The sequence below is a fragment of the Paraliomyxa miuraensis genome, from assembly GCF_026337845.1.
GTDB classification, from domain to species: Bacteria; Myxococcota_A; Polyangia; order Nannocystales; family Nannocystaceae; genus Paraliomyxa; species Paraliomyxa miuraensis.
On sequence record NZ_JAOVZF010000157.1, the window covers coordinates 173015 to 288357 of the forward strand.

89 protein-coding genes and 2 tRNA genes (2 of these 91 running past the window's edge) are annotated in these 115343 nt (G+C 70.9%); 38 read left to right on the top strand and 53 right to left on the bottom strand.

The genetic code is table 11. The features are described from left to right. On the bottom strand, positions 1–955 hold the 5' portion of the coding sequence (locus tag OEB96_RS28065; protein WP_266219838.1) for a DUF1549 domain-containing protein. 692 nt of this gene lie to the left of the window's left edge; only the first 955 of its 1647 coding nucleotides appear in the window; the start codon lies at positions 953–955; the stop codon falls past the left edge of the window. Between the two features lie 92 nt (positions 956–1047). Between OEB96_RS28065 and OEB96_RS28070 the strand changes: the two genes are divergently transcribed. Both OEB96_RS28070 and OEB96_RS28075 read left to right on the top strand, forming a co-directional pair. After that, positions 1048–2166: a hypothetical protein gene (locus OEB96_RS28070; RefSeq protein ID WP_266219839.1), complete on the top strand. Its 1119-nt coding sequence runs from the start codon at positions 1048–1050 to the stop codon at positions 2164–2166. 148 nt (positions 2167–2314) lie between these two features. Beyond that, on the top strand, positions 2315–3727 hold the full coding sequence (locus OEB96_RS28075) for a hypothetical protein (protein ID WP_266219840.1): 1413 nt from the start codon (positions 2315–2317) through the stop codon (positions 3725–3727). On the opposite strand, the gene OEB96_RS28080 is transcribed toward OEB96_RS28075, so the two are convergent. Then, a complete protein-coding gene (locus OEB96_RS28080) occupies positions 3676–4563 on the bottom strand; it encodes an SDR family oxidoreductase (protein ID WP_266219841.1) in 888 nt (295 codons plus the stop codon). The two genes, OEB96_RS28075 and OEB96_RS28080, sit on opposite strands and share 52 nt — an antisense overlap. A gap of 54 nt (positions 4564–4617) precedes the next feature. After that, positions 4618–5217, bottom strand: coding sequence for a Uma2 family endonuclease (locus OEB96_RS28085; RefSeq protein ID WP_266219842.1), 600 nt, complete (start codon positions 5215–5217; stop codon positions 4618–4620). A gap of 170 nt (positions 5218–5387) precedes the next feature. On the opposite strand from OEB96_RS28085, the gene OEB96_RS28090 reads away from it, so the two are divergent. Continuing rightward, positions 5388–7505, top strand: coding sequence for a vWA domain-containing protein (locus OEB96_RS28090; RefSeq protein ID WP_266219843.1), 2118 nt, complete (start codon positions 5388–5390; stop codon positions 7503–7505). 33 nt (positions 7506–7538) lie between these two features. Here OEB96_RS28090 and OEB96_RS28095 read toward each other — a convergent pair whose 3' ends face one another. From OEB96_RS28095 to OEB96_RS28110, 4 genes are all read right to left on the bottom strand, one after another. Next, positions 7539–9128 (bottom strand): mucoidy inhibitor MuiA family protein, encoded by a 1590-nt coding sequence (locus OEB96_RS28095; protein ID WP_266219844.1) that lies wholly within the window; start codon positions 9126–9128, stop codon positions 7539–7541. Positions 9129–9134: 6 nt separating this feature from the next. Beyond that, on the bottom strand, positions 9135–11426 hold the full coding sequence (locus OEB96_RS28100; protein WP_266219845.1) for a DUF4139 domain-containing protein: 2292 nt from the start codon (positions 11424–11426) through the stop codon (positions 9135–9137). 105 nt (positions 11427–11531) lie between these two features. Then, positions 11532–12233: a helix-turn-helix transcriptional regulator gene (locus OEB96_RS28105; RefSeq protein WP_266219846.1), complete on the bottom strand. Its 702-nt coding sequence runs from the start codon at positions 12231–12233 to the stop codon at positions 11532–11534. Beyond that, on the bottom strand, positions 12220–12624 hold the full coding sequence (locus OEB96_RS28110; RefSeq protein WP_266219847.1) for a VOC family protein: 405 nt from the start codon (positions 12622–12624) through the stop codon (positions 12220–12222). The genes OEB96_RS28105 and OEB96_RS28110 overlap by 14 nt, the downstream gene beginning before the upstream one ends. A 233-nt stretch (positions 12625–12857) precedes the next feature. Between OEB96_RS28110 and OEB96_RS28115 the strand changes: the two genes are divergently transcribed. Then, on the top strand, positions 12858–13103 hold the full coding sequence (locus tag OEB96_RS28115) for a hypothetical protein (RefSeq protein ID WP_266219848.1): 246 nt from the start codon (positions 12858–12860) through the stop codon (positions 13101–13103). A 5-nt stretch (positions 13104–13108) separates the two neighbouring features. Here OEB96_RS28115 and msrB read toward each other — a convergent pair whose 3' ends face one another. Further along, positions 13109–13546 carry a peptide-methionine (R)-S-oxide reductase MsrB gene (gene msrB, locus OEB96_RS28120; RefSeq protein WP_266219849.1) on the bottom strand — a complete coding sequence of 146 codons (438 nt, stop codon included), beginning with the start codon at positions 13544–13546 and terminating at the stop codon, positions 13109–13111. 122 nt (positions 13547–13668) lie between these two features. On the opposite strand from msrB, the gene OEB96_RS28125 reads away from it, so the two are divergent. Beyond that, the gene (locus OEB96_RS28125) at positions 13669–14817 is read left to right on the top strand and encodes a hypothetical protein (protein WP_266219850.1); all 1149 of its coding nucleotides are present in this window, start codon (positions 13669–13671) and stop codon (positions 14815–14817) included. Then, positions 14814–15467 carry an ATP-binding cassette domain-containing protein gene (locus OEB96_RS28130; protein ID WP_266219851.1) on the top strand — a complete coding sequence of 218 codons (654 nt, stop codon included), beginning with the start codon at positions 14814–14816 and terminating at the stop codon, positions 15465–15467. Before OEB96_RS28125 ends, OEB96_RS28130 begins: the two co-directional genes overlap by 4 nt. Before the next feature lie 79 nt (positions 15468–15546). Here the strand turns inward: OEB96_RS28130 and OEB96_RS28135 are convergent, their stop codons facing one another. From OEB96_RS28135 to OEB96_RS28150, 4 genes are all read right to left on the bottom strand, one after another. Next, positions 15547–16098, bottom strand: a complete 552-nt coding sequence (locus OEB96_RS28135) for an adenine phosphoribosyltransferase (RefSeq protein WP_266219852.1) — start codon at positions 16096–16098, stop codon at positions 15547–15549. 2 nt (positions 16099–16100) lie between these two features. Further along, positions 16101–16955 (bottom strand): 5'/3'-nucleotidase SurE, encoded by an 855-nt coding sequence (gene surE / locus OEB96_RS28140; protein WP_266219853.1) that lies wholly within the window; start codon positions 16953–16955, stop codon positions 16101–16103. Positions 16956–17037: 82 nt separating this feature from the next. After that, a tRNA-Pro gene (locus tag OEB96_RS28145) sits at positions 17038–17111 on the bottom strand. Between the two features lie 254 nt (positions 17112–17365). Continuing rightward, on the bottom strand, positions 17366–21130 hold the full coding sequence (locus OEB96_RS28150; RefSeq protein ID WP_266219854.1) for a tetratricopeptide repeat protein: 3765 nt from the start codon (positions 21128–21130) through the stop codon (positions 17366–17368). Between the two features lie 434 nt (positions 21131–21564). On the opposite strand from OEB96_RS28150, the gene OEB96_RS28155 reads away from it, so the two are divergent. The 3 genes from OEB96_RS28155 to OEB96_RS28165 all read left to right on the top strand — a co-directional run bounded on the left by OEB96_RS28155 (position 21565) and on the right by OEB96_RS28165 (position 27382). Beyond that, entirely contained in the window at positions 21565–22350 is a 786-nt protein-coding gene (locus OEB96_RS28155; protein ID WP_266219855.1) for a hypothetical protein, read from the top strand. Positions 22351–22645: 295 nt separating this feature from the next. After that, complete coding sequence (locus OEB96_RS28160) at positions 22646–24124, top strand: FG-GAP repeat domain-containing protein (protein ID WP_266219856.1); 1479 nt, start codon at positions 22646–22648, stop codon at positions 24122–24124. A gap of 42 nt (positions 24125–24166) precedes the next feature. Then, a complete protein-coding gene (locus OEB96_RS28165; RefSeq protein WP_266219857.1) occupies positions 24167–27382 on the top strand; it encodes an alpha/beta hydrolase family protein in 3216 nt (1071 codons plus the stop codon). Positions 27383–27403: 21 nt separating this feature from the next. On the opposite strand, the gene OEB96_RS28170 is transcribed toward OEB96_RS28165, so the two are convergent. From OEB96_RS28170 to OEB96_RS28185, 4 genes are all read right to left on the bottom strand, one after another. Then, entirely contained in the window at positions 27404–27952 is a 549-nt protein-coding gene (locus OEB96_RS28170; protein WP_266219858.1) for a MerR family transcriptional regulator, read from the bottom strand. Between the two features lie 47 nt (positions 27953–27999). Next, positions 28000–28284 carry an integration host factor subunit alpha gene (locus OEB96_RS28175; protein ID WP_266219859.1) on the bottom strand — a complete coding sequence of 95 codons (285 nt, stop codon included), beginning with the start codon at positions 28282–28284 and terminating at the stop codon, positions 28000–28002. Positions 28285–28444: 160 nt separating this feature from the next. Continuing rightward, the gene (gene pheT, locus OEB96_RS28180; protein WP_266219860.1) at positions 28445–31000 is read right to left on the bottom strand and encodes a phenylalanine--tRNA ligase subunit beta; all 2556 of its coding nucleotides are present in this window, start codon (positions 30998–31000) and stop codon (positions 28445–28447) included. Further along, positions 30994–32217 carry a phenylalanine--tRNA ligase subunit alpha gene (locus OEB96_RS28185; RefSeq protein WP_266219861.1) on the bottom strand — a complete coding sequence of 408 codons (1224 nt, stop codon included), beginning with the start codon at positions 32215–32217 and terminating at the stop codon, positions 30994–30996. Before OEB96_RS28185 ends, pheT begins: the two co-directional genes overlap by 7 nt. A 141-nt stretch (positions 32218–32358) precedes the next feature. Here OEB96_RS28185 and OEB96_RS28190 point away from each other — a divergent pair, with 141 nt between their 5' ends. Beyond that, the gene (locus OEB96_RS28190; RefSeq protein ID WP_266219862.1) at positions 32359–35016 is read left to right on the top strand and encodes a serine/threonine-protein kinase; all 2658 of its coding nucleotides are present in this window, start codon (positions 32359–32361) and stop codon (positions 35014–35016) included. 36 nt (positions 35017–35052) lie between these two features. Continuing rightward, entirely contained in the window at positions 35053–35553 is a 501-nt protein-coding gene (locus tag OEB96_RS28195; protein ID WP_266219863.1) for a hypothetical protein, read from the top strand. Between the two features lie 40 nt (positions 35554–35593). Here the strand turns inward: OEB96_RS28195 and rplT are convergent, their stop codons facing one another. The 5 genes from rplT to OEB96_RS28220 form a co-directional block, all read right to left on the bottom strand. After that, positions 35594–35953 (bottom strand): 50S ribosomal protein L20, encoded by a 360-nt coding sequence (rplT, locus tag OEB96_RS28200; protein WP_266219864.1) that lies wholly within the window; start codon positions 35951–35953, stop codon positions 35594–35596. A gap of 3 nt (positions 35954–35956) precedes the next feature. After that, positions 35957–36151, bottom strand: a complete 195-nt coding sequence (rpmI, locus tag OEB96_RS28205; protein ID WP_266219865.1) for a 50S ribosomal protein L35 — start codon at positions 36149–36151, stop codon at positions 35957–35959. Between the two features lie 221 nt (positions 36152–36372). Beyond that, positions 36373–37098 (bottom strand): translation initiation factor IF-3, encoded by a 726-nt coding sequence (gene infC / locus OEB96_RS28210; RefSeq protein ID WP_266219866.1) that lies wholly within the window; start codon positions 37096–37098, stop codon positions 36373–36375. Between the two features lie 259 nt (positions 37099–37357). After that, positions 37358–37429: transfer RNA gene (locus tag OEB96_RS28215), tRNA-Val, on the bottom strand. Between the two features lie 83 nt (positions 37430–37512). Further along, on the bottom strand, positions 37513–39411 hold the full coding sequence (locus OEB96_RS28220) for an AMP-dependent synthetase/ligase (protein WP_266219867.1): 1899 nt from the start codon (positions 39409–39411) through the stop codon (positions 37513–37515). Between the two features lie 318 nt (positions 39412–39729). Between OEB96_RS28220 and OEB96_RS28225 the strand changes: the two genes are divergently transcribed. The 9 genes from OEB96_RS28225 (at position 39730) to OEB96_RS28265 (ending at position 54584) form a co-directional block, all read left to right on the top strand. Beyond that, a complete protein-coding gene (locus OEB96_RS28225) occupies positions 39730–41637 on the top strand; it encodes a serine/threonine-protein kinase (RefSeq protein WP_266219868.1) in 1908 nt (635 codons plus the stop codon). A gap of 127 nt (positions 41638–41764) precedes the next feature. Then, positions 41765–42841: a hypothetical protein gene (locus OEB96_RS28230; RefSeq protein ID WP_266219869.1), complete on the top strand. Its 1077-nt coding sequence runs from the start codon at positions 41765–41767 to the stop codon at positions 42839–42841. Between the two features lie 30 nt (positions 42842–42871). After that, complete coding sequence (locus OEB96_RS28235) at positions 42872–44785, top strand: sigma 54-interacting transcriptional regulator (protein WP_266219870.1); 1914 nt, start codon at positions 42872–42874, stop codon at positions 44783–44785. Further along, positions 44782–45600, top strand: a complete 819-nt coding sequence (locus tag OEB96_RS28240; RefSeq protein WP_266219871.1) for a hypothetical protein — start codon at positions 44782–44784, stop codon at positions 45598–45600. Before OEB96_RS28235 ends, OEB96_RS28240 begins: the two co-directional genes overlap by 4 nt. Further along, positions 45590–46468, top strand: coding sequence for a hypothetical protein (locus OEB96_RS28245; protein ID WP_266219872.1), 879 nt, complete (start codon positions 45590–45592; stop codon positions 46466–46468). The genes OEB96_RS28240 and OEB96_RS28245 overlap by 11 nt, the downstream gene beginning before the upstream one ends. Then, positions 46465–48873, top strand: coding sequence for a hypothetical protein (locus OEB96_RS28250; RefSeq protein ID WP_266219873.1), 2409 nt, complete (start codon positions 46465–46467; stop codon positions 48871–48873). The genes OEB96_RS28245 and OEB96_RS28250 overlap by 4 nt, the downstream gene beginning before the upstream one ends. A 286-nt stretch (positions 48874–49159) precedes the next feature. Continuing rightward, positions 49160–49504 carry a hypothetical protein gene (locus OEB96_RS28255; RefSeq protein WP_266219874.1) on the top strand — a complete coding sequence of 115 codons (345 nt, stop codon included), beginning with the start codon at positions 49160–49162 and terminating at the stop codon, positions 49502–49504. Between the two features lie 11 nt (positions 49505–49515). Next, a complete protein-coding gene (locus tag OEB96_RS28260) occupies positions 49516–53637 on the top strand; it encodes a DEAD/DEAH box helicase (protein ID WP_266219875.1) in 4122 nt (1373 codons plus the stop codon). Then, positions 53634–54584, top strand: a complete 951-nt coding sequence (locus OEB96_RS28265) for a M14 family metallopeptidase (RefSeq protein ID WP_266219876.1) — start codon at positions 53634–53636, stop codon at positions 54582–54584. The genes OEB96_RS28260 and OEB96_RS28265 overlap by 4 nt, the downstream gene beginning before the upstream one ends. A gap of 17 nt (positions 54585–54601) precedes the next feature. On the opposite strand, the gene OEB96_RS28270 is transcribed toward OEB96_RS28265, so the two are convergent. Both OEB96_RS28270 and OEB96_RS28275 read right to left on the bottom strand, forming a co-directional pair. Continuing rightward, positions 54602–55525, bottom strand: a complete 924-nt coding sequence (locus OEB96_RS28270; RefSeq protein ID WP_266219877.1) for a fibro-slime domain-containing protein — start codon at positions 55523–55525, stop codon at positions 54602–54604. A 19-nt stretch (positions 55526–55544) separates the two neighbouring features. Beyond that, entirely contained in the window at positions 55545–57446 is a 1902-nt protein-coding gene (locus OEB96_RS28275; RefSeq protein ID WP_266219878.1) for a serine/threonine protein kinase, read from the bottom strand. 211 nt (positions 57447–57657) lie between these two features. Between OEB96_RS28275 and hutH the strand changes: the two genes are divergently transcribed. Both hutH and OEB96_RS28285 read left to right on the top strand, forming a co-directional pair. After that, on the top strand, positions 57658–59205 hold the full coding sequence (gene hutH, locus OEB96_RS28280; protein WP_266219879.1) for a histidine ammonia-lyase: 1548 nt from the start codon (positions 57658–57660) through the stop codon (positions 59203–59205). A 106-nt stretch (positions 59206–59311) separates the two neighbouring features. Beyond that, a complete protein-coding gene (locus OEB96_RS28285) occupies positions 59312–59824 on the top strand; it encodes a hypothetical protein (protein WP_266219880.1) in 513 nt (170 codons plus the stop codon). Positions 59825–59847: 23 nt separating this feature from the next. On the opposite strand, the gene OEB96_RS28290 is transcribed toward OEB96_RS28285, so the two are convergent. Both OEB96_RS28290 and OEB96_RS28295 read right to left on the bottom strand, forming a co-directional pair. After that, positions 59848–60699 (bottom strand): PP2C family protein-serine/threonine phosphatase, encoded by an 852-nt coding sequence (locus OEB96_RS28290; protein WP_266219881.1) that lies wholly within the window; start codon positions 60697–60699, stop codon positions 59848–59850. Between the two features lie 14 nt (positions 60700–60713). Next, a complete protein-coding gene (locus OEB96_RS28295; protein WP_266219882.1) occupies positions 60714–62252 on the bottom strand; it encodes an FHA domain-containing protein in 1539 nt (512 codons plus the stop codon). A gap of 116 nt (positions 62253–62368) precedes the next feature. Here OEB96_RS28295 and OEB96_RS28300 point away from each other — a divergent pair, with 116 nt between their 5' ends. After that, positions 62369–63709, top strand: a complete 1341-nt coding sequence (locus OEB96_RS28300) for a carboxypeptidase-like regulatory domain-containing protein (RefSeq protein WP_266219883.1) — start codon at positions 62369–62371, stop codon at positions 63707–63709. Next, entirely contained in the window at positions 63706–65514 is a 1809-nt protein-coding gene (locus OEB96_RS28305; protein ID WP_266219884.1) for a hypothetical protein, read from the top strand. The genes OEB96_RS28300 and OEB96_RS28305 overlap by 4 nt, the downstream gene beginning before the upstream one ends. 21 nt (positions 65515–65535) lie before the next feature. On the opposite strand, the gene OEB96_RS28310 is transcribed toward OEB96_RS28305, so the two are convergent. From OEB96_RS28310 to OEB96_RS28325, 4 genes are all read right to left on the bottom strand, one after another. Further along, complete coding sequence (locus OEB96_RS28310; protein WP_266219885.1) at positions 65536–66567, bottom strand: tetratricopeptide repeat protein; 1032 nt, start codon at positions 66565–66567, stop codon at positions 65536–65538. 63 nt (positions 66568–66630) lie between these two features. Next, on the bottom strand, positions 66631–68400 hold the full coding sequence (locus tag OEB96_RS28315) for an FHA domain-containing protein (protein WP_266219886.1): 1770 nt from the start codon (positions 68398–68400) through the stop codon (positions 66631–66633). Between the two features lie 103 nt (positions 68401–68503). Further along, a complete protein-coding gene (locus OEB96_RS28320; RefSeq protein WP_266219887.1) occupies positions 68504–68917 on the bottom strand; it encodes a cytochrome c-type biogenesis protein CcmH in 414 nt (137 codons plus the stop codon). A gap of 262 nt (positions 68918–69179) precedes the next feature. Then, positions 69180–69962 (bottom strand): hypothetical protein, encoded by a 783-nt coding sequence (locus OEB96_RS28325; protein ID WP_266219888.1) that lies wholly within the window; start codon positions 69960–69962, stop codon positions 69180–69182. Positions 69963–70391: 429 nt separating this feature from the next. Here OEB96_RS28325 and OEB96_RS28330 point away from each other — a divergent pair, with 429 nt between their 5' ends. Together OEB96_RS28330 and OEB96_RS28335 are read left to right on the top strand one after the other, a co-directional pair. Continuing rightward, the gene (locus OEB96_RS28330; RefSeq protein WP_266219889.1) at positions 70392–71306 is read left to right on the top strand and encodes a peroxiredoxin; all 915 of its coding nucleotides are present in this window, start codon (positions 70392–70394) and stop codon (positions 71304–71306) included. 4 nt (positions 71307–71310) lie between these two features. Further along, positions 71311–72345, top strand: a complete 1035-nt coding sequence (locus OEB96_RS28335) for a hypothetical protein (RefSeq protein WP_266219890.1) — start codon at positions 71311–71313, stop codon at positions 72343–72345. A 45-nt stretch (positions 72346–72390) separates the two neighbouring features. Here the strand turns inward: OEB96_RS28335 and OEB96_RS28340 are convergent, their stop codons facing one another. Next, positions 72391–73674 (bottom strand): outer membrane protein assembly factor BamB family protein, encoded by a 1284-nt coding sequence (locus OEB96_RS28340; RefSeq protein WP_266219891.1) that lies wholly within the window; start codon positions 73672–73674, stop codon positions 72391–72393. Continuing rightward, complete coding sequence (locus OEB96_RS28345) at positions 73671–74645, bottom strand: tetratricopeptide repeat protein (protein WP_266219892.1); 975 nt, start codon at positions 74643–74645, stop codon at positions 73671–73673. The genes OEB96_RS28340 and OEB96_RS28345 overlap by 4 nt, the downstream gene beginning before the upstream one ends. A 77-nt stretch (positions 74646–74722) precedes the next feature. Here OEB96_RS28345 and OEB96_RS28350 point away from each other — a divergent pair, with 77 nt between their 5' ends. Continuing rightward, positions 74723–75556: a hypothetical protein gene (locus OEB96_RS28350; protein WP_266219893.1), complete on the top strand. Its 834-nt coding sequence runs from the start codon at positions 74723–74725 to the stop codon at positions 75554–75556. A gap of 139 nt (positions 75557–75695) precedes the next feature. On the opposite strand, the gene OEB96_RS28355 is transcribed toward OEB96_RS28350, so the two are convergent. The 3 genes from OEB96_RS28355 to era all read right to left on the bottom strand — a co-directional run bounded on the left by OEB96_RS28355 (position 75696) and on the right by era (position 80044). Beyond that, positions 75696–77324, bottom strand: coding sequence for a vWA domain-containing protein (locus OEB96_RS28355; RefSeq protein WP_266219894.1), 1629 nt, complete (start codon positions 77322–77324; stop codon positions 75696–75698). A gap of 246 nt (positions 77325–77570) precedes the next feature. Further along, the gene (der, locus tag OEB96_RS28360) at positions 77571–78992 is read right to left on the bottom strand and encodes a ribosome biogenesis GTPase Der (RefSeq protein ID WP_266219895.1); all 1422 of its coding nucleotides are present in this window, start codon (positions 78990–78992) and stop codon (positions 77571–77573) included. Continuing rightward, complete coding sequence (gene era / locus OEB96_RS28365) at positions 78989–80044, bottom strand: GTPase Era (RefSeq protein WP_266219896.1); 1056 nt, start codon at positions 80042–80044, stop codon at positions 78989–78991. The genes der and era overlap by 4 nt, the downstream gene beginning before the upstream one ends. A 75-nt stretch (positions 80045–80119) precedes the next feature. Between era and OEB96_RS28370 the strand changes: the two genes are divergently transcribed. From OEB96_RS28370 to OEB96_RS28380, 3 genes are read left to right on the top strand one after another with little or no spacing between them, the layout of a single operon-like run. Continuing rightward, positions 80120–80452, top strand: coding sequence for a hypothetical protein (locus OEB96_RS28370; protein WP_266219897.1), 333 nt, complete (start codon positions 80120–80122; stop codon positions 80450–80452). Positions 80453–80493: 41 nt separating this feature from the next. Continuing rightward, positions 80494–80841 (top strand): PilZ domain-containing protein, encoded by a 348-nt coding sequence (locus tag OEB96_RS28375; protein WP_266219898.1) that lies wholly within the window; start codon positions 80494–80496, stop codon positions 80839–80841. A 19-nt stretch (positions 80842–80860) separates the two neighbouring features. After that, positions 80861–82660, top strand: coding sequence for a hypothetical protein (locus tag OEB96_RS28380; RefSeq protein WP_266219899.1), 1800 nt, complete (start codon positions 80861–80863; stop codon positions 82658–82660). Positions 82661–82714: 54 nt separating this feature from the next. On the opposite strand, the gene OEB96_RS28385 is transcribed toward OEB96_RS28380, so the two are convergent. Next, on the bottom strand, positions 82715–83542 hold the full coding sequence (locus OEB96_RS28385; protein WP_266219900.1) for a hypothetical protein: 828 nt from the start codon (positions 83540–83542) through the stop codon (positions 82715–82717). A 236-nt stretch (positions 83543–83778) separates the two neighbouring features. Here OEB96_RS28385 and tmk point away from each other — a divergent pair, with 236 nt between their 5' ends. The 3 genes from tmk (at position 83779) to OEB96_RS28400 (ending at position 85538) form a co-directional block, all read left to right on the top strand. Beyond that, complete coding sequence (gene tmk, locus OEB96_RS28390; RefSeq protein ID WP_266219901.1) at positions 83779–84396, top strand: dTMP kinase; 618 nt, start codon at positions 83779–83781, stop codon at positions 84394–84396. 176 nt (positions 84397–84572) lie between these two features. Beyond that, positions 84573–85076 (top strand): hypothetical protein, encoded by a 504-nt coding sequence (locus tag OEB96_RS28395; protein ID WP_266219902.1) that lies wholly within the window; start codon positions 84573–84575, stop codon positions 85074–85076. A gap of 69 nt (positions 85077–85145) precedes the next feature. Continuing rightward, positions 85146–85538, top strand: a complete 393-nt coding sequence (locus OEB96_RS28400) for a hypothetical protein (protein ID WP_266219903.1) — start codon at positions 85146–85148, stop codon at positions 85536–85538. 75 nt (positions 85539–85613) lie between these two features. On the opposite strand, the gene OEB96_RS28405 is transcribed toward OEB96_RS28400, so the two are convergent. The 5 genes from OEB96_RS28405 to OEB96_RS28425 all read right to left on the bottom strand — a co-directional run bounded on the left by OEB96_RS28405 (position 85614) and on the right by OEB96_RS28425 (position 92705). After that, positions 85614–88142, bottom strand: a complete 2529-nt coding sequence (locus OEB96_RS28405; RefSeq protein WP_266219904.1) for a serine/threonine protein kinase — start codon at positions 88140–88142, stop codon at positions 85614–85616. 227 nt (positions 88143–88369) lie between these two features. Beyond that, positions 88370–88543 (bottom strand): hypothetical protein, encoded by a 174-nt coding sequence (locus OEB96_RS28410; protein ID WP_266219905.1) that lies wholly within the window; start codon positions 88541–88543, stop codon positions 88370–88372. A 76-nt stretch (positions 88544–88619) separates the two neighbouring features. Further along, positions 88620–91049, bottom strand: coding sequence for a RelA/SpoT family protein (locus OEB96_RS28415; protein ID WP_266219906.1), 2430 nt, complete (start codon positions 91047–91049; stop codon positions 88620–88622). Between the two features lie 41 nt (positions 91050–91090). Next, positions 91091–91774, bottom strand: coding sequence for a guanylate kinase (gmk, locus tag OEB96_RS28420; RefSeq protein WP_323137439.1), 684 nt, complete (start codon positions 91772–91774; stop codon positions 91091–91093). Then, positions 91764–92705, bottom strand: a complete 942-nt coding sequence (locus OEB96_RS28425; RefSeq protein WP_266219907.1) for a YicC family protein — start codon at positions 92703–92705, stop codon at positions 91764–91766. The genes gmk and OEB96_RS28425 overlap by 11 nt, the downstream gene beginning before the upstream one ends. 82 nt (positions 92706–92787) lie before the next feature. Between OEB96_RS28425 and OEB96_RS28430 the strand changes: the two genes are divergently transcribed. Further along, complete coding sequence (locus OEB96_RS28430) at positions 92788–93690, top strand: hypothetical protein (protein WP_266219908.1); 903 nt, start codon at positions 92788–92790, stop codon at positions 93688–93690. Here the strand turns inward: OEB96_RS28430 and OEB96_RS28435 are convergent. Continuing rightward, entirely contained in the window at positions 93687–93893 is a 207-nt protein-coding gene (locus OEB96_RS28435) for a hypothetical protein (RefSeq protein WP_266219909.1), read from the bottom strand. The genes OEB96_RS28430 and OEB96_RS28435 overlap by 4 nt on opposite strands. Before the next feature lie 117 nt (positions 93894–94010). After that, positions 94011–95816: an ABC transporter substrate-binding protein gene (locus tag OEB96_RS28440; RefSeq protein WP_266219910.1), complete on the bottom strand. Its 1806-nt coding sequence runs from the start codon at positions 95814–95816 to the stop codon at positions 94011–94013. A gap of 114 nt (positions 95817–95930) precedes the next feature. On the opposite strand from OEB96_RS28440, the gene OEB96_RS28445 reads away from it, so the two are divergent. Both OEB96_RS28445 and OEB96_RS28450 read left to right on the top strand, forming a co-directional pair. Next, positions 95931–96662, top strand: coding sequence for a hypothetical protein (locus OEB96_RS28445; protein ID WP_266219911.1), 732 nt, complete (start codon positions 95931–95933; stop codon positions 96660–96662). A gap of 147 nt (positions 96663–96809) precedes the next feature. After that, positions 96810–97718: an Rpn family recombination-promoting nuclease/putative transposase gene (locus OEB96_RS28450; RefSeq protein WP_266219912.1), complete on the top strand. Its 909-nt coding sequence runs from the start codon at positions 96810–96812 to the stop codon at positions 97716–97718. A gap of 8 nt (positions 97719–97726) precedes the next feature. Here the strand turns inward: OEB96_RS28450 and OEB96_RS28455 are convergent, their stop codons facing one another. The 4 genes from OEB96_RS28455 to OEB96_RS28470 are packed head-to-tail and all read right to left on the bottom strand — an operon-like array spanning position 97727 to position 104386. Continuing rightward, on the bottom strand, positions 97727–99871 hold the full coding sequence (locus tag OEB96_RS28455) for a hypothetical protein (RefSeq protein WP_266219913.1): 2145 nt from the start codon (positions 99869–99871) through the stop codon (positions 97727–97729). Continuing rightward, positions 99868–102129, bottom strand: coding sequence for a Gldg family protein (locus OEB96_RS28460; RefSeq protein ID WP_266219914.1), 2262 nt, complete (start codon positions 102127–102129; stop codon positions 99868–99870). Before OEB96_RS28460 ends, OEB96_RS28455 begins: the two co-directional genes overlap by 4 nt. Next, positions 102126–103175, bottom strand: a complete 1050-nt coding sequence (locus OEB96_RS28465) for an ABC transporter ATP-binding protein (RefSeq protein ID WP_266219915.1) — start codon at positions 103173–103175, stop codon at positions 102126–102128. Before OEB96_RS28465 ends, OEB96_RS28460 begins: the two co-directional genes overlap by 4 nt. Positions 103176–103180: 5 nt before the next feature. Next, positions 103181–104386 (bottom strand): tetratricopeptide repeat protein, encoded by a 1206-nt coding sequence (locus OEB96_RS28470; RefSeq protein ID WP_266219916.1) that lies wholly within the window; start codon positions 104384–104386, stop codon positions 103181–103183. Positions 104387–104478: 92 nt separating this feature from the next. Between OEB96_RS28470 and OEB96_RS28475 the strand changes: the two genes are divergently transcribed. Beyond that, entirely contained in the window at positions 104479–106161 is a 1683-nt protein-coding gene (locus OEB96_RS28475; protein WP_266219917.1) for a hypothetical protein, read from the top strand. Between the two features lie 40 nt (positions 106162–106201). Then, positions 106202–108253, top strand: a complete 2052-nt coding sequence (locus OEB96_RS28480; protein ID WP_266219918.1) for a serine/threonine-protein kinase — start codon at positions 106202–106204, stop codon at positions 108251–108253. Positions 108254–108263: 10 nt separating this feature from the next. Here OEB96_RS28480 and OEB96_RS28485 read toward each other — a convergent pair whose 3' ends face one another. The 7 genes from OEB96_RS28485 to OEB96_RS28515 all read right to left on the bottom strand — a co-directional run. Beyond that, positions 108264–109826, bottom strand: coding sequence for an NAD(P)H-hydrate dehydratase (locus OEB96_RS28485; protein WP_266219919.1), 1563 nt, complete (start codon positions 109824–109826; stop codon positions 108264–108266). Next, on the bottom strand, positions 109823–110203 hold the full coding sequence (locus tag OEB96_RS28490) for a holo-ACP synthase (RefSeq protein WP_266219920.1): 381 nt from the start codon (positions 110201–110203) through the stop codon (positions 109823–109825). The genes OEB96_RS28485 and OEB96_RS28490 overlap by 4 nt, the downstream gene beginning before the upstream one ends. 63 nt (positions 110204–110266) lie before the next feature. Beyond that, positions 110267–111622: a phosphoglucosamine mutase gene (gene glmM, locus OEB96_RS28495; protein WP_266219921.1), complete on the bottom strand. Its 1356-nt coding sequence runs from the start codon at positions 111620–111622 to the stop codon at positions 110267–110269. Between the two features lie 143 nt (positions 111623–111765). Then, complete coding sequence (locus OEB96_RS28500; RefSeq protein ID WP_266219922.1) at positions 111766–112788, bottom strand: CdaR family protein; 1023 nt, start codon at positions 112786–112788, stop codon at positions 111766–111768. Further along, positions 112785–113759 carry a diadenylate cyclase gene (locus tag OEB96_RS28505; protein ID WP_266219923.1) on the bottom strand — a complete coding sequence of 325 codons (975 nt, stop codon included), beginning with the start codon at positions 113757–113759 and terminating at the stop codon, positions 112785–112787. Before OEB96_RS28505 ends, OEB96_RS28500 begins: the two co-directional genes overlap by 4 nt. Beyond that, positions 113756–114688 (bottom strand): dihydropteroate synthase, encoded by a 933-nt coding sequence (gene folP / locus OEB96_RS28510; RefSeq protein WP_266219924.1) that lies wholly within the window; start codon positions 114686–114688, stop codon positions 113756–113758. Before folP ends, OEB96_RS28505 begins: the two co-directional genes overlap by 4 nt. Before the next feature lie 82 nt (positions 114689–114770). Next, positions 114771–115343, bottom strand: partial view of a sigma-54 interaction domain-containing protein gene (locus OEB96_RS28515; protein ID WP_266219925.1) — the final stretch only. 795 nt of this gene lie beyond the right edge of the window; only the last 573 of its 1368 coding nucleotides appear in the window; the start codon falls outside the window, past its right edge — the gene reads right to left on this strand; the stop codon is at positions 114771–114773.

Here is a 115343-nt window from a genome sequence, read left to right on the forward strand (position 1 = left end):
GGTTCCACATGCGGTTGACGATCGCCCGCGAGAACGCGCGGTTGCTCGGGTGGGTCACCCACGCCGCCAGCCGCTGACGGTCGCCCCCCTGCGGTGGCAGCAGCTCCGGCCATAGCGGCACCGAAGGCTCGATGGGCACCGGCTCGTCGACCCCGGGCGCATCGTAGTGGTACGGCCCGCGGATCTCCGCCACGCCCTCGATGGTGGCCTTCGAGCGCCCGAAGAACGCCGCAATTCCCTGGAAGTCGGCCTGGGTCCAGCGCGGATCGAACGGGTGATCGTGACACTGCGCGCAATCGAGACGCACCCCCAGGAAGGCACGGCTGACCCGACCGGCCAGGACCTCCTCTTGCGGCACGCTGGCCCCCGGCTTGATCGCGGCGGTCACGAAGTTGGTCTGCGGGTTCTGGGTCCACAAGCCCTGGTCCGCGATCATCTGGGTCGCGATCCGATCCCAGGGGCGGTTGTGCGCCAGCTGGTCCGAGAGCCAGGCCACGAAGCGACGACGGCGATACACGATGAGCGAGCCCTGCTCCACGCCCACCAGCGACCGCGCCAGTCGCTCGGCCAGGTAGTCGGCATGGCGGCGATCCGCCAGCACGTGGTCGACCCACCAGGCGAGGGCCCGCTCGGGAGGCTGAGCCTCCAGAGCGCGGATCTCTTCGAGCGAGGGAATGGTCCCCGTCAGCGCCAGCGACAGACGCCGCGCGAGGGTCAGCCCATCGGCCCGCGGCACGGGCTCCACGCCCGCCGCGGCTTGCAGGGCCCTCAGATCGTCGTCGACCCCGGACGCCACGGCCTCGATCTCGGCCTGCTCGCTCGTCGGCCGAGGCACCGCCGCCAGCGGAGCCGCCCGTAGCCCCGGGATCGGCCCGAATGCCCACAGGAGGCTGGCAAGGCCGCAAAGGCCCAGCCCGACGAAGAGCACATCCTTGACCCAGGGCTTGGTCGTCATGCCGAGCGTCCCGCCCGGTGAGTATCCAGCCCGATCCCCTCGCTGTCGACCGAGCGCGTCTCGGCCCGTGAGAGTGCTACGTTCGACCCGCGGTGGGCTCGACCAAGGGTAGTGGCGCGGTGGCGAACGTGCTCGCGTGGAGCCAGCGGGCGGCGAGCACCTTCTTTGGGCTGGCCACCCTGCTGGTCGCGCTGTCGGTGCTGGCCACCCTGCCCGTGCTCCAGCTGCTGTGCCTGGGGTACCTCCTGGTGGCCGGCGCGCGCGTGGCTGCAAGCGGTCGCTTGCGCGGCTGCCTGCCTGGCCTCCCCCTGTTCGAGCGCGTGGGCGCGATCGTGGTCGGGCTGTGGCTGCTGCTATGGATCCCCCGCCTGCTCGCCTCGCTGGCCCGTGACGCCCGTCTCATCGATCCCGGTGGCCGTGCCGGTCCCACGCTCGACACCATCGCCGCGCTCCTGGTCCTGCTGCTGGTGCTCCATGCCATCGCCGCGACCGCGCGCGGCGGACGGCTGAGCTTGCTGCTGCTTCCCCGGCCGATCCTCGAGGCCCGCGCGCTGCGAGCCCTGCTGACGCGCGAGGGCTATCGCACCGCTCGCGATGCCGTGTGGGACGCCCTCGCCTCGCTCGAGCCGTGGGCTCTGGTCAAGACCGGAGCGCTGGGATTCCTGGCCGCGGCGCTCTGGTTGCTCGTCCCCACCACCCTGCTCGCGCTCGGCTCTCGCGCCCCGGTGCTCGCGGTGCTGGGTGCAGGGCTGATGGCCGTGGTGGTGTTCTACCTGCCGCTGCTCCAGCTCCACGTGGCCGAGCAGGGCCGGCTCGCGGCGCTGATGGACGTGGAGACCGTGGCCCGCGCCCACGCGAGGGCACCGCTGGCGAGCGCGGTGGCCGTGGTGATCACCGTGGTCTTCGCCTTCCCCCTCTACTTGCTGAAGATCGAGCTGATCCCACGCGAGGCGATGTGGCTGCCAGGGGTCGCGTTCATGGCCTTGATGCTCCCGGCTCGGCTCGTGTGCGGCCTCGCGCTCCACCGTGGTCTCGCCCGGAGCACCCCCCGACACTTCGCGCTGCGAGCCGTGGCGTGGCTGATCGTCGTCCCCGTGGCGGGCGCCTACGCCGTGGTGCTCTACTTCACCCAATATCTCTCGTGGTACGGCACGTGGAGCCTCTACGAGCAGCATGCGTTCCTGCTGCCCGTGCCCTTCCTGGGGCTCTGACGGCGCTCGACGACCTCGTCCCAGGCGCCGTCGTTCCGACGACGAAGTGGCAATCGAATCGGCCCGTCCTGCACGTGGGTGGCCCGTGATCGCCAGGACATCCTGCCCGCGCGCCCGTGGCATGGCCGTTGCACCACGCGCCCACCCGATGGACGAAGCCCAACCCGCCCCTGCGGCCCTGCCCTCCGACCCGTGGCAGGCGCTCTTCCACCGCTGGTTCATCCAGTACAACCCGCTCTATCTGATCAGCGCCGCCCTGGTGCTCGTGGGCGTGATCCTGCTGTCCCATGAACTCGGCAGCGCGAGTCCATCGACGCAGCTCGGCATCACGGCCATCGCCGAGGTCTACGCCTGGGCGCTCATCGGCAGCGCGGCGCTGCTGGTACGCATCCACCTGCGACGCCCCGCCGTGATGCTGGCGCTGCTGGCCGCGCTCTATCAGTGCGATCCGACCCTCCACACCGCAACCTGTGCCCACCTGGGCCTGGCCGGCATCGTGGGCAGCGCGGTGTGGCTGGCGAGCTTCGTCGCCAAGCTCCGGGCGCTGGTCTGGGCGATGCAGCTGCGTGCGTCGAGCTCGGCGATCGCAGTGGCGAGCCTGGGAGCCTCGATCCTCGCAGCGTTCCCCTTGGCGGCACGGGCCCTCGACGGCCCGACCGCCTCGTCGCTGCTGGGCGCCTGCCTGTTCGCCCTGGCCGCAGCCGGCCTGTGGACCTCGCGCCAGGTCCGGGGCCGACCTCGCGACGACGCGTGGGCCACCACCGTCACCCGGCGCTCGCTCCGGGCCACCTGGGCCGGATGGGCGTTGATGATGCTCGTCCACGTGGGCTTTTGGCTCACGCAGATCCCCACGCTCCACGCGACCGCCCTGGTCCCGGCCGCGTGCTTGCTGTGGACCCGCTTTGCGAGGCGCGAGACGACCACCTGGATCGTCGTGGGCATCACGCTGCTCTACGTTGGCCTGAAATCCCCGTCCCTGCTGTCCCTGACCGCCCTGATGGCCACGGCGACCCTGTGCCTACGAGCCCTACGGCAGCCCCACGTTCCCCCGGTGCCCCCGCCCCCCATCCCGCTCGCGGTCGACGACGACGTCTATCGGCGAGAGGCCACCGAGCCCGCACCGCCCACCCCGCTCGCATCCACCCGCCCGCTGCCCGACACCTTCGTACTCGCGCCCCCCCGGGTCCGACGCCGGCTGCTGACCGGTGCCCTCGGCACGCTCTACCTCTCCGTCTGGTGCCACGGCTGGGCCGGCGGACCCTGGCCGGGGCACGTGTGGTGGCTCGATCTCTTGCTCCTCGGTACGTGCCTCGCCCTGGCGGGGTGGAACCACTGGCGCCTGCCCTTGATCCTGCCCTCGCTCGGCCTGGGCCACTGGGTCGTCTCGCTGCGGCTGGTCCCCACGCCCCAGTCGGCGATTTCCTGGGGCGTGCTGTGCGTTGGGCTGGGCTTTGGCCTGCTGCTGTGCATGCTCGTGGTCAGCGTGCGCTGGCGCCACCGACAGGTGGCTCAGGGCTCGCTGCCACCCGAGCCGTGCGTGGCCGGGCCTCCCGTTCCCTGACCGAAGCTGGCCACCACCGAGCCCTCCCCCGCGATCCGAATCGGCGTGCCTCCGGGCACGCACGCATACTGGTCGAAGCCTTCCACCCCGACCCGCCGCAGGATCTCCTCGTCGAGCAGCGCCTGTCCGGTCAGCGAGGGGGGCTCGTGTCCCACGATCGCCAGGGTCGCGTCCGCGAGGATGTCGGCCTTGCGCCACTGCGCGGGCCCACCCAGGCCAAAGCCGATCGAGGCCTGGGACTCGATCATCGTGGCGGGCCACAGCGCATTGGCGGCCACCCCGTGCTTGGCCACCTCGGCCCCGAGCCCCATGGCCAGCAGGGTCATCCCGAATTTGGAGATCGAGTAGGCCACCTTGCCCGGCACCATGCGCAGGTCCACGGGCGGCGACATCATCACGATGTGGCCCCACCGCTGCGCGATCATGTGCGGCAGGCAGGCCTGGGCGGCCAGGAACGAGGCTCGCGCGTTGACCTCCATCACCAGGTCGAAGCGCTTGGCCGGGGTGTCGAGCACGTCCTTCCACCACAGCGCCCCCGCGTTGTTGACGAGCACGTCCACGCGACCGAGTTGCTCCACCGTGCGCGCGACCATGGCCTCGATGTCCTCGGCTCGGCGCACATCGGTGGGCACCGCGATCGCCCGGCGTCCGAGCGCCTCGATCTCGCGCTTGGTGTCCAGGATGGTCCCGGGCAATCGCGGATCGGGCTCCACTGTCTTGGCCGCCACGCAGACGTCGCAGCCGGCCCGAGCCAGTGCGAGCGCAACGGCCTTGCCGATGCCTCGACTGCTTCCGGTGATGATGGCGACACGACCGGTGAGCTCGGGAAGCTTCATGCACCGAAGGCTACGACCATCGGGACCTCGCCGACAGCGACGGGGCCCAGCGCGCTAGGCGTCGCTGTCGGTGACCTCGCCCACGAAGAACGACAGCCCGTGCGCGACCTCGAGCCACAGCGCATCGAGGTCGATCCGCAGGCCCTCGCAGCCCGGCACGTCATGCGTGCCCTCGGTCGCACCGAGGACCTCGAGGAAGCAGCGATCGGGACGCAGGGAGAGGATCTCGAAGGTGCGCGCCACGGGATCGACGAGCCAGTACTGCCCGACGCCAATCGCAGCGTAGTCGGCCTTCTTCTCGATGCGATCGCGCCGCTGATCGCGAGGCGTGGAGGTGATCACCTCCACCACGATGTCGGGGGGCATGGCGGTGGGTCCAGGCCGGCGGGGGCCGAAGAACGCCAGCACGTCGGGCTTGCGACCGCGCCCCGGCGCAATGACGATCTTGGTCTCGGAACCCAGCACGAACCCGCCGCGCGGGATGATCCACGCGCGCAGCACCGCAATGAGCCACGACACCACGATCTCGTGCTCCCAGCTGGCCACTTCTTCCTCCTCGAGGTGTCCGTTCACGAGCTCGCCGTCGACGTCTTCGTCGAGGGCGAGCCAGGCGTTGATCGATAGCGCGATCGGAGTTGGAGCCGGGATCGGCACGAAGGCAGCGTAGCCGATCGAGACCGCGATGTTGATTGGTCCTCTGGGACTCAGTGCGCAAATAGCGCTAGTCCGGGCGCGCCATGACGACCGAAAAACTGCTTTTCGTACTATAAGTAAATCTATGGATAATGATATAAGTAACCAATCGGCCTGCGGAGGACTTGGCGATGCGACGAGGACAGCAGTGGATCCATGGGTGCCTGGTGCTGGCGATGGTCAGCGCCTGTGGCGACGACACCTCGACCCTTGGCGCCAGCGGTGGCTCGACGAGCACCGGGACCGGAGAACCGCAGACCCCTGCCCCGCTGTGTCTCGATGGCGGTCCGCTGATGGGCGGCATGGCGCAGTGGCTCGCGCCTCCGTTCGCGCCGCCCGGTGACATGGGCCAGGGAGGCGGTGACGACGACGGTGGGCTCGACGATGGCGGCATCTTCCTGTCCACCCCCGATGGTGGCGGCGTCAGCTTCGAGTGCGACATCTTCGCGCAGGACTGCCCGTCCGGGGAGAAGTGCGTGCCCTGGGCCAACGACGGAGGCACTCAGTGGAACGCCAACCGCTGCGTCCCCGTCGACGGCAACCCCGCGGGCGTGGGCCAGCCGTGCACCGTGGAGGGCGGGCCGACGAGCGGCATCGACGATTGCAGCGCAGCCTCGATCTGCTGGGACGTCGACCGGGCCAACGAGGGCACCTGCATCGCCCAGTGCATGGGCGACCCGTCCAACCCACAGTGTCACGATGACCAGTTCTGCTTCCAGGGCTACGACGGCGCGGTGGCCGTGTGCATGCCGTGGCGGCTGTGCATCGATGACGGAGTCTGCCAGTGCCTGTGCCCCGAGGAGTCCGACCCCGATTGCCAGCCCGAGCAGTGCGCCCCCCTCGAGGACGACCGGGCCCCCGACGAGCTGACATCCAAGCCCCCGGTCCACGCCGACGGCGACGAGCCCGTCTGCCCCGACAGCTACGACCCCGTCGTGCTCTACATGAGCAACGACGACAGCAACTCGCAGGCGTCGCCGATCCTCGCCCGTCGCACGATCCTCGAGGGCCGCGTGGTCGACCGCTCGCGGATCCGGATCCACGAGTTCCTCAACTACTTCGATCTCTCGGGTCCCTCGCAGAGCGAGGCTGCCGCCGAGGTGGGCATCGAGATGCGCCGCACCGACGCCGAGGACGGCGAGTTCACCCTGGTGCTGCGCGCCCAGGGCCGCCGCCTCGAGGCCGCCGAACGCCCGCCCATGAACCTGGTGTTCTCGCTCGACACCTCGGGCTCGATGGGCGGTGAGCCGATGGAGCTGCTCAAGGACTCCATGGTGGCGGTGGCGGGCGAGCTGCGTGCGGGCGACGTGGTCTCGGTGGTGACCTGGAACAGCCTGCAGACCATCGAGCTGTCGGGCTACCCGGTCACCGGCCCCGACGATCCGGAGCTGCTGGGCATCATCGAAGGGCTGCAGGCCGGCGGCTCCACCGATCTGCACGGCGGGCTGCTGTCCGCCTACACCCTGGCCTTCCAGCACCACATCGACGACGGGGTCAACCGCGTGATCCTGGTCAGCGACGGCGGGGCCAACACCGGCATCACCGACATCGATCTCATCGCCAGCCAAGCCAAGGACTGGGACGGCGAGGGCACGTACCTGGTGGGCGTGGGCGTGGGCTCGTCCAGCTACTACTCCGACCAGCTCATGGACGACGTGACCGACGCGGGCAAGGGCGCCTACGTGTTCATCGACGACTCACAGGAGGCACACAAGCAGTTCGGGGAGCGCTTCTTGTCCAACGTGATGGTCTCGGCCCGCAACGTCCGCATGCAGCTGACGCTGCCCTGGTACTTCGGCGTCAAGCGCTTCCACGGCGAGGAGATCAGCGGGAACCCGGCCGAGGTGGAGCCCCAGCACCTCGCCCCCAACGACGCGATGGTCTTCCACCAGATCGTCTCGGCGTGCAGCCCCAACCTCATCACCACGTGCGACTCGATCACGGCCCGCGTGGAGTACGTCGATCCGATCACCGGCACGGCCGGGGTCGACGAGCTCACCGTGCCGATGGAGACCCTCGTGGAGCAGGACGCCCCGCGGCTGTACAAGGCCGACGTGGTGGTGGGCTACGCCAAGGCGCTGGTGGTCATCGACGTCTTGGTGGACATGGGTGACCAGGCGCAGGCGGTGCTCGTGGCTCAGAACATGCACGCCTGGGCGCAGACGGCCGCCGACCACACGGGTGATGCCGAGGTCCAGGAGATCGCCACCCTCATGGGGCAGTACGCGCAGGTTCTGGCCGCGCCCTGATTCGCTTCGGTCACCCGAGGGAACGCGAGCGCGCTACACCCCGTGCACGTCGTCGTGCACGACCAGGTCCCACTCGAGGACGAGCTCCTGGCGGCCCAGGCCCAGCAGCCGCACGTCCCAGCGCACGAAGCCATCGGCATCGGGCTGAGCCTTGGGGTTGGCCGATTGCAGCTCCACCTTGACCTTCTCGAGCTCGCTGACCGCAATCCGCTCGCGCACCTGCAGCGAGCGCGGGCTGGCCTCGAGGTTGCTGAGCTTGATCCGCACGCGCCTGGGCTTGCGGGTCCACGACGACAGCGCCTTGCGCTCGTGGTCGAGTTCTTCGACCTCGCGGCTGACCCGCAGCGCGTTGTCGGGCCCCCAGCCCAGCTCGAAGCGCTCGCCCGGGGCCACGTAGAGGATGGAGGTGCGGCCGACCAGGCCGCTGCCGCGCACGAGATCCACGGGCCCGGCCAGTAGCGGATGGGTGGAGACGTTGGTCTGCTCCGAGCGCAGGAGCACGGCCGGGGCCAGCTCGGGGATGCAGCGCAGCTCCACGTCGGCGGGGCCTTGCACGTCGAACAGCGGCACCCGGTAGGGCCGCCCGTCGCTGGGAACGCGGCTGCGTCCGCGACCGCGCAGCACCTGGGCCTGTCCGCCGTCGTCGATGCCGGGCAGCTCGGGCGAGCTCTCGGTGCCCCCCTCCTCTCCACCCAGGCCCGCGGTGTGGATCTGCTGCTGGCGGGTCTGTGCCTCGATCGCGGGGCCCTTCTTGCGCACGGCCAGGAGATCGGTGTGCAGGTCGGGCGGACGCAGACCCAGCGAGGGGCGCTCGGTGGAGAAGTGGAGCTGCACGTCGTCCCAGTCCTCGCCGGTCGCCTGCCAAACGCAGCCCTCGCAGCGCAGCTCGGTGCGCGCCCCCTGCTCGTCCTCGTAGAGGCGCGCGCGGTGCCACGGACGCCACAGCGCCCCGGGCACCAGGTAGTCGACCCGCAGGCGGATCTCCTGCGGAGCATCGGTGGGGTTTTGGAGCTCGAGGTCGAGCGCGGCGGCGCTGCGGGCCGCGACGGTCTGCGAGGCTGCCTCGAGCTGGCGCAGGTCGGCGAGCTCGGTCGCCAGGCGCTCGTGCTCCGCGTCGAGCTCGCGGCGTCGACGGCCCAGCGCGGCCAGGCGTTGCTCCAGCGCATCCAGGGTGCCATGGGCGTGCGCGGGATCGGTGCGACCCCAGCCGGCGTCCTCGGACAGCTCGTCGAGGGTGCTGCGCACCATCGATTCCACCGCCTCTCGCTCGGACCCCACCGCCACCCGGCGACGCTCGAGCGCCTTGGCCTCGGCCTCGAGCAACCGCAGCTTCTGACGCAGCTCCTGCAGGGCCGCGGGGCGCTGGACCTCCTCGGTGACCTGCCAGCGCGTGGCCGTCACCCGGCGCACCTGCACTTGGCCCGGGCCGACCACCTCGGCCGCCAGCGACTTGTCCACCAGCACGGGGGCCACCCCTTCGATCCGCAGCCGCGAGCGCCCGGGCGCCGCGGTGATCGAGCCCTCGCGCCGCACCAGGGCGCGGTCCTCCTGGACGGTGACCTCCACGATCGGAACGGCCACGAGGGTGTGCTGCACGTCATCCTCGGTCGAGTTCGGGCTCATGGTCGCCTAGCCTTCCCGTCGGTTGCCGCCGACGAGTTCGTGGTCCTTGGGGATGCGGATCGCATACGAGGCCTTCAGCGCCCGCTCACCGCCGGCGGGAACCTCCACCTTCCACGCGCGCCCGCCCTGGAGCGGCGGCTCGTGCTGCAGGTGCTCGTCCCAGGCGGGCTCCACCGAGCGCTCCGTGACCTCGATGTCGCCCTCGCCCTCGCGGGTCACCGGCAGGCGCTCGCGAACCTCCACGGTGGCCGCCACGGTCAGCCGATTCTTGATGTCGATGCGAATGCGATGCTCGAGATCTCGATGGCGCTTGAGCAGACCGGAGGACTCCTCCTCGAACGTCACGTTGCGGGCGATCTTGAGCGCCTGCTCGACCCCCAGGCCCAGCTCCACCCGACCGCGCGGGGGGGTGACCGGCAGGTCCGAGGCCAATGCGAAGCGCCCGCCGAGGTACACGTCGACCGGTCCGGGGAGCAGCGGCGCGTCGAGGGGGTTGCGCAGCACCACCACGCGGAACACGTCCTGGGTCTCGCGCGGCACCGCGATGTACCGCGGCTTGGCCTCGAGGCTCGCGCCGAGCAGCGGCAGCCCGTGCAGCTCGCCGTCGCAGTCGAGATCGACGTGGGCCTGGCCCTGATAGGCGTAGTCGAAGCCGTCGGTGCCCTTGGCCCAGCGATGGCCACCCGGAGCCTCGCGACGCTCGAGCACCGCCGCCTGGCTGCGCGCGGCCTCGGCTCGCGAGAGTGCGGCGGTGATCTGCTCGGGAGGCAGGCGGCCGAGCCGCTGGTAGCGCTGGGCCTGGTCGGCCCGCTGGAGCTGACCACGTCGCGGGTCGTCGGGCGGGGGCAGCCACAGGCTGCCGTACTCGAGCTGGTCGCGGTCGGCCAGCAGCGTGCCGGGGCGCAGCAGCGCGTCGAATTCCTCGTCGTCCATGTCGAGCAGCTCGGGGGCAGCGCCGCCTCCACCGTCCAACAGGCCCCCCAGCGCACTGCCGATCATCCCGCCGAAGCTCGCGCTGCGAGGCACCGAGGCGGCGGCCGGGGGCATCATCTGCGGCGGTGCCATCGGCATGGGGGGGGCGCCCGGCGCAGGAGGAGCGTAGGCCAGCGACGTGCGCTTCTTGGATGATGCTTCGCGAGCGACGTAGGCGTCCGCGTGCATCATCTCTTCGCGCTCCACGGCGACCTCCCCTGCCGCGGCGTGGGCCTGCGCCTCGGCCTGCTGCATGGCCAGCGTTCGCAGCTGCTCGAGGTCGAGGCCGCCCGAGATGACCCCCGCTCGGGTCAGGGTGTTGCTCGAGGCGGGCGGCACGGGGCGCGCGGGCGTACGCGACGGCGTGGGTGCACGAGCGCGATCGAAGTCGGCGTAGAGCTGATCGGTGCCCGTGGGCGGCGGTCGCCAGCCGGCCTTGGGTGGAGGCGGCTGCGCGCGGCCGATCCGCAGCGAGCGGAGCTCGGGCAGCTCGGTCCATTGCTGGGGGTGGGCGGTGCTGAGGGTCAGCGCCACGTCGGTCCAGCGCTCGCCCGTCGCCTGCCCCACCAGCGCGCGCAGCTCGATCGTGCCGCGGGTCAGCGAAGGATCGAGGCGCAGCACATAGCTCGGGGCCCATCGGGCTCCGGGCACGAAGTAGCGCAGCTCGAGCCGTAATCGCTCCACCGGGTGCCCGGCCGCCCCGTCCTCGCTCGGCCACGACAGCCCCACCACCACCGCCTTGCGCGCCTCGAACGTGCGGGGGTTTCGGGCCTGCGATGCTCGGCGCTCGCGCTCCTGAAGGGTCTGCAGGTGTTCCTGGGCCTGCCGCGTGCGCTCGGCGGCCTCGGTGAGCCTGGGGCCGAGCTGCTCGAGCCGCTCGCGCCGCACGTCGAGCACGCGCAGCCGGGCCTCGGTGGGCGACGGCATGGGAGGCTTGCCTTCTTCGGACGCACCGCGGGCCCCGGGCACCAGCCCCGAGACGCACGCGCTCATCAGCTCGAGGTCGGCCTGGTGCTGCTGGGCCAGCGCCAGCGCCAGCGCGGCCGCCTTCAGCTCCTCGTTGGTGGGAGGGCGCAGCGATTGCTCGGGCTCGGGCACCGCCAGGGTCACCCGCACCTCGCCGGCCAGCGGGGCCTGCCCCGTGCCCTCGGCGTGGAGCTCGACCTGCAGCGACTCGTCGTCGAGCAACAGCGGCAGGCCCTCGAGGCGCACCGTGCTCGGCAAGCCTCCCTCGCCCCGCGTCAGGGTGGCGGTGCGGGTGACCTGCGCCCCACGACGAAACACGGTGACCGCGGTGACACGAGAGGACAGCGTGGGCGCATCCATGGCAGGAGCGCACGGTAGCAGAGCCCGACGCGGCCGGGGTGGAGTTCCACGCAGGGCCGAGGAGCCGCCCCGCAATGCGCGAAGGCACGCGTGGGTGCGGCGTCGCTAGTCGCCGCCCGAGACCCGTCCCACGCCCTCGCCGGCGGCGATGAAGTCCTCGATGGTGCGCCCCGGCGCGGGTTCGAAGCGCTCGTCGAGCACCCGCAGTTGGTCGATCCGATCGAGGCGAAAGTTGCGAAAGCCCTGACGCAGCTCGCACCACGCGATGAGCGACCAGCAATCGCCCCAGAAGAACAGACCCAGCGGCAGCACGCGGCGCTCGCTGGGGGTGCCGTCGCGACGCACGTAGGCCAGCCAGATCACGCGCTGCCCCTCGAGCCCGGCGCGCGCCGAGGCCAGCAGGTGACGCATCTGCAGGCTGACGTGCTCTCCCGGGGCGTAGAGGGCCTCGCCGTCGATGCGGCGCTTGAGCGCGGGAGGCACCACGGCCTGCACCTTGGCCAGCGCCCCGCCGGCCGCCTTGGCCAGGCGATCGTCGGCCCAGCTCTGCACCATGCGTGCGCCCAGGGCCAGCGCCGTGATCTCCTCGCGATCGAACATCAGGGGCGGCAGGTCGAAGTTGGTCGGCAGGGCATAGCCCACGCCGGCCTCGCCCTCGATGGGCACGCCCGCGCAGATGAGATCCTGGACGTCGCGGTAGATGGTGCGATCGGAGACCCCGAGCTGCTCGGCGAGCCACGCCGCGGTGGTGACCCGGCGGCGCCGCAGGAGCTGCACGAGCTGGAACAAGCGGTCAGCGCGTCTCATGGGGCACGAAGTAGCCGGCGTACTCGGGGGCGGGCCCGATGACCTGATGGATGTGCAAGGCGATCCCGTTGGGGTCGACCACGGTGAAGCTGCGGTCGCCCCAGGGATTGTCGCGGGGCGGGCCGTCCGTGTCGACGCCCTCCATGCGAATCCGCCGGTACTCGGCGTCGACGTCCTCGACCTCGAGGCCGTAGGTCAGGCCCCCGGAGAACGGGGTCTCGTCGGGCAGCGGGCGCAGGAACGCCAGCTGCATGTCCCCCTGGGGATGGCGGAGGCTCACGAAGCCCTCGCTGCGAAACACGGGCACGAACCCGAGCCGGTCCACGAAGAAAGCGACCGAGGCCCGAAGATCCGCGACGGTGATGAGCGGGACCAGGCGCCTGCAATGCATACCCTCCTTCGTAGCACCCCCCTGCTGATCCCCTTTGTCAGGAGCACGCAGGGCAAGTCGCCTTGGCAATTTGCTCAATCACACATCGGGCGATTGAATACGGGTGCTGCAACTGCCGAGAATCATTGATTCCGGGGTCGAGTACGGCGTTTGCTAACCATTGGGGCAGCCAGCGAGGCGGAGCGCTACCGCGCCGCGGGATTGGCAGGAGGCAACGAGCGATGCAGCAGCCGATGGGGGAGCACACTGTGGACGACGGCATCATGATCCTCGACGACGCCAGCGTCGTGCTCATCGAGGAGCCGGCCGAGGCCACGCCCTGGAGTCTCGACGATGCCGACACGCGCGTGTGGATTCGACCGTACGCGGCGCGATACTCCGCCTCCCGCCCCGGCGCGGACGCTGGGGCCTGGCCGCGGCTGCCCCCGCGTCCCCTGCCCCGTCCGCACCGCGGCCACTCCAGCTCGCGGTCGCTCTGAGCTCGTCACTCGTCCTCGCCGTCGCGGGGCTCGTGTCGCAGCGAGACGGAGTTGATGCAGTAGCGCAGTCGGGTGGGCGCCGGGCCGTCGGGGAACACGTGGCCGAGGTGCCCACCGCAGCGGGCGCAGAGCGCCTCGGTGCGGACCATGCCGTGGCTGTGGTCGCGGCGCTCGGTCACGGCCTGGTCGTCGACGGGCGTGGTGAAGCTGGGCCACCCGCTGCCCGAGTCGTACTTGGTCTGCGAGGAGAACAGCGCGGCGCCACAGCCCGCGCAGCGGTAGATGCCGGGCGCCTTCTCGCTCCACAGGGCGCCCGTGAAGGCGCGCTCGGTTCCGGCCCCGCGCAGCACTCGATACTGCTCGGGGGTCAGGCGCTCGCGCCACTGGGCGTCGGTCAGGGTGCTCGGATCGGGCGGCTCGGAGGGCTCGTGGTCGTCGGCCATGGTGACCCGGAGAGGATGGCCGCACGGGCGTGGGGCGGCCAGCGGTCGCGGGTCCGGCTTGCCAACCGAGGCGTGCTCGGGACATGGTCGGGCCCGCCCATGCCCCCACGATTGCGCGCCCCATGACGCCCTCGGTCTCCTTGCTCCGCCGCTTCGACGCTCGCGGCTACGAACTTTGGCTGGTGCCTGCGCTGGTCGCCGCGATCGGCGGCGTCACCCTCGCCTCGGCCGGTGCCGACGCGGGGGTGCTTCGCGGGCTGGTGTTCGTGGGGGGGCCGTTGCTGCTGCTGTCGGGCCTGCATGCGCGGCTCGACGGCTACCTGCACGCGCGGGCCCGCCTGTCGCTGCTGCCGCTGCCGTTGCCGCCTGCGCGGTCGTGGGCGGCAGCCTCGGGGCCGCACCGGGTGGGGCTCGGGTGGACGGGGCTGTTTGGCGTGGCGACGGTGGCTGGCGCCGCGTTGGGGGCCGGCGTGACCACCCGGCAGGCGCTGGGCCTGGTGGGCGACTTCGCGTGGCTGTGGCTCTTGGCGGCGGGGCTCGAGCCCGTGATCCCGGCCGCGGGTGCGTGGCTGGGGCGACGGTTTCCCGAGGAACGGCCACAGCGGCGCTGGCAGGAGCGACTGGGCGGAGGCTGGACGATCCCCGAGGCGGTGGTGCACCTGTACGCCCCCGCGCTGGGGGTGGGCACGGCGGCGCTCCTGGCCATGCCGGGGCAGCTATGGCTGGACCTGTGGGTCGACGGCCAGGCGCCGCCGATCGAGCTGCTGGTGGTCGGCGCGATCGCGGGAGTGCTGGCGTGGGGGCTGGGGCGCGTGGCGGTTCTCGCCTATGCCCGCGGGATGTTCGAGGCGGTGCCGTGGGTGCACGAGGCGGTGCGGACCCTGGCCGGGCCTGCCGTGCCCGAGGAGGTGCCGCGGTGGCTGCTGTGGGGGCGTGATCCGATGCAGCACCTGGTGGTGCGCCAGTTCTGGCGGGTGACGCCGGTCCCGGGGCTGCGGCTGTGGGCCTTGCTGATCGGTGCCGCGTGGGTGGGCCTGGCCGCGGCGCCGTCGGTGGCCGCGACCGCGGTGGTGGTGGCGCTGGCCTCGGCGTGGCTAGTCCCGGGGGTTCGGCTGCGCGCCCTGGGACCCGCTCGGGCGCGCCTGGCCGGGAGCCTGCCCCTGCCCCCGTCGGCTCGGGCCGGCCGCTCGCTGGGCGCGTGGGCGGTGCTCGGAGCGCCCGTGGTGGTCGCGGCGGCGGGGGTGGTCCTTGCGTGGAGCCGTGCCGCATGAGCGGGACGACCGTGCCCCTGGTGCTCGAGGCGGTGACCAAGCGCTACGCCGCGCGCACCGTGCTCGATGCCGTGACGCTCACGGTCGAGCCGGGGGCGACCGTGGTGCTGCGCGGGCCCAACGGCGCGGGCAAGTCGACCTTGCTCGGGTGCATCGCGGGGACCGTGATCCCCGACGAGGGGCGGATTGCGATCGGCGGGCACGATCTGCGAAGCGAGCCGCTGGCGGCCCGGGCGGCGCTGCGCTACCTGCCGCAGGAGCCCGAGGTGCCCGTGGGGCTGTCAGGGCGCGAGCTGTTGGGGTTCTTCGCCGATGCGTTCGGGGATCCGGGGGGAGCCGAGCGGGCGGCCGCGTTCCTGGGGTTTGGCGAGGCGCTCGAGCGCTTTGCGAGCACGTACAGCGTGGGCATGCGGCGGCAGCTGATGTTCGCGGCGTTGCTGGCCGGGGCCGGGGCCGGGGCTGGCCAGGGGCGCCTGTGGGTGCTCGACGAGCCGTTTGCGGGGGTCGATGCCGAAGGGCGCGGCAAGATCCGCGGTGCGATCGAGCGGGCGCTCGGCGAGGGCGCGGGCGTGGTGATCGCGGCGCACGATCGCGACGTGCAAGACGTCGAGCCGCTGTCGCCTCGGGTGTTCGAGCTCGGCGCGACCTGACGCGGCCGAGCGAGCCCGCCCTGGGGGCACCCTACCGAGCGAGGCGGTCGCTCGCCCGAGCCGGACGCGAGGGCCGAAGCTAATATCGCAGCAGCGTCTCCACGCGCAGGCCGTCGAGCTTGGCGCGGCCGTCGAGGCCCTGGAGCTCGATGAGGAACAGCGCCGCGAGCACGGTGCCACCGAGCTTGGTCACCAGCTGGCATGCGGCCGCCGCCGTGCCGCCGGTGGCGAGCAGATCGTCGACCACCAGCACGCGGTCGCCCGCGTCGATCGCATCGGTGTGGATCTGCAGCGCGTCCTCTCCGTACTCGAGCGCGTAGCGGACCTCGGTGGTGGCCGCGGGGAGCTTGCCGGGCTTGCGCGCCGGCACGAAGCCCACGTGCAGCTCGGCGGCGAGCGCCATGCCGAACAGGAAGCCGCGCGACTCCATCCCCACGATCTTGTCGATGCGGCCCTCGAGGTCGGCGACGTGCTGGCGATGCAGCCGCAGCGCCTCGACCAGCGTGGGCGGGTGGGCCAGCACGGGGGTGATGTCGCGGAACAGGATCCCCGGCTTGGGGAAATCCGGCACGCTGCGGATCTTGGCGCGCACGCGCTCGAGGGCGGCCTGCGGATCGAACGGATCGCTCATGCTCAGGGCTCCGAGTTCGGGGTGGCGTCGACATCGTAGGCCGAGGGGCTCACGATGCGCAGCCCCCCGCTCTGATCCGCGGCGCGATCGAGGAGGGCCTGGGCCGCGCGGGGGTCGGGATCGGTGAGATCGAGCCGCAGCGGGGTCACCGAGCACAGGCCCTCGGCGACGGCCCAGGTGTCGTCCCCCAACCGGCCGCGCAGCTCTCCGGGGGGGCCGCCGATCCAGTAATAGGGGCGCCCGAGGGGATCGGTGCGGCGGTCGACCGCATCGCGATAGGAGCGACGGCCCAGGCGGGTGAGCATCACGCTCTGACGGCTGCTCTCGGTGTCGATCCGCTCGGCCGGCGCGTTCTCGAGGCCGGGCACGTGGGGCACGTTGACGTTGAGCAGCAGCGGCGTGTCGTGGCGCGCCAAGAGGGCCTGGGCCAGCGACCGCACGCAGCGGCGAGCCCAGCGGGCATCGACTCCGCGCTCGACCGAGACCGCCATCGCCGAGGCCCCGCGCAGGAACGCCTCGGCCGCGCCGCCCACCGTGCCCGAGTAGAACACGTCGGTGCCGAGGTTGTAGCCGGAGTTGACCCCCGAGACGACGAGATCGGGCGGTCGCTCGCTGATGTGCATCAGGCCGAAGTACACGCAATCGACCGGCGTGCCGCTGACCGCCCAGCGCCCCGGCTCGACCTCGTGGGCGCGGAGCATGCTGTGGAAGGTCATCGCATGGCTGCTGCCGCTGCGCTCGCCGTCGGGGGCCGAGACCAGGACGTCACCGAGGCCATGGACCGCGTCGAGGATCGCCCGCAGACCCGGGGCGGCGACGCCGTCGTCGTTGGTGACGAGGATGAGCGGCGTGGGCACGGTGACGGACGATGGACCCGAAGAGTCGTGAGGGGAAAAAGAGGAAGGCGGCTTCGGGAGTCCCGAAGCCGCCTCGCCGTTGTCGGGGCGAGAGGATTCGAACCTCCGACCCCTTGACCCCCAGTCAAGTGCGCTACCAGGCTGCGCTACGCCCCGAAACGGAGGCGGCCTTATAGCGTGAGGGGGATCGGGGTGCAAGGGGGCGGACGGGGTTTTTGGGCGGGTTTGCGGGAGGAGCGCGGGGGGATGGGGGGTGTACTCGACTGGGGTCGAGGGGTCGGGGCAAGGGCTCGGGGGGGCGGTCGGGCGTGGGCGTCGGGGGAGTTCGGTGGATCTGGGGAGGGCGGTTCGGGGGAGAAGGCGGAGGTCCGAGCATGCCGTTGGTTGGCACCGCGAGACTCGGCCTGGGATCACGGTGAGTGGCGTTGGAGGGCTTCGACGGCTGCGAGGAGGACGGGGTCGGCTTCGGGGGAGCGGTCGATCTCGGTGAGGTGCTGAGCGTAGTTGCGAAGGGCGATCTGTAAATCATGCGCGAAGACTCTGGGCCGAGCTTGGAAGAGTTGCTGATAGTGAGTCACGGCCTCCTGCGTGGACGCCAGCGCCTTCTCTCGCAGACCCAGCTCGCTCTGCCTGATGCCCAGATTGTTGAGGCTCGCTGCGAGGTTGGGCAGGAAGGCGTCCGGCCTATGCTTGGCCAACTCGCGGTACACAGTCACGGCCTCCTGCGTCGACGCCAGGGCGTCCTCTCGCAGACCCAGCTCGCTCTGGCTGATGCCCAGGTTGTTGAGGCTCGCTGCGAGGTTGGGCAGGAAGGCGTCCGGCCTATGCTTGGCCAACTCGCGGCGAATGGCCACGGCCTCCTGCGTCGACGCCAGGGCGTCCTCTCGCAGACCCAGCTCGCTCTGCATCGTGCCCAGGTTGTTGAGGCTCATCGCCAAGTGGGGTAGGAAGGCGTCCGGCCTATGCTTCGCCAACTCGCGGTGCATGGTCACGGCCTCCTGCGTCGACGCTAGCGCCTCCTCTCGCAGACCCAGCTCGCTCTGCCTGTTGCCCAGGTTGTTGAGGCTCATCGCCAAGTCGGGCAGGAAGGCGTCCGGCCTATGCTTCGCTAACTCGCGGTACACGGTCACGGCCTCCTGCGTGGACGCCAGCGCCTCCTCTCGCAGACCCAGCTCGCTCTGCCTGATGCCCAGGTTGTTGAGGCTCATCGCCAAGTCGAGCAGGAAGGCGTCCGGCCTATGTTTGGCCAACTCGCGGTACACAGTCACGGCCTCCTGCGTCGACGCCAGAGCGTCCTCTCGCAGACCCAGCTCGCTCTGCGCGTTTCCCAGGTTGTTGAAGCTCATCGCCAAGTCGGGCAGGAAGGCGTCCGGCCTATGCTTGGCCAACTCGCGGTACACAGCCATGGCCTCCTGCGTGGACGCCAGCGCCTCCTCTCGCAGACCCAGCTCGCTCTGCCTGATGCCCAGGTTGTTGAGGCTCATCGCCAAGTCGAGCAGGAAGGCGTCCGGCCTATGCTTGGCCAACTCGCGGCGAATGGCCACGGCCTCCTGCGTCGATGCCAGGGCGTCCTCTCGCAGACCTAGCTCGCTCTGCATGGCGCCCAGGTGGTTGAGGCTCGCTGCGAGGTTGGGCCGGAAGGCGTCCGACCGATGCTTGGCCAACTCGCGGTACACAGTCACGGCCTCCTGCGTGGACGCCAGCGCCTCCTCTCGTCTCCCAACTTCGCTCAGGTGCAGCCCCTTTTTGTCCATCCGGCGTGCACGGTGATCGAGTTCCTCCTCGGCGACGCCCTCGATGCGACCCAGCGCCTTCAAGCCGTCCGTGGCTCGCAACGCCAACAAGGCCGCAACCCCACGCAGCGCGACCGACCCGAGCGGCAGTGGTTGAACCAACGCATCGGCCTCGTCTGGCGACAGTGCCTCGAGCTTGCCGAAGGCCGCCTCCACGCGCCCTGCCAGCCCTGCCGCCCATCGTTCCTCCGCCGCCACTGCAATCCAGGCCCGCACCAACACCGCAGGAAACCGGCGCACCACATCCTCGATCCGCCCCACCACCTGCGGCTGCCATCGCGCGGCCCGGCCGAGCACGCGAAGTGCCCGCGATGCCATGTCCTCGTCGCCGTCTGCGAATGCCACCTCGGCCAGCGACGGCTCGGCGTCGAGCTGGGTTGCGACCAACCGCTCGCCGATCCTGTCGGGCTGCACCGCCGGCAACGCGAGCCGCTTGCCGCCGATGCTCGGATACAGCTCGCCGAACACCTTCGCGAGCCCATCAAGCTGGTTGTCGGACATGCCCTTGCACCCCGGGGTCCGGCTCAGCAAGCGCCGCGCCTGGTCGCGCTGGTCGAGTGGCCCCGCCAGGGTTCCCACGCACGCAACGGTGCGCAGCACCTCGTCGAGATTGGAGACCCCCGCGATGACCCGCTCGGCGATCGGCCTCCAATAGCGCTTGAGCTCGCGCCGCAGCAGCTCGTCGAACAGCCACTCCACCCCGGCATCGGGCGGCGGCGGATCTCCATCCACCGCCAGCAAGGCCGCCACGTGCAGCGCCAGCACGCCCTCCTTCATCCATGCCCGAAGCGTCTCCACGGGCGGATCCACCACCGGCTTCGCTGCCGCCCCCTTCGCCTTCGAGAATCCATGCACCGCATCCGCCCACGACGTCCGAACGTCCTCGAGCGGCACGAGCCGATGCACTGCATCACGGCGCTCGAGCACGTCCCGCAACGCCTTGACCGCAGTCGGCAGCTCCTCCCACCACTCCGCCTCGCCCCGCGCAGCGAGCACCACCCGGATCCCCCCGGTGCTGCTCCGGTACGGCGCCAGCCCGAGCAGCAGTGCTTCGAGGTCCCTGCCCCACGTCTCGGCGTAGTCGATCGCCAAGAGCATCGGCCGCCCGGCCTTCGCCATGTCGAGCAGCCTCGGATCCTGCCGGTCCGAGCGCTCGAGGATCCCCGCCGTCCACCCGCGCTCGAGCTGCTGCTTGCACAGCTCCCGCAAGAGCCGCGTCTTGCCGTACCCACCCGGTCCGGTCACCAGCCGGATCCCGAGGCCACCGCCTTCGCACCACGTGCCGAAGTCGTCCAGCAGGGCCTCGCGGCCCGACATCCGCACGACCCCGTAGTCGGCTTGCAAGAGCGTGACGTTCGACGCTCCCGGCGACAGCTCCTGATAGGGCTTGCCGAGCCACTCGGGCGGCCGCAGCTCTGCGTCCTTGCGCCGTACGCCCAGCCGATCGCGAAGCGCCGGTAGCAATCGATGCAAGTCCACGTGCTCGTAGAACTGCGCCCGCATCCCCGCCGGGGCGAGTTCCTGCTCGATTCGAGACTCCTTCTTCTTGAAGAACCCCCAGTGGATGTCCGGGTACGCGCCTTCATCTGCCGCCAGAGCCGTCAGGCACTTCATCAGCACGTCGTCCCAGCCGCCGTACCCGAGCACGACGAGAAGTGAGCGCGAAATCCATCGTTTCAGCTCGGCCTCGAGCTGCGGCCGCGGCTCCTGGAGCTGCACCTCCGTGTGCAGCGTGTCGGCATTGAACCAGTACCCGTGCACATACACCACGTGCGTGCACGAGCCGCGGTGCTGCCCCGGATTGCCATCCCGCGTCAGCACCGTGGAGCGCACGCTCCCGCCCGCCCGACGCACCGCAACCTCGATCAGCGGATCGAAGTTCGTCGTGAGCACCGTCGGAAACCTCTTCGGCTCGCCCACCAAGATCTCCCCGAGCGCAGCGATCGACGGCCGCAGCGGCCTCCACTCATCGCCATCGAGCAACTCTTGGCATGCCGCTCGATGCTGGTCAGCATGTCCCGCGAGCACCCTCGCCTGCCTCTCCTCATCGAGCACTTCGTGCGCCTCGAGCACCGCCCGCCGGATCACCCGGTTCGCCGCATCCTGCCCCTTGCGTCGCACCAACGCCGCGAACCCAGCCCGATAGGCCGCCCCACCGTCTTCCTTCGCGAACGCCTCCTCCAGCGCCGCATCGGGCCGCTTCGCGAGTGCCTCGCGGAGCATCTCCACCACCCCCCACGTGCCCGGTACGCCCGCCATCCCCGGCCCGGGCTGCATGGTCAGCGCCGACCCGAGCAGGAACACCACCGGTCGCTCGTCCTCCTCGACGATGCGCTCGATCAGCTCCTGCTCTCCTTCGCTGAGCGTACCGACATCGGGCATGGGCTCGGTCACCATGCCATCCCGCCGACCGGCTGGGTGATCCAGCACGAAGGCATTTGCCGATTGTCTCGGGCTCCACCCACGAAGGCCCGAACGGGTCGGTGCCCCTGTCCGAGCAACCCCTCGGCTGTCGAGACACACTCACCGCCCCTGTTCCAGCAACCCACGACCTACCCAGACACACTCGCCGACCCCCTTCGAGCAACCACTATCCTGCCAAAACAAACTCTCCGGCCCTGTTTGAGTGGTCGATTAGCTACCAAAACAACCTCCTCATCCCTCTCCAGACACCCCCGGCCCTCCCCTGCTCCCCACCCAGTCCCGATTTAGTCCCCCCCCCCGGCGAGAAATCCGCCCCTTCCCCCTACCGGAGCCCCCGCTTCCGAGATCTACTCACTCCCGACCGCCTCCCCCAACAGAAAGGCTCCCCCGCCATGCAGTCGCTGCTCCTCTCCGACCTCCGTCTCGCCCTCCCCGACCTGCTCGACGCCAAGGCCGCCAAGCTCGACACGCTCCACGCGGGCCGCCTCTATGCCCCGCGGCTTGCGGCCCAGCGCACGGCCATCGAGGCGCTCCCCGCTCCCACCGCCGAGGCGCGCCCGTTGGTCGAGGAGCTCGCCCAGACCGACGCCGAGCACGACGCCTTCGCCACTGCGATCTGGCACTACACCGAGGCCGTGCGCATGTGCCCGGGCCTGGCCGACGACGTCCGCGCGGCGGCGCGGCGGATCCGCGAAGCCTTCATCCCCAAGCTCTCGGTCATCCACCGCAGCTACGCCACCGAGGCCGCGCATGCGCTCGGCAAGCGCGACCAGCTCCCGGAGCACGCGGCCGCCTTCGCCCTGCTCCCCACGCCGAGCGGCGAGACGCTGCACGCCTGGGTCGAGCGCTTCGTGACTCGCGGTGAGTCGATCGAGACACTGCTGCGCGAGCGAGCCAACCAGACCGCCGCCACCGTCACCGAGGCCACCCGTCGCGAGGCCGCCAAGCTCCGCGCCGAGACCATCGCACTGCTCGGCCGCCTCCGCACCGCGCTCGCCGACGAGCTCGCCGCCACCCCCGAACTGCTCGCCAAGACCGACGCCGAGCTGTTCGGCTATCTCGACCAGCTCACCCAGGCCCGAGACGAAGCGAACCGGCGCAAGCCGAGCAACGGCGAGCAACCGCCGCCCGACGCAGCGAGCGATGGCGAAGCCGTCGCACCTGCGGCCGAGGAGTGAGACGATCGGGCCCGGATCCTCGGTGCCACGCTCGACCCCGAGCCTCCGGCCGGGTGGCCCTCCGTCCCTCCGACCTACGCGGGTGACCTCGTTCCCCGCTCATCGTCGGGCTGATGGCGCGCAGAGGCGCGTTGGGACGCCACGCTCGCAATGGTCGAGTGGGGAGTACCGCTGGGCCCGATCTTTGTTCACTGCCCCTCGACCGACCGATGGGCCGCGACTCCCCCAACATCGGCGAGCACGATCGGAAATCGTGGACTTGCTGGCTTCGTCGGCCGGCGTAGGATGTCGGTCGATGGACGGTGTCGGCTGCGCCTCTCGGCTCGCTGCATGCGGGGTCAGCGCTTGTCTGGCCTTCGGCAGCGCCTCGGGCTGCGCTGGGAGCTGTGCGCCGACCGGCGCGGAGCCGATGGAGGCGAGCACGACGGAGCAACTCGAGACGGCCGGCTCGACGACATGGCAGGACGATGCGCCCTCGACCACCGGAACCGGAGAGGTCGCCCCGGATCTCGGTGACGACGGTCCGACGCAGCCGCTGCCACCGCAGATCCCCCCGCTCGGCGAGGGTTGCGGCGATGGAATCCCGACAACCGGCGAGTTCTGCTACGTGCGCGTCGAGATCGGCGAGCTGCCGGGGCTGACCTTCGGAAGGCTGAGCTTTGCGATCGATCTCGGTGGCGACGGCCTTGGGTCGTTTGGCATTGGTACCTCTCCCGAGGAGGGTTTCGGAGACTTCATCACCCTGGCCCACCTCGAGCACGACGGCTCGTTTCGCCTCGACCCGGCGTTACCCACGTGGGAATGGTTCGGCCACTTCACCGATCGCGACTTCGATGGCGATGGTAGGAACGACGTGATCGGCATCGGGGCGAGCCCGGGTTGGTACTCGTTGTTCATGGTTCACCGGAACCTCGGCGAGACCGTCGGAGAGCTGGTGTCAGAGGAAGTACTCGAGGACGGTGCGTCTGGGCATGCGTTTCCCATCGACGTGGATGGCGACGGGGTGCTCGAGGTGGTGGCGGGGGTCGAATTCGAAGGCATCCATCTGCGCCGACGCGTAGGGGGCCAGTGGACACAGATCGGTTCGACCTTGCCGCTGCCCGCCTGCAACTGGTTGAGCGGCAACGCGCACGCGGATTTCAACGAGGACGGCTTCGAGGACTTCGTGACCACCGGCGGAACGCAGGCGTGTGATCCGTTTCCGCAGACCTACGACCCGTCGTGGTATCGAGTCGCGGTGTTCTTCTCCGATCCGGTCGCTGGCCAGATCGTCGCTGGCCCCGAGTTGCCCATGGGTGGTCTCCATGACCCAAAGGCCGATGATACGCGGAGCGTTTTCGCTGGAGACTTCGACCGGGACGGACACGCCGACATCCTCGTACCGCTTCAGGAGAGCTTCGCGACATCGAAGCACCTCGGCATGAGCTTCCTACGGGGTCACGGCGACGGGACCTTCGATCCGGCGGTGGTCGTAACGGTCGAACACAACGATGGGTTCTCGGTCAGTCGAATGGGAGACTTCGACGGCGACGGCAACCTCGACATGCTCGGTGGACGAAAGCTCGCTGACTCTGGACCGACCGAACTCGCCGTTGCGTACGGTGCCTGGCCCGATCTCTCATTCCACGTCATCGCGGTATTGGATCGATCCTCGGCCGTCACGATCGGGGACGTCAACGGCGATGGTGTGACAGATGTGCTCATGACCGACGCGTCGCTGACGCCGCTCTCCGAGCCACGCAAGTACTACTTCGCGCTCATATCTTCGCCTTGACCGCTTGACTGCCCGAGGAGGGATCCTACATCGGATCCCACGATGTCCCGATACGTGCTGCTCATCGTCGCCCTTGCTGGCGGATGTTCCAACGGTGGTGGTAGTGGCGTGCTCTCGACCACGGGAGGAACAGATGGCGCGGACAGCATGACGACGTTCACCGACAACGGATCGATGGATGAAGAGGGTGTAGATGAGACCGGCCCTCCTGCTCTGCCAAGCAACCCATGTCAACCCAATCCCGACTCGTTCTCGGTCTACCCAGTCGCCGTGGACTACTTCCAGTTCAATCCATCGGGTGTGTGTGACGCACTTCCCCTACCCCATTTCGCCGAGGATTCCGACGATGAAGAGGACAACCAACCTGTCCGGGTCTACATCTACCGCCCCGACGACGCTGGTGATTGGCCCGACGAGCCGCCACGTCCCGCGATGTTCGTCGTCACCACACCTGGAGCACCCATCGATCTCTACGATCACGTATTCGACGACGTCGTCGCCGAAGGCATCCCGGTCTTCGCGGCCCAACCACTGACGGCCAACGACTCATCACTTCACCGCGAGGCCCTGCTCGCATGCGTGATGACCTGGGCCAAGTCCCCCGGCGGCTGGATCCGATCGAGCGATGGTCTCATCGGCGAGGGTGCCATCATCGCTGGACACAGCCGCGGCGGCGCGGCCACCAACCTGCTCGTCAACGACTTCGACGACTTCGTGGCGATACTGCCTCCCATGGCGAACTACGAGCTGTGCGCCGCGACCCAGATCGCCCCCCGCTGGGGCGGCGACACGCCGGGAGACGTCGCGACCAACGTACACACACCGCTCGAGGACACGGTGCCGCTGTTCGTGATCCATGGCTCACTCGACGAGGATCTCGTTGGCCAGGGCCTTGCCTCGTTCGATGCGATGGGCGCGGAGGATCTCGCCATGGCCCTGGAGCCGGGCGCGATCGATCCCGCGTCGCTGACCCCGTTCGACAAGCTGCTGCTGTGGGTCTACGGCGTGCGGCACAACGACTTCGGGGGGCGTGCCGACGTATTGCCAGGTCCGGAGGTCGATCGAGCCAACGCGACCGGCCCAACCTACCTCGCCGCCTTCCTGCGCTGGCAGCTCTTCGGCGACGTCTCCGCGCGCAGCGAGCTCCTGGCGGCCGTCGACGCGGACGCGCTCACCACCGACTTCCCCTCCACCGTGCAGCCGTCGACCCTCTGGGACGGCATCGAACCGCAGTTCTCCGACCACGGACGGCCGCTCATCGTCGGCAACTTCACCCAGGGCATCGCCGCGGCCGGTGCCGACCGCCTCGTCGTCGATACGCTCGCGCGCGGCTCGACGACGGCGACCTGCGCGAGCGACCCGATCCCGGCATTCCCATCCAGCTCCACCCTCGGCCTCGAGACGCACGTTCAGGGCCTTGCCGACGATCGAGTCTGCCAGGGTCCGGCGACGATGCTCGGAGTCGGCCTCGGCGTTGCCGCACGCCGCCACCAAACCGAGGCCTTGCTCGTGGGCTGGGGCGGCAGCGATCCCGGGGGCTCGGTGACATGGAGTCTGCAGCAGGATGGCGAGCCTGCCATCGATGCCACGGGCTTCACCCACCTGTCCTTGCGTGTCGCCAACCTGGTCGACGTGCCGAACCTGGGGTGCGATGCGGCCGACTCGACGAGCTTCGACTTCCACGTCGAGCTCGAGAGCGAGACGCCGGATGGCCTCACGGCGACCGTGAGCCATGACCCGGGGCCGGCAATCCAGCAGGCGGCGGCGCTCGTCGAGGGCCCCGAGTTCACCGCCTGTGCTGCAGCCCAGGCGATGCGCACGATTCGAATCCCGCTCACCGAATTCTGCGGACAGGGCCAGCTCGACCTCGAGCGGCTCTCCGCCATTCGACTGGTGTTCCCGACCTCCGCGACCGAGCGCAGGGCCCTGATCGACAGCATCGAATTCACCCGCGATCCCAATGCCGTCGGCACCTCGACGTGCCCGGCCCTCACCGCCGCATGGGATTGCGAGGTCACCGCGGCCTTCTCTCCCGTCGAGACCTCGTGCGCAGGCGAGCCTCGCCCCGCGTGTGCACCAGCCGATCGACGCACCGTCGAGCGCTCGGCTCCCCTCGTCGAAGACGGCATCGGGCCGAGCTTCTCGGGCTGGGTCGTACACACGCCCGGTGGTTGGGTGGCCGATCCAGCCCACCCGACGCCGAGCGAGCTGAGCGACGTCCTCGCGCTATGCCAGTCCGCGTGCACGCTCGAGTGGTCCGACGCGCCGGCCATCACCGCGAATTGCGACGACCCGTCGGCCTGGCGGCAGCCGGTACTCCGTACGACCCCGAGCCTCGGTCCCGAGGCCCGCATCCCAGCATCCGCCGAGGACGGCTCCGGGATCTTCTTCGGCCAGTCGCTGGCCTGCAACCTCGAGGCGGACTGCTGCGAGGCGTTCGACGAGGCCGTCTGCGCCGCCCGGTCCAAGCGGCCGACTCCCGCGATGATGCCCCTGGCTCGCGGCGAGGAGCAGCGCCTTGTGCTCGACACCGCCGCGAGCAAGGTGGAGTTCATCACCCCGACGGCAACCGCCACGATGCCGCTTTGGGGCACGATGGGATACTCGATGTGCCCGAAGGGCGAGACCGGCACGACGTGCCCGTTCTACCTCGGATCGCTCACCATCACGGGCACGTCCACGGCGACGATCGTCGAGTCCTGTCCGGACGCCTCGACCCTCACGATGGCCGTCGGCGATCTCGACATCGAGTTGCTGCAGCCCGCGATGGGCATCGCCGATGCGGGCTCCTACCTCAAGGGCTTCCCGAAGGGAGCCCTCCACCTCCAGGGCCACGTGATCGTCGACGGCAACGCCTTCACGGTCCGCGGCGTCAACGAGCAGCCCATCACCTTCACCCTGGGCCACTTCGGGCTGTTTGCCGCCGATCTCGCCCTCGACCTCACGCTACCCTGCGGAACCGGCACGATCGACATGACGGTCCGCATCCACCTCGGCTCCGCGACCATCCTCGACGAGGCCCCCATCGCGAGCATCGACGTACCCGACGTGCTCTCGTGTCCGACCACGCTCATGCTCGACGCCACGGTGGTCGACCCCGACGACGACCTCGCCTCCGCACGCTGGTTCGTCGACGACGTGCTCGTCACGCAGGGCGTGTCCAGCCTCCCGATGACCACCGATCACGCGCTACGGCTCGTCGCGCGCGACGCCCGAGGAGCGACGACCACGGTCGCCAAGAGCATCCGCTGCCTCTGACGAGGCCCTCGCGCGATCACCCTACCCTCGCTGCGGCCGCTCGAGCATCCCCCGGCTGCTGGCCGCCGGATCCTCCGCCACCGTCCGTGCCCCGCCGGCCTGCCTCAGATACTCCGCCGGATCGGCCCCGGTCGGATCGATCTCCGCCTCCGATTGCAGCAGCGCCTGCAGCTCGTCGACCACCGCCCACACCTTGGCCAGCGACTGCTTGGCCACGTACTTGGCCGACGGAGCGGCCATCGCCCCGCGGTTGCCGTCCTCGCGCAGCTGCTTGCGGGCCCCGGCGATCGTGAAGCGCTCCTCGTAGAGCAGCCGCTTGATCCGCAAGAGCGTGGCCACGTCGCGTCGCCGATACACACGCTGCTGGGTCCGCGACTTCTGCGGCTTGATCACCGCAAACTCGGTCTCCCAGTAGCGCAGCACGTGGGGCGCCACTCCGACGATCTCGGCGACCTCGCCGATCTTGAAGTAGAGCTTGTCGGTCCCGATCGACAGCTCGTCGGCGCCATCTCGAGAGCTGGCCCTGGAGCTCGTCCGAGCGCCCCGGCCGGCCTTGGCTCGCTTGGCCATCGCCCGCGCTACTCCCCTCGCCTCGGCCTCGCTCGCGTGCAGCGAAGCTACGCCTCGCCGTTGAGCGCCGACTTGAGCACGGGGCTCGGCTTGAAGGTGAGCACGCGACGGGCCTCGATCATGATCTCGGTGCCGGTCTGCGGGTTGCGTCCGGGCCGGGGCTTCTTCTCGCGCACCACGAAGTTGCCGAAGCCCGAGATCTTGATCTTCTCGCCGTTCTCGAGGGTCGCCTTCATCACATCGAACACCGACTCGACCAGGTCGGCCGCCTCCTTCTTGGAGAAGCCCCCGACCCGCTCACAGACCCGATCGATGATGTCGGCCTTGGTCATCTTCGCGATCCTTTCGCACCTGGCTGCCAAGCGCAAGTGCTGGTGGAGACACCATTTTTCGTCGGCGCCGAAGGCGCGAGAGCCCGCCCTGCCGCGCCCATTCGCCCCGCCGCGCCCATCCATTCTTCTCACGGAGGCGCACGGCGGAAGGATGGGCCCGCTACCGCACCCGCGCCTTGGGGTCGCGCCGACGCAGCGCCTGCAGTGCGCGCTCGGTCGCGGCCTCGTGCAATCGCTGCACCTCGTCGTCGGTGACCGTGCGCTCGTGTGCCCGGTAGCCGAGCCGCAGGAGCAGCGCCCTCCGTCCGTCCTCCACCCCGGCGCCACGGTAGTCCTCGACCACCTCCACCGGGTGTCGCCCCACATCGCCTACCGCCAATTGCGGAGGATCGGCCGACGGAGGAACGACCGACGCCCCGGCCTCGTTGGCCGCCGCCACCAGGGCCGCGACCACGTCGGCCGCGGGCAGCTCGACCGACAGATCGAGCGAGAGATCCCGGCTCGTGGCCGGAAACCGCGGCAGCGCCTTCACGGCCACGGGCGCGGGCGCGGGCAGCTCGTCGACCCGCAGCTCGCCGTACACGACCGCGGTGCCCGTGGGCAGCTCCCACGCCTCGACCAGATCGGGGTGCACCGCCCCAAGGCCGCCGACCGTGCGCTCGCCGACCCGCACCAAGGCCTGCACGCCGGGATGCAGGTGCGAGGACGCGTCGTCGCCCGCGGGCGCCAACGTACCCTCGAGACCAACCCGGGCCAGCGCGTCGAGCAGGATCCCCGCCATGGCCCGGCCATCGACCGGCTCGTCGCCGAGCGCCGCGCCCCGATGGGCGGGCGCCGCCAGCAACACGCCCGCACGCAGCGGCTCGTCGGGCAGCAGACGATCGATCGCCGCGGTGGGCCCGTCCGCCGCGGGCGGCTCGCCCCACCGGTAGATCCGACCCACCTCGAACAACCGCACCGGCCGCCCATGGCGCGCCAGGTTGAGCGCCGCCGCATCGAGCAGCCCGGGCAAGAGATGCGTGCGCAGCACGGGCCCGAGCCCCCGCATGGGGTTGCGCAGGGCCACCACACCGTCGAGCCCCTGCCCCTCGACCCTTGCGAGCTTGTCCGGCTCGCCGAACGCGAACGTCACCGCCTCGTGCAAGCCCTGGGCGGCGAGCGCGTCGACCAGGGGATCGTGCAGCCCGCGTGACGGCGCTCTGCCGGGCTCCCGCACGCTGGTGGGCGCGGTGCTGCCGTGGGCGGTGGGCATGCACGCCACCGCCGGCAGATCGTCGAGCCCGTGGATCCGCATGACCTCCTCGATGAGATCCTCCTCGCGCACCAGATCGGGACGATGGGTCGGCGGTCGGCAGATCCAGCGCTTGGGATCCTCGTCGTCGATCTCGATCTGCAAGCCGGTCAGGATCCGCTTGGCCTCCGCGTCGGAGACGTCCATGCCCAGCACCATGCGCGTGCGATCGGGGCGCAGCGCGATCGAGGGGACGGCGGGGCGCTGCCCCTTGGCGAGGTGCCCGCCCACGCAGCGCGCTCCGGTCAGCGCCTCGATGAGCCCGAACGCCCGCTTGACCGCGCAGTGCAGGCCCATGCCGTGATCGACCCCGCGCTCGAAGCGATGGCTGCTGTCGGTGCTGATCTGATGCCGCCGCGCGGTGCGGCGCACGAACCGGGGGTGGAACCACGCGGCCTCGAGCAGCAGCGTGGTGGTGCCCTCCTGCACCCCCGACGCCTTGCCGCCCATCACCCCGGCGAGGGCCTGCGGCGCGCTTGCATCCGCGATCACCAGGTCGTCGTCGCACAGCGTCAGCTCGCGCTCGTCGAGGGTGTGCATGCGCTCGCCCTCCCGGGCCAGCCGGATCACCACCCGACCGTCCGCCAGGGCGGCGCGATCGAACGCATGCAGCGGCTGCCCCCACTCCATGAGCACGAGGTTGGTGATGTCGACGACGTCGTTGATCGGCCGCAGCCCCAGCCGGTGCAGCCGCACCCGCAGCCACAACGGCGAGGGGCCGACCCTGGCGCCCTCGAACGCATAGCCGAAGTAGCGCCCGCAGCGATCGGGTGCCTCCAGCGTGACCAGCTCGGGCAGCTCGGCCACCCGCGGCTCGTGCAGCGGCGGGACCACGAGCGTGCGCCCGAGCTTGATCGCCAGATCCCGCGCCACCCCCACGTGCCCCAGCGCATCGGGCCGGTTGGGCGTGATCGACAGCTCGAAGATCGTGTCCTCGATCCCGGGCACCCGATCGACCAGGCGATCGCCGGCCTCCCACTCGGAGGGCAGCACCAGGATCCCGTCGTGATCGGACCCGATCTGCAGCTCGTGCTCGCTGCAGATCATGCCGAAGCTTTGCACGCCCCGGACCTCGCGAGCCTTGAGCGTGAGCCCCCCGGGCAAGGTGGTCCCGGCCGGAGCGAACGCCACCTTGCCGGGATTGGGACCGCTGGGATCGGGCACGTTGGGCGCACCGCAGACCACGGTCAGCACCTGCCTGCCGTCGAACAGCTCCACCACCCGCAGCTTGTCGGCCTTGGGGTGCGGCTGCAGCGAGCGCACCTGCCCGACCACGATGGCGCCGAGGCCCTGCCCCACCCGGGTCACGCCCTCGACCTCGAGGCCCACGGAGGTGATCGCGGCCGACAGCGCAGCGTCGGAGGGCAGCCCCTCCCCCGCGGGATCGACCAGGAACTCTTGCAACCAAGCGCGGGAGATCAGCATGGGAACTGCTCCAGGAAGCGAACGTCACCCTCGAACAACATGCGCAGGTGGGGGATCCCGTGCATCAACATGGCCATGCGATCGATGCCGAAGCCGAACGCCCAGCCGGTATAGACCTCGGGATCGACCCCCACCGCCTCGAGCACGGCCGGGTGCACCATGCCCGAGCCACCCAGCTCGATCCACCCCGAGTCCTTGCACAGGTTGCACCCGCGGGCTTCTTTGGCGGCCCCTTCGGGAGCGTCGCCTCCCGGCGCCGCAGGGCCTTCTTTGGCGGCCCCTTCGGGAGCGTCACCTTGCGGCGCCGCAGGGCCTTCTTTGGCGGCCCCTTCGGGAGCGTCGCCTCCCGGCGCCGCAGGGCCTTCTTGGCAAAACGGACACTGCATGTCGAACTCGGCCCCGGGCTCGACGAACGGGAAGAACGAGGGCCGCAGCCGCACGTGCAGGTCGGCGCCGAAGAAGCCCTGCACGAAGCGGTAGAGGGTGGCCTTGAGATCGGCCATGCCGACCCCGCGATCGATGCACAGGCCCTCGATCTGGTGGAACATGGGCGAGTGCGTGGCGTCGTCGTCACGCCGGAACACGGTGCCGGGTGCGATCAGCCGCACCGGAGGTGGCCGGGTGAGCATGGCCCGGATCTGGACCGGCGAGGTGTGCGTGCGCAGCACCAGCGGCACCCGATCCGCGTCGTCGTCCCCCGAGCCCTCGTCGGCTCGCCCCTGCACGAAGAACGTGTCCTGCATGTCGCGGGCGGGGTGCTCGGCGAGGAAGTTCAGGTCGTCGAAGTTGTACTTCTCGTGCTCGACGTGCGGACCGTCGACCACGTCGTAGCCCATCTGGCGAAACACGGCCTCGAGCCGCCGCCGCGTGTGCGTGATGGGGTGCAGCGAGCCCGGGGGGCGCCGCCGCGGCAGCATGGTGAGGTCCTCGCATGCCGCGAGCCGACGCGCGCGGGCGGCCTGCACCAGCGCCTCCCGCCGGGCCTGCAGCTGCTGCTCGATGGCGGTCTTGGCCTCGTTGAATGCCTGTCCGAACGCCTTGCGATCGGCAGGGGCGATCTGGCCCATGCGGGCACGCTGCTGGGTGAGCAGGCCCTTGCGGCCGAGGTACTTGACCTGCAGCGCATACAGGGACTCGTCGTCGCTGGCTCCGCCGACCTCGGCAGCAAAGGCCGCCTGCAGGTCGACGAGATCTTGGTGGGGATCGGCGCTCGACATCGATGGGCTCGCGGGCTCGGGGGGCCCGGACGATACCCTGCCCTCGCGGCGACGCGAAGGGCCGTCTTGTCACGTCCGGCGGGGTGCTCCAGACTCGCCAAGCCCTCGCGATCCACGGGTGCGGGCCCGCCCGAGCGCTCCATGGCCGTCGACGACCATCCCTCCGAGGCCCCCGGCGTGGTGATGGCCGCCCGCAAGGCCAAGCTCCGCGCGTCGTTGTTCGGCGAGGCGCCGGCGGCTCCTCGCTTCGGCCGCTACGTGATCCTCGGCACCCTGGGCCGCGGAGGCATGGGGACCGTGCTCGAGGCCTTCGATCCCACGCTCGACCGGCGCGTGGCGCTCAAGCTGCTGCACCGCGACCTCGCCAAGCACGACACCCAGCGACTCGTTCGCGAGGCCCAGGCGCTGGCCAGGCTCTCGCACCCCAACGTGGTGCAGGTGTACGAGGTGGGCGAGCTCGGCGGGCAGACGTTCGTGGCCATGGAGCTGGTGCCCGGCAAGACCCTGCACGCGTGGGCGACCCGGGAGCCTCGACCGGGCTGGAGGGCGTGCGTCGAGGTCTACCTGCAGGCGGGGGCCGGCCTCGCGGCGGCGCACGCCAAGGGGCTCGTTCACCGCGACTTCAAGCCCAGCAACGCGATCATCGACGACGAGGGCCACGTGCGCGTGCTCGACTTCGGGCTGGCGCGAAGAACCGACGATTCCGAGTCGGGCGAGACCTCGACGGATCAACCGCTCGCGCCCGAGCGGACCGAGGACACGGCGCTGGACCTTCGCATCACCGCGACCGGGGCCGTGCTCGGGACTCCGGCCTACATGTCCCCCGAGCAGCGGCGTGGACGTCGGGTCGATGCCCGCAGCGATCAGTTCAGCTTCTGCGTGGCGCTCTACGAGGCGATCCACGGCGAGCGGCCGCATCACCAGGCCCAGGCGGACGACGGCCGCCGCCGACCGCTCGCAATCGATCCGCCCCCCTCCGGCGGCGCCGTCCCGGCCAAGCTGCGTCGCGCGCTGCTGCGCGGGCTCTGCAGCGATCCCTCGATGCGCTGGCCCTCGATGCCGCTGCTGCTCGAGGAGCTGCGCCGCCAGGTCGTCCCTCGTGCCCGGGCTCGGCTGGTGGTGGGGCTGGCGCTGGGTCTGGCGCTCGCTTCGACCGCCGTCGGCCTGGGCGCGACCTATCACGCGATGGAGGTCGGAGCGCGCTGTGCCGGCGCCGCGGATCAGCTCGCGGGGATCTGGGACGACGCACGCAAGCAAGCGCTCGAGCAGGCCATGCTGGGCACCGGTGTGCCCTACGCCGGGGACGCGTGGACCCGGGTCGAGGCCCGGCTCGACGCCTACTCCGCGGCATGGGAGGCCAAGCACGAGGCGGTCTGCGAGGCCACGCGGGTGCGGGAGGAGCAGACCGAGGACGTGATGTCGCTTCGCATGGGCTGCCTGAGCAGCCGACGCATCGCGCTGCGCGCGGTGGTGGGGGTGCTCGAGGCCGCCGACGCGGGACGCGTGGGCAAGGCCATGGATCTGGTCGACGGCTTGCCGAGCCTGACCTCGTGCGACGACGTGGAGGCGCTCGAGCAGCGCCGTGCCGATCTTCCGCCGCCCCGAGATCCAAGGGTGGCGACCGCGGTGGACGAGGCGCTCGCCCGGCTCGCGGAGGCCGACGCACTCGCACAGGCCGGCGATGCGGCCGGCAGCGAGGCCGTGGCCGATGCCGTGGTCACCAAGGCCGATGCGCTGGGCTACGGGCCGCTGCGGGCCGATGCGCTGCGCTGGCGGGGGCGCGCCCGCAAGGACGGAGGAGACTTCGTCCGCGCCGAGCAGGATCTCGAGCAGGCGTACCTGTTGGCGCTCGAGCATCGCCACGACGAGGTCGCCCTGGCGGCGACCACGTCGCTCATCGTCGTCGTGGGGGACGAGCAGGCTCGCTTCGACGAGGGGCAGCGCTGGGGACGGGTCGCCATGGCGCTGTCGAGGCGGCCCGGCGGCGCCGCGCTGCCGGAGTCGAACGTGCTGGTCAACCTCGGCGTGATCCTGGTGAGGCACGGCGAACCACGACGTGCGCTGGAGCTGTACGAGCGAGCGCTCGCGATCAAGGAAGCGAACCACACGCCGCGACATCGCGACATCGCGCTCTTGCTGCACCAGATCGGGATCGTGCTCGATGATCTGGGTCGACCGGACGAGGCGCTCGATCACCTCCGGCGGGCGCTCGAGATCCGTCGCGAAGCGCTGGGCGACGAGCACCCCGAGATCGCCAACTCGCTGGACACCATCGGGGTCGTGATCGCCACGCAGGGCCACGTGACGGAGGGGCTGCAGTACTTTCGCCAGGCGCTCGCAACACGGGAGGAGGCGCTGGGGCCCGACCATCCCGACGTGGCGACCTCGCTGAACAACATCGGCGTGGCGCTCACGGATCTGGGCCGCCCCGTCGAAGCCCTCGCGGCCTTCGAGCGCGCCCTTCCCATCGAACGGGCGGCGCTGGGGCCCGACCACCCCGACGTGGGCACGCTGCTGCTGAGCATGGCCGAGCTGGCGCTCCACGAGGGCGATCACCCCACGGCGCGCGCCAAGGCCGAGCGTGCGGTGGAGATCCATGCATCGGCCGGGTCCACGCCGGTCGTGCTGGCGCAGGCCCGCTTCGTGCTGGCTCGCGCGCTATGGGAGGACCCAGCGTCCCGCGCCCGTGCCCAGGCCCTGGCGACCCAGGCCCGGGATGCCTGCATCGAGTACGGCGAGGGAGCAAGGACCCTGCTGGCCCAGGTCGACGACTGGCTCGAGATGCACCCAGCCGGATAGCCCGTGTCCACGAGGCCGACGTGTTAGGCTCGGGCCATGGCGGCGACGTACTACTTGCAGGACACCGACGCTCTACTGGGCTGCTCGATCTCCGCCGGCACCGTCGTCGTGGTGATCGAGGATCCCGACCCGGTCCCCTATGACGAGGAGGAGAGCCTCGAGAGCGTCGAGATCTCCGGGTTCATGCGGTGCCTCGCCCACCCCGATCCCGGCCGTCTGTGCGCGAACAAGCCCACCCGTAGCCAGCCGCAGCTCGATTGCGGCGACGAAGTCATCGAGGTGAGCTCGGCGCCGGCGACCCGATCCCTCAAGTTCGGCACCACCGAGAGCGGCTGGACGTTCAAGTTTCAGACGTACGTGGGCGGGACGTGGCAGTCGCCCACCGACAACTGCCCCTTTCCCAGCAGCACCACCACCACGGTGCAGTGGCGGATCCGGGCGCAAGCGGGCAGCTTCACGCTCTACTTCGACCCCTATATGAAGTCGTCGTCCTCGTGCATGGAGGAGCCGCCGTCGGACTCGACGGGCGGCTCCTGAATTCGGGCCCAGGCCAGAGGCCAAAGGCCGCGGCGGACCGTCAGGCCGCCAGCGCGGCCTTGGCCGAGTCGACGACCACGCCGAACGCGGCCGGATCGTTGACCGCAAGCTCGGCCAGCGCACGGCGATCGATCTCGATGCCCGACTGGGCCAGCCCGTGGATGAAGCGGCTATAGCTCAGCCCATGCGGACGGGTGGCGGCATTGATCCGCACGATCCACAGCCGACGCATGTCCCGCTTCTTCTGCTTGCGCCCGCGGTAGGCGTGCATCCAGGCGTGGTGCACGGCCTCGACGGCGCGGCGCCAGATCTTGCGGCGACCCGAGCGGAACCCGCTGGCCACCTTGAGGATGCGGTTGCGGCGGCGGCGTGCCTTGACCCCTCGCTTTGCGCGCGGCATGGCTCACTTCCTTCCGTGGGGAAGCAACGCGTCGATCCGCACCTGGTCGGGCTCGGATACCACGGTCGTGCCCCGCAGTCGTCGAACGCGGTCGGCGTTCTTCTTGGTCAGGATGTGGTTCTTGTGGCTGAACTTGCGCTTGGCCTTGCCGGTCGCCGTGAACCGGAAGCGCTTCTTCGCACCACTGTGGGACTTCATCTTCGGCATACGCTCACCGCAGAAAGGGCGCGCGGTATAACCCGCTTCCGACTGGAGAGCAAGGCTGGGCGCGCCGCCGGGCCCAGGGCCCGGGAGGCGAAGGATGGGAGAAGGCACACGGGCCCTGGCCTACCACGTGGTAGGCGCCAGACCCGTTCGGGATGCCCGGCTGGATCACCACGTGGATCACCAGCGGACAGTGGAAGTGCTTGGAGGCGTCTTCAGGCCGAGGCTTCCTCGGCGCCGTCGTCCTCGTCGTCCCCGTCGAGGTCGTCGTCGTCCTCGTCGAGATCGTCGTCGTCCCCGTCGAGGTCGTCATCGTCCTCGTCGAGATCATCGTCGTTGGGGTCGAGATCGTCATCAGCGGGCGGATCTCCCGCCGCGGCCTCGCCCTTGGGTCCTCTGGCCTCGCGCGGGGGCCGGGGCGGCGAGGGCTGCTTGGCCTTGGGAACCTTGCCGGGCTTGGGGGCGAGCACCATGTTCATGCGGTTGCCCTCCATCTGGGCCACCTGGATCACGGTGCCGAGATCGGCGACGCCCTTGCACACGCGCTCGAGGATGTCGCGCCCCGTCTCGGGGTGGATCACCTCTCGGCCGCGGAACTGGACGACCAGCTTGACCTTGTCGCCGTCGTCGAGGAACCGCCGCACGTGCCGGAGCTTGAAGTCGAAGTCGTGCCCGTGGGTCTTGGGCCGGAACTTGACCTCCTTGAGCTCCAGGGTCTTCTGGTTCTTCTTGGTCTCCCGCTCCCGCTTGGCGGTCTCGTACTTGTACTTGCCGTAGTCCATGATCTTGCAGACCGGCGGGTTGGCCTTGGGATTGACCTCGACCAATTGCAGGCCCGCGGTGGCTGCGAGATCCATGGCTTCGTGCGTTTGCATGATGCCCCTTTGCTCGCCTTGATGATCGATCACTCGTACTTCACGCGCACGAATGCGACGACCCACTCGATGTTGCTCGGCGGGACGGCGATGCTGGGGTCTGGAGCTTCTGCGACCGATCTTGCTCTCTCCTTGCGGTAGGGTGCCAGCGCCGGTTGGGATGCGCGTATCGGCGGCAATCCCGAGGGGGGCGCGAAGCCCCCGGAGAATCCCGGTTTTGCCCGTCCTCCGTCAAGCGCCGTCGCGTGGCTGAAAACGCACGACCCCGGCGACCTGTTGCGAGGTGGCCGGGGCCATGAGTCGGTCCGGGAAGGACCCGAGATCGTAGGGCTGAGCGGCTTTGAACCGCTGACCTCTACCGTGTCAAGGTAGCGCTCTACCCCTGAGCTACAGCCCTGTAGGGTAGGCGGCCGTTTAGCGCGCCCGCAGGGCCGCGTCAAGGCCCGCGGCGCCGCCCCACGCGGCCGTCATGGACGGGCCCTACCCCCGAGCCGGGGAGCCGAGCCCAAGGACACCGGACCGGGAGGCTTCGGCGGGATCGGACGCGTAGAGGGCCTCGATGGCCGCCGCGTAGCGCTGCAGCACCACCCCCCGCTTGACCTTGCGGGTGGGGGTCAGCTCGCCGGTCTCCTCGGCATAGGGGCGCGGCACGACGTGGAGCCCGCGGATGCGCTCGTGGCGAGAAAGGCTGGCGTTGACCTCGTCGACGTGGGCCTGGACGATCTGCCGAATGCGGGGGTGCACGGCCAGATCGGCGTAGCCGTGGCACCCCAGGCCCTCGCGATCCGACCGCGCGAGCATGGCCTCCTCGTCGAGGCTCAAGAGCGCCACCACGAACGGGCGCGCGTCCCCACACACGGTCGCGTGGGCGATGCCCTCGTGCAGCCGCAGCCGCTTCTCGAGCATGAGGGGGGCCACGTACTTGCCGGCCGAGGTCTTGAGCAGGTCCTTCTTGCGGTCGGTGATGCGCAGGAATCCGTCCTGGAGCTCGCCGATGTCGCCGGTGTGGAGCCACCCCTGGTCGTCGAGCACCTCGGCGGTCTCTTGCGGCCGGCCGTGATAGCGGAGCATCACGTTGTGACCGCGCAGCAGCACCTCCCCGTCCTCGGCCAGGCGGGTCTCGCAGCCGGGCAAGGCCGGGCCCACGGTGCCGAAGCGAAAGCGGTCGGGACGGTTGACGTGGGTGGCTCCCGTGCTCTCCGAGAGGCCGTAGCCCTCGAGGATGAGCAGGCCCACGGCGTGGAACAGCTCGGCGACCTCGCGGGACAGGGGCGCGCCGCCGGACACGAAGAACCGGATCCGCCCGCCGAATTGGTCGCGGATCCGGCGAAGGACCCGGTCGGCCAGGGAGAGCTGCAGCGCCAACGAGGTTGGCAGGGCCTCGCCGCGCTGGCGGAGCTGGCTGGCCCGGCGCCCGATCTCGAGGGCACGCTCGAGCACGGCCCTCCCCACCCCGCCCCGCGCGCTGGCGTCGTGCACGATGCGGGCATAGGCCCGCTCGTACATGCGAGGCACGGCGGCCACGAAGGTGGGCGCGATCTCGATGAAGTTGGCCATGACCCGGTCCTCGCGCTCGGCGAAGGCGCTGACGGCCCCTTGCTCGACCGCGGCCCACAGGAGATGCCGCGCAAAGATGTGGGCGAGCGGCAGCACCAGGAGCTGCTCGTCCATGTGTCCGACCGGAACGACGTTCTTGATGGCCCACGCCTCGTAGACCAGGTTGCGGTGGCACAGCACGGCGCCCTTGGGCTCCCCGGTGGCCCCCGAGGTATAGACGTAGGTCATCTCGTCGTCGGGGCCGATCGCCGTGGCCAGAGCTTGCAGGCGCTCGGCCAGCTCGGGCGAGGGCGGCGTGGCAATGGCGGCATCCCAGGCGTGCACGGCCAAGGGCCCGTCCGGCGACGAGGATCCCGTGTCTTCGATCACGATCGCCGTGCGCAGCGAGGACAGCTCGCCTCGTGCATGGGCCTGCACGATGATCTCGAGGCCGAGCGCCTCCTCGAGCACCACCGCCACCGCCCCGCTGTCGGCGAGGATGGCCTGCGCCTGATCGGGGGCCAGGCTCGGGTACACCGGCACCGAGACCGCCCCCGCCATGGCGATGGCCAGATCGGCCACGACCCACTCGCGACGGGTCCGGGACAGGATCGCCACGCGATCACCACGGGCGATTCCCAGGCGCAGCAGCGAGGCCGCGAGCGCCGATGCGGCGTCCTCCCACTGGGCCCACGACATCGTGCGCCACACGCCGCCGACCTTGTAGCGAAGCGCCGGCTGGTGGGCCGACCTGCGAACCCGGGCCGCATGCATGGCCACGACGTTGCGGTGGAGCAAGCCTTCCGCGGGGCGCGGAACGAAGTCCGAAGGCGGTTCGTCCATGGGCAGGCTCGCAGGGCATATCACGATTCGCGCCCGGGGCGGGCGCGGCGTCGAACTGCGCGACGCGCGGAGCCCTGTCGGGAGATCTCGGAGCCGCTCGTGGAGACTCGATCGACTCGCCCCACGGATGCACGCACGACGGCTCGACGGTAGACTGCGCACCGATTCGTGGTCACCCACGAATGCCCCCTCGATGCGCCCCCCCATGCGCGCTTGGTTTCGTTGCGACGATTCATCCGGCTCCGCGGGCCGGACTAGGCCCGCCCACCGGGCCTTCCTGGTGGCGGCCACTATGCCTTCGGGCGGAGGAACGCGTCGGTGGCGAGCCTAGCCGGCACCCAGATCGACAAGTACGAGATGATCGAGGAGGTGGGTCACGGCGGAATGGCCGTGGTGTACCGAGGCCTCGATCGCGTGCTCAAGCGCGAGGTCGCGGTCAAGGTCCTGCACCCGCACCTGGCCAACCGCAAGGAGTCGCGGCTACGGCTCGAGCGCGAGGCCATCGCGGTGGCCAAGCTGCGTCACGAGAACATCCTCGAGATCTTCGACTACTCGGGGCCCGAGGCCGAGGCCAGCTACATCGTCACCGAGTTCATCCACGGGGTGACCCTCAAGGACTGGGTCGACGAGCGTCTCGACCCGCGCCCCGCGGTGGCGGCCCTCATCGTCCATCGGCTGTGTCAGGCGCTGCAGCACGCCCACCGCACGGGCATCGTGCACCGCGACATCAAGCCCGAGAACGTCATGATCCGCAACGACGGCGTGCTCAAGCTGATGGACTTCGGCATCGCCCAGATCATCGACAACCAAAAGCTCACGCTCACGGGGCAGCTCATCGGCAGCCCGGCCTACATGGCCCCGGAGCTGATCAGCGGGCGCCCGCTGGACCAGCGCACCGATCTGTTCTCGCTGGGCATCCTGCTCTATCAGCTGGCCACGGGGCAGCTGCCGTTCTCCGGCCGCAATCCCCACGAGGTGCTGAACCGGATCGCCGACGGCGACTACCCGCCCGCGGCCACGATCTGCCCGCTGGTCGACCGCGACCTCGAGGACATCATCGCCCTGGCGCTGGCCAGCGATCCGGACGAGCGCTACCAGAGCGTGGAGACGTTCGGCGACGACCTACGGCGCTACCTCGAGGAGGTGGGGGTCGAGCCGACCAATGCCGAGCTGGGCCGCTACTTCCGCGAGCCCCAGGCCTACGTGGTCGAGCTCGACGAGCGGGTCTGCACCGCGCTGACCGAGCGGGCCAAGGTGGCGGCCGAGGAGGGCGACACGGCCCGCGCCATCCGCCAGCTCGGACGGGTGCTCGAGCTCGATGCCTCGCACGCGGGGGCGACCGAGCTGCTGGCCCGCCTGCGTCTGCGCGAGCGCCGAAACCGGCGCGTGCTGATGGCGGTGACGGGACTGGCGGTGATGGGCGCGGTGCTGCTGTTGGCTCGCCTGGTCCAGGACGACGAGCTGTCCAAGGACACCCGGCTGGTGGGCACGGGAATCTCCCGGGCGGCGGCGCGAGACGATGCGGCCGTGGGCTCCTCGGGATCGACCGGGCCCGGTGAGGGGGTCGAGCCCTCGGCCGACGGCACGAGCACCGCGCTCGCGACCGTCGCCAGCTCCGGCACGGTCGCCGACGACACGCGGGGCACCGACGATACCGGCGACGACGGCGGGGCCGAGCCCGCCTCCAGCGGAGGCGATCGGATCAACAAGCGCAAGAACCCGGTCACGCCGCCGCCCCAGACCCCGCAGACCACGTCCTGCCGGCTGGTCTTCACCGGCATCGCCCTGCCGACGGCCCAGAACCTCGCCATCCGGGTGGGCACGCAGACGCACGGGATCGAGCAGATGGAGATGGACGTGACGTTCGAGGGCCCGTCCACCACGGTTCGAGTCTCCGACAATCGCTACTCGGGCTATCGCCTGGTCTCCAGCGCCGACTGCGAGGCGGGACCGGTCGTGCTGGAGATCAAGCCCCGACCGGCCCGGGTCAAGTTCGAGGGACCCCCCGACGACGCGGTGGTGGTGTGCATGGCCGGCTGCCTGCCCTCGCTCATCGAGGTCAACCAAACGGCCAAGACCTTCCGTGCCGTCCCCATCGTGGACGGCACGGTGCAGCCGGTGAAGCTCGTGCTCAAGCACAAGGACTTCGAACCGATCGCGATCGAGGAGGATCTGGTGCCCGGGCCGCAGACCCTCCGGGTGAGCATGGTGCCCCGCAAGCCGTGACCTCGGGCCGCCGGGACCCCATTCACCAGGCCGGGGCACGAGGCCGGGGCACGAGGCCGGGGCTCGCGTGGGTCGCTCGGCTGGTTCCTCCGCGATGGGATCCGCGATAGGCTCGCGACCCCACTGCATGCGCCGCCTCGCCTCCATCGTCGTCCGGGCCGGCGTGGCCCTCACGCTGGCCGCGGCGCCGGCCCACGCCGCCACCGGCGCGCGTGGGGTCGGTCCGGCGGCACCGGCCCCACGCGCGCCGGTGGTGGTGCCCGACGACGACGAGGAGGCGGTGGAGCTGGCCGAGGCGGCGTGGAGCCGCGGGGGCTGGACCGAGGTGCGAGAGGTGCTCGAGCCGGTCGCGGCCGACCCGAGCCGTCTGCAGGATTCCCGCCTGCGGGAGAAGGCGCTGGCGCTGCTGGCCGACGCCACCGTCAACGATCCGGCGCTCGACGAGTCGGAGCGGCGGGTGCAGGCCGGCGAGTACCTCGAGCGCCTGCTCGACGCCGACCCGGGCTGGCGCCTGCCCCCGGCGATCTACAGCCCCGAGCTGTTCGAGCTGTTCGTCGAGGTGCAGGACCAGCGCAGCCAGCGGGCCTCGGCCCAGTGCGAGGCCGATCGCATGGCATGCGAGGCCGACCTGGCCGACAACGCGGCCGACCTCGAGGATCTGCGCCGCCGCCACGCCGACCTCGAGCAGAAGTACGACGACCAGGAGGTGGAGGTCCGCGATCGCGTGGCTCGCAGCCGCGTGTTCGCGGCGATCCCCGCCGGGATCGGTCACTTCTACAACGGCGAGCCCGTGCTGGGCGGGGTGTTCCTGGGGGCCGAGGCGGTGCTGGGCGCGACCGGGCTCGGCCTCATCCTGGTGCGCAAGGTGGTCGACGGCTGCGACCGCACCGACGGCTTCGAGCGCGGCTCGCTCGAGTGTGCGGCCGGCCGCGACCTCGATGCGATCCTGCGGCGCCGCAAGGCCGAGGAGGTGGTGGGCTGGTTGTTCCTGGGCACGATCGCGCTCGACATCTTCCTGGCCCAGTACCGCTTCCGCCCGTACAAGACCCAGTCCGTGGGCCGGGTGCCCCGCAAGGAGCTGGACGCCGAGGGCGGCGGCGGTGACGAGCGCCGTCGTCGCGAACGCAAGCCGCGTGCTAAGGTCCGGCCCACGGGCGCGGGTGGCCGGGGCGGTCTCCACCTGGGCATCCGCGTCGAGTTCTAGTCGAGTTCCAAGGGCCCGCGTCGCAAGCCAATGCCGCACTTCCAGTACACCGGTCCCAACGGCCAACCCGCTCGCTTCGCCATCGTTCGGCGGCTCACGTCGATCGGCGCGTCGTCCGAGTGCCACCTGGTGCTCACCGGATCCGAGGTGGCCCCCACCCACTGCACGCTGATCCACGAGCCCGGGCGCTACAAGCTCGAGTCGGCCCAGCGCAGCACCCCGTTCTACGTGCGCGGCAAGAAGACCCGCAGCCACGAGGTCAAGCACGGCGACGTGGTGGTGGTGGGCGGGCACGAGCTGGTGTTCTCCGCCGTCGATGCCACCGCCGAGCCCGAGGCCCCACAAGGCGCCGCCAAGGACCCCAAGGTCCCGCTCGAGGCGATGCGCCAGCTCCAGCAATTCTCGGCGCTCCTGGCCCGCCCCGCCGATCTCGAGGCCCTGCTCGACGAGCTCATCGATCAGGTGGTGGCGATGACCCGCGCCAGCAAGGGCTTCTTGGTGCTGGCGATGGGCGAGTCCGAGGCGCTGGCCGCTCCCGAGGCCAACGGCTCGGGTCCTGGCGCCGACGGGGGGGAGCTCAAGGGCCGCGGCTACGAGATCCGGGTGGCTCGCAACCTCGAGCGCCAGCCCGTCGACGACCCGGCGGAGCTCCTGTCCGACAACATCATTCGCGAGGTCATCACCTCCCGCAAGGCGCAGATCATCTCCGACGCCTACGCCGACGAGCGCTTCCGCAGCAGCCTGTCGGTCATGAACCTCAAGCTGTGCTCGGTGATGTGCGTGCCGCTGTTGGTCCGCGGCGAGCTGCTCGGGCTCATCTACGTCGGCAACGACAACGTGCGCGATCTGTTTCGCGCCGAGCAGCTCGAGCTGCTGACGATCTTCGGGGCTCAGGCGGCGCTGTTCATCAAGAACGCCCAGCTCGTGGGCGCGCTGCGTACCGAGAGCGCGGCGCTGGCCGAGCGCCTCGAGCACGTCAAGTTCGGCGAGATCATCGGCTCGTGCCCGCAGATGGTCGAGGTCTACAACCGGGTCGAGAAGGTCGCGAGCACCGACATCACCGTGCTGGTCAATGGCGAGACTGGGACGGGCAAGGAGCTCATCGCTCGCGAGATCCACAACCGCTCCCCGCGTGGCAAGGGTCCGTTCATCACCGTCAACTGCGGGGCCATCCCCGAGAACCTCATCGAGTCCGAGCTGTTCGGCCACGTCAAGGGCGCGTTCACGGGCGCGGTGGCCAACCAGATCGGCAAGTTCCAGGCGGCCGACGGCGGCACGATCTTCCTCGACGAGATCGGTGAGCTGCCGCTGCAGCTGCAGGTCAAGCTGCTGCGCGTGCTGCAAGAGAAGCAGATCCAGCGCGTGGGCGAGGCCAAGACCACCGCCATCGACGCGCGGGTGGTCGCAGCCACCAACCGCGACCTGCTCGAGGAGGTCAAGGGCGGTCGCTTCCGCGAGGATCTCTACTTCCGCCTCAACGTGATCGGCATCCTGCTGCCGCCGCTGCGCGAGCGCGGCGACGACGTGCTGCTCATCGCCCGCTACCTCATCAGCCGCTACGCCAAGGAGTACGGGCGCGACGTCGATCCGGCCAAGGCGCTGTCGCCCTCGGGGATCAACGCGATGATGCGATTCGGCTGGCCGGGCAACATCCGCCAGCTCGAGAACCACATCAAGAAGGCGCTGGTGCTGGCCGACGGCCCGCAGCTGACCGCGGCCGACCTCGACCTCGAGCTGCCCGACGGCAAGGCCGCGACCGACGACGACGCCGTGCTGCCGCTGGCCGAGGCCCGCGATCGCTGGCAGCGCGAGTACATCAACCGCGTGCTGGCGCTGAACGGGGGCAACCGCACCAAGACCGCACGCGACCTCGGAGTCGACCCTCGCACGATCTTCCGCCACCTCGAGAAGGAAGCCTCCGACGCACGGGAGGGCGGCGGGTGACCACCTCGGCTCGATCGGCGCGCCCCGGGGCCGTGGTGGCGTTCTCGGCCGTGCTCGCCGCGGCCTGCGTCATCCCCGATGCCGGCATCGAGGTGGAGGACGAGTTCCTGAACCCAGGGGCGGTCCGGATCGTCGAGCCGACCCCCATCACCCCGCGGGCCGACGACGATTGCGACGAGCGCACCTCGCTGCGCGCGTGCCCCAACATCCCCGATACCCTGCCCAGCGGCCTGATCCGCCCCGCCCAGCCGCTGTGCATCTGTCCGTCCGGGGAGCGCAACCCGTTCGGCGCGGGCTTCGATCTGTTCGTGGAGGACCCGGACGTCGACGACGAGAACAACCCCAAGGACGAGATCCTCGGGGCGCTGTTGCTCGACATACCGCTCGACGCCGAGGACCCGCGCGACTTCCTGGCCTACCCCAACCTCCTGCTGCCCGACGAGCCGGCTCGGCGCTATCGGGCCGCCGACGTGCCAACCATCGAGCGCCCCGACCCGCACCTCAAGAGCTGGCCGCTGGCGCCGCTGGGCGACCTCGACCTGTGCAACGACAACGGCGGCGACCCGGTCGGCGACGGGCTTCACGAGCTGCGGCTCATCGTCACCGATCGCCCCTGGTACCGTCCCGCGATGCTCGATGCCAGCGGTGAGCCGGTGTACGATGAGAACGGCGAGGTGATGTTCCACGACCCCGTGTTCGGGATGCCCGACCTGCGAGCGGGGGCGACCTACGACACGGCCACCTACGTGTTCCGCTGCTACGACCCGAGCCTGGGCACGCTGCCCGAGGGGATCGAGTGCAACTGTGAGTCCTGAGGGAAATCCCGGAGGACGTCGCGAGCGGCACGCGGCCGGGGCTCGGCCGAGCCCCCGGCGAGCCCGAGTCGCCACCCGCACGTGGCTGCTCGCGGTCGCGACCTCGGCGTGCATCATCCCCGATCGCGGGATCCGGGCCGAGAGCGACGACGACAACCCCGGAGCCGTACGGGTGGTGGAGTGGATCCCCATCGTCCCCGAGCTCGTGGAGGCCTGTGAGGCCGACCCCTTGCAGGAGCCCGAGCTGTTCGATCCCCTCGGGTGCCCGCAGGTCCCCGAGGCCCTGCCCCAGGGGCGAATCGAGGGCACGTTCTGCTCGTGCCCAGGGGGCGACGGCAACGCGCTGCCCGAGTTCGAGCTGTACGCCGAGGATCCCGATCGGCGCGGCAACGGGCCCGCCGACACGCTCTACGCGGTGGCTCTGCTCGATCTCGATCCCGGCACCGATGCGCCGCAGAACTTCGTGGCCTACCCCGAGCACCTCACCCCGGGAGGCGCCGGCGAGTACCTGCCCAACGCCGTCTCCTATCCCAGCCTCGGGCGCGAAGACAACGGCCTTTGGCGCTTTCGCTTCGGCAAGGACGGCGGCCAGGGCGTCGACCTGTGCAACGACGACAACGGGCAGACCCTGGCCCTGGGACTGCACGACCTGCAGATCATGGTGACCGACCGCCCGTTCTTCCGGCCGCCTCGGCTCGACGCCGATGGAGAGCCGGTGCTCGATGGTGCGGGGCGCCCGGTGCTGCTCTCGCCCCAGTACGGCATGCCCGACCTCGGCATCGGCGCCACATGGTCGGTGGCCAACTACGTGTTCGAGTGCCACGATTCCTCGATGTCGGGCTGCGCGTGCCTCGAGGAGGGCCAGTGACGGCACCCGACCGGGGATGGAGCCTGGCCGCCGTCTTCGGGCTCGGCGGGCTCGGGCTCTTCGGGCTCTTCGGTAGCGCGTGCAGCACGCTCGCAGATCCCGGTGAGGAGGCGGAGTGCCGCAGCGACGCCGAGTGCCGCGAGGGCGAGGTCTGTGCCGTGGATCAGGGCCGCTGCCTGCCCGGCAACGAGGCCGCACCGCGGGCCCACCTCGGCTTCGAAATCCGCGAGAGTGAGGCGAGCGCGGTGCAGTTTCGCGTGGAGGTGGACGGCTGTGACTGCGTCATCGACGAGGAGGCCAACGTTCGCGAGCTGGCGCTGCGGCGCTCGCGGGTGAGCCAGACGTTCGTGCTGGAGGTGACGGGCGAGTCCGAAGACCCCGATCCTCCGCCCGATGGCCTGCTGCGCGCGCGCTTCGATCTGAGCCAGGCCTCGCGCTATCGGCTGTCCCCGGCGCCGATCAGCGACTCCGTCACCCACCCGATCCTCACCTCGACCGAGGTCTCGAGCGAGCCCACGGTCGAGCCCACGAAGGTGGGGTGGCCACGCCACCATCCGCTCGATCTCGACCTCGCCTCCGAGGTGGTGCTGTGGCTCATCGATCCCGACGGCAAGAGCCTGGCCAGCCGCTTCCTGGGCTTCGTACCCCCGCGCACCGACAAGAACGCCGAGTGCACGGTGGACTCCGATTGCTGCGAGCCCAAGGGTGACTGCAATCCCGCCCCCAACTACTGCGACACCGAGCTCGGCCAGTGCACGGCGGTGGGCCAGTCCGAGTGGAGCTACGTGTACGACTATGCGGAGGACTGCAGCCGCGGGCTCGAGGGCGACGTGGTGCTGCTCGACATGAGCGCCGATCCCTACGTCGTGGGGCCGCCGCTCGAGGGCGCCACCGTTCGCGTTCGCTACGCCGATGACCTCGATGGGCGCCTGGGCATCCCCACCCTGGCCGAGCCCTCGGTGTCCGAGTGTGCCGTCGATACCGATTGCTCTGTCCCCGACCAGTACTGCGACGAGGCCTCCGGACAGTGCTACCTGGCGCTGGCGGGGCGCAACGCCGACGGCGGCACCAACACCGACGACGTCGGCACGTTTCGCACGCAGGTCTATACGTACTGCGAGCAAGCCGACCCCAGCGTCCCCCTCGATCGGCGCTACGAGATCACGGTCCAGCCAAAGGACGCAGGGCCGCTGCCCACGGTGGACTACGTGGTCGACGCGGCGTTCAATCCGTCGTCGCAGGGCGAGTCGGGCTTCCGCGTCGCCCGCGACCTCTGCGTGCCCAGCTGGGGCGCGGGGGCCACGGTGGAGGTCGCCGTGGTGGGGGTGCCCCGGACCCTCGTGAGCGGCGACCCCGGCTACGTGTGCTGCAATTTGGCCTGTCTGCCCTCGTCGGCCGAGGACGTCGAGGACGGCCCGCCCGTGGCGCCCGCCACCTGCGACGGTCGCAGCACCGCGGCGGCCGTCCGCTTCGAAGCCCCGTTCGTGCTCGAGGATCTCGAGCGCTGGTCCAACGCCGACTGCGTGACTCCCCACGCCGATCCGCAGGGCCGCGTGGGCAGCCTGATCCGGACCGCCAGCTGCGACAGCCTGGGAACGCCCTGCTGGGTGGATGACGTGGCCCTGGGCACGACGTCCTCCCCGCGTCGCTACCGGGTTCGCGTGGAATCCCCGGTGGGCTCGGTGCTGGCCTCCAAGGACTTCGAGCTGGATCTCTTCGATGCACCCGAGGCGCAGACCTTCTCGCTCGAGCCTCGGGTGCTGGTGACCGGCGTGGTCGACGTGGACGAGGTCCTGTGCAGCCGGCGTGCCCCTGGCGAGGGCTGCGCGGCCCGCGAGGCGATGGTGGTGGCCGAGCGCCTGCGCATGCCCGACGAGCCCGATTCGGTGCCGGGGCCGTATCTGCACAGCGTGGCGACCTACTACGACCCGGTGCAGGGGCGGGACGGGGCGTTCATCCTGCCGCTGGATCCGGGGGGGGTCTACGTGCTGACGGCGCTGCCCCTCACGGGCGCGGAGGGTGGCCCCGCGGGCTACGCCCTGGTCAACCTAAGGGCCGATGGCCCGGCGCTCGAGCCGGTGCGGCTGGTGCTCGAGGATGGTGTGGTGGTGACGCTGCGCCTGGAAGGATTCGACGCGCGCACGACCGTCACTCCCATCGATCGGGGCAGCTACCTGACCCAGGGCCGGACCCTGCAGCTCCACCCCGACGATCCGCCCATCGATCTCAACGAGATCGGCACCTGCTGGTCCGCCGAGGGCGCGCCGCAAGGGTGCCAGATCCGGCGGCTGACCCCTCAGGGATCGGACCTGGCACGCAGCCAGGTGGGCGTGGTGCGCTTCACCACTCGGCGCTCCGCCCAGGCCTCGTGCGCCAATCGTTGCCCCATGGCCGCACCGGAGTAGCCAAAACCATCTCTGGATGGAGGGGCTTCGCAGCGCTTCGCAGCCCCTCCCCCGGGCCTTGCCCTCCTGGGCGGGCCCGCGATTGCTCTATATGGGGTGGGCGCATGGGATGACCGTGTGCAAGCGCACGTACAGATTGGTGAGGACAGATCGGGGAGGGCAGACCGGGGCGGGCGGATGTGGTCGAGCGAGGGTTGACCCGCGGGGCGGGCGGGGTGGATATTGGCGCGCGCTGAAGCCTTCCTCGTCACCCCGAAGCGCCAAGGGCCTTCGGTTCTCGTCGTGGGTGCAGCTCATCGGCGTGGTCGTCATCATCCTCTTCGGGGTGGTGGCGGTCGGCCAAGGGCTCGCACAGCAGCGCCCTGGCCTCGCCCCCGGCGAGGTCGACTGTCGCTACCGCGTCAGGCTGATTCGCGACCGAGTGGTGGCCCTCACCCTGCGATCCCCGAGCTTCCGCGAGGCGGATCCGCAAGACGATGTCGTCCTCAATCTCATCCGCGAGACTCAGGCAGCCTGCTCCGCAGACGCCGCAAGCATGCACAAGCTCGAGACCATCGAGGTGCAATTGCGCGCGCATGTCGAGCAAAACGCTCGCGAGTCGGAGGTCCGCCGTGAGTTGCTCGCGCTCTAGGAATCCCTCGCATGGCCAATTCGCCAAACGCCGACGAGCAGCAAGCGGCTGCTTCCGGCTCCGATTCGTCGACCACGGCTCCACCGTCCACTGATCCCTCCCCCACCGAGGCGTCCTCCGCTCCGACCGATTCCACTGGCGAATCGGCCGAGGCTGGAGCGGGCGTTCCCGAGCCCGTCGCGGCCGAGGACACCGACAAGGCACGCCTCGAGCACGCCTCCGAGACCGCCGAAGCCTCGGCCGAGCCGGAGCGCCCGGCTCGAGAGATCGACACCCAGATCCCCGTCGGCGCTCCCGTGCCCGATTCCACCCGCGATGCGGTCGAAGCCGCCGACGAGGTCGACGAGGACGCCAAGACTCAGATCCCCGCCAAGGCGCCCGGCGCGGTCGACGAGAACGCCAAGACCCAGATCTTCACCCCGCGCACGCTGCCCGGGTTCGGCGATCGCCGGCCCGCCGCCGAGGCCCCGCCCCCGCCGCCGCCCGCGACCTCGTTCGACGAGCTGTCGATGCCCGACGAGCTGCGCCGGGCGGTGGCCGAGATGGACTGGACGGTGCCCACCGCCGTCCAGCAGATGACCTTCCCGCTCGTGACCGAGGGCCGCGACGTGCTGGTGCAGTCGCAGACGGGCTCGGGCAAGACCGCGGCGTTCTGCTTGCCGTGGCTGGCCCGGCGCTTCGAGGCCGGCGATGCCGCCAAGACCGGGGTGCAGCTGCTGGTGCTCACGCCCACCCGCGAGCTGGCCAAGCAGGTCTGCGATCAGCTCGAGCAGCTCGGGCGTCGCAGCGGCGTGCGGACCCTGCCCGTCTACGGCGGCACCGCCATGCAGCCCCAGCTCCAGGCGCTTCGCGATGGCGTGCACGCGGTGGTCGGCACCCCGGGCCGCATCCTCGATCACATCCGGCGCCGCTCGCTGCGGCTCGACCGGGTACGCATGGCCGTGCTCGACGAGGCCGACGAGATGCTCTCGATGGGCTTTCTCGAGGACATCCACGCGATCCTCGATGCCTGCCCCGCCGAGCGCCAGACCTGCCTGTTCTCGGCCACCGTGCCGCCCGACATCGAGCGGATCGCTCGTCGCTACATGCGCGACCCGGAGTCGGTGCTGCTGTCGGGTGACCAGGTGGCGGCGGCGGAGATCAAGCACGCCTACTACCAGGTCGGTGGCGCCATCAAGGTTCGCGATCTGCTCGACATGGTCGCCATCGAAGAGCCCCCCAACGCGCTGGTGTTCTGCAACACCCGCGAGGAGACCTACGTGGTCGCGTCCGCGCTGCGCCGCGAGGGCTACCACGCCGAGCCGCTCTCGAGCGATCTGACGCAGACGGCCCGCGAGCGGGTCATGGGACGCATGCGCTCGGGCCAGCTGCGGTTCCTGGTGGCCACCGACGTGGCCAGCCGCGGCATCGACATCTCGCACATCGGGCACGTCATCAACTACTCGTTCCCCGAGAACGCCGAGAGCTACGTGCACCGCACCGGACGCACCGGACGCGCGGGCCGCCCCGGCGAGGCGATCAGCCTGATCGCCCCCCAGGAGCTGGGCAACTTCTACTACCTCAAGCTCCAGTACCCCTCGATCGTGTTCGAGGAGCGCACCCTGCCCCCGGCCGAGGAGCTGTCGCGGCAGCGGCTGGAGAGCAAGCTCGATCAGATCTCCCGCCTGTTCCCCGAGCTGGTAGGTCCCGAGTGGGTGCTCTTGACCCGTCACCTGGTGACCGACCCGCGCGGCGAGCAAGTCATCGGATTCCTGCTCAAGGAAGCGATGACCCGGGTGGCGTCCGAGCGCGAACGCGACCAGGACGACATCGAGCTGCGGCGACCGCGAGGCGGCGATGGAGACCGGCGCGTTCGTGGACGAGGCCGTCGCGAGCGCGAGGAATGGGGCGAGCCCGAGCCGCAAGAGCGAGGCGAGCGAGACCGGCATCGCGGGCGCGGACGCCACGGTGACGACGACGACCGACGTGCTCGCAGCCGCAGCCGCGACGGCGATGGAGCCGGGGCTGGAGCCGGAGCCGGGGCTGGAGCTGGAGACGAGCGTCGCGGTCGGTTCCGCGATCGCGACGAGCCTCGCGGGCGTGGGCGCGACGAGGATGGGGACGAGCGAGCCGCCCGCCCCGAGGAAGGCGCCGACGTGGCGGCCGAGGGACCCTCGGACCGCGACCATCGCCGTCGCCGTCGGCGGGGTCGCGACCGTCGCGAGGAGCGACCGACCCTCGACGAGAACCTCGATGCGAGCGCGGGCGAGAGCCCTGACGACGGCTCCGACGAGAGACCCAATGAGGCACGAGTTCGGCCGGATCGACCCGCGAGGAGCCTACGGGCCGGCGAGGACGAGGTCACCGAGGTCATGGTCCTCCCGATGGACCTCGGCGCGAGCGTGGAGGACGAACTCGCTCCGACCCTGGCGTTGACCGCGGAGGAACTCGACGAGGCGCTGAGCCTGGCCTACGACGAGGCCGAGGAGATGCAGGTCCAGCTGGTGGGCCCCCCCGCGCCGCGCCCCGAGGAGACCGAGAGCCCCGAAGCCACCGAGGCGCGCGGCGAGGACGCGGGAGGTGGCCGTCGCCGCCGTCGCCGTCGCCGTGGCCGTCGATCGAGGGACGGCGAGGCGCCGCGCTCCGAGGCCCAAGGGGACCCGCATGATGATGACGACGGCGATGACGATGCCGAGGAGACCATCACTGCCTCGCCTCCCCCGCCGGTGGCGGGCGAGGACTTCGGAAGCACGATCGAGGCGGACGAGGGCGTCGAGACGATGGACGCCGGCACGATCGCGGATGCCTCCGATCTGGTCACCGAACCGGTCGCCGATCCGATCACCGATCCGGGCACGCTGACCGGCGTGGGCGGCCGTCGCCGCCGTCGGCGACGCCGTCGTCGTGGCCGTGGACGCCCAGACGAAGCGGCCGAGGCGGCTGAAGCCAGCGACGACCGCGAGAGCGACGAGGACGACGACCCCGAGAACGGCGAGGCCGGCGAGGCCAGCGAGGCCGAGGACGACGACCCCGAGCGCGGTGAGGGACGTCGCCGCCGTCGGCGACGCCGAGGTGGGCGACGTCGCGGCAAGGGCGACGCGGCCGAGCGCGCCCCGTCGGCCCCGGCTCCGGCTCCGGCCCCCGTGGTCGTGGCGCAGGATCAGATCGTCATCGACATCGACGAAGAGGAGCTCGAGGTCGTGCGCGACGAGTTCGGTGAGATCGACGAGCTCGACGATCTCACCCTCAAGGGGCGGCGCCGTGGTGTCATGGAGAGCCTCCAGGAGGAGGTCGAGCTCGAGGACCTCAGCGACGAGGATCGCGACGACGACGACCTAGAAGGCGAGGCCTCCGGTGACGACGGTGGTGCCGGCGAAGCGGACGAAGCCGGGGCTGCGGGCGAAGCCGACGGCGCCGTCGAGGACGAAGACCCGCGCGAGGCCAAGAAGCGCAAGCGCCGTCGGCGGCGCCGCAGCAGCAAGAAGAAGGCCGAGCCCCCGCCTCCGCCCGATCTCACCGCCCCACCCCACAAGGACTTCTGGGAGGTCTGGGCCTCCAAGTACACCTACCGGGACTTCGAGGACGACACCTACCTCGGAGGCACGGCCGCCGTGGTCGACGAGCCCGAGCCCATGCCGGTGCGCGTGGCCGAGCCCGAGCACCGGCCCCCGCCCCCGCCTCCCGAGCCGCCGCGCATGCCAGCGGTCGAGGACGAGGCCACGTTCGTGCGCGTGCGACTGAACATGGGTCGCAAGCACGGAAAGAAGGCCGCCCACATTCGCGAGCTGCTCGCGGTGACGTTCGGGCTGGAGCGCAAGGCCGTCCGCGACCTCACGGTGGGTGAGGCCAGTACGCGCTTTCGCCTGGGTGAGCGCGCCCTCGCGCGGCTCGAGGAGCTGATCGTCGGGTTCTCGCTCGATGGCATCGAGCTGTCGGTCACCCGGATCGACGAGGGCACCGGTACCGACGACGACGACGCGGCGACACCGAGCCCCGAGGCCGTGGCACCCGAAGCCGTGGCACCCGAGGCCGTGGCACCCGAGGCCGTGGCACCCGAGGCCGTGGCACCCGAAGCCGTGGCACCCGAGGAGCCATCCACCGCTCCGGTCGAGGCCGAGGAGAACACCGAGCCCGAGCAGAGCGCGAGCACGTGAGCGCGGGCCCGCTCTCGCCCTACCGCTCGCCCGAGCACCGTCGCCGCGCCGTGCGGGACGTGGCTTCGGCGGCCGGGGGCGAGGTGGTGCCCTACGGGCAGAGCGTCGAGGGTGAAGCACTCGAGGCCGTGCGCGTGCCCTCCTCCCGCGGAGCGTCTCGCCGCGTGCTGTGCTCGGCCAACATCCACGGCCCGGAGTGGATCGGCTGCGAGGTGGCCCTGGCCCTGCTGCAGACCGCCGCCGATGCCGGCAGCCCTGCCGCGGCGCTGCTGCACCATGCCGAGCTGTGGGTGGTGCCCTGCCTCAACCCCGACGGCTACCGTCGCACCTTCGAGCGCCAGGGCGTGGGGCCCCTGGTCCACTTGCGGACCAACGCCCATGGCGTGGACCTCAACCGCAACTATCCCCTCCCCGGCGGAGCAAGGCGACACCGATTGCCCGGCTCGGGCTCGACCACCCCGGGCGACACCACGTACGTCGGGCCCGCCCCGCTGTCGGAGCCCGAGACCGCCGCGCTCGATCGCCTCTGCGCCGAGCAGGGCTTTTGGGCCAGCACCAACCTCCACTCGTTCATGGGCACGATGATCCCGGCCCACGTCGACGATCGCCCCTGCTTTCGCCACTACGCCCGCCTGTGCCGAGCCATGGCCGACGCCCAGCCCCGCCACCGCTACCGCCGCCTCGCTGCGCGCGTGCTCGACACCTTCACCGGCGAGCAGGAGGACCATCAGCACCACGTGCACGACACCTGGGCCGTGTGCATCGAGGTGTTCCCGGTGCTCGCCTCGTATCGCCAGCACTGGCGCCCGCCCTCGACGTTCTGGCGCTTCAACCCGCACGACCCGGGGCCGTGGATCGACAACGATCTCCCGGGGGTGATCGCATGGCTGCGTGCTGCGCTCGACTCGCCACGGCCCTCGGAACTCCGCGCCCAGGCGAGCGCATAGCGTCCGGTGCTCGGGCGCTACCCCGGGGGCGGCTGGAAGCAGCTGATCGTCGTGACGATGCGAAAGTTCGACTGATCGGTGTGGCGCTCGGCGTGGAAGATGTCCATCGGGTAGGTCTGCCCCACCGAGAGGCCCAGCGAGTCCATCACGATCGAGGCCTCGAGCGGCGGGTGCAGTCCGCCCAGATCCAGCGCGAGCTGCCCGTCGACGAACACCCAGATGTCGTCGTCGCCGCGGAAGCTGAACACCTCGCCGCCGTGGTACGTGAAGCTCGTGCGCACCTCGGTGGTGAAGTGGAAGTTGTGCCCGTTGCCCTCGTTGCCGAAGCCGTAGCCGTCGATGGGAAAGAACGCTGCGCTGTCGAACACCAGCTCGCCCGTCCCCTCGTCGGTCAGCGTCAGCGGTACCTCGAAGGTGTGGTTGACCCCCGGTAGATCCTCATACCACTGGGCGAAGGTCAGCGCGCTGGTGATCATGGGCGTCCCTGCGTAGGCAGGGTCGTACTGCGGCCGCCCGTCCATGCCGAGCACCGGCGAGACCAGGCCGGGATGGGCCATCGTGCCAGTGAAGGTCTCGAAGTCGGGGTGCGCCTGCGAGAAGTCGCGAATGATCGCGGTCAGTTCCTCGCAGTCCTCACCCGTCATCATCGGCAGGTCACCCCCGGGAGGCGAGGCCACGTCGAGCTTGATCCCCTCGCCGGTGTCCTCGTCGGCCCCCGAGCTCGCTCCCTGAGCGGTGGTCGTGCCATCGGCCGGGCCGGTCGAGCCACCGCCTCCCGTGGTCGGATCCACGGGGCCCGACTCCGAGGTCGTGATCACGCCCGAGAGCTGCGGACCATCGTCTTCGACGGCCGAGCTACACGATGCGATCATGGCTGGCATGCTCAGCGCGAGCGGGCCGAGCCACGCTCGCTCCTTGGCCCGAGCACGTCCGCCGCTCACCGTCATAGGATAGGCCAGCTCAACGGCCCTTGAATGGGTCCTTGAGATCGGGCGCATCACCGCCAGTCTTGCCGCCGGTCTTGCCGCCGGTGCCGGTCTTGCCGCCCGTCTTGGTGTCGCCGCCGGCCTTGGTGTCTCCGCCGGTCTTGCCGCCGGTGCCGGTCTTGCCGCCGGTGCCGGACTTGCCGCCGGACTTGCCGCCCGACTTGCCTCCCCCGGATTTACCCCCGGTTTGGCGAGCCTTGGTCAGCTTGGCCTCCAGGGTCTTGTCGGCGTCGGGCAGGAGATTGACCAAGGCGTCCTCGTAGCCGCTGGCGCGCACGTAGACGTCGAAGGCCTCGCTGCCCACGGGCATTTCGAATGGCTCGTTGGTCTTGCCGAGCGCCTCGTCGGTGCGGCTGTCGAACACCTCGGCCGAGACGTTGGGCGTGGAGATGGTGATCGCGACCATCGGCGGGTCGGCCGGCATGCCCCCATCGGCCACTTCGGGCGCTCCCCCGTCGGCGGCCTCGGGCGTGCCCCCATCGGCGGCCACGGGCGTGCCGTCGTCGGCCGTGGGCTCGTCCTTGGTGGAGGGCTTCGCCTTGGGCTTGGCCTCCTTGGTGGACCCCTTGCCCGAGTCGGTCACCACGGCCGGGGTCGATTCCGGCCCATCGTCGCCCTGCAGCAGCAGCACCGCCCCTGCCCCACCGAGCGCCAACACGAACGCTGCCACCCCGATGAGCACGCCCGGCCCCTTGCGCGACGAGGCCGACGACATGGAGGTGCGCTCGGCCAGGGGCACCCCGGTGGTCGAGTCGCGAAAGTGGGTCTGGCCGCCGCTGGGCGGCAGCAGGTTCTCCTGCACCACCACCACCGCGGCCGCATCGGTGCCCACCGCCTCGATCGCGGCCCGAAGCTCGCGCATGGACTGGAAGCGATACTCCCGGTCCTTTTGCAGGGCCTTGAGGATGATGGCCTCGACCTGCGGAGGAATCTCGAGGTCGGGGTTGACCGTGCTCGGGGCCGGCGGGGCCTCGAACATGTGCTTGGTCAGGATCCCCATGAAGGTGTCCGCGGTGAACGGCACCTTGCCCGTGAGCAGCTCGTAGAGGATGACGCCGAGGGCGTACACGTCGACGCGGTGGTCGACCTTCTCGCCCTTGGCCTGCTCGGGCGACATGTACTCGGGCGTCCCGAAGATCATGCCGGTGCGGGTGAGCCCCTTGCCGCCGCCCTCGCCGTCGTCGCTGGTGACCTTGGCGATGCCGAAGTCGAGCACCTTGATGAAGTCCTCGCTGCCGCCGCGCTTGATGCGGTAGCAGTTCTCGGGCTTCATGTCGCGATGGATGATGCCGGCATCGTGCGCGGCCGCGAGCGCGTCACAGATCTGCATCATGATCGGCTTGACCCGCTCCCACGGCAGCGGCCCGCCCTTCTTGACCGTCTTGCTGAGATCCTCGCCGTTGAGGAACTCCATCACGAAGAACACCGAGCCGCTGGGGGTCGAGCCGAAGTCGGTGATCTCGACGACGTTCTCCTGCTCGATCATCGAGGCGGCGCGGGCCTCTTGCAGGAACCGGTCGACCAGGTCCTGCTTGTGCGAGTACTCCGACGAGAGCACCTTGATGGCGAGCTTCTTGTTGATCGTGGTGTGCTCGGCCAGGTACACGCTGCCCATGCCACCCTCGCCGAGCTTCTTGATCACGCGATAGCGATCGGCGAGCACGGTTCCCACGAGGCTCGGGGGCATCGAGGGGGTGAGCGAGACGGGGGCAGGAACGCCCGCGCCGGGGACGGGAGTGCCCTCGCTCGCACCGCCGCCGCTCGGGGGCGAACCACTGCCCATGGGCGAGGTCGGCTGCGCAGCACCGGGATGGGCGATCATCGTGGCCCCGCCCGCGGCGGCGGCGGCCGAGCCTGGTCCTCGTGAGTCCGACATGCGGGCCTTGCGGTGGCTAAGCGTACCCCATTTCGTCGGGGGAAGCTGCGCGGGTGGCCGTCCCTACGATCGAAGCGCCGGATTGGATCGAGACCACACCGGGTGTCGATTCACACGGGCGAGAAAGTGTGGTCCGCCCCACGGAATGTCGCTGACCCGGCTATGCTGCGCGGCCAGGGCGTTTCCACGACGCCCTGCGAAGGTTCTCTCCATGAGCGGCGATCTCCCCAGCACGGTGACCATTGGGCGACGGCTCGACCTGGCCGAGGTCGTGCAGATCGCCCGCGGACGGGCCTCGGTCGCGTTGCATTCCGATGCCCGCGAGCGACTGTCGGCCACGCGCGCGCGGCTCGAGCAGGCGCTGCACGACGGACGAACGATCTACGGGGTCAACACCGGCTTCGGAGCCCTCAGCGACACCACCATCCCGGGCGACAAGCTCGTGGAGCTGCAGCGGAACCTGCTGCGCAGCCATGCGGTGGGCGTGGGCGAGCCACTTCCGGCCGACGTGGTGCGAGCGCTGCTCGCCCTGCGCGCGCACACCCTGGCGCTGGGTCACAGCGCGGTGACACCGGCATTGCTCGACCAGCTGCTGGGTCTGCTCCATGCGGGCGTGGTGCCGGTGGTGCCGAGCCAGGGCAGCGTGGGCGCCAGCGGAGATCTGGCGCCCCTGGCCCATCTCGCGCTGCCGCTCATCGGCGAGGGCTGGGCCTGGATCGAAGGCAAGCGCATGTCCGGCGGCGAGGCGCTCGCGGCCGTGGGCATGCAGCCCCATGTGCTCGGCGCCAAGGAGGGGCTGGCCCTCATCAACGGAACGCAGGTGACCTCGGTGATCGGGGGACTGGCGGCGGTGGCCGCCGCCGAGCTGCTCGCCTCGGCGGACGCCATCGGAGCGCTCAGCCTCGACGCGAGCCTGGGGACGCTGGCCGCGTTCGATCCGCGGATCCACGCGGGCAAGCCCCATCCCGGTCAGCAGCGCACGGCCGACAACGTCCGCGCGCTGGTGACGAGCTCGCCGCTCAATGCCTCGCACGCCGACTGTGGGCAGGTCCAGGATGCCTACGCCTATCGCTGCATGCCGCAGGTCCACGGCGCCGTGCGAGGGGCGCTGCGCTACGTGGTGGGCGCGCTGACCATCGAGCTCAACAGCCTCACCGACAACCCCCTGGTGCTGCCCGACGGCAAGGGCGCCTACGACGTGGTCTCGGGCGGCAACTTCCATGCGGCCACCGTGGCGGTGCCCATCGATCACCTCAGCGCCGCCATGACCACGCTGGCCACGATCAGCGAGCGTCGGCTCGAGCGCTTCATGAACGTGCACACCTCGCGGGGCCTGCCGCCGTTCCTGGCCGACGACCCCGGGCTCGAGAGCGGCTTCATGATGGCGCAGGTGACCGCCAGCGCGCTGGCCAGCGAGTGCAAGACGCTGTCGTTCCCTGCGAGCGTCGACTCGATCCCCACCTCGGCCGGCAAGGAGGACCACGTGAGCATGGGTCCGATCGCAGCGCTGAAGCTCCGGCGCGTGGTCGACAACGTGGCGCGGTGTCTGGCGATCGAGGCGGCGGTGGCGGCACGGGCGGTAGACCTGCGCAAGGTGGCGACCAGCGAGCGATTGCAGCGCGTGCACGAGGCCGTGCGGCAGTACGTGCGTCCGTGGAGCGGAGATCGGAGCCTGAGCGAGGAGCTCGAGGCGCTGGCCGAGGCGATGATGCGGGGGGAGCTGCGCGAGGCCGCCCAATTGCCGGACGAGCTTACGTGAGCATGGAACGAGTCCAAGGGCAACTGCACCTCGTGGCGCCTCGTGGCGCCTCGTGCACGGTGAAATCGGGTAACGCGGCGCCGAAGATGGTCGTACCGTGGGCACCATGCTGCGCCAGAGCCTTGCCCTCCTGATCCTGCTGACCGCTGCCTGCACCGATCCCGATGGGGACGACGGCTCGACCTCCGAGGCCACGGCCGCGGACGAATCCGGCGGCGGCGTCGACGTGCCCACCGGACAGGCCGCGCTGTCGCCGTGGCTCATGGCCGAGAACTACGCCGGATGGGCCGCCGAGTCGGCCGTGCACGCGGCCACCGGGACCTCGCCCCACGGGATGGTGCGCACGTTCTTCGACGACGTGCTCGTGGCCTCGTTCGAGGCGGGGAACACCGAGCACACCGTGGGCAGCGCGTCGGTCAAGGAACTCTACGACGCCGGTGGGACCCGGGTGGGCTGGGCCGTGATGGTCAAGACGGCCGCGGGAACGGATGCGAGCAACTGGTACTGGTACCTCGAGAGCAACGGGTCGGCGAGCACCGACGCCAATGGCGCGGGACTGTGCGAAGGGTGCCACGCTCCGGGCGTCGATCGAGTCCTGACGCCGTATCCACTGCAGTGACGGCGTCGACGCCCGGCTCGCCCTCAGGCCACCGCGCTGCGCCGCTCGAACTCGATCGCCTCGCGTCCGTGCGGCAGCGGCAGGTCGCTGCCGACGAACCGCACCATCGCCACGCTCACGTTGTCGGGCCCGCCCGCGGCACAGGCCGCTTCGGTCAGCGCGCGGCAGCATCGCACCGGATCCTCGTGCCGCAGCATGTGGTCGAGGATCTGCCGGTCGTTGAGCGGCCCGGTCAGCCCATCGGAGCACAGCATGAGCACGTCGCCGGCTCGCACCGAGACCCGCACCACGTCGGGCCCGACGCGCTCCTGCACGCCCACCGCTTCCAGCAGCACGTTGCGCTGCTTGAAGTTCCGCGCGTCCTCGGGCCGCAGCTTGCCCGCGGCGACCATCTGCCCGACCACGTTCTGATCCATGGTGAGCTGCTGCAGCATGCGACCGCGCCGGAGGTAGGCCCGCGAGTCGCCCACCTGCACGATCACCACCTCGACCCCCATGATCACGGCCGCAGTCAGCGTGGTGCCCATGCCTCGCTTGTCGGGGTGGCGGCGGGTGAACTCGGCGATGGTGCGGTTGGCCTCGGTCACGCCGGCCAGCAGCACCTGCTCGGCGTCGGCCGGCTGCAGGATCATGCGACTGCGAGCCACCCGCTGCAGCGCGTCGATCGCCATGCGCGAGGCCACGTCACCCGCCGCGGCTCCGCCCATGCCATCGCAGACCGCGACCAGCAGGCCGGGCGGCTGGATCTCGCGCACGCGCTGTGCGGGGCGGATCCCGCTCTCGCCCGAGCCGAGGTCCAGCACGGCAAAGGCGTCCTCGTTGCGCTCGCGGGTGCAACCCACCTCGGTTCGGGCAAAGACCTCGATGCGTGCCATGGCCAGGGTCCCGGTCAGTCGAGTCTGAGGCGGAGGATCTGATCTCCGATGCGAAAGGTGTCCATGCTGGCCATCTCGGCGCTGCCCCGGATGCGGATGTAGCTGCCGTTGGCCGACTCGAGATCCTCGAGGAACACGGCCATCGTCTGGCCGCGCAGCTCGAGCCGCAGCCGCGCGTGCTCGCGGCTGACGAATGGATCGTTGGGAAACAACAGATCGCCGCCCTCGCGACCGAACACCACCTGCGAGCCCCGCAGGTAGTACTTGTCGCCCACGATCCCGCCGCGGCCGACCTGCCGCACGCAGCCCCACGCGGGCTGCAGCGGGGTCCCGAACACGCGCGTGCCATCGATGGCCGGCGGTCGCTCCTGCACCTGCGTGTCGATGTTCTCGAGGCGCAGGAGCTGGTGGCCGATCATGAACTGGTCGCCGGGATACACGGGGGCCGAGCCCTTGATCCGCAGGTAGACCCCGTTGGTGGAGCCGGCGTCGAACAGCCCGATCCCGTTGGCGGTCCACTGCAGCCGCACGTGGAGCGGCGAGAGGAACGGATCCTCGGGGAACAGGAGATCGCCGTGCGTACGCCCGATCGTGAGCAGCTCGCCCTGGATGGGGAACGACTCCCCCTCGCTGCCGTCGCGAGCCACCAGCACCAGGCGCGGGACCCCGCGGACTCCGTAGGCCGGCGACCCCCGCGGGGTGGCGCTGGCCTCGATGGGCGCGAGGGTGCTGGACTTGGCGCGATTGACCGTGGGCAGCGGGCCATGGCCGGGACCGCCCGAGAACCCGCCCGGGCGATCGGGCTGGGTCGCGTCGGCGGCCGCGGCCCGCACGGGGGAGATCGCCACCGGCTGCATGCGCTGGTGCGGGATCGTGCGCGCGTCGTCGCTGGGACCGACCACGGGCCGGGGACCGGCCGCGGCGCGACGCGTCTCGGGCACGGTACGCCCGTCCTCGTTCACCTCGGCGTGGACCGCCGGCATCCCCCCCCTTGGCTCCATGGTGTGGGCATCGGCGACCGCGGACAGCAGCGAGTCGGACGAGGACGCGAGACGAGGCGCTGGAGGAGGAGGGAGCGGAGCCTGGCCCTGCAACGAGAGCGATGGCGCCGGCACCGTGCGGTCGATCGGCACGTAGGCACCGGCCTCCGCTTGGGGGTGATGGGACGGTGGAGGCGGGGGCGCGAACGAGGGGGAGGAGGGCACCACGGTCCGGCCCGCGGCGGCGACGGGATGCGATCCCACGGGCGGGCCCATCGAAGGCGAGCGATGGGCGACCGGTGGCGGAGCCATCGAGCCGGACGAGCGTGCGACGCCGGCCACCCCGAGGCGGATCTCCTGGGTCGACGGCCGCCGCAGGCGATTGCGCTGGTCCTGACCGCACACCGGGCAGAAGTCGAACCCCGAGGGCATCATGGCCCCGCAGCGCGCACACTTGCCGCCGCCCGCGTTGGACTCGCGAACGGGGCCGAGGCCGTAGCCGCAGGTCGAGCACGCCTCGTGCCCCGGTCCGATGTCAGAGCCGCAGCAGGGGCAGGGAATCGGGGCCGACATTGGAACGGGGGAGCGGTGTCGGCAGGCTTGCCACGCCCGCGCAGGGTGGGCTAGACGTCCTACCTCGCCGCGTAGGTTATCCAAGCGCGGCTGATGGCGTCAACGGCGTCCCTGCCATGCCCGCTCCTTCCCGACCGAGCCGCTTCTTCCCCCTCGGGGCCGCCCTCGCGAGCGCGTCGGGTCGGTGGATGGGCGGCGGCGACGGGCTGGTTCGGCGCTCGACGGGCCCTCGAGGGTCGCCCCTCGGGCTCGCGTTGGCCTCGCTCCTGGTGCTCGCCGCCGCCTGTAGCCCCGTGGTGCGCCCCGCTCGATTCGCCAGCGCGCGCGATCGCGTGACCGACGTCAGCCTCCGCGGCCCGTTCGACGGACAGGTCGTCGACGAGGGCACCGCCGAGCCGATCCAGGGGGCCACCGTCGTCGGCGTGTGGTCCTACGACGAAGGGGACGGCCTGGTCGGCCCGTCCGGGTCGCAGGTGGTCGAGGTCAAGACCGATCAGGCCGGTCGCTATCGCATCCCCGCTGCGCCCGAGCACGAGCGCGCCGCCCATCGACGCGCATCCCTGGGCGCGCCCCTGCGCCTGGTCTCGTTCGAACTCATCGTCTACAAGCGCGGATACGTCGGCTATCGCTCCGATCGGCACCTCGACGGCTCACCGCGTGGCGACTTCACGCTGCGTCACAACCGAGTCGAGCTTCGCAAGTGGCGCGACACCGACTCCCACGCCGAGCACCTGGTGTTCTTGGCAGCGCCCGCCGCGGTGACGCGCCTTTCGAGCTGGGAGCGGGAGTCGGCCAACCTCGATCTCTACCGTGCGCTGGGTGGAGATCTCGCCGGAGCTGCCGCGGCCGAGCCCACGCCGGCCGCCAGCCTCCAGCTGCTCGATGCCAGCGCGCTGCTGCGGCCCGAGGACGTGCGCCGCCGCACCGGCTACACCGACGCCTTCGAGGTCAAGGAGCTCGGCGACCTCGCCCACACGCACTTCTACCACGGCGTGCACCTGCAAGCGGTCGATCGCGACGAGGTGTGGGACGTGGCCTATCGCGTGTGGAAGGACCCCCCCGGCGGTCTGCAGCCGGTGGTGGAGACGTTCGAGGCCACCCTCCCCGGCGTCTCGGTGACCGGTGAGGTCACCAGCGAGAGCTGGGTCTACGACGGCGAGGACGTGCGCGCGGTGGCGTTCCTCGACCGCGAGCGCAACGTGGGGGTGCTGCTGACGTGCGGGGCCATGCAGTGCATCGACGTCGAGACCGCGATCATCCTGGCCAGCCTGCTCCACGAGAACATCGACTCGCTGACGCTCGTCGACGCGCCCTCGACCCCGGCCACCCCGACCGCGGCGCCGACGGGGCGGCCGACGATGTCGAGCCGACCGCCCCGCGAGCCCGACGCGGGAGCGAGCGACGGAGCGGGCAGCGAAGCGGCCGATCCCACGGATCCCGAGGAGGGCACGCCGTGACGCACAGGGAATCGAGAAGATCGTGGACGCGCTGGTCCGCGGGGCTGTCGCTGATGCTGGCCCTGGCCACGCCTTCGCCGGCCCACGCCTGGGATCCTTCGACGACGCACCTGGCCATGCTCGAGCGCTCGGTGCTCGACAGCGCCATGCACCTGCGGTGGATGGAGGCCTCGCTGCTGCAGCGCGGGGTGTTCACTCCGTTGCGACTCGATCCCGAGCGCCTGCCCCCGGCCACGCTGCGTGCGGTCCAGCTCGCCGTGCGCAGCGTCCATGCGGCCTCGGGGGCGCAGGTCCTCGGTGGACCGGGGGCCTGCCCCGGCGCCAGCGCGCCCGAGGCCACGCGCGCCCGCTGCGTCGAGGGCGATCTATGGGAGGGCACGGCGCTGTCGTGGATGAGCCTGGGCGTGGTGGTGGAAACCATGCCCACCGAGCGGCTGCTGCACCACTTCGTCGATCGCAACGATCCGTCCGCGAGCGCGTGGACCGACGATGATCTGCCGCGCGGGATACTGCGGAGCAAGCATGGTCGGGCGGGCGGAGGTCTGGCCGCGCGAGCGACGGGCAGTGCGTTCGAGGGCACCGGCCGCTCGGCGCTGGCGTGGCTCGCCGACGAGCACGACCCCTGGGCCCCCCCTGCCCTCGCGCGTCACCTGCAGCGCGCGAGCCTGGCCCCCACGCAGGCCGAGCGCGACCATCACCTGGCGCTGGCGCTGATCTGCACCGGAGCGTTGCTGCACGTGCTGCAGGATCTGTCGGTGCCTGCGCATGCGCGTGGGGACGTGAGCGCGATGTTCCTGCCGCTGTCCGACGTTCCGGGCGACCGCGGGCTGCCGCTGCAAGAGCTGGCGCGCGATGCCTACGGTCGAGGGGGTCTACCGGTGCCGGTGGCGCTGTCGCCTCGGCCGGCCGAGGCGGTCGGGCGAGGGATCTCGCTCGCGCCGACCCTGGTGGGGCACGTGCTCGGGCACGGTGACCACCCGGGGTTGGTGAAGGAGGCGGGGCGGCGGTACTTCTCGGAGTCGTCGCTGCCGGGGCCGCGTACGGTCGCCGAGGCGCTCGATCCAGGAGCGGCCGCCGCCGTGGTGCTCGAGGGCGCGGTGCTCGATCCGAGCGAGCGCGAGGGCGCGCGGCTGTCGGCGTGGCCGAGCGAGCGCGGGTACCTCATCGGAGGCAGCGGGCGACCGCTGGCGGCGTTCTACGTGGACGAGCGCGAGCGGGTGCGGCTCTGGCTCGACCGCCGGGTGTACCGCACCCAGATGCAGCAGCTGGTTCCGCTGGGGGTGGAGGCCGGGCGCTCGGTGATCGACCTGGTGCACGGCGGATGGCCCGCGATGCGCGTGGATCGGCAGGATCGCAGCATCGTGATCGAGCCCGGGACCGCGTGGAAGCAGGCCATGCTCACGATCCTCGTGCAGGACGGCAGCGGGCAGCGGCAGGCCAAGGCCGAGGTGGAGCTGCAGGGCGAGGCGGCGCACCGCGTGGTCGACGTGTGGGGGGCGGAGCTCCCCGAGGGATCGACGGTGGTGCTGGTGCTGCACAACCCCGCGGGGGTGCTGCCGGCGGTGGCGGAGATGGTGATCGATCCGCGGCAGGTCGAGGACGACGCGGATGCGTCACCGGGGGTGCCCAAGCCCACGCTGCCCAGGGCGCGCACGCAGGCGCCGGGGACCACGCGCGGGGCCGGAGCACCGCGGCGGGCGGTCGGCGGCGAGACGCCAACGGACGAGGCCGCCGAGGCCGGCGTGCCCGAACAGGCCGCACCGGTCGAGGACGTCGCGACGGACGACGGCGACGGTCCGGAGTAGACCCGGCGCGATTCGAATCGCTCACGAGGGGACGCCGACGTCGTCGGCCGCCGCCAGTTGCTGCCGCAGCGCCAGCAGCTCCACCTGCCCCGGGGATACCGCCAGCCCCAGCTCGACCACCTCGATCGCCGCCGCCAAAGCCCCCCGCTCGATCAAGGCCCGCGCCGCCTCCACCTGCTCGCGCGGAAGCTCCGGCCTCGCCTCCCGCACCTTCGCCGCAATCGCAGCGCGCTCGTCTCCCTCCGCACACCGAGCCGCCCGCGCCCGAAAGTACGCCGCCAGCGCGGGATCCACCGGCTCCATCCCTTCGGCCGCGATCAGATACTCGCGCCGCGCCTCCTCGGCCTCGTCCTGCTGCTCGTGCACCCGCGCCAGCGCCTCGTGAGCCCACGGAAGCTCGGGGGCCCGCCGCAGCACCTGCCGCAGCTCGGACACGGCCGCCCGCAGCTCTCCCGCCTCCCGCAGCCGCTGGGCCAGCCGCAACCTTGCCCGAGGCGCATCGGGATCCATGTCGAGCCGCCGCCGCAAGAGCCGGCGCTGCGCGGCCTCGGTCAGCTCGCCGGTGTCCTCGTCGAACAGCTCGTCGCGAAACTCGCCGTCGTCGTCGAACAGCACCGCCGCCTCGCCCACGAGCCCCAGCGCCAGGTGGGCCGCCGTGCTGGCCTCGGGCAGCCGCTCGCCGCCCTCCTCCACCAGCACCACGTCGGCCCCCTCCTCGTACGGATCGGCCGGCAGCACGTAGAGATCGCGGCCGTGCTCGCCGATCACCCGATCGCCGGGCCGGAGCAGCCCCTCGGCCTCGGCCTCGGCGGTGGCGTCCTCGAGCGCGGCGAGCGGCAAGATCCGCGCGGTCTCGGCTCCCACCTCGAGGCCGTCGTAGCGCGCCCACAGCATCGCGGCGGTGGCCGGCAGCCCGGCGTTCCGCAGCGCCTCGGGGTCGGCCGGCTCGCCCACCCCGTGCAGCCCCGGAGGCGCCATCATCAGCCGATCCTCGAGCTTGTCGAGCGCCAGCTGGATCCGCGCGGCCTCCTGCGGATCCAGCTGCAGATCCACGCCGTGGTATCCATGGTGTCTTCGCTTGCCCACGCAGGTCTCCGAGGCGGCGCAGTCCTGGGACTAGAGGCGCTCTTGCGCGAACATCCGGGTGGGGACCGCGATCCCCTGCTCGGCCAGCTCGCGGATGAAGCTCGGCACCTCTCCGGTCGCCTTGAACGTCGTGTTCTTGTCCGCATCGCGCTCGGCCTGGAACAGCGGCACGTGCACGATCTGGTCGCCGGCCTTCACCCTCGGCTCGACCAGCTCGATCACCTGCATCGCCTCCTGGTTCACCCCCACGTTGAGGCGGATGAGCAGATCCACCGAGCGCGCCAGCGAGACGGTGAGCGCCCCGATCGCGCCCGCGGCCACCGTCGACAGGCCCGCCATGCGCCACAGCGCATGGGCCGAGTCGATGCCCCACAGCGAGACGATCGCCCCCCGGGTGGCCCCCGCGAACGCGTCCATCACCGCCGCTGCATCCTCGTGACGGCAGCGCTGCGACACAAGCAGGTCCAGACCACCGCGGAGGATCACCCCCAGCGCATCGGACAGCCCCAGCGTGTCGGAGGGCTCGGCGATCCGGCGCACCTGCAGCCAGCCACGCCGACCGGCGCCCAGGCGCCCCGAGTCGGAGATGCACGCCACCCGCAGCTCGTCGGGAATCTCGCCCGTCAGCGCGCCCATGAAGCGATCGAGGTTGGTCCCGCCCGAGGCCGAGATGAGGATCCGACGACAGCCCCGAATCGCCGCCGCGATGAGCTCGGCCATGTCGGGGCTGAGCACCCCCTCCTGCACCAGCGACGTGAGGTTGTTGGCGTCGGTGCGGTGCCTTCGCAGGTGGAGCACGGGGCTGCGCACCTGGGTGGGCGGCAGCAGGGCGTAGATCGAGAAGCCGTCGTCGACCTTGCCCTCGAGCACCTGCGAGCCCTCGACCAAGAAGCCCCAGCGCCGGGCCATGCGATGCACCGCCAGCACCACCGCCCGATCGCCGGAGAACCGGCGGCTGGTCAGCTCGATCTCCGCGCCTCCGCCCTGCCGATCGCGGACGGTGCGGATGGCGGCCGCGCCTGCCACCTGGATCTCTCGGATCTGCTCGTCCTTCATCAGCTCGGTCAGCGGTCCGAGCTCGACCAGCTCGCGAATGATCGCGTCGCGCAGGACCTCGACGTTGACGCCCTCCTCGAGCTCGCCCGCGCGGGCCATGTCGCGCAGCAGGCCGTCGACGAGCTCCATCGCCGTCTCGCGGTCCTCCTCGGAGACCTCGGGCACGCGCAGCGGGTCCAGGCCCGACACGTTGACCAGCACCGTCTGCAGCACGCGGTTGGCGATCCGGTCGAGGTAGGTGCTCTCCACGCCAGCGGGCGCGACCCGACGGGCCGAGGTCAGCAGATCGCTGTCGTCGTCGATGAGGCGGGACAGCGGCGTGGGCGTCTCGTCGACCGGCAGCGCCTCGCCATCCTCGAGCTCGGGCGGCGGCACCGCGACCGCCCGAGACTGCGGGTGCCCCTCGTGCCCGGCCATCACGATCTCGCTGCGCTTGAGGGGCGCAATCGCCGGGTCCTCGCCATCGAGCATCAGGATGTAGTCGCCCACGTAGATTCGATCGGAGCGCCGAACCGCGCGGGGCTGCTCCACCTTGCGTCCGTTGACGTAGGTCCCGTTGGTACTGCCGAGGTCGACCACCTCGACCCGCCCCTGGTGCCGACGAAAGCGCAGGTGGTACTTCGAGATGTTGACGCGATCGAGCACCAGGTCGTTGTCGTCCTCGCGACCGACCGTGAATTGGTCGGTGTCGAAGTCGAAGCGCTGCGTCCGCCCGCCCTTTTCGTGGACGACTACCTTGAGCACGGGATCGCTTACCGCGTGCGCCGCGGCGGCTCAAGCCCGCACTTTGCGAGCAAGCCCCCGAGGGCCCAAGCTCGCTGATCGCGCGGCCTGCCGCGGACGCCCGCTAGAAGTCGTCGACCTCGTCCAGTGCGTCCTCGAGTCGATCCAGCTCGGCCCGGGTTGGAGAGGCGCCAGCCGCCGCAACGGCCGCTCCTGCGAGGACGGGCCGACGGGCCCAACGGCGCCCGGCCATCACCAGCACCACCAGCACCACCAGCCCCGTCACGAGCGAGCCGTAGAGCAGTACGGGGGACCCTTCATAGCCACGGATCTCGGGGCCGAAGTCTCGGACGAGGCCCTGCTCGATGTCGTCGCGGGACTTGCCCGCCTTGGCTTCGGTGAGGATCCGCTGCTCGAGATCACGAGCGCGGTCCGACGGGCACGACGAGATGGTGCGCCCCGGGCAGTACGGGGACATCAGGTCGTTGCTGAGCGTCTGGAGGATCTGGTCCGGGTCCGCGAGGGCAAGCGAGGACATCGCGGAGCGAGCATAGCCCGGGCTGCCGCCGCCCGCAGCCCTTGGAGCGAGCTGGCTGGTCGCAACCACCCCGCGGGTCGCGGGCGCTCACAGTAGAGCGTTGCCCTACGCCCCTCTCCGGGGGCGACCTCGCTGCACCGCCGATCCGCAACCGCTCGCGGGGCGAGCACAGTACTGCGCCACGCTCGCCCACCAACAACGCCCCCCTCCGGGGGGCGACCTCGCTGTACCGCAACCACCCCGCGGGTCGCGGGGGGCAAGACTAGATCGGGCCCTTCTTCTTGATGCCGCGCTTCTTGGCCTTGCCGCTGCGATCGGGGGGCTTGAGGGCTTCCGCGCAGTGCTTGGCGTGGCGCTCCACCGACTTGGCATCGTCGATGTTCACCTCGGGGAACTTGTCGCCCACGCCGAGATTGCTCACGTACTTCTTGATCTTGGCCTCGACGATCATCCAGTGCGCGTCGGCCTTCTCGAGGGCGGTGTTGTCGCTCTCGTTGTAGGCGGCCGGGTACTCGCGCATCACCAGCTCGTGAGCCTCGAGGAAGTGCCCCATGAGCTTGGACTTCTCGAGGATCCGAAGGCCCTCCTCCGCGAACATCCGCTTCTGCCAGCTGTCGACGACCGGAATGATGAAGGCCTGCTTGAACTGGTACCACTCCTCTTCCTTGGGGCTCCCAGGCTCGGCGCCGAAGGCCTTCTGGCCTTCCTCCTTCAGCTTCTCCTTGAAGCACTGGACGTCCTCGAAATAGGACATCATCTTGCCGACGTTGGCCTTGTCCCACTTGTAGAGGTGCTTCTCGCCCTCGGGATCCTTGCGGTCCCAAGCCTTGAACTCGGTGGAGCTGGGCTTGCCGTACTTGTCCTCGGGCCGCGGCTTGGGGTTGCGAGCCACGAACTGATCTTCGGGCTTGCTGGCGAGGGCTTCCTCGATGGATGGCTTCTCGCCATCACAGGCCACGGCCAGGGTGAGCAGCAAGCCCGCGCCAAGCCACACCGTACGGCGCAAGCTCAGGGGGACCGAGGGGGAACGAAGCGGGGACGGCATGGTCTTCGTGGTCGCGGCGGAGACGGCCCGGAGGTCGGGCCTTGCAGACCCCGCTCGACGGCAGGCCGCCAATTTAGCGGGGCATCGGATGGGCTGTAAAGCGGTCCAGGCCCGGATGCGGGCGACGTTGGACGCAATCCTGCCAATCCGGCGAGCCACCGGGCGATGCGGCCTGCCAGGGGATCGCGGCGGTGCCTCCAGGCCGGCAGCCCGAGGGAGCTGGTGCCTCGACCGGCTGCGCACGGACCCGGCCGACGCTTGCTCATCGCCACCGGCCCGCCCCCTGCCACCCGGCCAGGTCCAACGCCCACACGGGCCACGACGAGCCGGACGCACGCGTTCGTGAACGGCAGTGGTTGAGCCACGGCGCCGCGACATGAGAGCCTTCGTTCGTCGATCCCCCGCTGGCAGTTCCAGGAGCGACTCTCGATGGCCAGAACCCCCCGCCCAAGCAAGACCGCGTCCTCCAAGAAGGCATCCGCCAAGAAGGCATCCTCCAAGAAGGCTTCCTCCAAGAAGGCATCCTCCAAGAAGGCGTCCTCCAAGAAGGCATCCTCCAAGAAGGCATCCTCCAAGAAGGCGTCCTCCAAGAAGGCGTCCTCCAAGAAGGCGTCCTCCAAGAAGGCGTCCTCCAAGAAGGCGTCCTCCAAGAAGGCGTCCGCCAAGAAGGCGTCCGCCAAGAAGGCGTCCGCCAAGAAGGCGTCCTCCAAGAAGGCGCCCGCCAAGAAGGCGCCCGCCAAGAAGGCGCCCGCCAAGAAGGCTCCCGCCAAGAAGGCTCCTCCCGCGAGCGAGCAGCTCGCTCTCGTCATGGACATGGGGTCCGCCCCGACCGGTGCGACGGCTGCCGAGCAAACGCCCGCAGCGGCCGAGGAGTTCCGTGGGCCGCTCCAGCCCGGAGACGCAGTGCCCGACTTCAGCCTCGAGGCGGACGACGGCCAGACGTACTCTCGCTCGAGCCTGGCGGGCCAGCGCTTCGTGCTCTACTTCTATCCGAAGGACGACACCCCCGGCTGTACGGTCGAGGCTTGCGACTTCCGCGACCGCGGGGCCTCCTTCGTGGCCGCCGAGGTCAAGGTGCTCGGCGTCAGCGGTGACTCGCTCAAGAGCCACGGCCGCTTCCGCGACAAGTACCAGCTCGACTTCCCGCTGCTGACCGACCCCGACCGCGCGGTGACCCGAGCCTTTGGTGCGCTGGGCGAGAAGAAGATGTACGGCAAGACCCGCGTGGGGATCATTCGCAGCACGTTCGTCGTGGGACCCGATGGCACGGTGGAGCGGACGTTCTCCCCGGTGAAGGTCGCGGGCCATGCGGCGGCGGTGCTGGAGGCGGTGGGCGGCAGCTGACGCCGTGGCCAGGCGCAACCGCCAGTGGCTCGCCGCGGCCCTTGGTGCGCTGGCGGTCTTGGGCGCCTCGCCGGCGGTGCCCGCCCCCGCGACCCCCGGGGGCTATTGGCTGAGCGTCGATCTGGTGGGCCCTGCGGCCGCCCAGCAGCAGGCGGCAACGGAGCTGGCCGGCGATCTCGTGCTGCGCGAGCCGGCCGACGTGGCCCCGCCCGGCCTGCTCCTCGGCCACGTGGACGAGGTGTCGCAGGCCCTGCGCTGGATCGACGACTACGCGTTCGAACCACGCCTGCACATGCCCGCCGAGCTGCTCGCCCTACACCAGGGCCCCGCCCCGGCTCCGGCCGGAGGGCTGATCGATCGACACGGCGTGATCGCAGCGGCGTTCATCGTCAGCGGCGCCACGGAGCAGCTGCGCCCGCGTGAGATCGCATGGCCGCTCGACCAGGCCGCCGTCCTTCCGCCCGACTCCACTTGGATCCCCGCGGCGCTGGTCCCCGATCATGCGCCGCTGTTCGCGGCCCCCGCTCCGGTGGTCCCCCCCGCCAGCGAGCGCTTCGGCATGGTCCATCGCCGCGGAGGACTGTTCGTCGTGGGCGTGGTCGATCGCTGCACGCAGACGAGATCCGATGCCTCGTGCCTTCGGTGGGCCGCCGTGGTGGCGCGCAACGGGGACCGCTTCACCCCGGGGTACCTGCCCATGATGCAGGTGGCGCCCACCGACGCATGGGTCCGTGGAGAGGGCGACCTCCCCCGCGCCCAGCTCGTTGCCATCGGGCTCGCCGCGGGCCAGGCCCAGTGGCTGCTGCTCGCGCGCGGCCGCGACGACCAGCTCCATCGCCGCACGCTGGCCGCCCCCGCTCGCGACGGCGGCTGGCCCAGGAGCCACCTGCGCGTCGAGGGAGACCTGGCCCTCGTCGAGCTCGGCCTCGAGCCGACGCTGTCGCTGGCCCTCGACGCCACGCTCGACGCTCGCCCACCCCGCCCTCCTGCCACCGAGGGCACGACCGGGGCGCACGAGGAAGAGCACGACGACGAGTGACGCGTCCCCGTCTCGCACCGAACGCAGCGCCGGCCACGAACCGCGTCAGCGAGCACCGATCGACACGAACGAGTCGAGCGCCTCGCCCACGCGCATCGCCACGAAGGTCCCGCGGTTGGACATGGCGAACACGCGCTGCAGCTGCCGATCGTAGGTGGGCACGCTGGCCATGCCGCTGCCGGTGCGCAGCTGGGCCAGCAGCTCGCCCGTATCCAGATCGAACGCCAACAGGCCCAGCTCGGAGTGGGTCACGAACACCGCGCCGTCGACCAGCACGGGCTCGGAGAGCACCCCGGGGTTGGCCCGCGTGCGCCAGCGAAGCCGCGACCCGTCACGCTCGAGCACGAACACGCCCTCGAGCGAGGACGTGCCCAGCAGGCCCCCGCCCGCCCCCTCGGGGATCGGGACCAGCGCGGCCGCCCCCCGCATCGGGAAGCGCCAGCGCTCCTCGCCGCTGTCGAGCTCGAGCGCGAACACCCCCGTCGATTGCCCGGCCACGTAGACCACCCCGGCATCGGGATCGAGCAGCGGCGTGGAGTCGCAGTCGATGAAGTCACCGCCCTCGGGCGGGGCCACGCTGGCGAGCCACAGCGCTTGGCCCGACCCGGCGGCCAGCGCGGCCACCTTGCCGCTGTCGAAGCATGCGAAGAGGGTCCCCAGCTCGGTACCCAGCCCCGTACCGGCCTCGCTCGCCGGGCGCAGCGACAGACCAGCGTGTCCATGCACGGTGAAGTCGGTCTGGAGCTCCTGCTCGTACTGCCAGCGCCACTCCCCGCTGCGAAGGTCCAGGGCGTAGATCTGATCGCGCGAGTTGACGAAGAACACCACGCCCTCGTGCACCAGCGGCGCGTTGCGAATTCGTCCCGGTGTCTCGTAGCGCCACCGCGTCTGCAGGTCCGAAGGATCGAGCGCGTGGATCGTGCCGTTGTCGGTCCCCACCACCAGGAGGGGCTCATCGGGACTCCCGCTCGGCCCCGACCCGGGCACGAGCACCGGGATCCCGAACACCGAGTCCTCGAGCGCTCGCTCCTGGCGGATGGCTCCGTCCTCGGCATCGAGCACGAGCAGGTACCCCTCGCGAGTGCCCACGTAGACCACTTTGGCCGCCGCATCCACGGTGGCCGCCCCGAACTCGTCGGGACGCAGCACGAAGTTGTCGGGGGTGGTCAGCTGCCGCATGTAGTCCACGGCCATCACCGCCCGCGCGGCAGCGTCTTGGGCCGGGTAGACGAGCTCGGCCTCCTCCCGCGCTCCACAGGCCCCAGCCCCGAGGCAGGCGGTGAGAAGCAGCGCCACCGCCCCCAAGCGGTTGCGTACGATCCCGGTCATGGACCGAACCCGCCCAGGCCGCCGACCCCCAGGCCGCCGGCGCCCGCACCGGGGCCCGACGCAGGAACGGCGCTGGGATCGAGCGCCTCCAGCCGAGCCTTGACCGACTCACGGGCCAGCGAGGCCTGCTCGAACGGATACTCGGTCTTGTACTGCGTGTAGATCTCGATCGCCTTGGCGGTGTCGCCCTTGGCCTCGTACAGGCGCCCCTGGTGCCACAGCGCCTGGTCGCGAAAGAAGTCCCCCGCCTCGCCCAGCAGCGGCTCGACCTCGGCCAGCGCGTCGTCGTAGCGCCCCTGCCCCTCGAGACTGACGATGAGACCATCACGCGCCATGAACACCAGCGCATGACCGGGCTGGCGCTGCAAGAAGCCGCGATAGGCCTTCTCGGCGCCCTCGTAGTCCGAAGCGCGAGCCAGACGTGCCGCCCGCACCAGGTCGGCTGCCTCGTTGGCCGGGCTGTCGGGGGCCTGCTCCTCGAGATCCGTGAGCGCGGCGTCGACCTTGGTCTGCAGCGCGGCGGCATCCTCGACCACCGGCACCGGCAGCGGGCGCACGCGGTCGGCCGTCAGCTCGGCCAGCCCCTCGTACACCTGCCCGCGCGCCTCGTAGGCCACCGCGACCGAGAGGGTGCGGGTGGACTCGGCTCGATTGCCCTCGGCTGCGGCCGTCCACGCATAGATCCCGGCGCCTGCTCCCGAGATCGCCATGATGAGGCCGATCACCGCCAACGGCCGCTGCAGGATCCCGCGACCGGCCCGGCGCACCGAGACCTGGAAGGCATCCTGCTCCTCGCCGGCCGGCGCCTTGCGCTTGACCCGAGCCCGATTCCACTTGGGCAGGTCGCGACGCTCCCCGCCGGCATCCGCCTCCGGCTTCGCATCGGCCTTCGATTCGGGGGAGGCCGGCTTGGCATCGCCCCCGGTGCTGCTCCCAGTGCGGTCGGCTTCTTTGGCTTCTTCGTCGCTCACGGGCGGGATTTTCTGCGTGGTGTCTACCGAACGCGCCTGCGCGTGTCCACTCGCCTGGGGTATAACCCCAGACCGGGATGAGCAGGGTCATCGCCGGGGCTCGCGACCCCCGTTTGCCGTCGACCCGCACGCGGGGTCGGTCGTGGCGAGGATCCATCGGCACGGCTGCGGCGCTGGCGCTGACCCTGGCGGCGCCGCCCTTCGCCACGGCGGCCCCGCCTCGCGATCCCAACGACCTGCCGCCCCTGCCCGCCCCCGATGGTCAGCCCATCGAGGACGTGCACCGCCGCGACGTGGATCACACCAGCGCGCGCTCGCGAAGGCACCGGGTGCTGCTGACCGCGGCTCCCGTCTACGCCTCGTTTCGGGTCCCGTTCCTCGGCCGCCCCCAGGTGCCCGTGCGCGGAGGAGGCTTCGCCGCGGCGGCGCACCTCGTGGTCTGGCGCCCGCTGGGCGTGCGCGCGACCGTCTCGCACACGGTGCATCCGGTCGCGGACGCCTTCGTACGCGACGACGACGACGACCTGGTGCAGACCGCCGGCGCCGGCCTCATCCAAGCCACGCATGCGGGGCTCTCGGCAACCTACACCATGGACATCGGTCGCGTGCGCCCCACCCTCGATGCCGGCGTCGGTGGGATCTGGATGCGAAGCCCCACGGCCATCCAAGACGGCCAGCTCGGTGGCACCTGTCGCTCCGAAGGAGTCTGCGACACCGGCCTGGCCTGCGGTGCAGACAACATGTGCCACGTGGGCGTGACCCCACAGATCCACGGCGGCTTCTCGGTCGACGTGCTGCTCGGCGACCGCTTCGCCGTGGGCGGCGAGCTGCGCTACTTCGCGTTGTTGGCCGCACCGACGAGCTATCCCGTGTACTTGCTCGCGGCGCTGCGGGCCAGCGTGCGGTTCTGACCCCGGGGCCCCGCGCGTCGCTCCCGGCTCCCCACTCCCTAATGGGGGATGCCCTGCTCGCGCATCGCCCAAAGGGCGAGGGCCCCCGCCGCAGCCGCGACGGAGACCCTCGTGCTCCTACATCCAGCGGGTGGAACGACTACGGCAATCCGGGGCAGTCGATCACCTTGTTCTGCGACAGCTGGCAGGTTGCGCTGACCGAGGTACCGCCCGGAGCCGGGAAGCCGGGGCGACGCACCAGCACGAACTGCAGGTTGAAGCCCTCGTCGATGCAGAACTCGTCCATCGCGTCGCCCACCAGCGCCTGGTAGCAGACGTCGGCGCCATCGGGCAGCTCGTCACCGCCCGCGCCCACGCACGGCCGAATGGAGGTCTCGAGGAACGATCCGTCGGCCTGCGGCGCCTCCTGGATCAGCGTGCACGACGGGTCGAGCACCTCGGGCGTGGTCGGGTTGCCATCGGCCACGCAGGCGGGCATGCACGCGGGCTTGACCTGGTCGGCGATGGCCTCGGCGATGGCCTCGAGCGCGGGCGAGTAGTCGGCGTCGCAGATCGAGAACATGTTGCGAGCGCTGCCCACCTGGAACTCCTCGGCGAACTCGCGCAGACGAACCGGCGGCACGGCGCGACCGGCCGAGCTCTCGCAGCCGGGTCCGACGCCGAAGTCGGCCTGGAACTGCGGATCCATCAGCGACTCCTGGTAGGTCACCGAGCCATCGGAGTTGACGCCACCGATGACCGCGACGAGCACCTCCTGGTCGGGCGTGATCTCCTGCTTCTGGGTCTCGAGCGTCTGCACGATGTCGATGTAGCGCTCGAGCGGGCGGAGCACCGCGCCGCTGTCGGCGGCCGAGTCGCTCACCTCGGCGCCGCTCTCGTCGAGGTTGACCGAGTAGCACTCGTTGCCGTCACAGGCCACGCCCGCGTTCCAGCACACGGCCGACGTGGGCGAGGCCGCATCGGGGTCGGACCAGAACACGCGGTTGCCCTCGGGCAAGAAGATCGCCTCGTGATCGTTGTTGTACGAACAGTCGGCCTCGTCGGTCACGTGCACGATGGAGAGGATGGCGTTGTTGCGCACGAAGCCGTAGGCCTCGTCGCCATCGGTCTGCGAGCGACGCAGCGACTTCCACATCGACTCGAGGTGCGACTCGAAGCCGCAGCCGTCGATGCCCTGCGGGCCGAAGCACTGGAACGCCTGCACGGTGGAGAGCCCCTCGGGCAGGTTGGTCTTGCCCTCGATGTTCTCGAGCCACGGACGCGCCACGGACTCGCCGCCCTGCGTGATCTCGGTGGGCTGGATCTCGATGTTCGACCACTCATCGGGACACACGGCCACGCAGGCCTCGTCGAACGCGTCGATGGTCATCGCACCGTTGAACACGAACTCGGTGGGACGGCTCAGGCACGAGCTGAGGCGCAGCTTGCCGGCCTCGGGACCCGTCGTGCCACACCACGGGTTGCCGTTGTCGGTGGTGGTCACGCCGATGCGATAGTTCGCCTCGACCTCCGGACGCTCGAGCACGTTGATGAACGACGCGAAGTTCTGGGCCAGGGTCGCCTGCTCCTCACCCATCGAGCCCGAGTTGTCGATGACGAAGAGGATGTCGACGTCCTTGTTGACGGTGAGCGCGATGGCCTCGTCCTTCTCCTGGGCGGCTTCGTACTCGACCGGCTTGAGCGGGTGATCGAGGCAGGCGAACAGGGACGGGAGCGCCACCGAGGCGCCCACCAACAAGCTGAGTCGGGAGATGAAGGAAGCGTGCATCGGAGTGTTCCGGTCCTGTGAGTCGGCGGTGGCTCGCCCGGGGAAACGCTGACCGACCACGGCCACCTCCCACGGGACACCTGCGGTTATAGCAAAGGTGGGTCCAGCGAAATGCGTAAGGATTTCGAGAGGAGCCCTTCGAGGGCCAGACAACTTGGTTGTCGAATTGGCGTCGATTCCGGCCATCCATGTTGGCGATCGCCATCTTGGATGGCGCTCAAGGGTGCCGCCGCGAAGAACGCGCGGTCAGCGGCCCGCATCGACCTCGCCCTCGCCACGCCCACGCCCGCGAACGACCAGGCGGACCGGCACCCCGCGCAGGTCCCAGCGCTTGCGAAAGCGCCGGACCAAGTAGCGCTCGTAGGCCACGTCGAGGCAGCGGCCGCGGTTGGCCGAGACCACGATGAAGGGAGGGGTGCGATCGGCCTGGGTGGCAAAGTAGAGCTTGACCAGCTGGCCGCGGTGCGCCGGAGGAGCGTGCTCGGCCACGGCCCGGGCGAGCTCCTCGTTGAGCTCGGCGGTGGTGATCCGGCGCGACAGCGCCCGGGCTGTGCGCAGGCAGGCGTCGAGGACCTCCGACAGCCCGCGGCCGCGCCCCTGGCCCTGATCGCGACCCTCGCCGAGCACCGAGCTGCGTACCATGAGCGGGCGCTCGAGGAACGCGAGGGCCTCCTCGGCCTGCGCCCGAACGTCCTGGGCGCGACGCTTGTCGGAGGCCACCAGGTCCCACTTGTGCAGCAGCACGACCACGCCCTTGCCACGCGTGAATGCCATGCGGGCGATCCGTTGATCCTGGTCGGTGACGCCGGCCGAGGCGTCGACCACCAGCACCACCACCTCGGTGCGCTCCATCGCGCGGATCGACTTGATGGCGGCGAGCTTCTCCTGCGCACGGGAGACCTGCTTGCGCCGGCGCAGACCCGCGGTGTCGATGAGCACCAGATCCTCGTCGCGGTAGCGAAACGGCAGGTAGACCGCGTCGCGCGTGGTGCCCGGCGTGTCGTCGACGATGACCCGCGCCGAGCCGAGCAGCGTGTTGATCAGCGTCGACTTGCCGGCGTTGGGCCGGCCGATGAAGGCGATGCGGGTGCCGGGCGGCACCGGATCGGCGACCTCGTCGACGCCCACGCGGGCCACGATCTCGTCGCACAGCTCGGCCACGCCCCGGCCATGCTCGGCCGAGATCGCGAACACGGGCCCCGCCCCCAGCTCCCAGGCGGCCGCCGCCGCTCGCTGGCGCGCGTCGGAATCGGCCTTGTTGGCGACGACCAGCACCGGCTTGCCCGCGCGGCGCAGGTGCTCGCCGATGTCGAGGTCGACCGCGGTCAGGCCATCGAGCACGTCGACCACCAGGAGGATGAGGTCGGCCTCCTCGATCGCGACCTCCACCTGGGCCTGGATGTGCGCCGGGAGGCCGGTCTCGAGCGAGGGGTCGATGCCCCCGGTGTCGACGACGAGGAACGACTGGCCCACCCAGCGGCCCACGCCGTAGAGGCGATCGCGGGTCACCCCGGGGTGGTCCTCGACGATCGCCTGGCGCGAGCCCACGAGGCGATTGAACAGGGTGGACTTGCCCACGTTGGGTCGGCCCACGATCGCGACCAGGGGTGCCCCCCCATGGGTCTGCCCTTCGCCGGCTCCGGCAGCATCGTCGAGCGCGTCGGTCACGGGGCCTCCTCTGCCTCCATGGGCTCGGGCATGGGCCCGCGCCGTCCCTCGCGAACCGGCTCGGGCTCGCGATAGCCCAGGCGGGGCAGCGCATCGGGGTTGCGGGTCCAGTCGCGTGCGACCTGGACCTGCAGCAGCAGGTCGCACGGGCGCCCGGTGAGCTCGGCAATGCGGCCTCGCGCTCCCGTCGACAGCGCCTTGATCATCCGACCGCCCTTGCCGATCACGATGCCCTTTTGGCTGTCGCGCTCGACGAACACGGTGGCGCGCACCGTGTCGCGATCGGCCCGCTCCTGCCATGCGGTGACCTGCACGGCGCAGCTATAGGGCAGCTCCTGGCCGAGGTGCTCGAACAGCTCGGCGCGCACCAGCTCGCCCGCGTGCCAGCGAAGATCGCGATCGGTGAGCTGCTCGGCGTCGTAGTAGCAGGGGCCGGGGGGCAGCCGCGCCACGATCTCGCGCTCGAGCTCGGCCAGGCCCTCGTCGGCGATGGCCGAGGTGGGCACCACCGCCTCGAAGGCATGGTGGCGGGTCCAGGTCTCGATCACGGGCAAGAGCATGCGGCGATCGGCGAGGCGATCGGTCTTGGTGAGGACCAGCAAGATCGGCCGCTCGAGCCGTGCAATCGCGGCCAGCCCCTCGAGCGCCACCGGCCCTGGCTCCCACGCCGTCGCCTGCTCGTCGTCCGCGAGCACCGGAGTCTCGGCGAGCAAGAGCACCAGATCCACGTCACGAGCCCCGCGCAGCGCCTGATCGACCATGTAGCGGTTGAGGGCCGAGCGCGCGCGATGGATGCCCGGGGTGTCGACGAGCACGGCCTGGAAGGTGGGGCGGGTCCAGATGCCCAGCAGGCGCTCGCGGGTGGTCTGCGGATGGGCGGTGGCCACGGCCACCCGCTCGCCCATCAGCGCGTTGAGCAGGGTCGACTTGCCCACGTTGGGGCGCCCGCAGATGGCCACGAAGCCCGAGCGGTGGTCGGGGCCGTGCGAGTCCCGAGGCGCTGGCTGATCCTCCTGCTGCACCTTGGGAGGCTCGTCCTCGGAAGGAGGCATGGAGGGTGGCGGGGTGTCGCCCATCGTGGAGCGCAAGCTTTTGGCAGATCCGCTCGCGATGTGCAAAGAGGGGTCATGGCCGCGGCCGATTCCACCGAATCCTGGCTCGAGCATGGCCAGCCCTCCCCTTCTCCTCGGGGTCCGGCACCGGGGGTGGTGGCGGCGTGGGCCTGCCTGCTGCTCGGGCTTGGTGCCTTGGCCTGGCTGCCAGCGTCGCTCTGGCCGCGGGCGGGGCTGCCGGCCTGGCCGGGGGTGAGCCTGGGGCTCTTGGCGGTCCTGATCTCGCTGGGTCGTGGCGGAGCGCTGCTACGGGCCCTGGGGGGCATCTGCGGGCTGCTGGCCGCCGCCGTGGGCGCGGCGCAGATCGGCGTGCTCTGGGCGGCCGCCTGGGGTCTATCCTACATGTAGGATATTTGCATTCATGCCTCGATCCCCTTCACTCTGCGCTCATGCCGGTAGCATACGAGCGCCGGGCCACGGCCCGCATCGACAAGGTCTTTCGCGTCCTGCTCTCGACCGACGAGGTGGGCGATCAGTGGTTCATCGCTCGCAACATCTCGGCCACGGGGATGTTCGTGGAGATGGCCAATCCGCTGCCGCTGCGCACCAAGGTGATCGTGCGCTTCAGCCCGCCCGGGGGCGACGAGGCCATCTGCGCGATGGCTCGGGTGCAAAACCACTACTACCTGCAGTACTCGGACGGCGAGGGCCTGCGCGCGCTGTCGGGGGTGGGGCTTCGCTTCCTCCGGTTCGTGGCGGAGGCGGGCGCGGTGCCCCCGGACGATCGGCTGCACTGAGGGCGAAGGGAATCGGCGCATGGGTACGAGGCGACGCCTGACGCTGGCCATGGGGCTGGCCGCGGGATGGGTCCCGGGACTGGCGGTGGTCAGCTGCGGGGATCCGGAGCCGGCGGTCGAGGTGAGCACGTACGTGGGACCATCCCACGGGCGACACGACGACGAGGCTCGCCGCGAGCATGCGCGCCAAGTGGCCACGACCGTACTGGCCGAGCTCGCACGACCGCACGCTGCGCTCGAGTCCACCCCGCAGGCGGCGTTCATGGATGCGCCCATCCATGCCCCCACCGATCCGACCGAGCTGCGGCAGCTGATCGAGGCGATCGATCGGGCTCCGCTCGACGAGCTCGGTGGCCCCGCGCGACGGCTGGCTGCGGCCGGGCCGGCGGTGTGGCCCGAGATTCGCCAGGCGCTGCTCGCCGACCTGCCGGCATCCAAGCGAGACTACCGCTCCGTGCTCGATGCGATCGGCGGCGACGTCCCCAACCGCTACGGCCACTTCGCGCGCTCGTGGAAGAAGGCCCACGGCTACGACGTCAAGCTCAGCCAGGATTGGTTCGAGGACCTGCTGCTGCTGCCACCGGGTCGGCTGAGCCGAGGGCTGCACGGGACCTACCGCGACAGCGTCCGCATGACCGCGATGTTCCGGGCCGCGACCCTGGTGGGACGCGAGGATCCCTCGCTGACCCACGAGGTGGTGGCCACGCTGCTGCACGTGGCCTACGCCCACGAGGGACTGTTTCGCGACGAGGTGGGGCGTGCGATCACCGGCATCGGCGACGAGGCCATCCCTCACCTGCTGGTGGAGTCGCTCGGGGGCGACGCCGACGACCGCGAGGACGTGGACGCGCTGCGTGGCGCCTACGCCAGGGTTGCGCTCGACACGATGGACCGGCTGCACCCGCAGCGCGCCACGTCGGCCGTGCGCGACGAGCCGCGGCTGCTCTCGCTGGTGCTGCATGCGTACGCGACCGTGCGCCTGGGCGAGGCCGCATCGGTCTTGCTCGACTTCGTGGACGCGGCCGACCCCACCGTGCGCTCGGCGGCCCGCGCCGCATTCTTCGCCTACGTGGAAGGCCCGCCCCCGCAGGCCGAGCGTCGCACGATCCGATTGCTCGGCGGCGGCACGTCGACGGCCCGCGCCCACCTGACCTACCGCCAGCGAGCGGCCATTGCGATCCGCGAGCGCATGCAGGCCGAGGTGCCGCAGCGGCTCGAGCCCGAGTGCGAGATCGTCGACGAGGACGGCCGCTTCCACGCCGATTGCGAGGCACAGCCGGAGCGCCTGACCCGGATCTACTTCGAGTGGCTCGACGAGCGGCGCGCGGCATCGATCGATCGAGCGCTCGCGGCCGCGCTGGCCGAGCCCGACGTGCAGCGCCGGGTGGAGCAGATCGATCGACTGCTCGCGGCCAACCCGACGCTCGAGGTGAGCGATCGGATCGTTGCCGTGATTCGCGAGGCCGCCGCCGCCGCGGAGGCCGAGGGCGACATGGAGCGGGCCGGGCAGCTGTGGCGCAAGGCGGCTCGCCTCGCCGAGCCGAGCGACCCCCGAGGCGGCGAGACCCTCCGCGTGCGCGCGTTGTTGGCCGAGGCGTCGGTGCCGGCGCTCACCCGCGAGGGGCGGCAGATGCTGCTGGCTTCCGCGCGACGGATCGCCCCCGAGGATCCGCGGATCCAGTCGGCGCTCGACGACCTGCAGCGCGCTCGTGGAGCCGAGCTCGGCGCCCCCGAGCGATGGACCCCGGTCGGCGGCATGGTGCTCGGCCTGTGGAGCCTGGGCGTGCTGGGCACGTGGTGGCGACGACGTCGCGGGTGACCGCGATGCCATGGTGGCGGCCCCTTCGGGAGCGTCGCCCTGCGGGGCTCGGGCCTACTCGCCAGGGGGCTTGGGCAGGTTCGACAGTGGATCGCGCGGCGGCTTCTTGGGCTTGAGCAGCTTGCCCGGCTTGGGTTCGGTCTTGGTGGGCTCGGTCTTCTTGGAGCCCGACGACTTGGAGCCCGACGACTTGGAGCCGGACGACTTGGACCCCGACGACGTCGGCTTGGCCGGCTCGACCGGGGCTGCGGGCTCGGCGGGCTCGTCCTTGGGGGGCGCGTCCGCGACGGCCTTGGCGTCGTCGGCCGGGGCGGCCGGCGCATTGGCCTTGGTGTCGTCGGCCGGGGGGTCGGCCTCGCCGGCCGAGGCACCCTCGACGGCCTCGCCTCCCGAGCCTCCCTCGGCCGGCGTCTCGGCGGCCTTCGCCTCGCCTTCGGCCGGAGTGGGTGCGGCCTGATCGACCGCGGCCACCGACGCCGGAGCGTCCTCGCCGGGACTGGCCTCGGACTTGGCTCCGAGCATGGCGTAGGCGATCCCGCCTCCGCCCAGGAGCAATGCCACGCCGAGGAAGATCCACGTGGAGGGGCCCGAGCGCAGGTTGGTCTCGCGCTCCTCCCTCGCGTTCGACAGATCGAGGGTGGTCCCCATGAAGGTGCCTCGCGAGCCTCGATGATCGCGATCGGCCTCGGACCCGGTGAACTCGAACACGGTCCGGCTGCCGCCGGCCATCAGCTCGTCGTTGCGACCCCGCCCCGCAGCAGGAGGGGGCGCAGACGGAGGCGCTCCGTAGCCGCCCGGACCCGCGTGGGGGGCCGGGGCGTATGGAGCCTGGCCATGGGGGGCTTGGGGCGGATATCCCCCCGGTGCATGTTGGTGTGCCATGGGGTCTCCGTAGCGGGGTGCCACCGGGCCCTGCGGACCACCGCTCCCAATGGCGCGGGTGTCTCCAGGTTGATCGTTTCGGTTCACGGCGTGCTCTCCCGGCTGGGTGCGGGCAGTGTGCCACGGGCGACGCGGCCCGGCGAGAAGGCGGCCACGTCTCCTCGCGGACGGGCTCGCCCCATGATCGTGCCGGTGGCTGCGCTTGGAGCGCGGCATCTGCTAGCCTGCCCGGGATCATGAGCCGCGGACGCTTCATCGCGCTGGAGGGAATCGATGGGAGCGGGACGACTTCGCAGCGAGGCGCGCTCGCCGAGGCTCTGCGTGGCCGTGGGCACGTCGTGCTGGAGACGAACGAGCCGTCCTCCGGATCGATTGGCCGCCTGGCCCGCGAGCGCCTCGCTCACAGCGCGAAGCCGCTCGATCGCGGGGCGCTCGCGCTGTTGTTCGCCGCCGATCGCCTCGATCACGTGGCCACCGAGATCGAGCCCGCGCTCGCGGCCGGTCGGATCGTGCTGACCGATCGCTATCTGATGTCGTCGTGGGCCTACCAGTCGATGGACTGTGAGCCACAGTGGGTGCGCACCATCAATGCGCGTGCGCCCTGGCCGGACCTCACGTTGGTCCTGGAAGTCCCCGCGACCGAGGCCATGCGCCGGGTCTCGGCCCGCCGCCAACGGCAAGGGCCGCAGCTCGAGATCTACGAGACGCTCGCGCTGCAGGAGCGCCTGGCGCGGGCCTACGCCGAGCTGGCCCGCGATCGATCGCTGGCCAACGTCACGGTGATCGACGGCACGGGATCGATGGAGCGGGTGACGGAGGCGCTGCTCGAGGCGTGCGAGGCAATCGGGCTCTGAGGCCGACCCACGCGGGGCGTGCCGGCGGGACCCGGCGCCGCCCCACGAAGCCTCCGTGCCAGGCCGCCCCAACCCGTCGGTCCCGATTTCTTGCGCGCGAGGACCCGGACCCCGATGCTTGGGGGTGCATGCTCGGCCCTGGCTCGACCTCCGTGCGCCCTCCCTTGGTGCTCGCCATGCTAGCCCTCGGCGCCTGTCGGCTCTCCCCGTCCGAGGCTCCCCCGCCCGATGCGAGCGCTCCGTGGCCGGACCAGCCCCCTGCCCTCGAGCCGCTCGACGAGCCCGGTGCTGGGCCGAACCCGGGAGCGGTCGAGCCCGTGGCGCCCATCCGGCCCCGGCCGCCGCGTACGATCTTTCACGACGAGCTGCAGCGGGCCACCAGCCCCGGCCCCGCCTATCTGCTGCGGCAGCTGGGCCCCGAGCCCTTCCGCCACGAGGGGCACTTCGTGGGCTGGGAGATCACGCGCCTGTTCCCCGACGACCCGCAACTGTGCAGCATGGACTGTGATCTGGCGGTCGGAGACGTGATCCTCGGGGTCAATGGTCATCGCCTGCAGACCCCGCAGGAGCTGTCCGATGCCCTGGCCGCCCTCCCCGACTGGACGCACCTGCGGGTGCAGAGCCTGCGCGGGGGACTGCGACGCGACGTGACCTACGCCATCGCCAAGGGCACCGAGTAGGGGCGGATCGAGCTTCCCGATCAGTGGGGTTTGCGCCGACGGCGGACGGCGATACCATCGCAGCGTCGCATGATCGACTACGAAGTGCTGTGTCAGACGATCGAGGACTGGCGTGCGGGTCGCCGGCCGAGCATCGATCTCTCCTCCACACCCGCCGCGGGCCAGGGCTACGAGGCCGAAGCCGGTGGCTACGAGCAGGGCCAGTACGAAGAAGCGCAGTACGAGGACGCGCAGTACGAGCAGGGCTACGAGCAAGGCCAGTACGAGCAGGGCTACGAGCAAGGCCAGTACGAGCAGGGCTACGAGCAAGGACAGTACGAGCAGGGCTACGACCAGTATGGCGCGCCCGAGCAAGTCGCCGGGAGTGGCACGTCTCCGGTCGATCTGGAAGAGGTCGACCCCCCGCCCTACGCCGAGGGCGAGGAGGAGCCGGAGTCCGTGTCGCTGGACGACGACTACTGAGTCGATCGTCCACCCGACTGCGTGGACCCGGCCGTGAGCATCGCTCGAATCGGCCGGGCCGCGCGCTCATGGTGACTACGAGAGCATCACCACGGCGACGACGATCACGGCCGCCACTGCGAGCCCCACCAGCACGAACACCGCGGAGTTCGTCTTCTTTGCGGGTGCGAGTTCGTCGGCTCCGATCGGAGCCGGCAGGCCGCTCGAGATGGGACCCGACATCGGGCCGGAGACCGGGCCCGACATCGGGCCGGAGACCGGGCCCGACATCGGACCGGAGAGCGAGCCGGAGACCGGGCCCGACATCGGGCCGGAGACCGGGCCCGACATCGGCGGGGCCGGCTCGTGGGGCGCAACCATCGTCTGCATGCGAGCGGGTCCCGCCGCCGCTGGACTCTCGCTCGGCGGCGTGACCACCGTCTGCACGCGCACGGATGGACCCGGGGTGAGCGTCGGCGATGGGGAGGACGGTGCGGCGACCTGTCCGGTCACCACCACCGTCCTTGCACGTTCGAACTCGTCCTCATGCGGGGGCGGAGCCGGGAGCTCGCCGGCACTGGCCACCACGGACTCGTGGGCGAACTCCTGAGCGGGCGGGGCCGAGTCCGTCGGCGTCGCATCAGTCGCATCAGTCGCATCAGTCGCATCAGGGCCCCCCCCCTCGGGCGTCGCGACCGGCGAGAATACGGTCCACCCCTTGGCATTGGACTCGCCGGTCGATGGAACCACGCCGCCCAGCGCATCCTTGTTTGCGTCGGAGATCGGCTTCTCCATGAACATGGTCCAGCCGCGCTTCTTGGCGGGTGCATCGGCGTCACCACGCCGCTTGCTCTGGATCGATGGATCGGCCTGCATCTCGAATTCGGCCTCGGGCTCGGCCTCGGACTCGGCCGCGACCTCGGACTCGTCGTCGGCCGACTCCTGCACGGGCACAGTGGCGTGCTCGCCCGTGGTCTCCATGAACATGGTCCAACCACGGCTCTTGGGCCCCACGCCGCCGCCGGGTGGGGCGCTGACGACCGCAGGAGCGACGGGAGCAGCCAACTCGGAGGCCCCAGCCGCGGGAGGGCTCGCCGCGGGAGCCTCGACGGCCGGAGCCACGGGAGCAACCTCCGGGCTGGCCGGTGCCTCGGCAACCGGAGCCGTGGAAGCGACCGGCGCGACCGGAGCCGCGAGTTCGACCGCTTCGGCCGTCGATTCCTCGTCGGCCTTCATGAACATGGTCCAACCCCGCGTGCTCGGCTTGGGGGCAGCCCCTCCCACCGCGGGCGCTTGCACGGGGGCTGCGGCGGATGGGTCGGAAGGCTCGGCGGGGGCAGACGGGGAGTCAGAGCCGGCCGCTCCTTCGTCGTCCTCCATGAACATGGTCCAACCCCGCGTGCTCGGCTTGGCCGGATCGCCCCCGGTGGCGGGGGGCGGCGCCGCGGGCTCGGCCGCACTGGTGGCCGGTCCCGCAGACGCGGGCGATGCCTCCGCCTGGTCGTCCTCCATGAACATGGTCCAACCCCGCGTGCTCGGCTTGGGCGCGGCGGGCTTGTCGGCGGCGGGTTCCTTGCCCTCGTCGGCCGCCTCCATGAACATGGTCCAGCCACGCGTCTTGGGCTTGGCGGGCACGTCGGGGCCACCGGACACCGCCGGAGCAGAGGCCGGAGCGGAAGCAGAGGCCGCGGACCCCTGGGCCGCATCCCCCTGCATGAACATGGTCCAGCCACGGCTGCTCGGCGCACCGGTCGGGGCGGCGCTGGCCCTGGGGGTGGGGCTCGAGAGATCGGTGCCCGGCATGGGCGGAGCGAGCGGTCCTCCCTTCGAGGGCGCCACCGGAGCACGGGCCGCAGCGCCTCCGATCGCACGCAGCTCGGTGAGGAACTGCTTGAGCATCATCGGCCGCGTGCGCGGCTCCTTGCCCAGCGCTCGGTGTAGCCGCGCATGCACGTTGTCCGGGAGCTCGGCACGCAAGTGGGCCTGCAGCTGCGCCGCGGCGTCGCCGGGGAACAGCGGTCCTCCCGTGAGCAGCATGTGCATCAAGGCCGCGAGGTTGTAGATGAGCGTGCGCTGGTCGACGACCTTGCCCTCGACCTGCTCGGGCGCGAGCGTATCGAGCGGGCCGACGCTCTTGTCGCCGTGGGGCTCGCCGACCGCAAAGCCGCTGACCACCACGCCCTGCTCGCCCACGAACACCACGCGGGGGCCGAGGTTGCGATGGATGACGCCGGCCTTCTGCGCCTCGAGCAGCCCCTCGCCGACCTGCTCGATGATGCCCGCGGCGTCCGGCGCGGACATGGCTCCGCGTGACACGAGCTCGTCGAGACGCGTGCCGGCCACGGGGGCGGTGACCTCGTAGATGCCGCCATCGAGCTTGCCGCAGGCGAGCACCGAGACCACGCGCGTGGACTGGAGGCTCTGCAGCTGGCGCAGCTCACGAAGGCTGCGCTCGAGCACGAGCCCCGAGGAGAAGCATGCGGCGTCGAATGCGGTGAGCACGACCGCGCGCCCTTGCTCATCGGTGGCCTGATGGCTCTGGGCTCCCGCGCGCGAGCCAAGCGACGAACCGATCGTGTACTTGCCGTCGACGACCGTGCCCGGAGGAAGCTGTGCTGTGCTCATGACCGAACGCCTTCTTCGGTGGCTCGGGTGGTTCGGACGCGCTCGGCGTCCGCGGAGCCACTTGGACCCCGTGGGGTCACCGCCGAAGAGACTACGGTGCGCGCGCCACGTGGATCAAGGAACCGTCGTTCCCACCACCGGCCCCACGCACGCCATCGGTCGACGTTGGGTCGAGCAATGCGGCCCGAACCGAACCGGGTTCGCGACCACAGGGCGGAAGGCGGACCTCAGCCCTCGGTCGCCGGAGCCTCGGCCTTGGCGTCGCGGGGCGCTCCGCAGGCGGCGAACAGCTCGTCGTACGACAGCGTGCTGCGCTGCGCCTGCTTCGCCTTGCGAGCGCTGCCGCCGTTCTTGTGCTTGCGGCGGCGCTTGGTCTCGGAGATCTTGGTGAACGATGCCATGGCCGGCGGTTGATACGAGCGGCCGTGCCGGGGTGTCAAGGGGCGAGCGGAGCAAGCCGGTTTGCGAGGCCAGTGGCTAGCCCAAGACCGGTCGCGGATAGACGCCCGAGCCGGCAGTGAACACCCGCTCCACACCCAGCACCCCCGGGATGGCCTTGAGCGTGGAAAGGAGCGCCTCGAGCTGCTTTCGCGTGCGCACCGAGGCCTGAAAGGTGTTGATCGCGCGATCTCCATCGGGCAGCGCCCGACAGTTGGCCTGCTTGATGTTGACGTCGTTGGCCGAGAAGGCCCGGCTCATCTCGGCCAGCAGCCCCACCATGTTGCCGGTGCGCACCTCGACCGTGACCGGCCGATCGAGCTCGAGGTCCTCCTCCCACTGCAGGTAGACCCGCCGATCGCTGAGCTGTTCGAGCACGTCGGGGCACCCCTCCACGTGGGCCGTGATGCCCCGACCCGCCTCGAATACCCCCACCAGGGCGTCGCCGGGGACCGGCGAACAGCACGGCGCGAGCTCGATCATGGCGCGTCCGCCCCCCGGCGCGGTGACGCGGTCGCGGGTGACGACGATGGGCGCCGTGGGCGTGGCTCCCTGCACGACGCCGCCCCTGCCCTCCTTGCGGCCGCCGGCCCGCGCCATGCGTCGGAACACCCGCGAGAACAGGTTGCCGTCCTCCTCGCCGGTGCGCGCCGGGGACGAGCCCTTGCCGTCGCGCTCGGCCAACCGCCGCGCCAGCACCTCGGCCTCGATCTGCCCCGCCCCGACGGCCGCGTACACGCCATCGACGTCACGGGCCTCGCGGGGCAAGCCCAGCTCCTCCCCCAGATCGCCGACCCAGCCGCGTCCCTCGTAGTCCGACAGCGGCAGTCCGTGCCCCTTGAGCATCTGCTCGACCAGGCTGCGGCCCACCTCCCGCAGGTGCAGCCGCTCCTGCTGGCGCAGGTGCTGGCGGATCCTGGCCTTGGCCCGAGACGTGACGCACATGGTCATCCACTCGGGGCGTGGGCCGTGGTTGGGATTGGTGATGATCTCGACGGTATCGCCCTGTCGCAGGTGGTAGCGCAGCGGGACCGCCTGGCCGTTGACCCGAGCACCCGAGCAGTGCATGCCCACGTCGCTGTGGATCGCAAAGGAGAAGTCGATGGGCGTGGCCCCCTTGGGGAACGTGTGCACGTCGCCGCCGGGGGTGAACACGTAGATCTCGTCGGCAAAGAGGTCGGCCTTGACCGCGGCGATGAACTCGCTGGGGTCGGAGACGTCCTCCTGCCAGTCCATCAGGCCCCGCAGCCAGGCCAGGCGATCGGCCTCGGCGCGCGGCTGGTTGCCCTCCTTCCAGGCGGTCGCGATGCCGCGCTGCGCCACGTCGTCCATGGTGCGGGAGCGGATCTGGACCTCGAGACGACCGCCCTCGCGGGCGACGAGCGACGTGTGCAGCCCGCGATAGTGGTTGGGCCGCGGCAGCGCGATGTAGTCGCGAAACCGGCCGGGCACGGGCTGGAAGCGCGCGTGCAGCAGCCCCAGCGCCGCATAGCACGAGCCTCGATCGGGGGTGATGACCTGGAACGTGATGATGTCGGACAGCTCGAGCTTGCGCCCGGTGGCCTCGCGGCGGCGGTGGACCCGGTAGGGCGTACGCAGCGACACCCGGACCTCCACCGGCAGCGTTGCCGGCCAGGTGACCTGCTCGTCGGACTCGGCGCCGACCTCGGTCTCGGGGCTCCCCTCGGCCTCGGGAGCCAGCTCCCCACCGGGGCCGAACGCCGCGCGCAGCGACGCGAGGGTCGCCGCCGGCTGCTCGGGATGCCGCGACAGCACCGCGTCGATGTCGGCCCGCACCGCCTCGAACGAGACCGGCTCGAGGTAGCGAAACGACAGATCCTGGAGCTCGCGGCGGACCCCCTCGAGCCCCAGCCGGTTGGCCAGGGGCGCGTAGATCTGCATGGTCTCGCGGCTGATCCGCTCCTGCTTGTCGGCCGCCATGTGCTCGAGCGTCCGCATGTTGTCGAGGCGGTCGAGCAGCTTGACGATGAGCACGCGGATGTCTCGGCTCATCGCCACGAGCATCTTGCGGAAGCTCTCGGCCTGCTGGGTGGCGCGGGTGAGGTACGGGACCTTGCCCAGCTTGGTGACCCCGTCGACGATGTTGGCGACCTCGCGTCCGAATTGCTCGGTGAGTTCGAAGACGGTGATCTCGGAGTCCTCGACCGCATCGTGCAAGAGCCCCGCGGCCACCGACGACGAGTCGAGCCCGAGCTGGACGATGCTGTGGGCCACCCGCACGGGATGGATGAGATAGGGCTCGCCGCTCTTGCGGCGCTGGGCCGCGTGGGCGCGCTGCGCCGCCTCGAAGGCCCGCGTGATGAGCCCCTCGTCGGGGTGCATCTGCCGGCGGCGTAGCTCGCTCAGCAGCTCGTGCAGGGCGCTGCCGTCGTCGAGCGTTTGCTCGGTGACCTCCGGGACCACCGGTCCCCAGCCGGCGTTGCCCCAGACCGCAGGCTCCCCCGTCACGGGGTCGTGCGGTCCATTGGCTGCACGGCCGCCGTCCGGGGTCAAAGCAGCTGCTCCTGGCCCGACAGCACCTGCTCGGCCGTGGCCGCCCCCCGCACGCGCGTGTGCAGCTGCGACAGGTACACGGCCCGAAGCACGTCGTAGGCCCGATCGAGGTCGTCGTTCATCACGAGGTAGTCGTACTCATCGTAGTGCCGCAGCTCCTCGCGAGCCACGCGGATCCGGCGCTCGATGACCTCGTCGGAGTCGGTCCCCCGGCCCCGCAAGCGGCGCTCGAGCTCCTTGATGCTCGGCGGCAAGATGAACACGAGCACCACGTCGTCCGGAAACTTCTGGCGAAGCTGACGGCCGCCCTGGTAGTCGATGTCGAACAGGATGTCCTGCCCGCCCTCGATGGCCTGGGCCACCCGCCTGGCCGACGTGCCGTACATGTTGCCGTGGACCATGGCGTATTCGGCGAACTCGTCGCGGGCGACCATCTCCTGGAACGTGGCCATGTCCACGAAGCTGTAGTCGACCCCGTCGGTCTCGCCCTTGCGGCCCGGTCGCGTGGTGAAGGACACCGAGAAGCCCAGTCGAGGGAACTCCTGACGCAGCCGATTGCACAGCGTGGTCTTGCCCGCCCCCGATGGCGACGAGACCACCAGCAGCATCCCGCGGTGCGGTCGGCCGACCATGCCCGGCACGCCGGGAGGGCCTGGGATGCCCAGCGACCTACTCGACATTGTGCACCTGCTCGCGGATCCGCTCGAGGATCCCCTTGGACTCGATGATGATCCGACTTCCCTCGTGACTGGTGACCTTGCTGCCCATCGTGGTGATTTCACGCAGCAATTCCTGGGCGACGAACTCGAGGGTCTTGCCCTGCCCCGCCGTCGCCGGACCGCCCACCGTGTCGCGCAGCTGCGCGAGGTGGCTGCCCACGCGAGCCAGTTCCTCGGCCACGTCCCCGCGCACGACCAGCACGGCGATCTCCTGGGCCACCCGCTCGGGGTCGACGGTCTCGGTACCCAGCCGCGCCGCGAGTTCCTGCAGCCGCGTGGTCACGCGCTCGGCCAGGCGATCGCGCTCGGACGGCAAGCAGGCCTCGAGCCGCTCGACCTGCTCGTGCAGCTCGGCGGCCAGCACCCCCACCGCCTCGGCCAGCGCGTCGCCCTCGCGATCGCGAAACGTGCACAGCTGGTCGAGGGCCTCGTCGACCACCTCGGCCAGGAAGGCGGGCGCCTTGGGAGGAGCCTCGACCGAGGGCGTGGGGCCGCGTGATGGCGCCTGGCAAACCCTCAATATTTCCAATGCACTGGGCTGCACCACATGAAGCAGACCGTGAGCCAGGCGGGCGACCTCGGCCGCCGCGCGGATGGTCTGCTCGACGCGACCGCGCTCGACCCCGAGGGCCAACAACGGATCGCGGAGGTCGACCTCCTCGGGATTGCACGCACGCTGATGGATCGCCAGCTCGACGCGGCCGCGACCCACCCGCCCCTCGAGCTGCCGGCGAAGCTTCTGCTCCACCGCCGCACCATAGGGCTGCCGTACCTTGAGCTCGAGGAAGCGAGCGTTGACCGAGCGCGCCTCGACGTCCAGCGACCACGGCCCGTCGCTCGCCACCCATCGCCGGCTGGCGGTGCCGTAGCCGGTCATGCTGCGTAGGGGCACCGCATTCGGGCATACCCCTTGCGGCGGGGCGCTCGCAAGGGGGGCCGCCACGATCGGGGGTCTGGTATGCTCCCGCCAACCGGTGATCGCTCCAGTCACCCGCCCGCCCGCAATCGCGCGGTTGGCCTCCGCGCCCGCGCGGTTGGTCTCCGCACCCGCGCGGTTGGTCCTCACGCCCGCGCGGGTGGTCCTCGCGCTGGCGCTGGTGGCCCCCGCGAGTGCGGTTGCCGCAAAGCCGGCCAAGGCGACGCCCGCCGAGCCGCGGCCAGACCCGACCGAGCCAAGCCCGACCGAGCCAATTGGGAAGGCCCAGAGCGAGCCGGAAGCGGCGGAGGCGAGCCCCCGCGGTGGTTCGGGCCGTGGACGCCGGGGGCTGTCGTGGTCACGCGCCGACGATCCGGTGCCCGAGCGCCGATTCCTGCTGGGCGTCGAGGGGGTGGTGATTCAGGCCCCTCCCCTGCGCCCCGAGGTCGTGCGCTTCGATCGACGCTTCCTGGGACGTAGCGTGTCGCTGGGGGGCCTGGGCTTGTTGGGCCGACTGCGCCTGCACCCGCGGATCGCGGTGGAGACGACGGTGCGCTCGGGCTCGGTGCGCTACGCCGGACGCGAGGACGAATCGAGCGCGGTGGTGTCCCAGGACCAGGTCATGGCCGACCTGGGCGTGCTGCTCTACGTGGCGCGCGGCGACATGGCCCAGCTGGCCTTCGACGCGGGCCTGGGCGGCATGGGCACCCGGGTGGTCTATGAGCTCGACCGCGACGGATCCCAGCGGTTCGGATCGGGGCTGGTGCGGGTCGGGGCCGACGCGGAGTTCGTGTTCGAACGGGTCGCGTTCGTGGTGTCCGTGCGATCCTACGGCGTCTTCACCGACCGCGATCGGGTGAGCAACGACGGCGAGCTGCTCGAGGGCAAGGCCCTGCAGGCCCCGATTGCCGGACTCCAGACCTATTTCGTGGCCACGGCCGGAGTCGGCTATCGATTCTAGCCTTCGAGCGCGCCGGTCGGGAGCGCGCCCTCCTCGAGCTGCGCGAACATGCGCTCGATCCCCAGGTAGCGGGGCTCGAGCGGGTCGACCGGCTCGAACGTGGGCGCCGGCTCGACGAACGACGTGGCCTCGTCCATCGAGATGCCGAGCGGCTCGATGACGGGGGTGAACAGGCTGCTGATGACGAAGATCCAGACGTTCATCGGTCTTTCCTCGATGGGGAGTGCCTGGCCATCCTGCCCATGTCGGTCGGCGAAACCAAGAAACTGGACGCCACCCTCGGGGTGTGCCAAGGGTCCACGGAGTTGACCACGCGGTGATCAACGGGAACGCTGGCCCAAGATCCAGCTCTCGAGGGGTGACAGCCTCAGCTTCGATAGCCGCGGCAGGTCGTCCTCGAATTCGAGCCCCTGGACCCGCCGCGACACGAGCATCACCTGCGAGGGCGCCCGGATCACCGAGCACAGCCGCAGCGCGGCGAGGCGGTCGGCCACGGCCACGAGCGCGGTCCTTCGCTCCTGCGGCGTGGTGGCGGCCCGATGGGCCTCGAGCGCGCCATCGAGCGCCACGTCGGAGACCCCGACCAGGTTCAGATCGCCGCGGCTGTGGAAGTAGGGAAAGAGATCGGCGTCGCTGCGCTCGGCCAGCCGCACCAGCGCGGCATCGAACTCGCCCTTGCGCATCAGGCCGAACAGGTACGACCAGCTCGCAGTGGCAAAGGGCGTGATGATTCCGATGCCGGTCCACGCATCGCGGATGCCATGGGCCATCACGCGGCCCTCGCCGTCGGTGCCGTTCCACATCAGCACCACGCGCAAGGGGCCGCTGGCGCTGCGCCTCACGCCACGCTCGAGCACCCAGCCCAGCTCCTCGAGGGTGGCCTGGGCACGGGCCTTGCCGGCATCGTCGAGCGACACGTCGCGCCGGGCGGGCAAGCCGGCCATCCCCAGGCTGGCCGACACCCCGGCCTCGTGCAGCGCGACCAGATCGATCTCGACGGGCTCGGTGAGATCGACGGGGACGGTCACGTCCTGCGACGGCAGGTCACCCAGCGCGTCGGCCAGCGCGGCGCGAGGCAGCGCGTCGTCGAGCATGCCCCGCATGCGAGGCCCCGCCTGGACCCCACCCCGGAGATTGTAGAGCAGCACGTCGAAGCGCGGCGGGCTGAGCACGAAGGCGGTGAAGCGCGGCGCCATGCCGGGCTTGGCCAGCTCCTCGGGGACGTGGGTCGGCGACAGCTCGGCCGCGAGGTGGACGTCGCCCCGTCGCATGGCGGTCAGCGCGGCCGCCCCATCGGGCATCTCCCGCAGGACGATGCGGGACGGCGGGGGCAGCTCGTCCCCGGCGGGCACTGGCGCCATCGGAGGCTCGCCCTCGGGGGTCCAGGGCTCGAGCACCAGGCGGTCGGGCTCGAGGGAGGTGACGCGCATGGGGCCGGTCCCGACGGGCGCACGGCCAAAGGCGCGAGCCCGTCCGCGATGGGCGGCCCGGGGCACGATCGCCATGTCGGCGAGCATGGCCAGCGCCAGGGGCTCGGCTCGGTTCAGGGCCACGTGGATCCATCGCCCGGGGTCCCGGCGCGACCCCGGCGGCAGGCCGCCCACCGGGCCATCGACCAGCTCGACCTTCTTGAGCCCCCCCAGGCCCAGGCGCACGCGCATGGTGCCGCGCCGGGGATCGAGCCACCAATCGAGGCTGTAGAGCACGTCCTCGGGGGTGACCGGCTTGCCGTCGTGGAACACCACCCCCTCGCGCAGGTGGCAATAGACGTCCCGCGGGGCCGTCTGGGGGCGAGTCACGCAGGCGTCGGCCAGCGCGGGCTCGGCCCACGGGGCTCCCGTGTCCACGCGCCGGGTCAGACCCTGGAAGACCAGCTCTTCCGCTATTCGCGCGCCCCACGGATCGAGGTCACCCAGCGGATCGAGGTGGTCGGGCACCCGCCGCAGGGCGATCACCAGGCGGGACTCGACGCGGTCGGTCCCCCGGGCCTGCATGATCTCCTCCTCGATCCGCTCCATGGTCGGACCGATCGCGTCGGTCTCGGCCGGGGCCTCGACGTCGTCGCCGCACCCCGCACCGAGGAGGCCACCCGCCCAGCAAAGGCTCGTGAGCACGACACGGCGCACGGCCCTGGGGTGTACCGCGTCCGGAGCGGGTTGAACATCGCGTGGAGGGCGTGATACGAAGCGTTCTCGACCGGTATGCGCCCTCACGGCCGCACGGGTCGTTTCAAGCCGGACATGGCCATGCGAAGCACCAACTCCTCCGCCTTGCTCACCACTGCCGCCGCCGCCCTGCTGGGTGCCTTCTGCCTCGTCGGGTGCGACAAGGGTGAGGAGGAGCTCGAGCTCAAGGGCGAAGCCAAGGAAGAGGAAGCCGGCCCTCCGGTCCAGGTGAGCCTTCCGCCGCCTCCCAACTTCGACGAGGGCAAGGCGCCCGAGCAGTGGGAGGACGGCGCGTGGTCGATCTGGGGCTTGCGCCGCGACGTCGACAAGCAAGTGGCCGAGGGCGACGCCGGCACCGAGATCACCCTCAAGGGCTGGGTCCAGGAGATCTACGTGCCGCCCGAGTGCCCCGAGGGAGGCTGTCCGCCGCCCAAGCAGCCCCACGTGTGGATCACCGACCAGGAGGGCGTGGAAGGCAAGAAGCGGGCGATGATGGTGGTCAACTACCGCTTCACGATTCCCGAGTGGCAGGCCAAGGACTGGAAGGACCAGCCCGATGTGATCCTCGAGAAGGGCAAGCGGTATACCTTCAAGGGCGTGTTCAAGCAGTTCTCGGACACTGGATTCGCCAGTGACCATGGTCTGCTCGAGTTCAAGGCGTACAAGCCGCTCGATCCGGAGACGGGCGCGGAGCTGCCCGAGTGGGTCTATCCACCCGGCGCCTCGTGGCACCCGCTGACGATCCAGCAGCAGGAAGAGCAGAACGCCAAGCTCGCCGAAGCGGCCGCGAAGGCGGCGAAGAAGTAGCCGAGGGAAGTCGCGATCGCGGGCGGGGCTCGCGACCGTACGGCTTGCAGAAAAACGAGACGATCGGGTCCGGCGTTCGCCGCCCTCGGCGCCCATGCGTGCCACCGCCCCGACGAGCGGGGATGCGTTACGCTGTCACTCGATCCCATGCCGCGCCCCACGTTCGCCGACCCCAAGACCGACTTCGCGTTCAAGCGGATCTTCGGCTCCGAGGAGCACAAGGACGTACTGGTCGCCTTCCTCAACGACGTGCTCGCCCTCGACCAGGCTCACCGCATCACCGAGGTCGAGCTCTTGCCCCCCGAGCAGCGGCCGCTGGTCGACGAGCTCAAGCTCTCGATCGTCGACGTCAAGTGCACCGATGCCCGCGGGGTGACCTACGTCGTCGAGATGCAGGTCCTACAAGTGGAGGGCTTCGAGAAGCGAGTGGTCTACAACGTCGCCAAGGCCTACGTGAACCAGATCGCACGTGGTGAGCTCTATCCCGAGCTCGGTGACGTGGTGGGAATCACCATCTGCGACTTCGAGCTGTGGCCCGACGACGGCGACCGCAAGATCCCGATGCTCAGCCGCTGGGGCATGGCCGAGGAACAGACCGGCACCAACGGTCTTGGTCAGATCCGGTTCGTGTTCCTCGAGCTGCCCAAGTACGACGACAGCCACCCGCCCCGAACGATGATCGAGAAGTGGGCCTATTTCTTCCGGGAGGCCGACGAGCTGACGATGGTGCCGGAGGTACTCGCCGAGCAGCCGTTCATCGACGCATTCGAGGCAGCTCGAACGGCGGGCTTCACCAAGGCCGAGTGGGAGGCCTACATCCTCGCCGGCATCGCGGTGCAGAACGAGCGCGGGGCGCTGGTCGTCGCCGAACGACGTGGAGAACGACGAGGCCTCGAGCAGGGCCGCATCGAAGGTCTGAGGCGCGAGGCCGAGACCTTGTGCCGCGTGCTGAAGATCGAGCTCACCGACGAGCGCCGACGCGAGTTCGAGCGACTCGATGCGGCCGGGCTGCGAGCGTTGCTCACGAGGATCGAGCACGACGGGCGCTGGGCGTAGCGACGGCCTCACCCAGCGTCGGCCGGCTCCTCGTCGGTCGGCTCGACCGCATCCCCCTCGACCCCCGCATCCGCGAGCCGGTACCACCAGTCCTCGCCTCGCAGCCGTAGCCAGCCCTCGCCGCCCTCGAACGCGAACGCAGTGCCCTCGGTCGGCAGCACCCGCAGCTCCCAGGTCTGCGGTGCCGCAGGCTCGCCCGCGACCAGCTCGCTCGCGCTGACCTCGTGCATCCGCCGCAGCCACGCATTGGCCTCGCGCGCGGGTCCTCCTTGCTCGTCGACCCACGCCGCGCCCGTGCGCTGCAGGCGGACCGTGCTGCGCTCTCGAGTCAGCTCCAGCCCCCGTGCGAGATCGATCGCCCGCTGCAGCGGCAGCTCGACCAGCAGGTCTTGCCGCAGCGTCTCGCAGGTCCCCTCCGAGAGCCGCGCCGGCCGCTGCCCCGTGACCCGCACCACGCAATCGGACAAGAGTTCCACCTCGAGCGCCGCGTCCTGCCCCCGCCGTGGCACCCGCTCGAGCCGCAGCCTCCGCACGGCCGCCGCATCGTCCATGCCCTCGACCCATGCCTCGGCCCGCAGCCCCGAGAGCACCGCGAGCATCGCCTCGAGCCGCATCGAGTCGAGCGCCGCGTCGCCCTCGGGGTGCACGGGCGCGTCGAGCCGCCACACGCCGAGATCGAAGTGCATGCTCTGGCGCACCACCTCCGGCCCGGCCGGCCCGGGCAAGATCTCGAGCGCGCGCGCCTCGTCGGCTCGCCCTTCCGTCAGGCGACGCTCGGCGAACGCATCCGCATCGAAGGCCAGCGGCGGCAGCTGGGCCTGCCGAACCTCGAGCACGGGCCCGTCGTCGCGACGACACCGCATCGAGCCCTCCACGCTCGTGCAGCGCAAGCGCAGGGTCGCGGTGCTGTCGGTGGTCAGTCGCAGATCCACGTCGGCGACCTCCGGCCAGGGCGTGGCGTCATCCGTCGAGGGCAGCGAGACCTCGGCCTCGTGCAGCGCCTGGTACCAACGAAACACCTCGGGCTCGTCCACGTCGAGCACCGACGTCCTGCCGCCCTCCACCGGCTCCTCGAGCCGCCAGCCGCCGCCGTAGCGCGCCAGTACGCGAGTCTCGGGATGCAACAGCTCGATCCGCAGCACGCGGCCGTAGGGGTGGGGCAAGAGGCGCGGCTCGAGCAGCGCACCAGGGTCTTCGGTGTCGGTACGCCACGGCATCGGCCATGGACGCACCAGCGCCTCGTCGAGGCAACCCCAACGCCCGGGGCCACGCTCCACGAGCACGCGCTCGGCTCGACCGGGACACGCACCATGCCGGCGCAGCGTCACGTCCACGCCATCCTCGCCCTGCAGTGTGATCCAGGGCTCACCCTCGTCACCGCCCACCGGATCCACCCAGGGATCGAGTCGCGCCGAGATCAGGCGATCGATCCGGGTCTCCACCGCCACGCGGTCGAGCAGCACGTGCGGACCCTCCTCCAGCCGGGCTCGCCAGTGGCCGTCGATCCCTCGCTCGAGGATGGACGAGCCATCGCGCACCGCCACGATCTCCGACGTCTCGGCCACCACCGCTCGCCGCGCCAGCCAGGCCTCGGGCGCCTGCTGGACCAACAGCGACAGCTCCTGCTCGAGGACCCATAGCCCGGCCGTCCCCTCGGCCCCGCCTTCGATCGCCCCGTAGAGCCCCGCCCCATCCACCGTGGGACGCCCCAGCACGATCGTCCGCACGCCGCCATCGGACGGCCGGTCGGGCAGCTCCACCACGATCCTGCCCCCGCTGCCCAGCCCCGCGTCGCTGTCCGCGTCGGCGGCCCGTACCGTGGTGGCCAGCCGCAGCGAGTCCCATATGCCTTCCATCGCCTCGGGATCGACCGGGCCCAGCACCGCATCGCCCACCCACACCGCATGGCCACCCGCGCCGGGGACCAGGCGCACCGGATCGCCATGCGGAGGCCACAGCTCCACCGTGGCCCCCGCCGAGGCCCACGTGGCCAGCTCGGGCAGCACCCGCCACGCCGACGAGCGCGTGGACACCAGGGTCGCGTGAGCCCCGTCGTCACGACGCGCGTCGAGATGGGCCCACGCGGCCGTGCCCACCGCGAGCGCCAACAGGCTCCACGTCAGCCGCGACGGCCGAGGCAGCCCGCTCGTCATCGTCGCCGCCTCCACAGCACCCACACGCCCAGCAGGATCGCGAACCCCGGCAGCCCCAGCAGGCACACCAGCGTCATGCGCTCGAGCTGCTGCGGCAGGAGCACCAGCTTGACGTGCTCGCGGGCGCGCGGCCGGATCCCCAGGAGCACCTCGCGATCGGTCAGCCACCCGATCGCATTGAGCACCAGGTCGCGCCCGTGATCGTAGACGATGTCCTCGCGCAGGTAGGCATTGAGCGCGAACTGATCCGATCCGATCACCACCACCCGCGAGCCACCGCGCTCGCCGGCCACCGCCACCGGAATCGGGCCCATGCGATCGACCCCTGCGCCCTCGGGCTCTCCCGAGGAGTCGGGCTCGACCGGCGCCCCCGAGCGCAAGGCGACGATGTCCGACTCGGCCCACGCTTGCTCGCCCGCCTGCACCAGCACCACCGGCTCGGCGGCCTCGGGCACCGGCTCGGTCGCCAGCTCGCGCACCAGCACGAAGCTCACCGGCCGACCCACGAGGGCCCGCACCGCCGGGTGATCCCCCCAGCCATCGATCAGCGTGAACGAGAGCAGCGGCGTACCACCCGGCATCGGGTGCGGATCGAGCACCACGCGGTCGCCCTGCACGATGCCATAGCGGACCAGCAGCGGCTCGAGCCCATGCTCGGCCAGGCCGGTGGCCCCCGGCCTCACCACCGCGCCCGCGAGCATCAGCAGATCACCGCCCCCCTCGACGAACCGCTCCACCGCCCGCACGTGGGCCGGAGGCAGCACGCCGCTCGGCCCCGCCACCAAGAGCACGTCGCAACCCGAGAGCCCATCGGCCGCATCGAGATCGGCATGGCGAACCTCCAGGTTGGCCCGCCGCAGCAGATCGCCCAGATGCGCGTAGCCACCAAACGGCTCGAGCCCGTCGAACGGCGGCTCCCCGTGGCCCTGGGTATGGCACACCGTGGTCGACCGCGGGTCGCTCACCTGCAGGAACGCGAGCAGCAACGCCTCCTCGCCGCGGAACTCCTTCACCCGAGGCCCCGTCGCCTGCACGTCGGGACCGGTGGCGTAGGTGACCAGATCACCGGGCAACAGGTGCGTCTTGCGAAGGGCCGCTCCCTGCCCCGCCCGCACCAGCACCACGCCATCGGCCAGATCGCGGCCGCCCAGGCCGAACTCGGCCACGAGCTGCTCGGCCTCCTGGCGATCGCGATCCGGGTCGAGCAGGTGCACCCGAAGCTGGGACGAGGTCTGGGCCATGCGTCCCAGCACCTCGCGCAGCTCCTGGGCCAGCGGGTTGGGCTGACCTCCGCCGATCGTCGACGGCACCAGCACCCGCACGTCCACCGGCCCCGGCAGCTGCTCCAGCACCGCCTCGGCCCGCGGCGACAGCGAGTACACGCGGCCTCCCGTCCAGTCGTCGCGCTCGGCGTGGCGCGCCCCCAGCCAGGCCCCGTGCCCCACGGCGACCGCGAACAGCAGCAGCTGCAGCAGCCGCTCCGGGCGGCGCCGCGGATCCACGGCCACCACCGCCGCCGCCGCGCTCACCACCGTCACCGCCACGTGCAGCCACAGCCAGCGGCCATCCACGATGCCCTGCGCCAGCTCCTGCATCATGGTCAGCAAGCTCGTGGCCGCCAGCGCCGCGGCCAGCGTCTGCGACTGCACCTGATCGGCCAAGAGCCCCGACAAGAGCACGATCGTGCACACCACGAAGCTGCCGATCGCCGCGGAGAGCTGGCTGCGGGTCAGCGCGCTGGTCAACAGCCCCAGCGACAGGAAGCTCGCGCCCACGAGCATCGTGCCCAGGTAGCCCGAGAGGATCGGCCCCGGATCCGGCTGGACTCCGGCCCCGCGCAGCAGCACGTAGAAGATCACCGTGGGCAGCCACAGCGCCGCATGGAACACGAGCGCCCCCAAGAGCTTGCCCAGCACCACCTGGGCCGGCGACAGCGGGGCGGTGAGCAGGGCCTCGAGCGTCCCCTGCTTCTTCTCCTCGGCCAGCAGCCGCATGCTGATCGTCGAGCACAGGAACAGCACCGGCAGCCAGAAGATGAAGAAGCTGCCCCCGAAGTAGAACTGCATCACCGGGCCCGGAGCCGCGAGCGGATCGTTGAGCACCCGCAAGAGCAGCGCGAAGTTCCACCCCTGCAGCAGCAGGAACAGCGTGCCCACCACGTAGGCGAGCGGGGTGACGAACAGCGAGAGGAGCTCTCGCCAGGCCACGGCGATCGTGCCCACGATCCACGCGGGGGCCAGGCGAGTCGACGCACTCATGCCGACCCTCCGCTGCGCAGGGCTCGACCCTGGCCGCTCGCGTCCGCGCCAGCGCCGGCACCGATCCCACCTCCGGTGACCTCGGCAAAGCGCTCCTCGAGCCGCGTCCGACCCGCTCGCAGCTCCACCAGCGCGACTCCGGCCTCGAGCGAGGCCTGGCCGACCGCCGCCCGCACCTCGCCCACCGAGGCTCCATCGGGCACGCGCACGCGCGCCCGGCTACCGTCCTCCGCCGCCTCCACCGCGCCTTCGGGAGGCGCCCCCAGCCCCAGCGCCCTCCAGGCCGCGGCCAGCACCGGCCGCGTCGCCTCGACCCCGGCCGTCCACGCCACCACCACGTGACCGCGCGCCGTCGCCGTGGCCAGCGCTTCGTCGGCAACCACCCGCCCTTCGCTCAGGATCACCACGCGGTCGCACAGCATCTCCACCTCCGCCAGCAGATGGCTCGAGAACACCAGCGTGTGCTCGCCACCGAGCGCCCGCAGCATGGCTCGGATCTCGCGGACCTGATTGGGATCGAGCCCCACCGTCGGCTCGTCGAGGATCACCACCGGCGGATCCCCGAGCAGCGCATCGGCCACCCCCACGCGCTGGCGATAGCCACGGCTGAGCTTGCCGATCGGAGCATCGAGCACGTGACCGATGCCGGTGCGCTCGGCCACGCGATCGAGCTCGGCCGCCCGTCTCCTGCGTGGCACCCCCTTGATCCTGGCGCGAAACGAGAGGTGCTCGCGGGCGCGCAGCTCCGTGTAGAGCGGCACGTGCTCGGGCAGATAGCCCACCCGAGCTCGGGCGTCACGCGAGCGCGTGCGTACGTCGAGCCCCGCCAGCTCCACCCGCGTGCCCGACCGCTCCATCACCGGCAAGAACCCGCAGCACAGCCGCATCAAGGTCGACTTGCCGGCCCCATTGGGTCCCAGCAAGCCAAGGCGCTCCCCCGGCTCGACCCGCAGCGAGACGTCGTCGAGCGCGAGGCGCTCGGCTCCGGGGTACCGGTGGCTGAGCGCCTCGACCCACAGGGCGACGCGATCGGAGCTTGCGCTCATACGAACTACGGAGGCGCGTCCGAACCGGGCTCCGCCTTGGTCTCGCTGGCCCCTGACCCGCTCGGATCCCCACTCGGACCGCCAGCCGAGTCGGCCCCCGCGGCCTTCGCCGTCGGATCGTCCGCCGTCCCCCCCAACGCGGCGTTGGAATCGCGGGCGAGCGTGCTCTCGTCCGTCAGCTCGGCGGGCGCCTCGTCGGCGCGCGGCAGCTCCCCCTCGGCCGCCCGCGGATCATCACCATCCAGACGCGGTCGCTCGGTGGGCTCGATCTTCACCGGGTCGCGGGCGATCTCCGCCACCGCCCACGCCACCGCCTCCTTCACGTCGGCGTCGGTCTCCTCCGTGCTCTGGGTCTGCAGCACCGGAACGTACAGCTCGAGCCGCTGAAGCCCCATCACCCGGGCCACCGCCGCGCGCACCGAGGCCTCGGGATCGCGGCGCATCGCGTAGATCAACGCATACGCGGTCCCCTGATCCGCCGCGGCCGCCAGCGCCTCTGCGCAGCCGATCCGATCGTCGACCGAGACCACCGGCGTTCCCTCGGCATCGTGCAGCGTCAGCCCATCGATGAGCCCCTTGCGACGCAGCTCGTAGGCCACGTAGGCCTTGGCGCTGCCCTCCTGGTCCCCCGCCCGCAGCCGCAGCTCGCCCAGCGCCAGCCAGTTCTCGAGGTTGTCCGGATCGAGCGCAGCCGCCTTCTCCTGGGCCATGGCCGCCGCCGCGAACTCGCCCGTCGCCGCCCGAGCCACCGCCACCGCCATGTGCGGGCCGGCATCGTCGGGCACCAGGGTCGCCGCATGCTCGTAGAAGCCCGCCGCCTTGCGATGCTCGCCGCGCTGGTCGTGCATCGAGCCCAGCAGGATCGCCGCGTTGGCCCGCATGGCGGCAGCTCCCGCCCCGTTGGCGATCCCCTCGAGATCCGCGCGCAGCTCGGGAAACTTGGTCCCCTTGGCCACGGAGGGATCTGCCTCCAGCATGGCCTTGATCTCGAGGTAGCGCTCGGCCGCCGCATCATCGTCCAACGGGACGGACCCCTTGGCCTCGGCCTTGCTCTCCTGGATCTCCGCGGGTGGCGGGGGATTGGGCACGGGCTCTCGCCCCGGTGCATCACCCCCACAGGCCCCCATCGAGCCGGCGACCACCGCCAACGCCCAAAGGCGCGACGAGAGCAGGAGCTTCAGGGCCGGGGCGAGAGTGCGACTTTGGCGCACGACGGCAGGCATCGAAAGGAGGTTGCCACAACTGGTCGGGGTCATGATACGCTCGCAATGTGGGGTTTGTGCGTAAGCTGCGATCACTGCTGATGATCGCCCTCGCAGTGGGACTTGGTCCTGCTGCCTGCGTCGCCGACCCCATGGTCCCTTGCGGGGCCTTCGAACCGGGTGACGCGGCCGACAACACGGTGGTGCGCGCATTCGAGGGGCCCATCGCCGCGATCGCGATGAAGGACCCCGACTCCGACAACGGCGCCTTCGTGCTCCGCAATCTGTGCGACGACGACGGTGAGTGCCAGCTCGACAAGCTGATGCTCCCCGAGCTGTCGCCCGGCAGCCAGGTGATGCTGACCACCGGCGGCCACTTCCTGGTCGGGATCGACCAGCGAGGAGGCACCGTGTGGACCTACGAGTTCGACGATGCCGGCCGTCGGGTCAGCAAGAACAAGACCTACGTCGATCCCACCCAGGGCCCAGCCCAGCTCGTGATCGGCCTGCGCGACAGCGAGCTGCTCGTGGTCCGCGATCGCGAGGGACGGCTGGGCGTGTACCGGCCGACCAAGCAGGTGGCCTCTCCGATCGCGCCCGACCTCGGCGACTCGCTGCGGCTGGCCGCGGTGGGCGAGCGCTGGGTGGCCGTGCGAGTGCTCCATGCCGACGGCACGCAGACCGTATACGTCGTCGACGTCGAGGCCGACCCCGAGCGTCCCTACCGCGTGGCGACCGGCGACATCCAGAGCGTCGTGTTCGGACCGGGCGACGCAACCGTGGTGCTGTCGGCCGGCACCGGAGTCGACGCCTCCGTGATGGTCTTCGACGTGGGGAACCGAGAGCTCCTCGATGCCTTCACCGGCGAGCTGATCAGCAGCCGCGAGCGCAACGACCGGCGTGCCGTCGAGGAGGTCCCCGGTCTGCATGCGATCTCTCCCAGCGGCGAGCAGCTCGCCTACCGCACGCCCTCGGGCTCGCTGGCCGTGCGCCAGCTGCTGACGCAGAGCTCGTGCATCGTCCGCAACACCAACCGCCTCGGCACGGGCGCCGAGCCCTCGCGCAACGCGAGCAACCATGCGCTGGCCGGGTTCGGGGCCGACGGCATGCTCTTCGCCGAGTACACCGTGGGCTCCACCGACAGCTTCGTCTACGCCTACGATCCCCGGCATCAGCAGATCACGCCGCTCGGCAGCGAGGAAGCCGGCTGGCACCTCGCGGCCGTCCCCGGGCGCGTCACCGACGTATTCGGCGAGGTCACCCGCCTGTGGGCAGTGGGTGTGCGCCACGGCTCGCATGCCACCATCGGCGAGGGTCGGATCGACGGCCACACCGTCGGCAGGGAGCTGACCTTCATGCCGCTCGACGACGAGGCCGTGTGGGCGATCGACACCAAGGACGAGCTCGTCGGCGACCGACGAAGCGAGCGTGCTCTGTCGGTGCGCCGCGTCGCCCCCCCCGAGTGGAAGAACGGGGCGCTGCGGTTCGAGCAAGGCCCCGACGATCAGGTCATCCCCCACGTGCGGGACGGGGACAACCAGGGCCCTCTGCGGGTTCCCCTCAGCGGACGACTGTGCCTGACCACCGGGGTTCCGGGGGCCTGGGCCTATCGCTGCGGGGATTCCACCGGGACGCGGGCCGCGTTCACCACCGACTCGGGGACCCAGGAGCAGAACAACGACCCCAACGTGCGACCCGAGTTCGACCCGCCGTTTCCCGATCAAGGGGAAGGCGACGGCGGGACGGAGCCGGACTCGGGGGACGGGGATCCCACGCGCGACTAGACCGAGCCCCGCCGCGTCCCTGCTCCGGTAAGCTCCGGCCATGTCCGGCGAGGACGACGACCGCCCCCCCGTGAGCCCGCCGCAGGCCGGCGCGAGCTCCGGCTCGCACCTCCGCGCGCCGCTGGGCGCTTCGCTCTCCCAGCCCATCACCGACTCGGGTCTCATCCCCATCGTCGACCTCGGCGCAGCGCCGACCCTGGTGTCTGCATCCTCCGTCGACGGCGGTGAGCTCGACGAGCCCTCGTCCGAGCCCGACGACGAGCACCCACCGCAGGGCTTCGGCAACCGCTACACCGACCAGGGCCTGCTCGGGCGCGGGGGCATGGGCGAAGTTCGACTCGCCCGCGATCAATTCGTGGGCCGCAAGGTCGCCCTCAAGGTCATCCGTCACAACCGCGCCCATCGCCCGCGCTCGCGCATGCGGTTCATGCGAGAGGCCCGGATCCAGGGCCAGCTCGAGCACCCCGCCGTCGTCCCCGTCTACGACCTGGCCCAGACCGCCGACGGTCGCCCCTACTTCACCATGAAGCGCGTCTCGGGGATGACCCTCGAGGACATCATCTCCGCGCTGCGATGGGGCGACCCCGAGACGAGCGAGCGCTACTCGCGACGCCGCTTGCTCGAGGCGTTCGCCCGCGTGTGCCTGGCCGTCGACTACGTCCACCAAAGCGGCGTGCTGCACCGTGACCTCAAGCCCGCCAACATCATGCTCGGCCGCTTCGGCGAGGTCTACGTGCTCGACTGGGGCCTGGCCAAGCTGCTCGACGAGGACCACGATCTCGCTCCCGCGCCCGAGGATGGAGACTTCTACGGCACGACCCTCGACGACGCCAGCGACGGCCGCACCGCCGCCGGCGAGCTGATGGGCACGCCCGGCTACATGGCCCCCGAGCAGATCGACGGCGGCGGCCGCCCCCTCGACGCCCGCGCCGACATCTATGCGCTCGGCGCAATCCTGTTCGAACTGCTCACCTTCGAGCCCCTGCATCCGCCCGGCCCGATCCAGCGCAAGCTCGGCTCCACCATTCGTGGCGCCGATGCCCGCGCATGCGAGCGCTACCCCGATCGCGAGGTCCCCCCCGAGCTCGAGGCGATCTGTGTGCGTGCCACCGCCGATGATCCCGAGGCCCGCTACGACAGCGCCCGCGCGCTCGCCGAGGCGATCGAGGCGTTCCTCGACGGCGATCGCGACCTCAGCATGCGCCGCGGGCTGGCCCGGCGCTGGGCCACCCGGGCCGAGGCCGCGGCCAAGGACGCGCTCAACTCCGGTGACCTGCAAGCCCGCAGCCGCGCGCTCGAGCACGCCAGCCGCGCCCTGGCCCTCGATCCCAACGACGAGCAGGCACGCAGCACCTTCGTGCACCTCCTGCTCGAGCCCCCCCCCACCCTCCCGAAGGCCGCCGCCGAGAACCTGCTCCACAACGAGCGCGCCGCCGAGCGCGTCGCGGCGCGCGGAGCCGCCATCGGCTACTCGGCGTGGCTGCTGTTCTTGCCGTTCTTGTTCTGGATGGGCGTGCGCAGCTGGATCACCCTCGGTGCCATGGTCGGCTGCGTGATCCTGGCGCTCGTGCTCAGCCTCGTCGCCGCCACGCACCCGCGCCCCGAGGCCTGGTCGCGTCCCGCCTCGTTCGTGGCCGGGATCTGTGCGCTGATGTTCCTCGGCCGCCTGCTCGGCCCCCTCGTGCTCGTCCCCGGCCTGGCGGCCACCAACACCGCGGCCGTCATCGTGCACGCCCCCAACCGCCGCCGCAGCCTCTACCTCGCCGCCGCGGCCGCCGCCGTGCTCCTGCCCCTGCTCGGCGAGGCCCTGGGCTGGCTGCCCGACTCCTACCAGTTCGTCGACGGCCAGATCCTCATCGCCCCTCACCTGGCGGAGCTCCCCCGCCTCGCCACGCTGGTGTTCCTCATCGCCGCCACCGTCACCGCGATCGTGGTGCCTCCGCTGCTGCTCGCGAGGACCCGTGACGGCCTGCGCGACGCCGAGCGCCGCCTGGCCCTGCACGCGTGGCAGATGGAGCAGCTGCTGCCCCGCGCCGCCCGTCCCCTCGTCGGTCACTCCAGCAGCGATGCGATCTCGGTGTCCTCACGGTAGCGCCCTCGCCTCATCCGCGTCGTAGCGCGGGCCACCGCGGATGATCCGGAGCGTCCATCACCGCTCGCAGCGCCGACGGCAGCGCCTCGGCCACGTCGAGCGCCACGGCCCCCGCTGCCTCGCCGAGCCGCTCGCCCGCCACCCCATGCACGTGCACCGCCACCTCCGCCGCCACGCTCGGCGGCAGCCCTCGAGCCAGCAACGCCCCCCCCAGCCCCGCGAGCACGTCCCCCGAGCCCGCCGTCGCCAACGCAGGCCCTCCGCTCACCGCCACCGCCACCGCCCCCTCGGGCGTCGCGACGAGGCTCCCCTCTCCCTTGAGCACCACCACCGCCTTCGTCGCCACCGCCAGCCGACGCGCCGCCTCGATCCTTCGCCCTTGCACCATGGTGCCGGTCCACCCTTCATCCGGCGCCAGCCGCCGCAGCAGCCGACCGGCCTCACCCGGGTGCGGCGTGATCACCCGCGGCCCCGCTGGATCTCCCCCCAACACCGGCAGGAGGTCGAGCGCGCTCGCATCCCACAGCGCCGGCCGCGGATCCTCCACGAACAGCCGCGGCAGCATCGCCTGGCTGGCCGCATCGGTCAGCCCCGGCCCCACCACCAGCGCCCGTGCTCGCGGCAGCAGCCGTGCCGGCTCGCTCTGCATCGACGCCGTCATCAGCTCGGGCCGCACCGCGAGCAGCACCGTGGCCAACGTCGGATCCGGGCTCGCCACCGTCACCAACCCCGCCCCCCCGCGGAGTCCCGCCACCCCGGCCAGCAGCGCCGCTCCCGTCGTCCCCGGGCTCCCCCCCACGATGCCCAGGTGCCCGCGCTCTCCCTTGTGGGCGCCGGCCGGCAGTCCGCGCAACGCGGCGGCCACGTCCTCCGGGTCCAGCAGCCGCAGCCGATCGTCGAGCCCCGGAGGCGGCAGCAACCCGATGTCGGCCACCACCACCCGCCCCGCATGGTGTCGCCCGGGTGTCACGTGGAGCCCGGGCTTGCTCCGACCAAAGGTCACCGTGCACCTCGCTCGAACCGCGTCCTCCGCCACCGCGCCCGTGTCCGGATCGACCCCCGTCGGCAGATCGATCGCCACGCACGGCCCTGCACGAGCCCGTAGCCACCGCAGCGCCACGCCAATGCGGCCGCGCGGCGCTCCCCGGCTGCCCGTGCCCAGCAGCGCATCCACCCACAGCCGACCCGCCTCCTCGTCGGCGGCCATCCCCTCGTGCACCGTCACCCCATACGCCCGACACAGCCGGAGCTGCTCCGCCACCGCCGGGTTGTACCGCTCGGCCAAGAGCCACGCCGCCACCGAGACCCCCCAGCCATGGAGCTGCCGCGCCACCGCCAGCCCATCACCCCCGTTGTTGCCCGGGCCCACCAACACACCGACCGCACGCCCCTCGGCCATCGCCAGCGCAACGACCTCCTGGCTCACACACAGCGCCGCGCGCTCCATCAGCAGCGGCGAAGGCATGCCTCGATCGTCCATCGTGTAGCGGTCGCTGCTCGCCGACGTCGCCGCGGTCCACAGCTCCGACCGCCACCGCCCCGGCCCCCCCGCTTCGATTCCTGTTGCGCTCATGTCGAAGCCACCGCCACCGCCGCCGCCATCCCGGCCGCATGGGTGATGCTGATCTGCATCGTTCGCACCCCACGAGCCTGCGCCACCCGCTGCGCCACCCCGCGCAGCACCACCGTCGGTCCGTACTCACCCGAGCGCGCCGGAATCACCTCCACGTCGTGCCAGCCGATCCCCAGCGGAGCCCCCAGCGCCTTGCTGGTGGCCTCCTTCACGGCAAAGCGCCCCGCCAGCGACTCCCACGGTCGCCCCCGCTCCATGCAGTAGGCCGCCTCCTGCTCGGTGAAGATCCGCCGCGTGAACCGCTCGCCATGGCGCTCGATCGCCCGCCGCATGCGGTCCACCGCACACAGATCGATCCCGACTCCGATCACGCTCATACTGGTGGCGTCCTCATGTCGGTACTGCCCTCATGTCGGTCCTGCCCTCATGTCGGTACTGCCTCATGTCGGCTCGCCGAGTTCTTCGCGGGCCGCGCTCAGGATCCGCCCGATCCGCGGCTCGATGCCCGCCTCGTCGGCCGCTTCCACCATCACCCGCAGCTTGTTCTCCGTGCCCGAGTAGCGCACCAGCACTCGCCCGTCGTCCCCGAGCTCGGCTTCCACCTCGCGGATCACCCGGCTCACCTTCGGCAAGCGATCGATCGGAGTACGGCGCCCCACCTTGATGCTCGTCGTGACCTGCGGATAGCGGATCATCACCGCCGCCAGCCGTGACAACGGACTCTCCGTGCTGCGCATGATCGTCAGCACCTGCAGCGCCGCCACCAGCCCGTCCCCCGTCGTCGCATGGTCGAGGAACACCAGGTGCCCCGACTGCTCGCCGCCCAGGTTGTAGCCCCCGGCCCGCATCGCCTCCACCACGTAGCGGTCCCCCACCGGCGTGCGCACCAGCCCAATGCCCACCTCCTCGAGCGCACGCTCGAGCCCCAGGTTCGACATCACCGTGGCCACCACTGCCCCGCCCCGCAGCTGTCCTCGCAGCGCCATGTCCCGCGCGCACATGCACATGATCGCGTCGCCATCGACCACCTCACCACGCTCGTCGCACATCACCGCCCGGTCGGCATCGCCATCGAGCGCCAGCCCCAGGTCGGCCCCGTGCTCGCGCACCGCCGCTTGGATCCGCTCGGGGTGCATGGCCCCGTAGCCCGCATTGATGTTGGTGCCATCGGGCTCGCAGCCCAGCGCCACCACGTCGGCCCCCAGCTCCCGCAGCATCGTGGGCGCCACCCGGTAGGCCGCCCCGTGAGCGCAATCCACCACGATCTTGAACCCGTCGAGATCATCGTGCGACGAAAATGCCTGCTTGACCCGAGTGAGGTACCGGCCCCCTGCATCGTCGAGTCGAAAGGCCCGCCCGATCTCCGAGCCCCGCGCCCGGCGATCGTCGAGATCGGCATCCATCAGCACCTCGAGATGCGCCTCCACCTCGTCGGGTAGCTTGTAGCCGTCGCCCGCAAACAGCTTGATGCCGTTGTCGGCAAAGTGGTTGTGGCTCGCCGAGATCACCACCCCGGCCGACGCCCGCAGCGACTGGGTGATGTACGCGATCCCGGGGGTCGGCAGCGGGCCCACGAACGTCACGTCCGCCCCCAACGCACACAGCCCCGAGGCCAGCGCGCTCTCGAGCAGGTACCCGGACAAGCGCGTGTCCTTGCCCACCACGATCGTGCCATCGCGCCCGAAGTGGGCGGCCACGGCCATTCCCACCCGCAACGCGACCTCGGGGGTCATCGGGGCGGTGTTGGCCTCGCCCCGAATGCCGTCGGTCCCAAAGAATCGGCGCGCGCTGGCCATGTGATCTGGATCTACCGCCGACGTCCGGCGGGCTCAACCGTCCTTCCGGAACGCCCACGGGCCTGAGCCGTCCTCCGCCACGCTCACGGGCCTGAGCCGTCCTCCGCCACGCCCACGGGGCGCTGCGCGGGGCCGCGGGGGCGCTACGGGTCCGGCTGATCGAGCGTCGGAGGAGGGGGAGGTGGCGTCGGAAGCTCGATCCGCTCCGTCGCATGCTCGAACTCGAGTCGCTCCCGCAAGTCCTGCGGCACGCCTTCGGCCCAGCCAAAGCGCACCTCGACCACGCCCCCCCCGGCGCCCTCTCCCTCGACCTTGGTGACCGTGGTCTGCACCGGGATCGACCCCACGAGCCCGTCCAGCACCCGGAAGTCGGGCACCGGCCCCTGCAGCCGCACCTCGTACGTTCGCGGAATCACGCCGGTCGGATCGAGTCCCTGCGGCACCACCACGGGCACGACGATGCGGCGCGTCTCTTGCCGCGCGTTGATGATCGCCCGCACCGTGACCATGGGCTCTTGCACATCCGCGCCCACCAACACCACCCCCTCCGGAGGCACTTGCAGGGCCCGTCGCACCTCCACGTCGTGGTCGGCGCCCTCCAGATCGAGCGGCTCCGTGGACAGCGTCTCCACCTTGCGCACGAACGACTCCCCGCCCCGCACGCGCCATCGAGTGGGCGTGACCTCCACCCGCACCAGCTCGTAGTCGGGTGCAGGCACGCCTTCGACGACCGGCTCCACCACGATCTCCGGCTCCACCACCTCGTCGAAGCGGAGATCCACGTGGTCGTACTGGATCCCGGCCAGCACCACCCCCGAGGGCATCACGATCGCCGCGCGATCGACCTCCAGCGGCCCCGGTCCCGCGTCCTCGAGGTTCAGGGTCGCCACGCCGAAGTCGTAGTCCTGCAACCGATTGATCCGAGTCCAGGGGCCTCGCGCCTGCACCTGGATCGTCTCGGGCAGCTCGGTCAGCAGCACCCGGTCCGGATCCTCGACCACCTTGAGCGGCACCGTGAACACCCGCGTCACCTCGTCGCGCGTGGACACGAACATGATCGCCGCCAGCACCAGGGCGATCGCCTTGAGGCCCCAGTTGCGAAACAGCAGCTCGCCCACGATGCGCAGCGGCGACGGGCGCTCGCTCGCCGTGTCCGACGGACTCATGCCTTCTTCGCTCCCACCCGCACCCCGCTGGTCGACAGCGGCGTGGACTTGGTCGAGCGCTCGACCCGCCCGCTCCCCTCCCCGGGCTCGCCCGCCCGCAGGATCGCGCTGCGCTCGAGGTCGATGCGCGAGGCATCGGCCCGCGAGTCCCCCTGGCTCGGATCCAAGCGGCTCTCCCCCGTGCTCGACGACGCCCGCATCGCCTGCTTGGGAGCGGTGAGCCACGCGGTGATTCTCGCCTCGATCTCACTGACCCGCAGCGCCTCGGACATCTTGCCGTGCTGGACCAGGCGCAGCTCCCCGCGCTCCTCGCTCACCACCAGGGCCAACGCATCCGTCTCCTCGGTGCTCCCGATCGCGGCGCGGTGACGGGTACCAAAGCGAGGATCGAGATGCTGCTCGGTCAACGGGCAAATGATCCCCGCTCGCGCGATGCGAAAGTCCTGGACGAGGATCGCCCCGTCGTGCGCCGTGTTGACCGCGTGCGGGGCCGCCAGCGCCACCAGCGTCTCCGAGCGCAGCGGCGCGTCGATGACGGCCCCACGATGCGTTGCCACCGACAGGATGTCGATCTCGCCCTGCAGGATGACCAACGCTCCGACGCGCGCCCGCTTGAGCCGCTCGAGCCCCGCCACCAGCTCCCCCACGGCCGACTCCGCCGCCTCGCGTCGACCCGCCGGCAGCAGCCGCTGCCCCACGTAGAGCAGCGCACGCCGCAGCTCCTGCTGGAACACCACGATCACCACCAAGATCGCCGACTCGAACGCGTACCGCAAAAGGCTCGCCACCGCGATCAAGTCGAGAGCCTGGACCACCCACGCCAGCACGCCGAACGACGCAACCGCGACCAGGACCGGCACCGCGCGGGTCCCCTGCACCACCCGCAACAGCCCGTACGCGATGAGGAACAGCAGGCCGAAGTCCAGGCCGTCGCGCCACGTGAACGCCGAAATCATCTCGGCGGGGTTCAATGCAGCGCCTCCCGGGGAGCGCGCCCCTCGGCCAGGGTCTCGAAGGCGCGCCGAATCGAGCGAGCGACCACGAGCGCCTGCACCGTCTCCCCCACGTCGTGCACCCGCAGCACGCTCGCACCACGCTCCACCGCCACCAGGGCCGCCGCGAGGCTCCCAGCCAGCCGATCGCCGGTGAAGCCTCCGGTGATCGCAGCCAAGAAGCTCTTGCGGCTCGCCCCGATGAGCACCGGGCACCCGGTTGCCTGGCGCAGCCACCCCGAGGCGGCAACCAGCGCCGCGCTCTGCTCGGCCGTCTTGCCAAAGCCGATGCCAGGATCGACCACGATTCGCGGGCGCTCCACGCCACCGGCAACCGCCGCGTCGACGCGCGCCGCCAGCTCATCGGTCACCTCACGCAGCACGTGGGCGAACTGGATCTCGCGCTGCATCGTGCGTGGCTCTCCCCGCAGGTGCCCGATGACGAGACCCGCTCCCTCGCGCGCCACCAGCTCGATCATCCCGGGGTCGGCCAGACCGCTCACGTCGTTGACGATGCTCGCCCCCGCCTTCAATGCCGCCTCGGCCACCGAAGCGCGCCGCGTATCGATGCTGATCGGCACGTCATCGAACGCAGGATCGCTGCGCAGGGCTTCGAGCAACGTCACCACCCGAACGCGCTCCTCCTTGGGATCCACCGCTGGTGCACCGGGTCGGGTCGACTCGCCTCCAACGTCGAGGATGTCGGCTCCGTGCGCCACGCAGCGTCGAGCGTGCTCCAGCGCGGCATCGACACGCGTCGTCAGCCCGTCGTGCAGGCGCCCCCCATCGAAGAAAGAGTCCGGCGTGGCGTTGATGATCGCCATCACCTGCGGATGCCGTAGCCCGATCACTCCACGCGCGTGTACCCACGCGCCCGGGAGGAAGCTCGGCACGTCACCGTCCGTCATCGCGCCCCATGGTAGCTCCGCCCCACCGAGCGCTCATATTGCGCACTTGGCGCACGCGCTCGACCGCCCAGGCGACGACCGCCTAGTCCGCCCCCGAGGGGGAACCCGAGCGGCGCGACGCGCTACTGCGGCCGAACTGCTTGGCCTCGATGCCATAGCGGCGCAGCAGTTTGTGCAGATACTTGCGATCCATGTCGGCCTCGCGCGCCGCCCTCGAGATGTTGCCCTCGGCTCGCTGCAGCAACCACTGCAAGTAGGCCTCCTCGAACAGCTCGATGGCCCGCTCCTTCTGCTCCCGGAACGTGAGCGTGGGATCGAACTCGACGGGGTCGCCGGGTCCGCTGCTCCGCCGACCCGTGGCGATGAGATCGATGACACCGTCCGGCGACAAATAGGCGCTGCGCTCGACCACGTTGCGCAGTTCCCGGACGTTGCCCGGCCACTCGTAGCCAACCAGGCGTGCCATCGCCTCCGGGCCCGGTGCCTTCCACATTCCCGGCGGCAGCCGGCGCGAGAAGTGCTCGATGAGCACGGGGATGTCCTCGCGACGCTCGCGTAGGGGGGGCAGCACCGGATTGACGACCGCCAGCCGAAAGTACAGGTCCTCGCGGAAGTCACCCGACTCCACCTGATCGCGGAGCTGCCGGTCGGTCGC

Bases quoted from the DNA above. Each gene is read 5' to 3' on its own strand.
- OEB96_RS28300 (WP_266219883.1), top strand. From the start codon at position 62,369: ATGCCCGCTCCTTCCCGACCGAGCCGCTTCTTCCCCCTCGGGGCCGCC.
- OEB96_RS28370 (WP_266219897.1), top strand. From the start codon at position 80,120: ATGGCCGCGGCCGATTCCACCGAATCCTGGCTCGAGCATGGCCAGCCC.
- OEB96_RS28340 (WP_266219891.1), bottom strand. From the start codon at position 73,674: ATGACCGGGATCGTACGCAACCGCTTGGGGGCGGTGGCGCTGCTTCTC.
- OEB96_RS28160 (WP_266219856.1), top strand. From the start codon at position 22,646: ATGGACGGTGTCGGCTGCGCCTCTCGGCTCGCTGCATGCGGGGTCAGC.
- OEB96_RS28330 (WP_266219889.1), top strand. From the start codon at position 70,392: ATGGCCAGAACCCCCCGCCCAAGCAAGACCGCGTCCTCCAAGAAGGCA.
- OEB96_RS28375 (WP_266219898.1), top strand. From the start codon at position 80,494: ATGCCGGTAGCATACGAGCGCCGGGCCACGGCCCGCATCGACAAGGTC.
- OEB96_RS28455 (WP_266219913.1), bottom strand. From the start codon at position 99,871: ATGACGAGCGGGCTGCCTCGGCCGTCGCGGCTGACGTGGAGCCTGTTG.
- OEB96_RS28450 (WP_266219912.1), top strand. From the start codon at position 96,810: ATGCCGCGCCCCACGTTCGCCGACCCCAAGACCGACTTCGCGTTCAAG.
- hutH (WP_266219879.1), top strand. From the start codon at position 57,658: ATGAGCGGCGATCTCCCCAGCACGGTGACCATTGGGCGACGGCTCGAC.
- OEB96_RS28405 (WP_266219904.1), bottom strand. From the start codon at position 88,142: ATGAGCACAGCACAGCTTCCTCCGGGCACGGTCGTCGACGGCAAGTAC.
- OEB96_RS28110 (WP_266219847.1), bottom strand. From the start codon at position 12,624: ATGCATTGCAGGCGCCTGGTCCCGCTCATCACCGTCGCGGATCTTCGG.
- OEB96_RS28125 (WP_266219850.1), top strand. From the start codon at position 13,669: ATGACGCCCTCGGTCTCCTTGCTCCGCCGCTTCGACGCTCGCGGCTAC.
- OEB96_RS28095 (WP_266219844.1), bottom strand. From the start codon at position 9,128: ATGAGCCCGAACTCGACCGAGGATGACGTGCAGCACACCCTCGTGGCC.
- OEB96_RS28170 (WP_266219858.1), bottom strand. From the start codon at position 27,952: ATGGCCAAGCGAGCCAAGGCCGGCCGGGGCGCTCGGACGAGCTCCAGG.
- OEB96_RS28355 (WP_266219894.1), bottom strand. From the start codon at position 77,324: ATGCACGCTTCCTTCATCTCCCGACTCAGCTTGTTGGTGGGCGCCTCG.
- OEB96_RS28075 (WP_266219840.1), top strand. From the start codon at position 2,315: ATGGACGAAGCCCAACCCGCCCCTGCGGCCCTGCCCTCCGACCCGTGG.
- OEB96_RS28475 (WP_266219917.1), top strand. From the start codon at position 104,479: ATGATCGCCCTCGCAGTGGGACTTGGTCCTGCTGCCTGCGTCGCCGAC.
- folP (WP_266219924.1), bottom strand. From the start codon at position 114,688: ATGACGGACGGTGACGTGCCGAGCTTCCTCCCGGGCGCGTGGGTACAC.
- glmM (WP_266219921.1), bottom strand. From the start codon at position 111,622: ATGGCCAGCGCGCGCCGATTCTTTGGGACCGACGGCATTCGGGGCGAG.
- OEB96_RS28165 (WP_266219857.1), top strand. From the start codon at position 24,167: ATGTCCCGATACGTGCTGCTCATCGTCGCCCTTGCTGGCGGATGTTCC.
- OEB96_RS28435 (WP_266219909.1), bottom strand. From the start codon at position 93,893: ATGAACGTCTGGATCTTCGTCATCAGCAGCCTGTTCACCCCCGTCATC.
- OEB96_RS28185 (WP_266219861.1), bottom strand. From the start codon at position 32,217: ATGTCGAGCGCCGATCCCCACCAAGATCTCGTCGACCTGCAGGCGGCC.
- OEB96_RS28295 (WP_266219882.1), bottom strand. From the start codon at position 62,252: ATGTCGGCCCCGATTCCCTGCCCCTGCTGCGGCTCTGACATCGGACCG.
- rpmI (WP_266219865.1), bottom strand. From the start codon at position 36,151: ATGAAGTCCCACAGTGGTGCGAAGAAGCGCTTCCGGTTCACGGCGACC.
- OEB96_RS28290 (WP_266219881.1), bottom strand. From the start codon at position 60,699: ATGGCACGCATCGAGGTCTTTGCCCGAACCGAGGTGGGTTGCACCCGC.
- OEB96_RS28485 (WP_266219919.1), bottom strand. From the start codon at position 109,826: ATGAGCGCAACAGGAATCGAAGCGGGGGGGCCGGGGCGGTGGCGGTCG.
- OEB96_RS28115 (WP_266219848.1), top strand. From the start codon at position 12,858: ATGGGGGAGCACACTGTGGACGACGGCATCATGATCCTCGACGACGCC.
- OEB96_RS28130 (WP_266219851.1), top strand. From the start codon at position 14,814: ATGAGCGGGACGACCGTGCCCCTGGTGCTCGAGGCGGTGACCAAGCGC.
- OEB96_RS28155 (WP_266219855.1), top strand. From the start codon at position 21,565: ATGCAGTCGCTGCTCCTCTCCGACCTCCGTCTCGCCCTCCCCGACCTG.
- OEB96_RS28465 (WP_266219915.1), bottom strand. From the start codon at position 103,175: ATGAGCGCAAGCTCCGATCGCGTCGCCCTGTGGGTCGAGGCGCTCAGC.
- era (WP_266219896.1), bottom strand. From the start codon at position 80,044: ATGCCTCCTTCCGAGGACGAGCCTCCCAAGGTGCAGCAGGAGGATCAG.
- OEB96_RS28260 (WP_266219875.1), top strand. From the start codon at position 49,516: ATGGCCAATTCGCCAAACGCCGACGAGCAGCAAGCGGCTGCTTCCGGC.
- OEB96_RS28410 (WP_266219905.1), bottom strand. From the start codon at position 88,543: ATGGCATCGTTCACCAAGATCTCCGAGACCAAGCGCCGCCGCAAGCAC.
- gmk (WP_323137439.1), bottom strand. From the start codon at position 91,774: ATGTCGAGTAGGTCGCTGGGCATCCCAGGCCCTCCCGGCGTGCCGGGC.
- OEB96_RS28445 (WP_266219911.1), top strand. From the start codon at position 95,931: ATGGCCATGCGAAGCACCAACTCCTCCGCCTTGCTCACCACTGCCGCC.
- OEB96_RS28285 (WP_266219880.1), top strand. From the start codon at position 59,312: ATGCTGCGCCAGAGCCTTGCCCTCCTGATCCTGCTGACCGCTGCCTGC.
- OEB96_RS28460 (WP_266219914.1), bottom strand. From the start codon at position 102,129: ATGAGTGCGTCGACTCGCCTGGCCCCCGCGTGGATCGTGGGCACGATC.
- OEB96_RS28480 (WP_266219918.1), top strand. From the start codon at position 106,202: ATGTCCGGCGAGGACGACGACCGCCCCCCCGTGAGCCCGCCGCAGGCC.
- OEB96_RS28150 (WP_266219854.1), bottom strand. From the start codon at position 21,130: ATGCCCGATGTCGGTACGCTCAGCGAAGGAGAGCAGGAGCTGATCGAG.
- OEB96_RS28195 (WP_266219863.1), top strand. From the start codon at position 35,053: ATGGCGGCGACGTACTACTTGCAGGACACCGACGCTCTACTGGGCTGC.
- OEB96_RS28230 (WP_266219869.1), top strand. From the start codon at position 41,765: ATGCGCCGCCTCGCCTCCATCGTCGTCCGGGCCGGCGTGGCCCTCACG.
- OEB96_RS28220 (WP_266219867.1), bottom strand. From the start codon at position 39,411: ATGGACGAACCGCCTTCGGACTTCGTTCCGCGCCCCGCGGAAGGCTTG.
- OEB96_RS28500 (WP_266219922.1), bottom strand. From the start codon at position 112,788: ATGAGTCCGTCGGACACGGCGAGCGAGCGCCCGTCGCCGCTGCGCATC.
- OEB96_RS28400 (WP_266219903.1), top strand. From the start codon at position 85,146: ATGATCGACTACGAAGTGCTGTGTCAGACGATCGAGGACTGGCGTGCG.
- OEB96_RS28395 (WP_266219902.1), top strand. From the start codon at position 84,573: ATGCTAGCCCTCGGCGCCTGTCGGCTCTCCCCGTCCGAGGCTCCCCCG.
- OEB96_RS28380 (WP_266219899.1), top strand. From the start codon at position 80,861: ATGGGTACGAGGCGACGCCTGACGCTGGCCATGGGGCTGGCCGCGGGA.
- msrB (WP_266219849.1), bottom strand. From the start codon at position 13,546: ATGGCCGACGACCACGAGCCCTCCGAGCCGCCCGATCCGAGCACCCTG.
- OEB96_RS28385 (WP_266219900.1), bottom strand. From the start codon at position 83,542: ATGGCACACCAACATGCACCGGGGGGATATCCGCCCCAAGCCCCCCAT.
- OEB96_RS28490 (WP_266219920.1), bottom strand. From the start codon at position 110,203: ATGAGCGTGATCGGAGTCGGGATCGATCTGTGTGCGGTGGACCGCATG.
- OEB96_RS28325 (WP_266219888.1), bottom strand. From the start codon at position 69,962: ATGCCGTCCCCGCTTCGTTCCCCCTCGGTCCCCCTGAGCTTGCGCCGT.
- OEB96_RS28235 (WP_266219870.1), top strand. From the start codon at position 42,872: ATGCCGCACTTCCAGTACACCGGTCCCAACGGCCAACCCGCTCGCTTC.
- OEB96_RS28320 (WP_266219887.1), bottom strand. From the start codon at position 68,917: ATGTCCTCGCTTGCCCTCGCGGACCCGGACCAGATCCTCCAGACGCTC.
- OEB96_RS28190 (WP_266219862.1), top strand. From the start codon at position 32,359: ATGGCCGTCGACGACCATCCCTCCGAGGCCCCCGGCGTGGTGATGGCC.
- OEB96_RS28135 (WP_266219852.1), bottom strand. From the start codon at position 16,098: ATGAGCGATCCGTTCGATCCGCAGGCCGCCCTCGAGCGCGTGCGCGCC.
- OEB96_RS28275 (WP_266219878.1), bottom strand. From the start codon at position 57,446: ATGTCGGACTCACGAGGACCAGGCTCGGCCGCCGCCGCCGCGGGCGGG.
- tmk (WP_266219901.1), top strand. From the start codon at position 83,779: ATGAGCCGCGGACGCTTCATCGCGCTGGAGGGAATCGATGGGAGCGGG.
- OEB96_RS28090 (WP_266219843.1), top strand. From the start codon at position 5,388: ATGCGACGAGGACAGCAGTGGATCCATGGGTGCCTGGTGCTGGCGATG.
- rplT (WP_266219864.1), bottom strand. From the start codon at position 35,953: ATGCCGCGCGCAAAGCGAGGGGTCAAGGCACGCCGCCGCCGCAACCGC.
- pheT (WP_266219860.1), bottom strand. From the start codon at position 31,000: ATGCTGATCTCCCGCGCTTGGTTGCAAGAGTTCCTGGTCGATCCCGCG.
- OEB96_RS28350 (WP_266219893.1), top strand. From the start codon at position 74,723: ATGAGCAGGGTCATCGCCGGGGCTCGCGACCCCCGTTTGCCGTCGACC.
- OEB96_RS28080 (WP_266219841.1), bottom strand. From the start codon at position 4,563: ATGAAGCTTCCCGAGCTCACCGGTCGTGTCGCCATCATCACCGGAAGC.
- OEB96_RS28175 (WP_266219859.1), bottom strand. From the start codon at position 28,284: ATGACCAAGGCCGACATCATCGATCGGGTCTGTGAGCGGGTCGGGGGC.
- OEB96_RS28100 (WP_266219845.1), bottom strand. From the start codon at position 11,426: ATGGATGCGCCCACGCTGTCCTCTCGTGTCACCGCGGTCACCGTGTTT.
- OEB96_RS28105 (WP_266219846.1), bottom strand. From the start codon at position 12,233: ATGAGACGCGCTGACCGCTTGTTCCAGCTCGTGCAGCTCCTGCGGCGC.